The organism is Paraburkholderia sp. BR10882 (assembly GCF_040948855.1).
GTDB classification, from domain to species: Bacteria; Pseudomonadota; Gammaproteobacteria; order Burkholderiales; family Burkholderiaceae; genus Paraburkholderia; species Paraburkholderia nodosa_A.
The window spans coordinates 56,146-170,509 of sequence record NZ_JBFPKP010000014.1 but is presented as its reverse complement, the minus strand read 5'-3'; the positions used below and the strand labels follow the sequence as shown (position 1 = coordinate 170,509).

At 63.3% G+C, this 114,364-nt stretch carries 105 protein-coding genes and 2 pseudogenes (2 of these 107 running past the window's edge); 55 read left to right on the top strand and 52 right to left on the bottom strand.

Annotated features, from left to right (window positions below; translation table 11 throughout):
• Positions 1-670: the 5' portion of a medium chain dehydrogenase/reductase family protein gene (locus AB3X99_RS29360; protein WP_368618903.1), read on the bottom strand. It extends 410 nt beyond the left edge of the window; only the first 670 of its 1,080 coding nucleotides appear in the window; it begins with the start codon at positions 668-670; the stop codon falls past the left edge of the window.
• 112 nt (positions 671-782) lie between these two features.
• On the opposite strand from AB3X99_RS29360, the gene AB3X99_RS29355 reads away from it, so the two are divergent.
• A complete protein-coding gene (locus tag AB3X99_RS29355; RefSeq protein WP_368618902.1) occupies positions 783-1,571 on the top strand; it encodes a helix-turn-helix transcriptional regulator in 789 nt (262 codons plus the stop codon).
• Here the strand turns inward: AB3X99_RS29355 and AB3X99_RS29350 are convergent.
• The 5 genes from AB3X99_RS29350 to AB3X99_RS29330 all read right to left on the bottom strand — a co-directional run bounded on the left by AB3X99_RS29350 (position 1,568) and on the right by AB3X99_RS29330 (position 10,018).
• Entirely contained in the window at positions 1,568-2,557 is a 990-nt protein-coding gene (locus tag AB3X99_RS29350) for a D-alanyl-D-alanine carboxypeptidase family protein (RefSeq protein ID WP_368618901.1), read from the bottom strand. The two genes, AB3X99_RS29355 and AB3X99_RS29350, sit on opposite strands and share 4 nt — an antisense overlap.
• 192 nt (positions 2,558-2,749) lie before the next feature.
• Positions 2,750-4,072 (bottom strand): leucine-rich repeat-containing protein kinase family protein, encoded by a 1,323-nt coding sequence (locus AB3X99_RS29345; protein WP_368618900.1) that lies wholly within the window; start codon positions 4,070-4,072, stop codon positions 2,750-2,752.
• 127 nt (positions 4,073-4,199) lie between these two features.
• Positions 4,200-5,654: an efflux transporter outer membrane subunit gene (locus tag AB3X99_RS29340; RefSeq protein WP_368618899.1), complete on the bottom strand. Its 1,455-nt coding sequence runs from the start codon at positions 5,652-5,654 to the stop codon at positions 4,200-4,202.
• A complete protein-coding gene (locus AB3X99_RS29335; RefSeq protein ID WP_368618898.1) occupies positions 5,651-8,881 on the bottom strand; it encodes an efflux RND transporter permease subunit in 3,231 nt (1,076 codons plus the stop codon). The genes AB3X99_RS29340 and AB3X99_RS29335 overlap by 4 nt, the downstream gene beginning before the upstream one ends.
• A 9-nt stretch (positions 8,882-8,890) precedes the next feature.
• Positions 8,891-10,018 (bottom strand): efflux RND transporter periplasmic adaptor subunit, encoded by a 1,128-nt coding sequence (locus AB3X99_RS29330; protein ID WP_368618924.1) that lies wholly within the window; start codon positions 10,016-10,018, stop codon positions 8,891-8,893.
• A 389-nt stretch (positions 10,019-10,407) separates the two neighbouring features.
• Here AB3X99_RS29330 and AB3X99_RS29325 point away from each other — a divergent pair, with 389 nt between their 5' ends.
• The gene (locus AB3X99_RS29325; RefSeq protein ID WP_069266582.1) at positions 10,408-11,049 is read left to right on the top strand and encodes a TetR/AcrR family transcriptional regulator; all 642 of its coding nucleotides are present in this window, start codon (positions 10,408-10,410) and stop codon (positions 11,047-11,049) included.
• Positions 11,050-11,077: 28 nt separating this feature from the next.
• On the opposite strand, the gene AB3X99_RS29320 is transcribed toward AB3X99_RS29325, so the two are convergent.
• Positions 11,078-11,533 carry an MEKHLA domain-containing protein gene (locus AB3X99_RS29320; RefSeq protein WP_069266583.1) on the bottom strand — a complete coding sequence of 152 codons (456 nt, stop codon included), beginning with the start codon at positions 11,531-11,533 and terminating at the stop codon, positions 11,078-11,080.
• 521 nt (positions 11,534-12,054) lie between these two features.
• Here AB3X99_RS29320 and AB3X99_RS29315 point away from each other — a divergent pair.
• The 3 genes from AB3X99_RS29315 (at position 12,055) to AB3X99_RS29305 (ending at position 14,562) form a co-directional block, all read left to right on the top strand.
• Positions 12,055-13,596 carry a methyl-accepting chemotaxis protein gene (locus tag AB3X99_RS29315; RefSeq protein WP_368618897.1) on the top strand — a complete coding sequence of 514 codons (1,542 nt, stop codon included), beginning with the start codon at positions 12,055-12,057 and terminating at the stop codon, positions 13,594-13,596.
• A 352-nt stretch (positions 13,597-13,948) separates the two neighbouring features.
• The gene (locus AB3X99_RS29310; RefSeq protein ID WP_069266585.1) at positions 13,949-14,155 is read left to right on the top strand and encodes a hypothetical protein; all 207 of its coding nucleotides are present in this window, start codon (positions 13,949-13,951) and stop codon (positions 14,153-14,155) included.
• 65 nt (positions 14,156-14,220) lie between these two features.
• Positions 14,221-14,562 carry an RcnB family protein gene (locus AB3X99_RS29305; RefSeq protein ID WP_069266586.1) on the top strand — a complete coding sequence of 114 codons (342 nt, stop codon included), beginning with the start codon at positions 14,221-14,223 and terminating at the stop codon, positions 14,560-14,562.
• 104 nt (positions 14,563-14,666) lie between these two features.
• Here AB3X99_RS29305 and AB3X99_RS29300 read toward each other — a convergent pair whose 3' ends face one another.
• Entirely contained in the window at positions 14,667-15,035 is a 369-nt protein-coding gene (locus AB3X99_RS29300; RefSeq protein WP_368604395.1) for an antibiotic biosynthesis monooxygenase, read from the bottom strand.
• Between the two features lie 95 nt (positions 15,036-15,130).
• Here AB3X99_RS29300 and AB3X99_RS29295 point away from each other — a divergent pair, with 95 nt between their 5' ends.
• The 4 genes from AB3X99_RS29295 to AB3X99_RS29280 all read left to right on the top strand — a co-directional run bounded on the left by AB3X99_RS29295 (position 15,131) and on the right by AB3X99_RS29280 (position 19,387).
• A complete protein-coding gene (locus AB3X99_RS29295; RefSeq protein ID WP_368618896.1) occupies positions 15,131-15,607 on the top strand; it encodes a MarR family winged helix-turn-helix transcriptional regulator in 477 nt (158 codons plus the stop codon).
• A 72-nt stretch (positions 15,608-15,679) separates the two neighbouring features.
• Complete coding sequence (gene cls, locus AB3X99_RS29290) at positions 15,680-16,951, top strand: cardiolipin synthase (protein WP_368618895.1); 1,272 nt, start codon at positions 15,680-15,682, stop codon at positions 16,949-16,951.
• 111 nt (positions 16,952-17,062) lie between these two features.
• The gene (locus AB3X99_RS29285; protein ID WP_069266589.1) at positions 17,063-18,049 is read left to right on the top strand and encodes a GNAT family N-acetyltransferase; all 987 of its coding nucleotides are present in this window, start codon (positions 17,063-17,065) and stop codon (positions 18,047-18,049) included.
• 96 nt (positions 18,050-18,145) lie between these two features.
• Positions 18,146-19,387 (top strand): cystathionine gamma-synthase family protein, encoded by a 1,242-nt coding sequence (locus AB3X99_RS29280; RefSeq protein ID WP_368618894.1) that lies wholly within the window; start codon positions 18,146-18,148, stop codon positions 19,385-19,387.
• Positions 19,388-19,458: 71 nt separating this feature from the next.
• Here AB3X99_RS29280 and AB3X99_RS29275 read toward each other — a convergent pair whose 3' ends face one another.
• Complete coding sequence (locus AB3X99_RS29275; RefSeq protein WP_028207963.1) at positions 19,459-20,361, bottom strand: NAD(P)-dependent oxidoreductase; 903 nt, start codon at positions 20,359-20,361, stop codon at positions 19,459-19,461.
• A gap of 134 nt (positions 20,362-20,495) precedes the next feature.
• The gene (locus AB3X99_RS29270; protein WP_069266591.1) at positions 20,496-21,425 is read right to left on the bottom strand and encodes a LysR substrate-binding domain-containing protein; all 930 of its coding nucleotides are present in this window, start codon (positions 21,423-21,425) and stop codon (positions 20,496-20,498) included.
• Between the two features lie 138 nt (positions 21,426-21,563).
• Between AB3X99_RS29270 and AB3X99_RS29265 the strand changes: the two genes are divergently transcribed.
• The 14 genes from AB3X99_RS29265 (at position 21,564) to AB3X99_RS29200 (ending at position 36,297) form a co-directional block, all read left to right on the top strand.
• Positions 21,564-22,730 (top strand): mandelate racemase/muconate lactonizing enzyme family protein, encoded by a 1,167-nt coding sequence (locus tag AB3X99_RS29265; RefSeq protein WP_368618893.1) that lies wholly within the window; start codon positions 21,564-21,566, stop codon positions 22,728-22,730.
• A 105-nt stretch (positions 22,731-22,835) separates the two neighbouring features.
• Positions 22,836-24,194: a C4-dicarboxylate transporter DctA gene (gene dctA, locus AB3X99_RS29260; RefSeq protein ID WP_368618892.1), complete on the top strand. Its 1,359-nt coding sequence runs from the start codon at positions 22,836-22,838 to the stop codon at positions 24,192-24,194.
• 246 nt (positions 24,195-24,440) lie between these two features.
• A complete protein-coding gene (locus AB3X99_RS29255) occupies positions 24,441-25,211 on the top strand; it encodes a GntR family transcriptional regulator (protein ID WP_368618891.1) in 771 nt (256 codons plus the stop codon).
• Complete coding sequence (locus AB3X99_RS29250) at positions 25,208-26,947, top strand: fumarate reductase/succinate dehydrogenase flavoprotein subunit (RefSeq protein WP_342948828.1); 1,740 nt, start codon at positions 25,208-25,210, stop codon at positions 26,945-26,947. The genes AB3X99_RS29255 and AB3X99_RS29250 overlap by 4 nt, the downstream gene beginning before the upstream one ends.
• Before the next feature lie 11 nt (positions 26,948-26,958).
• Positions 26,959-27,204: a ferredoxin family protein gene (locus tag AB3X99_RS29245; protein WP_069266595.1), complete on the top strand. Its 246-nt coding sequence runs from the start codon at positions 26,959-26,961 to the stop codon at positions 27,202-27,204.
• Positions 27,205-27,250: 46 nt separating this feature from the next.
• Positions 27,251-28,678, top strand: a complete 1,428-nt coding sequence (locus AB3X99_RS29240) for an ABC transporter substrate-binding protein (RefSeq protein WP_368618890.1) — start codon at positions 27,251-27,253, stop codon at positions 28,676-28,678.
• 49 nt (positions 28,679-28,727) lie between these two features.
• The gene (locus AB3X99_RS29235) at positions 28,728-29,588 is read left to right on the top strand and encodes an ABC transporter permease (protein WP_368618889.1); all 861 of its coding nucleotides are present in this window, start codon (positions 28,728-28,730) and stop codon (positions 29,586-29,588) included.
• A 44-nt stretch (positions 29,589-29,632) separates the two neighbouring features.
• Positions 29,633-30,403: an ABC transporter ATP-binding protein gene (locus AB3X99_RS29230; protein WP_368618923.1), complete on the top strand. Its 771-nt coding sequence runs from the start codon at positions 29,633-29,635 to the stop codon at positions 30,401-30,403.
• 34 nt (positions 30,404-30,437) lie between these two features.
• Positions 30,438-31,433 carry a HEAT repeat domain-containing protein gene (locus AB3X99_RS29225; RefSeq protein WP_368618888.1) on the top strand — a complete coding sequence of 332 codons (996 nt, stop codon included), beginning with the start codon at positions 30,438-30,440 and terminating at the stop codon, positions 31,431-31,433.
• Positions 31,430-31,723 carry a gamma-butyrobetaine hydroxylase-like domain-containing protein gene (locus AB3X99_RS29220; protein WP_368618887.1) on the top strand — a complete coding sequence of 98 codons (294 nt, stop codon included), beginning with the start codon at positions 31,430-31,432 and terminating at the stop codon, positions 31,721-31,723. Before AB3X99_RS29225 ends, AB3X99_RS29220 begins: the two co-directional genes overlap by 4 nt.
• Before the next feature lie 136 nt (positions 31,724-31,859).
• The gene (locus AB3X99_RS29215) at positions 31,860-32,684 is read left to right on the top strand and encodes a hypothetical protein (RefSeq protein WP_368604402.1); all 825 of its coding nucleotides are present in this window, start codon (positions 31,860-31,862) and stop codon (positions 32,682-32,684) included.
• Between the two features lie 218 nt (positions 32,685-32,902).
• A complete protein-coding gene (locus AB3X99_RS29210; RefSeq protein WP_368618886.1) occupies positions 32,903-33,898 on the top strand; it encodes an aldo/keto reductase in 996 nt (331 codons plus the stop codon).
• A gap of 216 nt (positions 33,899-34,114) precedes the next feature.
• A complete protein-coding gene (locus AB3X99_RS29205; RefSeq protein WP_069266601.1) occupies positions 34,115-34,861 on the top strand; it encodes a glucose 1-dehydrogenase in 747 nt (248 codons plus the stop codon).
• Between the two features lie 128 nt (positions 34,862-34,989).
• Positions 34,990-36,297 carry a chloride channel protein gene (locus AB3X99_RS29200; RefSeq protein WP_368618885.1) on the top strand — a complete coding sequence of 436 codons (1,308 nt, stop codon included), beginning with the start codon at positions 34,990-34,992 and terminating at the stop codon, positions 36,295-36,297.
• A gap of 33 nt (positions 36,298-36,330) precedes the next feature.
• Here the strand turns inward: AB3X99_RS29200 and AB3X99_RS29195 are convergent, their stop codons facing one another.
• Entirely contained in the window at positions 36,331-36,972 is a 642-nt protein-coding gene (locus AB3X99_RS29195) for a DUF1109 domain-containing protein (RefSeq protein ID WP_368618884.1), read from the bottom strand.
• Entirely contained in the window at positions 36,969-37,514 is a 546-nt protein-coding gene (locus AB3X99_RS29190; RefSeq protein ID WP_069266604.1) for a sigma-70 family RNA polymerase sigma factor, read from the bottom strand. The genes AB3X99_RS29195 and AB3X99_RS29190 overlap by 4 nt, the downstream gene beginning before the upstream one ends.
• A gap of 420 nt (positions 37,515-37,934) precedes the next feature.
• On the opposite strand from AB3X99_RS29190, the gene AB3X99_RS29185 reads away from it, so the two are divergent.
• The 6 genes from AB3X99_RS29185 to AB3X99_RS29160 all read left to right on the top strand — a co-directional run bounded on the left by AB3X99_RS29185 (position 37,935) and on the right by AB3X99_RS29160 (position 42,426).
• On the top strand, positions 37,935-38,573 hold the full coding sequence (locus AB3X99_RS29185; RefSeq protein ID WP_368618883.1) for a cytochrome b/b6 domain-containing protein: 639 nt from the start codon (positions 37,935-37,937) through the stop codon (positions 38,571-38,573).
• A gap of 56 nt (positions 38,574-38,629) precedes the next feature.
• Entirely contained in the window at positions 38,630-39,406 is a 777-nt protein-coding gene (locus AB3X99_RS29180) for a molybdopterin-dependent oxidoreductase (RefSeq protein WP_069266606.1), read from the top strand.
• Positions 39,407-39,511: 105 nt separating this feature from the next.
• A complete protein-coding gene (locus AB3X99_RS29175; RefSeq protein ID WP_069266607.1) occupies positions 39,512-39,775 on the top strand; it encodes a pentapeptide MXKDX repeat protein in 264 nt (87 codons plus the stop codon).
• Positions 39,776-39,892: 117 nt separating this feature from the next.
• Entirely contained in the window at positions 39,893-40,294 is a 402-nt protein-coding gene (locus tag AB3X99_RS29170; RefSeq protein WP_069266716.1) for a hypothetical protein, read from the top strand.
• 109 nt (positions 40,295-40,403) lie between these two features.
• Positions 40,404-40,784 carry a hypothetical protein gene (locus AB3X99_RS29165; protein WP_069266608.1) on the top strand — a complete coding sequence of 127 codons (381 nt, stop codon included), beginning with the start codon at positions 40,404-40,406 and terminating at the stop codon, positions 40,782-40,784.
• A gap of 94 nt (positions 40,785-40,878) precedes the next feature.
• A complete protein-coding gene (locus AB3X99_RS29160; RefSeq protein WP_368618882.1) occupies positions 40,879-42,426 on the top strand; it encodes a transporter substrate-binding domain-containing protein in 1,548 nt (515 codons plus the stop codon).
• A 7-nt stretch (positions 42,427-42,433) separates the two neighbouring features.
• Here AB3X99_RS29160 and AB3X99_RS29155 read toward each other — a convergent pair whose 3' ends face one another.
• Positions 42,434-43,369: an alpha/beta hydrolase gene (locus AB3X99_RS29155; RefSeq protein WP_368618881.1), complete on the bottom strand. Its 936-nt coding sequence runs from the start codon at positions 43,367-43,369 to the stop codon at positions 42,434-42,436.
• Positions 43,370-43,493: 124 nt separating this feature from the next.
• Here AB3X99_RS29155 and AB3X99_RS29150 point away from each other — a divergent pair, with 124 nt between their 5' ends.
• From AB3X99_RS29150 to AB3X99_RS29140, 3 genes are all read left to right on the top strand, one after another.
• Complete coding sequence (locus AB3X99_RS29150) at positions 43,494-44,405, top strand: LysR substrate-binding domain-containing protein (protein WP_368618880.1); 912 nt, start codon at positions 43,494-43,496, stop codon at positions 44,403-44,405.
• A 66-nt stretch (positions 44,406-44,471) separates the two neighbouring features.
• Positions 44,472-44,999 carry a DUF6496 domain-containing protein gene (locus AB3X99_RS29145; protein WP_368618879.1) on the top strand — a complete coding sequence of 176 codons (528 nt, stop codon included), beginning with the start codon at positions 44,472-44,474 and terminating at the stop codon, positions 44,997-44,999.
• 65 nt (positions 45,000-45,064) lie between these two features.
• Positions 45,065-46,513, top strand: a complete 1,449-nt coding sequence (locus AB3X99_RS29140; protein ID WP_368618878.1) for a 3-deoxy-D-arabino-heptulosonate 7-phosphate synthase — start codon at positions 45,065-45,067, stop codon at positions 46,511-46,513.
• Positions 46,514-46,552: 39 nt separating this feature from the next.
• Here the strand turns inward: AB3X99_RS29140 and AB3X99_RS29135 are convergent, their stop codons facing one another.
• Positions 46,553-47,470 (bottom strand): hypothetical protein, encoded by a 918-nt coding sequence (locus tag AB3X99_RS29135; RefSeq protein WP_368618877.1) that lies wholly within the window; start codon positions 47,468-47,470, stop codon positions 46,553-46,555.
• 144 nt (positions 47,471-47,614) lie between these two features.
• On the opposite strand from AB3X99_RS29135, the gene AB3X99_RS29130 reads away from it, so the two are divergent.
• The 4 genes from AB3X99_RS29130 (at position 47,615) to AB3X99_RS29115 (ending at position 54,400) form a co-directional block, all read left to right on the top strand.
• On the top strand, positions 47,615-48,472 hold the full coding sequence (locus AB3X99_RS29130; RefSeq protein ID WP_069266615.1) for a M15 family metallopeptidase: 858 nt from the start codon (positions 47,615-47,617) through the stop codon (positions 48,470-48,472).
• A gap of 132 nt (positions 48,473-48,604) precedes the next feature.
• Positions 48,605-52,462, top strand: a complete 3,858-nt coding sequence (tssM, locus tag AB3X99_RS29125) for a type VI secretion system membrane subunit TssM (RefSeq protein WP_368618876.1) — start codon at positions 48,605-48,607, stop codon at positions 52,460-52,462.
• Positions 52,459-53,469, top strand: a complete 1,011-nt coding sequence (gene tagF, locus AB3X99_RS29120; protein ID WP_342948813.1) for a type VI secretion system-associated protein TagF — start codon at positions 52,459-52,461, stop codon at positions 53,467-53,469. The genes tssM and tagF overlap by 4 nt, the downstream gene beginning before the upstream one ends.
• Entirely contained in the window at positions 53,453-54,400 is a 948-nt protein-coding gene (locus AB3X99_RS29115) for an OmpA family protein (protein ID WP_368618875.1), read from the top strand. The genes tagF and AB3X99_RS29115 overlap by 17 nt, the downstream gene beginning before the upstream one ends.
• A 42-nt stretch (positions 54,401-54,442) precedes the next feature.
• On the opposite strand, the gene AB3X99_RS29110 is transcribed toward AB3X99_RS29115, so the two are convergent.
• The 22 genes from AB3X99_RS29110 to AB3X99_RS29005 all read right to left on the bottom strand — a co-directional run bounded on the left by AB3X99_RS29110 (position 54,443) and on the right by AB3X99_RS29005 (position 79,004).
• Positions 54,443-54,727 (bottom strand): PAAR domain-containing protein, encoded by a 285-nt coding sequence (locus tag AB3X99_RS29110; RefSeq protein WP_368618874.1) that lies wholly within the window; start codon positions 54,725-54,727, stop codon positions 54,443-54,445.
• Between the two features lie 318 nt (positions 54,728-55,045).
• The gene (locus tag AB3X99_RS29105; RefSeq protein WP_368618873.1) at positions 55,046-55,912 is read right to left on the bottom strand and encodes a DUF6708 domain-containing protein; all 867 of its coding nucleotides are present in this window, start codon (positions 55,910-55,912) and stop codon (positions 55,046-55,048) included.
• A 182-nt stretch (positions 55,913-56,094) separates the two neighbouring features.
• Positions 56,095-57,150 (bottom strand): hypothetical protein, encoded by a 1,056-nt coding sequence (locus AB3X99_RS29100; RefSeq protein WP_368618872.1) that lies wholly within the window; start codon positions 57,148-57,150, stop codon positions 56,095-56,097.
• A gap of 196 nt (positions 57,151-57,346) precedes the next feature.
• Positions 57,347-58,171, bottom strand: coding sequence for a hypothetical protein (locus AB3X99_RS29095; RefSeq protein WP_368618871.1), 825 nt, complete (start codon positions 58,169-58,171; stop codon positions 57,347-57,349).
• Between the two features lie 89 nt (positions 58,172-58,260).
• Positions 58,261-58,548 (bottom strand): PAAR domain-containing protein, encoded by a 288-nt coding sequence (locus AB3X99_RS29090; protein ID WP_368618870.1) that lies wholly within the window; start codon positions 58,546-58,548, stop codon positions 58,261-58,263.
• 236 nt (positions 58,549-58,784) lie between these two features.
• Positions 58,785-59,369: a hypothetical protein gene (locus AB3X99_RS29085; protein ID WP_368618869.1), complete on the bottom strand. Its 585-nt coding sequence runs from the start codon at positions 59,367-59,369 to the stop codon at positions 58,785-58,787.
• Positions 59,370-59,684: 315 nt separating this feature from the next.
• The gene (locus AB3X99_RS29080) at positions 59,685-60,221 is read right to left on the bottom strand and encodes a hypothetical protein (protein WP_342948808.1); all 537 of its coding nucleotides are present in this window, start codon (positions 60,219-60,221) and stop codon (positions 59,685-59,687) included.
• A gap of 231 nt (positions 60,222-60,452) precedes the next feature.
• Entirely contained in the window at positions 60,453-61,088 is a 636-nt protein-coding gene (locus AB3X99_RS29075) for a hypothetical protein (protein ID WP_368618868.1), read from the bottom strand.
• 20 nt (positions 61,089-61,108) lie between these two features.
• Positions 61,109-61,585 carry a hypothetical protein gene (locus AB3X99_RS29070; protein WP_368618867.1) on the bottom strand — a complete coding sequence of 159 codons (477 nt, stop codon included), beginning with the start codon at positions 61,583-61,585 and terminating at the stop codon, positions 61,109-61,111.
• Positions 61,586-61,607: 22 nt separating this feature from the next.
• Complete coding sequence (locus tag AB3X99_RS29065; RefSeq protein WP_368618866.1) at positions 61,608-62,894, bottom strand: hypothetical protein; 1,287 nt, start codon at positions 62,892-62,894, stop codon at positions 61,608-61,610.
• A 418-nt stretch (positions 62,895-63,312) separates the two neighbouring features.
• Positions 63,313-63,975 carry a hypothetical protein gene (locus AB3X99_RS29060; protein ID WP_069266622.1) on the bottom strand — a complete coding sequence of 221 codons (663 nt, stop codon included), beginning with the start codon at positions 63,973-63,975 and terminating at the stop codon, positions 63,313-63,315.
• Positions 63,972-65,378 carry an N-acetylmuramidase domain-containing protein gene (locus tag AB3X99_RS29055; RefSeq protein ID WP_368618865.1) on the bottom strand — a complete coding sequence of 469 codons (1,407 nt, stop codon included), beginning with the start codon at positions 65,376-65,378 and terminating at the stop codon, positions 63,972-63,974. The genes AB3X99_RS29060 and AB3X99_RS29055 overlap by 4 nt, the downstream gene beginning before the upstream one ends.
• Entirely contained in the window at positions 65,375-68,137 is a 2,763-nt protein-coding gene (locus tag AB3X99_RS29050; RefSeq protein WP_368618864.1) for a type VI secretion system Vgr family protein, read from the bottom strand. The genes AB3X99_RS29055 and AB3X99_RS29050 overlap by 4 nt, the downstream gene beginning before the upstream one ends.
• 2 nt (positions 68,138-68,139) lie before the next feature.
• Complete coding sequence (gene tssA / locus AB3X99_RS29045; protein ID WP_368618863.1) at positions 68,140-69,261, bottom strand: type VI secretion system protein TssA; 1,122 nt, start codon at positions 69,259-69,261, stop codon at positions 68,140-68,142.
• Between the two features lie 69 nt (positions 69,262-69,330).
• Positions 69,331-71,991 (bottom strand): type VI secretion system ATPase TssH, encoded by a 2,661-nt coding sequence (tssH, locus tag AB3X99_RS29040; RefSeq protein ID WP_368618862.1) that lies wholly within the window; start codon positions 71,989-71,991, stop codon positions 69,331-69,333.
• 31 nt (positions 71,992-72,022) lie between these two features.
• Positions 72,023-73,108, bottom strand: coding sequence for a type VI secretion system baseplate subunit TssG (gene tssG, locus AB3X99_RS29035; protein ID WP_342948799.1), 1,086 nt, complete (start codon positions 73,106-73,108; stop codon positions 72,023-72,025).
• Positions 73,072-74,910, bottom strand: coding sequence for a type VI secretion system baseplate subunit TssF (gene tssF, locus AB3X99_RS29030; protein WP_368604420.1), 1,839 nt, complete (start codon positions 74,908-74,910; stop codon positions 73,072-73,074). Before tssF ends, tssG begins: the two co-directional genes overlap by 37 nt.
• 69 nt (positions 74,911-74,979) lie before the next feature.
• Positions 74,980-75,459, bottom strand: coding sequence for a type VI secretion system baseplate subunit TssE (gene tssE, locus AB3X99_RS29025; RefSeq protein ID WP_069266628.1), 480 nt, complete (start codon positions 75,457-75,459; stop codon positions 74,980-74,982).
• Between the two features lie 81 nt (positions 75,460-75,540).
• Complete coding sequence (locus AB3X99_RS29020; RefSeq protein ID WP_028206760.1) at positions 75,541-76,044, bottom strand: type VI secretion system tube protein Hcp; 504 nt, start codon at positions 76,042-76,044, stop codon at positions 75,541-75,543.
• A 140-nt stretch (positions 76,045-76,184) separates the two neighbouring features.
• A complete protein-coding gene (tssC, locus tag AB3X99_RS29015; protein WP_069266629.1) occupies positions 76,185-77,678 on the bottom strand; it encodes a type VI secretion system contractile sheath large subunit in 1,494 nt (497 codons plus the stop codon).
• A gap of 18 nt (positions 77,679-77,696) precedes the next feature.
• Positions 77,697-78,251, bottom strand: coding sequence for a type VI secretion system contractile sheath small subunit (gene tssB / locus AB3X99_RS29010; protein ID WP_342948797.1), 555 nt, complete (start codon positions 78,249-78,251; stop codon positions 77,697-77,699).
• A 60-nt stretch (positions 78,252-78,311) separates the two neighbouring features.
• On the bottom strand, positions 78,312-79,004 hold the full coding sequence (locus tag AB3X99_RS29005) for a tetratricopeptide repeat protein (RefSeq protein WP_368618861.1): 693 nt from the start codon (positions 79,002-79,004) through the stop codon (positions 78,312-78,314).
• 354 nt (positions 79,005-79,358) lie between these two features.
• On the opposite strand from AB3X99_RS29005, the gene tssJ reads away from it, so the two are divergent.
• From tssJ to AB3X99_RS28970, 7 genes are all read left to right on the top strand, one after another.
• Positions 79,359-79,973 carry a type VI secretion system lipoprotein TssJ gene (tssJ, locus tag AB3X99_RS29000; protein WP_342948796.1) on the top strand — a complete coding sequence of 205 codons (615 nt, stop codon included), beginning with the start codon at positions 79,359-79,361 and terminating at the stop codon, positions 79,971-79,973.
• Positions 79,974-80,087: 114 nt separating this feature from the next.
• Positions 80,088-81,434, top strand: a complete 1,347-nt coding sequence (gene tssK / locus AB3X99_RS28995; RefSeq protein ID WP_069266632.1) for a type VI secretion system baseplate subunit TssK — start codon at positions 80,088-80,090, stop codon at positions 81,432-81,434.
• A complete protein-coding gene (gene icmH / locus AB3X99_RS28990; protein WP_069266633.1) occupies positions 81,431-82,213 on the top strand; it encodes a type IVB secretion system protein IcmH/DotU in 783 nt (260 codons plus the stop codon). Before tssK ends, icmH begins: the two co-directional genes overlap by 4 nt.
• A 234-nt stretch (positions 82,214-82,447) precedes the next feature.
• Positions 82,448-83,533: an ABC transporter substrate-binding protein gene (locus AB3X99_RS28985; RefSeq protein WP_368618860.1), complete on the top strand. Its 1,086-nt coding sequence runs from the start codon at positions 82,448-82,450 to the stop codon at positions 83,531-83,533.
• 2 nt (positions 83,534-83,535) lie between these two features.
• Positions 83,536-84,384 (top strand): ABC transporter ATP-binding protein, encoded by an 849-nt coding sequence (locus tag AB3X99_RS28980; protein WP_368618922.1) that lies wholly within the window; start codon positions 83,536-83,538, stop codon positions 84,382-84,384.
• The gene (locus AB3X99_RS28975; protein WP_368618859.1) at positions 84,365-85,225 is read left to right on the top strand and encodes an ABC transporter permease; all 861 of its coding nucleotides are present in this window, start codon (positions 84,365-84,367) and stop codon (positions 85,223-85,225) included. Before AB3X99_RS28980 ends, AB3X99_RS28975 begins: the two co-directional genes overlap by 20 nt.
• Positions 85,218-86,117, top strand: a complete 900-nt coding sequence (locus tag AB3X99_RS28970; protein ID WP_069266634.1) for a transporter substrate-binding domain-containing protein — start codon at positions 85,218-85,220, stop codon at positions 86,115-86,117. The genes AB3X99_RS28975 and AB3X99_RS28970 overlap by 8 nt, the downstream gene beginning before the upstream one ends.
• Before the next feature lie 278 nt (positions 86,118-86,395).
• Here the strand turns inward: AB3X99_RS28970 and AB3X99_RS28965 are convergent, their stop codons facing one another.
• From AB3X99_RS28965 to AB3X99_RS28955, 3 genes are all read right to left on the bottom strand, one after another.
• A complete protein-coding gene (locus AB3X99_RS28965; protein WP_368618858.1) occupies positions 86,396-86,908 on the bottom strand; it encodes a hypothetical protein in 513 nt (170 codons plus the stop codon).
• A gap of 300 nt (positions 86,909-87,208) precedes the next feature.
• The gene (locus tag AB3X99_RS28960; RefSeq protein WP_368618857.1) at positions 87,209-87,769 is read right to left on the bottom strand and encodes a hypothetical protein; all 561 of its coding nucleotides are present in this window, start codon (positions 87,767-87,769) and stop codon (positions 87,209-87,211) included.
• 265 nt (positions 87,770-88,034) lie between these two features.
• A complete protein-coding gene (locus AB3X99_RS28955; protein WP_368618856.1) occupies positions 88,035-90,557 on the bottom strand; it encodes a penicillin acylase family protein in 2,523 nt (840 codons plus the stop codon).
• A gap of 232 nt (positions 90,558-90,789) precedes the next feature.
• Here AB3X99_RS28955 and AB3X99_RS28950 point away from each other — a divergent pair, with 232 nt between their 5' ends.
• The gene (locus tag AB3X99_RS28950; protein WP_342948789.1) at positions 90,790-90,993 is read left to right on the top strand and encodes a DUF3079 domain-containing protein; all 204 of its coding nucleotides are present in this window, start codon (positions 90,790-90,792) and stop codon (positions 90,991-90,993) included.
• A gap of 21 nt (positions 90,994-91,014) precedes the next feature.
• On the opposite strand, the gene AB3X99_RS28945 is transcribed toward AB3X99_RS28950, so the two are convergent.
• Positions 91,015-91,794 carry an SDR family NAD(P)-dependent oxidoreductase gene (locus AB3X99_RS28945; protein WP_368618855.1) on the bottom strand — a complete coding sequence of 260 codons (780 nt, stop codon included), beginning with the start codon at positions 91,792-91,794 and terminating at the stop codon, positions 91,015-91,017.
• 154 nt (positions 91,795-91,948) lie between these two features.
• On the opposite strand from AB3X99_RS28945, the gene AB3X99_RS28940 reads away from it, so the two are divergent.
• On the top strand, positions 91,949-92,845 hold the full coding sequence (locus AB3X99_RS28940) for an AraC family transcriptional regulator (protein ID WP_368618854.1): 897 nt from the start codon (positions 91,949-91,951) through the stop codon (positions 92,843-92,845).
• A gap of 77 nt (positions 92,846-92,922) precedes the next feature.
• Here AB3X99_RS28940 and AB3X99_RS28935 read toward each other — a convergent pair whose 3' ends face one another.
• Both AB3X99_RS28935 and AB3X99_RS28930 read right to left on the bottom strand, forming a co-directional pair.
• Positions 92,923-93,702, bottom strand: a complete 780-nt coding sequence (locus AB3X99_RS28935; protein ID WP_069266641.1) for an ABC transporter substrate-binding protein — start codon at positions 93,700-93,702, stop codon at positions 92,923-92,925.
• Positions 93,703-94,294: 592 nt separating this feature from the next.
• Positions 94,295-94,438 (bottom strand): annotated as a pseudogene (locus AB3X99_RS28930) (GGDEF domain-containing protein); the annotation flags it as partial.
• A gap of 331 nt (positions 94,439-94,769) precedes the next feature.
• On the opposite strand from AB3X99_RS28930, the gene AB3X99_RS28925 reads away from it, so the two are divergent.
• Positions 94,770-95,234: an LEA type 2 family protein gene (locus AB3X99_RS28925; RefSeq protein WP_069266643.1), complete on the top strand. Its 465-nt coding sequence runs from the start codon at positions 94,770-94,772 to the stop codon at positions 95,232-95,234.
• 46 nt (positions 95,235-95,280) lie between these two features.
• On the opposite strand, the gene AB3X99_RS28920 is transcribed toward AB3X99_RS28925, so the two are convergent.
• Positions 95,281-95,529 (bottom strand): hypothetical protein, encoded by a 249-nt coding sequence (locus AB3X99_RS28920; RefSeq protein WP_069266644.1) that lies wholly within the window; start codon positions 95,527-95,529, stop codon positions 95,281-95,283.
• A 464-nt stretch (positions 95,530-95,993) separates the two neighbouring features.
• Between AB3X99_RS28920 and AB3X99_RS28915 the strand changes: the two genes are divergently transcribed.
• From AB3X99_RS28915 to AB3X99_RS28900, 4 genes are all read left to right on the top strand, one after another.
• On the top strand, positions 95,994-96,263 hold the full coding sequence (locus AB3X99_RS28915) for a CsbD family protein (RefSeq protein ID WP_069266645.1): 270 nt from the start codon (positions 95,994-95,996) through the stop codon (positions 96,261-96,263).
• A 101-nt stretch (positions 96,264-96,364) separates the two neighbouring features.
• Positions 96,365-97,570, top strand: coding sequence for a paraquat-inducible protein A (locus tag AB3X99_RS28910; protein WP_368618853.1), 1,206 nt, complete (start codon positions 96,365-96,367; stop codon positions 97,568-97,570).
• Complete coding sequence (locus AB3X99_RS28905) at positions 97,567-98,865, top strand: MlaD family protein (RefSeq protein ID WP_069266647.1); 1,299 nt, start codon at positions 97,567-97,569, stop codon at positions 98,863-98,865. The genes AB3X99_RS28910 and AB3X99_RS28905 overlap by 4 nt, the downstream gene beginning before the upstream one ends.
• Positions 98,865-99,473 carry a membrane integrity-associated transporter subunit PqiC gene (locus AB3X99_RS28900; protein ID WP_083245426.1) on the top strand — a complete coding sequence of 203 codons (609 nt, stop codon included), beginning with the start codon at positions 98,865-98,867 and terminating at the stop codon, positions 99,471-99,473. Before AB3X99_RS28905 ends, AB3X99_RS28900 begins: the two co-directional genes overlap by 1 nt.
• A gap of 38 nt (positions 99,474-99,511) precedes the next feature.
• Here AB3X99_RS28900 and AB3X99_RS28895 read toward each other — a convergent pair whose 3' ends face one another.
• Positions 99,512-100,993: an alkaline phosphatase family protein gene (locus tag AB3X99_RS28895; protein WP_069266649.1), complete on the bottom strand. Its 1,482-nt coding sequence runs from the start codon at positions 100,991-100,993 to the stop codon at positions 99,512-99,514.
• Between the two features lie 195 nt (positions 100,994-101,188).
• A pseudogene (locus AB3X99_RS28890) lies at positions 101,189-101,434 on the bottom strand (transcriptional regulator); the annotation flags it as partial.
• Positions 101,435-101,546: 112 nt separating this feature from the next.
• Between AB3X99_RS28890 and AB3X99_RS28885 the strand changes: the two are divergent.
• Positions 101,547-102,452: an SDR family oxidoreductase gene (locus AB3X99_RS28885; protein ID WP_069266720.1), complete on the top strand. Its 906-nt coding sequence runs from the start codon at positions 101,547-101,549 to the stop codon at positions 102,450-102,452.
• 63 nt (positions 102,453-102,515) lie between these two features.
• Here the strand turns inward: AB3X99_RS28885 and AB3X99_RS28880 are convergent, their stop codons facing one another.
• On the bottom strand, positions 102,516-103,712 hold the full coding sequence (locus tag AB3X99_RS28880; RefSeq protein ID WP_368618852.1) for a phytanoyl-CoA dioxygenase family protein: 1,197 nt from the start codon (positions 103,710-103,712) through the stop codon (positions 102,516-102,518).
• A gap of 110 nt (positions 103,713-103,822) precedes the next feature.
• Positions 103,823-104,764, bottom strand: coding sequence for a LysR family transcriptional regulator (locus tag AB3X99_RS28875; protein WP_342948781.1), 942 nt, complete (start codon positions 104,762-104,764; stop codon positions 103,823-103,825).
• A 185-nt stretch (positions 104,765-104,949) separates the two neighbouring features.
• Here AB3X99_RS28875 and AB3X99_RS28870 point away from each other — a divergent pair, with 185 nt between their 5' ends.
• A complete protein-coding gene (locus tag AB3X99_RS28870) occupies positions 104,950-106,461 on the top strand; it encodes a CoA-acylating methylmalonate-semialdehyde dehydrogenase (protein WP_368618851.1) in 1,512 nt (503 codons plus the stop codon).
• 142 nt (positions 106,462-106,603) lie between these two features.
• On the opposite strand, the gene AB3X99_RS28865 is transcribed toward AB3X99_RS28870, so the two are convergent.
• Positions 106,604-107,518 carry a LysR family transcriptional regulator gene (locus tag AB3X99_RS28865; protein ID WP_069266654.1) on the bottom strand — a complete coding sequence of 305 codons (915 nt, stop codon included), beginning with the start codon at positions 107,516-107,518 and terminating at the stop codon, positions 106,604-106,606.
• A gap of 108 nt (positions 107,519-107,626) precedes the next feature.
• On the opposite strand from AB3X99_RS28865, the gene AB3X99_RS28860 reads away from it, so the two are divergent.
• On the top strand, positions 107,627-108,643 hold the full coding sequence (locus AB3X99_RS28860) for an NAD(P)-dependent alcohol dehydrogenase (RefSeq protein ID WP_368618850.1): 1,017 nt from the start codon (positions 107,627-107,629) through the stop codon (positions 108,641-108,643).
• Between the two features lie 68 nt (positions 108,644-108,711).
• Here AB3X99_RS28860 and AB3X99_RS28855 read toward each other — a convergent pair whose 3' ends face one another.
• The 4 genes from AB3X99_RS28855 to AB3X99_RS28840 all read right to left on the bottom strand — a co-directional run bounded on the left by AB3X99_RS28855 (position 108,712) and on the right by AB3X99_RS28840 (position 113,022).
• The gene (locus tag AB3X99_RS28855) at positions 108,712-110,064 is read right to left on the bottom strand and encodes a TRAP transporter large permease (RefSeq protein ID WP_069266656.1); all 1,353 of its coding nucleotides are present in this window, start codon (positions 110,062-110,064) and stop codon (positions 108,712-108,714) included.
• 7 nt (positions 110,065-110,071) lie between these two features.
• Complete coding sequence (locus tag AB3X99_RS28850) at positions 110,072-110,551, bottom strand: TRAP transporter small permease (RefSeq protein ID WP_368604437.1); 480 nt, start codon at positions 110,549-110,551, stop codon at positions 110,072-110,074.
• A gap of 78 nt (positions 110,552-110,629) precedes the next feature.
• Entirely contained in the window at positions 110,630-111,589 is a 960-nt protein-coding gene (locus tag AB3X99_RS28845; RefSeq protein ID WP_368618921.1) for a TRAP transporter substrate-binding protein, read from the bottom strand.
• Between the two features lie 440 nt (positions 111,590-112,029).
• Entirely contained in the window at positions 112,030-113,022 is a 993-nt protein-coding gene (locus AB3X99_RS28840; protein WP_069266659.1) for a LacI family DNA-binding transcriptional regulator, read from the bottom strand.
• A gap of 174 nt (positions 113,023-113,196) precedes the next feature.
• On the opposite strand from AB3X99_RS28840, the gene AB3X99_RS28835 reads away from it, so the two are divergent.
• Together AB3X99_RS28835 and AB3X99_RS28830 are read left to right on the top strand one after the other, a co-directional pair.
• Positions 113,197-114,030 (top strand): NAD(P)-dependent oxidoreductase, encoded by an 834-nt coding sequence (locus AB3X99_RS28835; RefSeq protein WP_069266660.1) that lies wholly within the window; start codon positions 113,197-113,199, stop codon positions 114,028-114,030.
• Positions 114,031-114,325: 295 nt separating this feature from the next.
• Positions 114,326-114,364, top strand: the beginning of a protein-coding gene (locus AB3X99_RS28830; protein WP_368618849.1) for a helix-turn-helix transcriptional regulator. 360 nt of this gene lie beyond the right edge of the window; the window shows 39 of its 399 coding nt (coding positions 1-39); its start codon is at positions 114,326-114,328; its stop codon lies off the right edge, out of view.

Below are 114,364 nucleotides of genomic sequence, written 5' to 3'. Positions count from 1 at the left end.
GCGCCACGGTCCGCACGCGCTCGCCGAAGTGGCGCGCCAGTTTGTCGAGCGCCTGTACATTGCGCCCGGGGGCTACGACGCACCGCGCACCCATGGCGAGCGCGACCGCGACGCACGCGCTGCCGAAGTTGCCGGTCGCGCCGCTCACGAGCAGGATCTCGCCCGCCCGCAGATCGGACGCGAGCAGCCCGCCATAAGGCACGAGCAGCGTATTGAGCGCACACCATCGCGCAGCGTCGGCCGGATCGATGTCGCCGATACGCACCGCGTTTTCGGTCGGCACCCTAAGCTGTTCCGCGAACGGGCCGTCATGAAAATAGCGCTGCAATTTCTGGCCGCCCTCGCCCCGCGCGCTCCAGCCCTGCAGCACGATGTCGGGCATGAGCGCGTCGTCGCGCGCGCGCACCGTCGGATCGCAGAACACCCAGTCGCCCGGTTGCAGTTTCGTCGCATCCGGGCCGACGGTCCGGACCCGGCCGATCGCGCCGCAACCAGGCACGATCGGCAGGTCGATGGGATAGCGGCGTTCTCCACTAAACACTTCCTGCGCATAGGACAACACCGGCGCCGCAACGACGTCCACGACGACCTCGCCAGTGCCGGCGGTGGGGTCCGGTATCTGTTCGATCGTGAGCGGCGCGTTGAGGGTTTTCAGAATGGCAGCTTTCATGGCGCTTCCAGAAGGGGGACCGAGCCGATTCTGGCAGGCTTAGAATGGGCAACAAGGCCCGCTGCGATCCCAGGATTGCGCAGTCCCACCCACCCTGCACGAAGCGAACGCGATGACCGCCACGACACAAACCCAATTCGGCGATTTTCTGCGCTCCCGGCGCAAGAAGCTGAGCCCCGACGACGTCGGCCTCGGTGGCGGCCGGCGCCGCCGTACGCCCGGCCTGCGGCGTGAAGAGGTCGCGGAACTCGCGGGCATCGGCGTCGACTGGTATGTCCGGCTCGAGCAGGGGCGCGCGGTCAGCCCTTCGGCTTCGACGCTCGATGCACTTGCCCAGGCACTGCGGCTCGACAAGGCCGAAGCCGCCCATTTGCGCGCGCTCGCGCGGCGCGGCGAGGCGCGCGTCTTCGCCCGCGAGAGCGTGCCGCCGACCCTTGCGCGGATCGTCGCCAGTCTCGGTCTGCCCGCTTACGTCACGGGCCGGCGCTGGGACATCCTCGTGTGCAACGAGGCCGCCTCCGATCTGCTTGGCTTCGATCGCCTCGCTGCGGAAGATCGCAACATCATGATCTACATGTTCATCGAACCGGAGGCACGGCGGCTCTTTGGCGCGGGCTGGCCCGATGAAGCGCGCCGCATGATCGCGCTGTTTCGCACGAGCCACGACCTCTATGCAGGCGACCCGGCGTTCGTCGAACTGGTCGAGCGCCTGCGTTCAGGCAGCGAGGAATTCGTGAGGTGGTGGAGTGCACACGACGTGCGCAGCGGCGCGTCGGGCCAGAAGGTCCTGGCGCACGGGAAGCACGGTACGCAGCGCTACGAGTACGCAACGTTTCAGGCGAACGACGATCCGGCGCTGAAACTCGCGATCTATACGCCGGTCGACACGGATGCCGTCTAGCCTAGCGCGGCAACCAGCGTATGGTGCGCCCGCTTGCCGGCGTGGGGTTTGACGCTCTGCCGGTGCGCACCGGACGTCGGGGCGCTCCGGTACGATGCGAGCCGCACCCTGACGCCGTGCGAGCGCGCGAGCATCGAATAGTGATGATGCGCACGGGCGCTTGCGTAATAGCGCGGTTCCACGACCGGCGTGTCGTCGCCGTTCAGCCATCGTCGTATCGTGACGAGATCGGCAGAGCGTCCCCACGAGGTTCGCGAGCCGAGCAGCGCAATCATCACCTGCCCGTTCGGCATGTTCGCATCGACCACGATGCAGCGCCCCGCCTCGCGGATATAGCCTGTCTTTGCGACCAGCACGTCCCAGTCGGCTGAGCTCACTATCGGGTCGGTGTTGTGATAGAACCGCGTCCTCGTGCCGATCGCCTCTTCGTAACGGGGAAGCGTCGTGTATTCGCTGATCAACGGGTAGCGCGCCGCGGCGTCCGCCATCTTCACGACATCGCGCGCCGTCGAGAGATTCTCGGGCGAGAGCCCGGTTGGATCGTCGAAGTGCGTACTGGCCATATTCAGCGCGCGCGCCTTTTCATTCATCTGCCGGATGAACGCCGCCTGGCCGCCCGGGAACGCATGCGAAAGCGCGGATGCAGCGCGGTTCTCCGACGCCATGAGCGCAAGACGCAGCATCTCTCCTCGCTCGAGCGACGCACCGATAGGGATGCGGGACCCCGTATGCTTGAGCCGATCGATGTCGTCGTTGCCGACCGTCACCGTGTCTCCCAACGGCTGGGCGCTGTCCAGCACGACCATCGCCGTCATCAGCTTGGTGAGCGACGCGATCGGCTGGGCCTCGTCGGCGTTCTTTTCGAGCAGGACTTCGTGGCGCGCGACGTCATACACGATCGCGCTGTGTGAATGGAGGAATGGCGTCTCGCTCCACGCGACGAACGGCGCCGAAGCGAGCAATAGCGCGCTGAGGAATTTTTTCATGGCGTTCACACCCTGGGACGGCAATCAGGCGATGGCGGGTCCAACGTGCAACTGATCCCCAACGATTCAACTGTAGTTGCTCGTTGCACGAATGAGTGTGGGAAAGAGGACAGAATTCTTGTCCTTCACGCCGAGTATTTAGCGGCTTGCGAAAATTCCTCGGGCGGCAGCGAAACCGCCCGTTTCATGGCGTCAGGCAGACAGCCGTTCGACGATCTCATCGAACGAAGGCCGCCTGTCGACCTGCTCGGCGAAACAGTCTGCAATCAGCGCATCGAAGCCGGCGTCGCGTTCATTAGCCTCTGCGGCCAGACGTTGCGCGAGTTCTTCCAGCAGACAGCCGAACGCACGCACCTCGATGCGCTCGAGCGCCTGGGACTGTGCGCGATCGTCGATATCGTGAAAGGACGCCGCGCCGAAGTCGCCGAGCAATACGTGCCCCGAGCCGTCGTGCAGGATGTTGTGCGCATAGAGATCGCCGTGCATGATCCCGCGCCCATGCAGATGCCGCGCCGCCGATGCGATCCCGCGCGCGATCTGCAGTGCGACTGGCCTGTCGAACAGAACATCGGCTGCATAGACGTCCCGCGTACACGAATCGAGGCTCGGCGGCCCGGCGAGATTGGCGAACGACGGAGGGATCAGTTCCATCACGAGGCCGTGCTCGCCCAGCGGATGACCCGTGATCTTGCCGAGCACCGGGATGAGGTTCGCGTGCGGCCCGGCTTGCAGGCACGCCGCCATTTCCAGTTCCGGCAAACCGTCGCTCGTGACCGCGCCCTTGAACAGCTTGACGGCCACCGCCTCCACCGGATGCCCGTCGCGCAGGAGACGCGTCGCGCGATGCGTCACGCCCGATGCGCCCTCGCCGAGCGTTTGTCCGAGTGCGAGCGTGTGCCAGTCGATATCGGGCACCGGCGAATCGGCCAGCGCCACCTGCTCGCGCACCACGTTCAGCGGATTGCCGGCGTAGGCGAGCCACGCCAGGCGCGGCAGGCGCAACAGCCAGTCGGGCAAGGCGTCGAGCCGGTTCGCCGAAATCCGCAGCAGCTCGAGCCGGCTGCACGCGGCCATCGTCTCGGGCAACGAGCGCAGCCGGTTGCCGGCAAGCATCAGCTTCTGCAGATTCGGACGTTCGCCGATTTCAGGCGGCAGCGCGTCGATGTCGTTATCGGTCAGGATCAGCCAGCGCAATTGCGGCGGCAGCGCGCGCCCCGTAACGCGGCGGATGCGGTTCGCCTTGAAGCCGATCATGCTCAGCGATTCGCAGTCGCCGAGTACAGGCGGCAACTCGGTGAACGGGTTGTTCGAAGCGAACAGTATGCGCAGACGGCGCAGCCTCGGCAGGTCGTCCGGCAGCGACGTGAGCGCATTGCCCGAGAGGTCGAGCACCTCGAGGGTGTCGGCGAGATCGAAGATTTCGCGCGGAAATTCGGTCAACCCGCAAGCGAGCTTGAGCTGTCGTGCGCCGGCGAGTTGCCCGTCACGCAGTTGTTCGAGAGTAGCGGTCTTCACGCGTGAATTGAATCGAGTAATGGCAAGGAAGTCGCAAGCGCCGCTGCACAACGCAGCGCCGACCATCGCAATTCTAGCGGGTGACTCGCCTGGACTGCATCCTGGGCCGCATTTCCGACTACATGCTTCAGGAATGCGCCGGTTCGCTTGCGGCAGCCTGCTCAGGCACGCTCGACGCGGACCAGCCGCCGCCCAGCACCTTGTACAGCGTGACCTGATTCGAGAGCTTCGCCAGCTCGTCGCTGACGAGTTGCTCCTGTGCCGTATAGAGCGTGCGCTGCGCGGTGAGCACGGTCAGGAAGCTGTCGGTGCCGGTCTTGTAGCGCGCCTGCGCGAGGTCGTAGTAATCCTGCGCCGACTTCACGTAGTCGCGGTCCGCCGCGACCTGATCGACATAAGTCGCGCGCCCCGCCAGTGCGTTCGACACTTCCTTGAATGCCGTCTGGATCGCCTTTTCGTAGTCGGCCACGTCGATATCCTTCTCGATCTTCGCAACGTCGAGCGACGCCTTGTTGCTGCCGTAATCGAAGATCGGCATCGTGACCGTCGGTGCGAACGTCCACGCGCCCGTGCTCGCCTTGAAGAGTTGCGAGAGGCTCGTGCTGGCCGTGCCGGCGCTCGCCGTCAGCTCGATCTTGGGAAAGAACGCGGCGCGTGCGGCGCCGATATTTGCGTTCGCCGCCTTGAGCGTATGCTCGGCCTCGATGATATCGGGCCGCCGCGCGAGCAGATCGGACGGGATGCCCGCATCGACGTCGGCGAACATGGCGTCGCTCTCGAACAACGTGGACCCGGTGGCAAAGTCATCGGGCAACGGGCAGCCAATTTCGGCGATCAGATTGTTACGGTCCTGCGCGACCGCGCGCGTGTATGACGCCACGCTCGCGCGTGCGCTCGCCAGCGAGGTCTGCGCCTCGCGCACGTCCTGAAGCGACGCGCTGCCGATCTTCATCATGCTCACCGTGAGGTCATACGTGCTCTGGTCGGCCGCGGCGGTGTCGGTCGAGACCTTCAGCAAAGTCTCGTCCGAGAGCAATTGCAGATAGTCGGTCGCCACGTCGGCCACGAGCGAAAGCTGCGTGCTGGTGCGCGAGGCCTGCGTCGACAGATAGTTTTCGAGCGCCTGGCGCTTCAGGCTCCGGATGCGCCCAAAGAAGTCGATTTCCCACGACGTCGTGCCGACCGAAACGGTGTTCGAGTGGCTGACCGCGCCATCGGTGCGCGTGTTCGTGAGCGAGCCGCCGGCGTCGATCGTCGGCGCCAGCTCCGCGCGCGTGATGCGGTACTGCGCCTCGTACTCGGCCACCTGCAGCGCCGCAACACGCAGGTCGCGGTTGTGGTCGAGTGCGAGCGCGATCAGCTCCTGCAGTCGCGGGTCCTTGAAGTAATCGCGCCAGCCGATGTCGGCCGCGTTCGGTGCTGCAGGTGACACCGGGGGCGTCGCCGCCGATGCACCGGCGTCGTACGCGGCGCCCGTTGGCCACGCGGTGGCGACCGGCGCCGCGGGCCGCTGATAAACCGGGTCGAGAGAACACGCACTCAATGCTGCCGCACAGAGCACGGATAGAAGCTTCAATTTCATTCCTGGTCCTTTGCGGGCTGCGCGGCTTCGCCGTCGCCGTGCTCCTTGAACAGCCGGCGCACGACGATGAAGAACACGGGCACGAAGAAGATGGCGAGCGCCGTCGCCGCGATCATCCCGCCGGCAACGCCGGTTCCGATCGCATGGCGCGCGGCCGAGCCCGCGCCGGTGCTGATCACGAGCGGCAGCACGCCGAACACGAACGCCAGCGATGTCATCAGGATCGGCCGCAAGCGCTGGTGCGCCGCCTCGAGCGTGGCCTCGACGAGCCCACGGCCCTGCTCCTGGAGGTCCTTCGCGAATTCGACGATCAGAATCGCGTTCTTCGTTGCGAGGCCGATTGTCGTCAGCAGGCCGACCTTGAAATAGACGTCGTTCGACAGCCCGCGCAAATGCGCGCCCAACAACGCGCCAAGCACGCCGATCGGCACCACGAGAATGACCGCGAGCGGCACCGACCAGCTCTCGTACAGCCCCGCGAGGCACAGGAACACCACGATCAGCGAAATCGCATACAGATACGTGGCCTGCGAACCGGCAAGCACTTCCTGATACGACTGCCCCGTCCACTCGATGCCGAATCCGGTGGGCAACTGCCTCGCGAGATTTTCGACGGCGGCCATTGCCTGGCCGGTGCTCACACCGGGCGCGGGCTGTGCGCTCATCTGCATCGCCAGTTCGCGGTTGTAGCGCTCGATCTGCGGCGGCCCGAACGTCCAGCGCGTGGTGGCGAATGCGGAGAACGGCACCATCTGGCCGTCGTAGCCCGACGTCGTCGTGGACGTCGTGGACGTTGTAGACGTTGAAGCCGAAGTCGAACTCGACGACGAACTCGAGGATGACGAAGTACTCGACGACGACGAATCCGCGCGCACATACCATTGCCCGATGTCGTCCGGCATCATCCGGTACGGTGCGTCCGCCTGCACGTAGACCTTCTGGATCCGCCCGGTATCGATGTAGTTGTTCACGTACGCGGAGCCGAACGCGGTGGAAATCGTCGTGTCGACATCGGCGATCGACAGCCCGAACGCACTCGCCTTCTCGCGGTCGATATCGACGTAGAGCTGCGGCGTATCTTCGAGGCCGGCCGAGCGCGTCATGGCGAGCGACGGTTCCTTCGCGGCCAGCGCAAGAAACTGGTTGCGCGCCTTCAGCAGCTTGTCATGCCCCTGGCCCGCGCGCTCCTCGATCTCGAAGTCGAGGCCGCTTTGCGTGCCGAGACCATGAATCGCGGGCTCGTTCATCACGAAGATCTGCGCATCGCGATTGCCCGCGAAGACCGCGTTCGCGCGATTGATCACCGCCTGCGCGCTATCGTTCGACCCGCGCTGGCTCCAGTCCTTCAACTGCACGAACGCCAGCGCATTGTTCTGCCCTTGCCCGTTGAAGCTGAAACCGTTCACGGCCATCACGTGCGTTACCGCGGGCTGCTTCAGAAAGTATTGCTCGACGGCTGCCACGGTCTGAAGCGTCTTCGAAGAAGGCGTGCCGACCGGCGCCGAAATCGATACCATGATCGAGCCCTGATCTTCCTCCGGCAGATACGACGAAGGCAGCGTCACGTACAGAATGCCGACCACGCCCGCAATGAGTGCATAGCCGAGCATCCAGCGCGCGGGCCTGGCCACCACGCGCGCAAGCGTGGTGCTGTAGCGCGCGTTGCTCTTCGTGAAGAAGCGATTGAACGCGCCGAGCAAGCCGCGGCTCTGCGCATGTTCGACGGCCGACGGGTTCAGCAGGCTCGCGCAGAGTGCGGGCGTGAGCGTCATGGCGAGCAGCACCGAGAGCACCATCGCCGAAACGATAGTGACAGAGAACTGGCGATAGATCGCGCCGGTCGAGCCGGAAAAGAAGGCCATCGGGATGAAAACGGCGGTCAGCACCGTCGTCACGCCTACGAGCGCGCCGGTGATCTGGCTCATCGCTTTCTTCGTGGCCGCCTTCGCGTCGAGCTTTTCCTCGGCCATGATGCGCTCGACATTCTCGACGACGACGATCGCGTCGTCCACGAGCAGGCCGATCGCGAGCACCATCGCGAACATCGAGAGCACGTTGATCGAGAAGCCTATCGCCGACATCACGCCCAGCGTGCCGAGCAGCGCAACCGGCACGACGATCGTCGGAATCAGCGTCGCACGCAGGTTCTGCAGGAACAGATACATCACGAGGAACACGAGGATCACCGCTTCGAAGAGCGTCTTCATGACCTCCTCGATCGAGATCTTCACGAACGGCGTGGAGTCGTACGGATACGCAATCGCCACGTCTTTGGGCAATTGCGGCTGCAGCTCTACGAGCTTCGCGCGCACGGCCTTCGCGACCGCCATGGCGTTCGCACCCGTCGAGAGCTTGACGGCCAGCGCGGCCGCCGGCTTGCCGTCGAGCCGCGAGGACGTATCGTATGAATCGCCGCCCACCTCGACGCGCGCGACGTCCTTGAGCCGAACCTTCGAGCCGTCGCTGTTCACGCGCAGCAGAATGTCGCCGAACTGGTCGGCAGTCGTCATCAGGCTCGACGCCGAGATCGTCGCATTGATCGCCTGGGAGTCCGTAGCAGGCGCGCCGCCGAGTTCGCCGACGGAAAGCTGCACGTTCTGATTGGTGACCGCTGTCGTCACGTCGGACGCAGTGACGCCGAAGCTGCGCAGCTTCACGGAATCGAGCCAGATCCGCATGGCGTGCTGCGCGCCAAAGAGCGTGACGTCGCCCACACCGTTGATCTGGGTAAGCGGGTCCTCGATCTGCGTGGCGATGACATTGCCGAGGTCGATCGAATCGAGCGTGCCGCCCGGCGACGACAGCGCGACGATCATCAGAAAGTCGCTCGACGCCTTCGCCACCTGCACGCCCTGCTCCTGCACCGTCTCCGGCAGCGAGGCGGTGGCCTGGGTCACCTTGTTCTGGACCTGCACCTGCGCGATGTCCGGATTGGTGCCGGGCCTGAACGTCAGGTTGATGGTCGCCTGCCCCGCGCCGCTGCTCGTCGACGACATGTACAGCAGGTTATCGATGCCGGAAAGCTTCTGCTCGATCACCTGCGTGACGGTCTTCGCGACCGTGTCGGCGGAAGCGCCCGGATAGGTTGCCGTGACCTGCACCGAAGGCGGCGCGATGGTCGGATATTGCTCGATCGGCAGCGTGGTGGTCGCCGCGCCGCCGATCAACATGATGACGATCGCAACGACCCACGCGAGGATCGGGCGCTGGATGAAGAAACCTGCCATGCGCCCTCCTTACGACTTCGCAGCAGACGCAGCCGCGGCTGCGGTGGCCGAATCCGCGGCCACGTGAACCGCCACGCCGGCCTGCACCTTTTGCAGCCCGCTCACGATCACGCGATCGCCGGCTTGCAATCCGCTCGTGACGATCCACTGGTCTGCATAGGCACTGTCCGCGTGTACCGCAACCTGCTTCGCGTGTCCGGTCGCATCGACGACCCATACGCTCGCGTTGCCGTCCGAAGCGCGCGTGACCGCGAGTTGCGGAACGAGCAGCGCGTTCGTGCTCTCGCCCTCGTCGAGCTGCGCGCGCACGAACATGCCGGGCAGCAGTTCGCCGTCCGGGTTCGGGAAGACCATGCGCACCGTCACCGAGCCCGTTGTCGCGTCAACGGTGATGCCCGAAAACTGCAGCACGCCAGCGTGTGCGTACTGCGTGCCGTCCTCCATCACGAGCTGCACCGCCGCGCCCGTGCCCGAACGCTTGAGCCGCCCCGAGGCAAACGCCTTGCGCAAGCGCAGCCAGTCGGCGCTCGAACGCGTGACGTCGAGGTACATCTCGTCGTATGCCTGAATGGTGGCGAGCGCCGTGGTCTGCTCTGAAGTCACGAGCGCGCCTTCGGTCACCGACGAAGCGCCGATGCGGCCCGAAATGGGCGCCGTGATCCGCGTGTAGCCGAGATTGATACGCGCCGACTCGAGCGATGCGCGATCCGCGATCACGTCAGCCTCGTCCTCGCGAACGGCCGCGATCGCATCGTCGTTGTCCTGTGCGCTGACCGCGTTGATCTTCACGAGCTGGGCGTAGCGATCGGCTTTCGTCTTCGCGGAAGCGAGCGTTGCCTCGGCCTTCGCGAGCGTGCCGCGCGCCTGATCGTACGTCGCCTGGTAGGTGGCCGGATCGATCTGGTAGAGCACCTGCCCCGCCTTCACGTCCGAACCCTCGACGAAGAACCGCTTCTGCACGATGCCGCCGATTTGCGGCCGCACATCCGAGACCTTGAGAGACGAAAGGCGGCCCGAAAGCTCGGCCGTCATCACGATGCGCTGCGGCGCGAGCGTCTTGACGCCGACTTCGACGCTCTGGCTGGCGGGGTTAGCGGGCATCCCGGCGTCGTGACGTTGACAGCCGGCGATCAATATGGCGGTCGAGCAGAAAAGCGCCGCGCCGAGGCGTTGGCCCTTCCTGTTCCATCCCTCTCTTGCATGAATCTGTTGTGGCATATATTCCATCGAATCGTGCGTTGACGCGCCCTGCCAGAACAAGGCAAGGCGCAAAGCCATTGACTCGTAGTACTAAGCGGTTGAAGTCTTGCAGCCCGGTAAGGCTGATGCCTCGTTGCGCATCAACTTCGAACCCTGAATTAATGTCCCGGTCACATAACTAAACTGAACGGTATGGTTTATAATGGAACGATCGATGACTGTCAATCGCCTTGCCCGGCAACGAATGTTTCATTCCATGACGGACGAGGGTATTGGCGTGGACGCTCGCGTCCCAGGCCCGAGAACAAGTGAGGAAGGGAGACCCGATGAGAAAGAAGACCGAAGAAAAGCGTCAATCCATCATCGAAGCCGCGCTGGCAGTGTTCCGGGACGTCGGCTTCGAGCAGGCGTCGATGACGCAAATCGCGGCTCGCTCGGGCGCGTCGAAGGCGACGCTGTATAGCTATTTCGAGTCGAAAGAGGCGTTATTTGCTGAAACAATGACGAGCCGCGCCGGAAGGGAAATCCGGCATGCGTTCAGTCAACTGACGCTCGAAATGCCGCTGGGCGAGTCGCTCGTCGCGTTTGGGGTCCACTTCCTGACGGCCGTGCTGCAGCCCTCTTTTCTCGCAACGCGCCGCCTGTGCTACCAGGAGGTCGACCGGTCGAACGTGGGCCGAGCCTTGTATGAATCGGGTCCAAAACGGGGCTTGATGCACGTGCGCGACTTTCTGGCGAGCGCGATCGAGGCGGGCACAATCCGGCCGTGCGATCCAGGCGTCGCGGCGCGACATCTACTGGCGCTTCTCGAAGCCGAGTTGGTCGAAATCGCGACGCTAGGCTATGAGGTCAAGGCCTCGCGCGCGAAATTGCTGGAGGTCGTGAACCGGGCAATCGATGTATTTCTCGCGGGCTATGCCGTGACAGCGCCGCAAGCGAACCGCAAGGGTCCGCAGAACGCAAAATGATGGCGGGATTCGCGAGCGCAAGCCCGCATCAGCAAGGCGCAACATGCGGAATCATCGCAGCCTGCCCGTGCAGCACACCCGTTTCGTCGATCAGTTGCCATACGGTCGCGCGCTCGATCCAGAAGCGCTGCCCCGACCTCGTGATGCGGATGCCGCGATAGTCTTTCACGAAGCCTTCGCGCGTCACCGAATCGAGAAATGCCTGCCGCTCGCTACGCTCGGGCGCCTGCGCGGAAAGACGCGAAGGCAGCGCCGTGATTTCGTCCCAGTCGTAGCCGAAGATCGCTTGCGCGCGACGATTGCCATACATGAATACGGGGTCCGCCTGCGTGCCGTGCGCAAGCAAGCCGAACGGCGCGCGTTCGTAGAGCCAGGCCGCGCCCTCTGTGTCGCCCATGCCTTCGGGAACGAGCGCGACGCCCAACAGGCGGCGATAGCTGTTCGCGAGAAGGCGAAATAATTCGGTATCCGTGTTCGGCGACATTCAGACTGGCTCCTTCGAGTCGAGGGGTTGCTTGCGCGTTGCGCAATTCTATCAACCGCTTGTAAAAACCCGCGCCCTGCCTCACGATCCGCCGTCTCGATGCGCCAACTACGGACATCCACGATGTCTATCTGCACTTGCACCCGAATCCGGCTTGCTTCGGGTGAAGTGGTAAAGGCCATCGACATCAGTGGCCGAAGCGGCCTCGTGTATCGGCGCAATTCGCAGACCGGTCAGATCGAAGCGCTGGAAAGTGCGAGAAGCTGGGTGTCGCTGCATCCGTCGCTTCACCGTCCCTCGCCTCAACGGTATCTCGTCACGCCAGACAGCCGAGGCTCGATTCGAAGCGTTTGAAGGAGAGGCCGATCTCTAATTCGCCGCGCCGCACGCGCATGGTGTTCGCAACGGCTTACGTATGACGAAAGACGGCGTAATCCGCAAAAACTCAAGAACAGCAGACTTGAGCCGTAATAGGGAAGTCGGCGCGTCATGCGCCTTGCATTTTTAGCCATTCGAACCCCATGAAACTCAGCCGCAAGATTCCCCTCGCCTTCGCCGCGTCGCTCACCCTCATGTCGGCGGGTGCGTTCTACGGCATCCACACGCTCAACCAGGCGATCGATACCTACCGCACCACCGTGCAGGACGCCGCCGCGAACGAGCGCATGGTGTCGGCCACGCTCGTCGAGTTCAAGCTGCAGGTGCAGGAGTGGAAAGACACACTCCTGCGTGGCAAGGACCCGCAAAAACTCGATCGTTACTGGAGCGCGTTTCAGAAGCGCGAGCGCACCGTGAACGATCTCGCCGCCGGGCTCGAAACGAAGCTGCCCGAAGGCGAAGCGCACACGCTCGTCGCGCAGTTCGCCGAGGCGCATGAGGCGATGGGCCAGGGGTACCGCAAGGGCTTCGAGGCGTTCAAGGCGGCCGGCGCCGATCCTGTTTCGGGCGATACCGTGGTCGCCGGCGTCGATCGCGCGCCCGCCCAACTGCTCGACCGCGCCGCACAGATCATTGCCGCCACCAACGCGCAAGTGGCCGCCCAGGCGGCGGTGCAGGCCGCGCACGCCACCATCGTGAGCGCCGTGCTGATGGTGGCCGCGTTCCTGCTCGCGCTGGCGGGCGGCGTGCTGTTCAGCCGTACTGTCACGAGCCCGCTGGGCCGTGCCGTGGACTTTGCGCGCGAGGTCGCCGACGGCGACCTGTCGACCGATCTGCATGCACATGGCGACGACGAGACCGCGGAACTGCTCACGGCGCTTTCGAAAATGCAGACGAGCCTCGCACGCGTGGTGAGCGAAGTTCGCGCCAACGCCGAGGGCGTGGCAACGGCGAGCGCGCAGATTGCCTCGGGTAACCAGAATCTTTCCTCGCGCACCGAAGAGCAGGCTGCATCGCTTGAAGAAACGGCCGCGAGCATGGAGGAGCTGACGTCGATCGTACGCATGAACGCGCAGAACGCGGAGCACGTCAGTTCGCTCGCGGGAACGGCGGCGCAGACCGCGGCGCGCGGCGGCACGGTGATGCGAGGCGTGGTCGGCACGATGCAATCTATCGCGGACAGTTCGAGCAAGGTCGGCGAGATCATCGGCTTGATCGACGGCATCGCGTTCCAGACCAACATCCTTGCGCTCAACGCCGCCGTCGAAGCGGCGCGTGCGGGCGAGCAAGGCCGCGGTTTCGCCGTTGTCGCGGGCGAGGTTCGCACGCTCGCGCAGCGCAGCGCGAGCGCGGCGCGCGAGATCAAGGCGCTCATCGAGCAGTCGAAAGTACACGTCGAAAGCGGATCGTTCCAGGTGGCCGACGCCGGCCACATCATCGACGAGATCGTCGAAGCCGTGCAGCGGGTTTCCGGCACCGTGCAGGAGATTTCGACGGCGTCGCGCGAACAGTCGACGGGCATCGAGCAGGTGAACATCGCCGTCACGCAAATGGACGAGGTCACGCAGCAGAACGCGGCGCTCGTGGAGGAGGCTTCGGCCGCGACGTATGCGCTGGCTGAGCAGGCACACGCGCTTCGCGAGACCGTGTCCGCGTTCAGGCTCAGGGAAGGCGCCATTGCCTGACTTCGAGCGATTGCCGCGCGCGCCCTGGGGGACATAAGCGCCGCGTCCTCCCGCTCTGAGCCTGCAACCCCGGCTGGTCTGTGCAACGCAGACTGGCCGTAATTGACTGGCACGCCCGGCCGCGGCGCGCCTTGCGGCTCGGGCAACCACCGCCGCCGGGTTCGCGCTCCGATTTTGTGAGGCGATACGCCGCACTGAAACTTCGCTCCCATTGCTTGAAAGCAAATCTTACGAAATGTAAACTTGGTGCAAGCTTTGGATTCGGACGCAGTCTTCCCGAGGCTTCCCTCGAAACTCGAGTCAATCCATCGATAACTTAGTCATCCTTTACTTCATTGCCCTGGAGAAAACCATGAACTCGTACATCAACCGACTCAACGCCACGTTCGCGATCGCCGGCCTCCTCATGATGGCGCCGTTCATGGCCATGGCCCGCTTGCCAGCGCCGAGCGCTGTCCCGCATGGCGAATCTCTCGTCAAGAAGCGCACGTCGAACCGCTTCGCCGATGAGGAGCGTCGCGCCAGCGAATCCGGTGGAAGTGAATCCGTTAGTGAGTGATCAACATTCCTAAGTAAATTCCATCTCACTTCCTCTTTTCTTGAACGCTATTTGGAGCATTCACCATGAAAGCGAAAGTCACGACACTCTTCATTATTGCCGCCCTGCTCGCCACGACAGGCACCGCGTTCGCATCGCAGCCCGAACACCGGCCTGGCAACCCGCCGCCTACGTCGATCGAACGAGCCAACCGTCCGGTCGGTGCGATTCCGCATCGCGACTGGCATCGTGGCGACCGCCTGCCGCCTGAATACCGTGATCGGATTTTCGTGGTCGAAAACTGGAATCAGCATGGCCTGAAAGCGCCCCCGCGTGGCTACCACTGGGTCGGCGTAGCCGGCGACTACGTGCTCGTTGCCAGCGCGACCGGCGTGATCTCGACGGTTCTGACCGCCGGCAGCCATTGATCATGCCGTTGTCTTTCCACGATATGCCCGCTCTTCGCCGCAACGCGGCCAAGGGCCGGCAACCAGCAGCGACCTGAAATCGAGCCGCAACGACGGCAAAACAACTAACTCTCGCAAATCCCCGGCACGGCAACTTTCTGGAAGATATGCGGCGACGCGATCACCGAGGAAGGATAAGCGGCCAGACTCGACCGGAACGCCGGCGCAGAGAATGCCGCCCGAAAATGCGCCGTGGATTCCCACACTGCGTAATTCATATAAGCCGGTTGCTCTCCGATCGCCCGATGGAGCTGCGTTGAAATAAAGCCGGCTTGCTGCTTCATGAGCGCAGCGTCTTCCTGCCAGGCCTCCAGAAACTTCGCCTCATCGGCCAGATCCAGTGTGAAAACGTTCACGAGCACAACGGGCTCGGCGTCAACGGCAAGTTGACGTTCGATCGGGAAAGAAGGATCAAGCGGTCGCAATTGCAGCATGGTGCACTCCAGAGTCTAAAAGCATGATGTCAACCGGTCATCGCAAATATATAGTAAATTGACATGATGATGTCAACTTAGAAATATGGTGCCATATGCGCGAACTCGCGAGAACACCGGTCGGCGAACTCCTGTCGGGCATCATGCTCGATCTCTTCCGGCTCAATAGCGGACTGCTCACTTCGGGCGACCGCCTGGTCGAGGGCCTCGGCCTCACGAGCGCACGCTGGCAAATGCTCGGCGCCATCAGGGCCGCGCAACGGCCGCAGCCGGTGGCCTGGATTGCCCGCGATCTGGGGGCCAATCGGCAAAACGTGCAACGAATCGTGAATGACCTGGCCAACGACGGTCTGCTCCGCTTCGAGGCCAACCCTCACCACCGCCGCGCGCAGCTTGTCGTTTTGACCGACGAGGGACGGCAAGCTTTCGAAGCGGCCATGCGTCTTCAGGCCCCCTGGATCAACCAGCTCTCCGCTGGCGTGACCGCCAGCGAAATCAAGACCTTGCACCGCGTCATCACGAAATTGCAGGCGAATCTGGACCAAATGGCCGGAGCCGACGAGCCGGATTGATCGACAGCGCTGCTTGCGCATGCAATGTGCTACAGCAGGGCATCGTTACCATCCGCGAGGCGAGGCCCACGCATGTCGACCATTGCCCTCATTGTCGTGACGGTCGCGGTGACGCTCGTCGTCATCCTGGTGATCGCGAACCTCACGAGCGGCGAAAAGAAGATCGAGCACAAGATCGACCGGCTTTACGCGAGCGACAGTCCGCAGTTCATCCGCTCGATGGGGCTGCTGCTCGGGCCGCCCGTCGTGGGAGGCAATCGCTTCAAGGTGCTCGTGAACGGCGACGAGATCTTTCCGTCGATGCTGGCCGGCATCCGCGCGGCGCAGCACACCATTACCTTCGAGACCTTCATTTACTGGTCCGGCGCGATTGGCGAAGAAGTCGCCCGGGCGCTGTCCGACAAGGCGCGCGCGGGCATCGCCGTGCACGTGCTGCTCGACTGGGTCGGCTCGTCCAAAATGGACAAGCGTTATCAACGCATGCTGCGCGAGGCGGGCGTCCAGCTCGTCCTGTATCACAAGCCGCACTGGACGGGCCTCGGCCGCATGAACGACCGCACGCACCGCAAGTTGCTGGTGATCGACGGACGCATCGGTTTTACGGGCGGCGTAGGCATCGCCGACGAATGGACCGGCCATGCGCAGGACGAAAAGCACTGGCGCGATACGCACTTTCGCATTGAAGGCCCGGCGGTCGGACAGATGCAGGCGGTCTTCATGGACAACTGGGTCAAGTCGACGGGCAATGTGCTGCACGGCCCGCAGTACTTTCCCGCGATCGACGCCGCGGGCAACGGCCTCGCGCACGTGTTCAGCAGTTCGCCCTCGGGCGGCAGCGACGACATGGAGTTGATGTACCTCATGGCGATCACCGCCGCGGCGCGCTCCATCCATTTGTCGACGGCGTACTTCGTGCCGGACAAGCTGACGATCAACGCGATCGTCGAGGCGGCGAAGCGCGGCGTGAAGGTGCGCATCATCACGCCGGGCAAGCGCATCGATACTCACACGGTGCGCGAGGCCTCGCGTGCGTGCTGGGGCGACCTGCTCGCGGCCGGCGTGGAGATGTACGAGTATCAGCCGACGATGTTCCACTGCAAGCTGATCGTCGTCGACGAATATCTGGTGTCGGTCGGCTCGACCAACTTCGACAGCCGCTCGTTCAAGCTCAACGACGAGGCCAATCTCAACATCTACGACCGCGATTTCGCGCGCCAGCAGACGGCCATTTTCGATGCCGACGCTGCCCTCGCCAAACGCATCACGCTCGAAGACTGGCGCCGCCGGTCGTTACGGGAAAAGCTGCTCGAACACGCAGCCGCCCTCCTCGATTCGCAGTTGTGACGCCTGCCGCGAGCGCCGCGCCGCCAATCGACAAGAAAGCGAAGATCGCCGACAATCGGTGCCCGACATTGGGCTGTCGACAAAGCAAACAGAAAAAAGGGACCGCAATCCATGCTGCACATCGAGGATCTGGCCAATCCGCCCGAGGGGTTTCTGCGCGACGAGCCGGAGGGAGCGGAGTTTTACCAGGCCTTTCAGACGGCCCGGCTGGATGATTTCAGCTTCGGTTATTTCGCCGTGTACCGGGACAGCGCGCTCGTTACCGTGGCGCCCTACTTCGTGATGGATTTCCGGCTCAACACCCTCCTTCCCAGCGGCTGGCTGAAGCAAAGCCTGAGCTGGATCCGCTTCAAGCTGGCCTGCATCGGGCATCCGACCGTCGATGCCGGCCGCATCCAGGGCGAAGTCTCGCAGGAGACGCTCGCGGCCATCAGCACGGCGCTTGCGAAGAAAGGGAGCCTGCTCGCGTACAAGGGTTTCACCGAGGACTTGCCGCTGCGCGGCTTCGTGGCGGCAAAAGGCCTGCCCGTGCCGGTGCTGTCGATCGGCCCGGACTACTACCAGGCCATGAAGAGCGACCGCAGGAACCTGCTCAAGCGTAAGCTGAAAAAGGCCGCTGCACTGCGCTATGAAGAATGCGCGGGTCTGCCCGATCACCTCGTCGCCAGAGTGTATGAGTTGTATCTGAACACCTGGCAGAAAGCCGAGTTGAAGTTCGAGAAGCTCACGCCGGAGTACTTCGCCAATACCCGCAGCCTTAGCCATTATCTGCTGTACTTTCTGGACGACGAGTTGATTGGCTTCACCCAGTTGATCGGCAAGGGAAGGCACCTCGTCAACCGCTATATCGGGCTCGACTACGCCAGGAGCCAGGAGTACGGCTTGTACTTCGCCATGTTCATTCGCACGGTCGAATTCGGCATTCGCGAAGGTTTCGAGGAAATCGAGCTGGGCGCGACGTCCTATGAGTTCAAACGCATCCTCGGCGCCCGCCAGATTCCCACCTGGAATCACTACCGGCACAACAACGCGTTGGTCAACTGGCTGCTCGGCAAGCTGCGCAGCGTGCTGGAACCGTCGGAGTCCGAACTGCGTTAGCGCCCGACCGATTGGTTCGGTGCGTCCCACCTGCCGGCAACACGCGTTACAGGCGATAATGTGCCAAACGCAATCGACTTGAGAAACGGAGTGAGAATGAGCAAGCAAGGCTTCACCACTGGCATCGTTCACGGCGACAGGATCGCGGGCACCGAGCACGGCGGCGTGCGCCAGCCGATTCATACGTCCGTGCAATATGGTTTCGAGCGCGTCGAGGACCTGATCGGCGTATTTCAGGGCACGAAGAAAGGGGGTTTCAACTACGCGCGGCAAGGCACTCCCACGACGGCGGCTCTCGAGCGCAAGATCACGAGCCTGGAAGGCGGCACCGGCACAGTCTGTTTCAGCACCGGCATGGCCGCGATCACGGCGACCTTCCTCACGCTGCTGCGTGCGGGCGATCATCTCGTGTCGAGCCGCTATGTGTTCGGCAACACCAACAGCCTGTTCGGCACGTTGCGCACGCTCGGCGTGGAAGTCACGACCGTCGACGCCAGCGACGCCGAAAACGTGCAGAACGCCATCCAGCCGAATACGCGCATGGTGTTCGTCGAAACCATCGCGAATCCGGGCACGCAGATCCCCGACCTGCAAGGCATCGGCGAGCTGTGCCGCGAGCGCGGCATTGTCTACGTCGTCGACAACACGATTACCTCGCCCGCCTTGTTCCAGCCGAAGGCGGTCGGCGCGAGCCTCGTCATCAACTCGTTGACGAAGACCATCGCGGGCCATGGCGCCGCGCTCGGCGGCGCGGTGACCGATACGGGCCTGTTCGACTGGAGCGCGTATCCGAACATCGCCGACGACTATCGGCGTTCGGCACCGAAAGATCAGGGGCTCCTGCAGATCCGCAAGAAGGGCCTGCGGGACATGGGCGCGTCATTGTCGTCCGAGCAGGCGCACGCCATCGCCATGGGCGCGGAAACGCTCGCCCTGCGCGTGAAGCAAAGCAGCGACAATGCGCTCGCGCTCGCACAGTTTCTCGAAGGCCACGAAGCCATCGGCAAGGTGTTCTATCCGGGCTTGAAGAGCCATCCGCAATACGAGGTTGCCCATGCGCTCTTCAAGGGCGCGTCGTGGCTGCTCTCATTTGAACTGCTCAACGCGGAGCGCATGATCGACGTCGTCAACGCGCTCGAACTGCCGATCAAGGCGACCGGCCTCGGCGACACGCGCACGCTCATCATCCCCGTCGCGCCGACGATCTTTTTCGAAGCCGGCGCAGAAACGCGCAAGGCGATGGGCATCTCCGACGGCATGCTGCGGCTTTCGGCGGGCATCGAAGATATCGACGACCTGATTGCAGACTTCTCGCAAGCGCTCAAGCTGGCAGCATAACGCCGGGAGCGTCGATGTCGTGAACAGGGCCAGCACTCGCTGGCCCTGCGCGTTTTCGACGCTGATGCCGCTTACGGATTGAAGCGTTTTGCCTCGTCGCGCCAGTAGTGCTGCTGCTGCCAGCCAAGCAAGCGTTTGAGCTTCTCGTTGCTGAGCAGCGTCTCGAACTCGCCGAGGGCCTTCTTGACCGGCACGCCCGGATAGTAGCGATCCAGCAACGTCTGGGTCGGCAAGTCGGACGACACGTCGTCCGCCGCGACGTTCATGATCTCGAAGCCGAGGCCGTCCGTTTCGATGGCGAGCCGGCACGCGTTGGCGAGATCTCGCCCGTCGATGTAGCTCCACGCAATACGCTTGCGCAGCGCGGGATCCTTGAGCCACGTGGAGAACTTCGCGTAATCCTCGGGATCGAGCACGTTGCCGATGCGAAAACAGTAGATGTCCGACCCGGTGCGCGCCTGGAATGCCTTCGCGGTCACTTCGTTGACCACTTTCGAGGTGGCGTAGCTGTCCATCGGGTCCACCGGATAGTTCTCGTCCAGCGGAAAGTACGCGGGATCGCGATGCCGGTGGGCGAACACCACACCGTAAGTCGTCTCGCTCGAGGCGAGGATCACCTTGCGGACCCCTAGTTTCGCAGCGGCGTCGAGAATGTTGTAAGTCCCCATCACATTGATGCGGTAGACCTCGTTATCGGTCGTCAACATGATGCGAGGAATCGCCGCGAAGTGAACGATCGCGTCGATGGGTTTCGGCTCCAGGTCGTCGGCGAATTCCACTGGCGCCGTGGTCGAGGCGATCGCGTTGAAAACCTGGCCCGCGTCGGTGATGTCCGTGATCAGCGTGCGCGCCGTGCGCTTCGGCATGGGCACACGGTCCAGATTCAACACTTCGTAGCCGTGCGCGACCAGGTTCTCGACCACCCATTTGCCGGCAAGGCCGCTACCGCCGGTCACTATCACTCGCTTTGTCATCTGTCTCTCTCCTTTTCGTGGCGTCGTTCCCGCCTCTGCAAACGCGCACGTTACCGCAAACATCGGCCGGCTGTAATGACCACCGCTACCTTTCCAGCCGGATGGATTGTCTGCGGGGGACGCAGACAAAATCGTTATGCGCCCGATTGCGCGGGCGCGGCCACCGCAGGCTGCCGGTTGAACCGCTCCGCCAGAAAATCGATGAACGCACGCGCACGCGCCGATTGATTGCGCTTGTTCGGGTAGTACACGAACAAATCGGCAAGCGGCTGCACGAACTCGGGCAGCACGACGCGCAGCCGGCCGCTTTCCAGATACTTCGCCAGGTCCCACTCCGAGCGCAGCAGAATGCCGTGCCCGTCGAGCGCCCAGCCGAGCACGATATCGCCGTCGTTGCTCGACAGCATGCCGTGCACCTTCACCGCATGCGCCTCGCCATCGCGCTCGAGCCGCCATATGCCGTAGGCGTTGTCGTTCTGTCGATGCACGATGCATTGATGGTTGGCGAGATCGCCCAGCGTTGCGGGCGTGCCCTGCGTCTCCAGATAGCGCGGCGAGGCGCACAGCAAGCGGCGGTTCGTCATGATGCGCCGCGCAATGAGCCGCTTGTCGGGCAGCTCGCCAAAACGGATCGCCAGATCCACGCCGCTTTCGACGAGATCGATAGGCCGGTCGGTGACATCGAGCTGCACTTCGACATGCGGATGCCGCCGCGCGAACTCCGAAACGAGCGGTGCGATCGTCGTGCGCCCGAAGCCGAGCGTCGCGTTCACACGCAGCAAGCCGCGCGTGACGGAGCGGCTCGACGACACGACATCTTCCATTTCCTGCACTTCGGCAAGAATGCGCGTCGCGTAGTGCAGAAAGGTCTCGCCTTCGGCGGTCAGGCTCACGCTGCGGGTGGTCCGGTTGACCAGGCGCACGCCCAGGCGCGCCTCGAGCTGCGCGAGCCGTTTGGTCGCCGCCGGCGGCGTGATGTCCATGTCGCGCGCAACGCTTGAAAGGTTTCCGTAACGCCCGAGCAGAACGAAAAACGCCAGGTAGGAGGTCAGGTCATTCTTCACCGTGAGTTAATAAAGATGTGAAAACAAGTGAATCATAGAGCCGATCCGGGCGCATAACCTAGCGTCTCCCACAGCCAGCGAATCGCGAACGACCGCGAGAACGACCGCGCATGCTGGCCGTGCCACCAGGAGACACCCGTGAGAATCGTTGAAATCCGCGAAAAAACCGTGCCGATCAGTTCCTCGATCCGCAACGCCTATATCGACTTCAGCAAGATGACGCTCAGCCTCGTCGCCGTGGTCACCGACGTGATCCGCGACGGCAAGCCCGTCATCGGCTATGGCTTCAACTCGAACGGCCGCTATGGCCAAGGCACGCTGATGCGCGAGCGCTTCATCCCGCGCATTCTCGAAGCCGATCCCGCCTCGCTCGTGAACGAGGCGGGCGACAACCTCGACCCGCACAAGATCTGGGCGACGATGTTCACCAACGAAAAGCCGGGCGGCCATGGCGAGCGCTCGGTGGCGATCGGCACGATCGACATGGCGGTATGGGACGCCGTGGCGAAGATCGAAGGCAAGCCGCTCTTCCAGCTGCTCGCCGAGCGCTACGGCAATGGCCAACCCGACCGCAAGATCTTCGTCTATGCGGCGGGCGGCTACTACTACCCAGGCCAGGACCACAACAAGCTCAAAGACGAAATGCGCAGCTATATCGACCGCGGCTACACGGTCGTGAAGAAAAAGATTGGCGGCGCGTCGCTCGACGAGGACCTGCGCCGCATCGATTCGATCCTGAGCGTGCTGGGCGACGGTCAGAAACTGGCCGTCGACGCCAACGGCCGTTTCGATCTGGACACCGCGATCCAGTACGCGAAAGCGCTCTCGCAATACGATCTGTTCTGGTACGAGGAGCCGGGCGATCCGCTCGACTTCGAATTGCAGGCCACGCTGCGCAACTACTACGACAAACCGATGGCGACCGGCGAGGATCTGTTCTCGATGCAGGACGCGCGCAACCTCATCCGCTACGGCGGCATGCGTCCCGACCGCGACTGGCTGCAGTTCGACTGCGCGTTGAGCTACGGCCTCGTCGAATATCTGCGCACGCTGGAGATGCTGCATCAGCACGGCTGGTCCGCGAGCCGCTGCATTCCGCACGGCGGCCATCAGATGTCGCTCAACATCGCGGCGGGCCTCGGGCTTGGCGGCAACGAGTCGTATCCCGATCTGTTCCAGCCTTATGGCGGCTTCCCCGATGGCGTGAAGGTCGACAACGGCTATATCACGATGCCCGACCTGCCCGGCATCGGCTTCGAGGGCAAGGCCGATCTGTTTGCGGAAATGAAGAAGATCGCGGCCTGACGCCGAAGCGAAGAAAAGAGCGCGACCGGAAACACAACCGCTGCACGCATGGCGGTTGGCGGTCGCCCGAAATTACCTGCATGGCGCCATGCTCAGGAGACAGACATGCGGCCCTCGAAACTCAAAAAGTATCTTTCGAAGCTCTACATACAGGTCTTGATCGGTATCCTGGCGGGCATTCTCGTCGGCCACTTCTATCCGGATATCGGAGCCGATCTCAAACCGCTTGGCGACCTCTTCATCAAGCTGATCCGCATGGCGCTCGCGCCGATCATCTTCGCTTCGGTCGTCGTGGGCATTGCCCGGATGAACGACCTGCACGAAGCCGGCCGCGTAGGCGTGAAGGCGCTGCTCTACTTCGAGGTGGCGTCGACCATTGCGCTTCTCGTAGGCCTCGTCGTCGTGAACGTGATCAAGCCGGGCAGCGGCATGAACATCGATCCGGCGCAGCTCGACAGCTCGGCGATCGCCAGCTACGCGCACGCGGCCCACGACCATACGGCGCTCGGGTTCCTCATGAGCATCGTGCCGAACAGCATCGTCGGCGCGTTTGCGAACGGCGAAATTTTGCCGATCATCTTTTTTTCGGTGCTGTTCGCCATTGCGCTGGCGAAGCTCGGCCCGCGTACCGCACCGCTCGTCGATATGCTCGACATGTTCTTGCAGGGCATGTTCGGCGTCGTGCGGATCGTCATGTATGTCGCGCCCGTGGGCGCGTTTGGCGGCATGGCGTTCACCATCGCGAAGTACGGGCTCGGCACGCTGGCGTCGTTTGGCGAGCTGATGCTTTGCCTGTACGTGACTTCGATTGTCTTCGTCGTGGTGGTGCTCGGGCTCGTCATGCGCGTTTGCGGTTTTTCGCTGTGGAAGTATCTCCGCTATATCCGCGACGAAATCCTGATCACGTTCGGCACGGCGTCGACCGAGGCCGTGCTGCCGCAGATGCTCGTCAAGATGGAGAACCTCGGCTGTTCGCGGCCTGTTGTCGGCATGGTGTTGCCGACCGGCTATACGTTCAACGCGGACGGCACGGCGATCTATCTCACGATGGCGGCCCTCTTCGTGGCGCAGGCGATGAACATTCATCTCACGCTGTTCGATCAACTTGTCGTGCTGAGCGTTTTGCTGCTGACTTCGAAGGGTTCTGCTGGTGTGGCCGGAGCGGGGTTTGTTGCGCTCGCTGCTACGCTTGCTTCGATGCATAAGATTCCGGTTTCCGGGCTGGTGCTGCTGTTGGGGGTGGATCGGTTTCTCAATGAAGCTCGGGCGGTGACCAATTTGATTGGGAATGGCGTGGCCACGATCGTGGTCGCCAGGTGGGAAGGGGCGATGGATGTTGCGCGGGCTCGGGCGGTTTTGAATGGGGAGATTGAGGGTGGGGACGCGTCGGGCGCTGGCGATTTGTCTTTGCCCAGCGGCGAGCCGGTTTCTGGCTCGAGGGGGCTGGTAGAAAACCATCTGTGAAATGAGTACTTTGCGGTGCCTTGTTTTCGCGTCGGTATGCCTGGGTTGCCCCTGTAAGGTTCACCGACGCGAACACAAGAAAAAGCCAAAGCGCCAAAAACCACAACCCTTCCGCGATAGCACCAAAAAACCACAACAAAGCAAACCCAAACCAGACACCAAAGAAATACATATCAGAATTCGTTAGTTTGTCGCGGATGGAACCCTGACTAGACTGCAGATCCATCTTGTTATGACAAGCGAACCATGCCCCGAACGAATCTGGTGGCGCTATCCCCCCAGCCGCTCTACGTCCAGATCAAGGACACGCTCCGAGAGCGCATCCTGAACGGCACCTATGCGCCGCACAGCCAGATGCCCTCCGAACACGAGCTATGCGCCCTGTTCGGCGTCAGCCGCATCACCGTGCGCCAGGCACTAGGCGATCTGCAAAAGGAAGGCCTGGTCTTCAGGCTGCACGGCAAGGGCACGTTCGTCTCCAGGCCCAAGGCATTCCAGAACGTAACCTCGCTGCAAGGCTTCGCGGAAGCGATGTCGTCGATGGGCTACGAAATTGTCAACCAGTTGCGCAGCTTCAGGATCATCAAGGCCGATCGCCACGTCGCGCAACGGCTCAATCTTCTGGAAGGCGCGCCGGTCGCGGAAATCCATCGCGTGCGCATGCTCAACCGCGAACCAGTTTCGCTAGAACTCACGTGGGTGCCGGAAGCGCTCGGCAAGCGGCTCGCCAACGCCGACCTCGCCACGCGCGACATTTTCCTGATTCTCGAGAACGACTGCGGCGTGCTGCTCGGTCATGCCGATGTGTCGATCGACGCGATTCTCGCCGATGACGACATCGCCCGCGCCCTGCGCGTGGAAGACGGCAGCCCCGTTCTGCGGATCGAACGCCTGACGCACGACGCATCCGGCAATCCCATCGACTACGAATACCTGTATTTCCGCGGCGACGCCTTCCAGTACCGGCTGCGCGTCGACCGCCAAAAAACCCGTGCAAGGGGAAGGAAAGCGCTATGAATACCGAAGTGCTCGAATACGACATCGTGGTCGTCGGCGGCGGCACGGCCGGCCCAATGGCTGCAATCAAGGCCAAGGAACGCAACCCGGCACTCAAGGTGCTGCTGCTTGAAAAAGCCAATGTCAAGCGCAGCGGCGCAATCTCGATGGGCATGGACGGCTTGAACAACGCCATCATTCCCGGCCACGCCACACCCGAGCAGTACACGCGCGAAATCACCGTCGCCAACGATGGCATTATCGACCAGGAGGCCGTCTATGCGTATGCGCGACACAGCTTCACGACCATCGAGCAGCTCGACCGCTGGGGCGTGAAGTTCGAAAAAGACGGCAACGGCGACTATGCCGTGAAGAAGGTCCATCACATGGGCGCTTACGTATTGCCCATGCCCGAAGGACACGACGTGAAAAAGATCCTCTACCGGCAGCTCAAACGGGCGCGCATCGAGATCACGAACCGCATCGTCGCCACGCGGCTCATGACCGATTCGCAGGGCCGCGTAAGCGGCGTGCTCGGCTTCGACTGCCGCACGGCGCAGTTCCACGTAGTGCGCGCGAAAGCCGTGATCCTGTGCTGCGGCGCGGCGGGGCGCCTCGGTCTGCCCTCCTCCGGCTACCTGATGGGCACTTACGAGAATCCGACCAACGCGGGCGACGGCTACGCCATGGCGTACCACGCGGGCGCTGCCCTCGCGAATCTGGAATGCTTTCAAATCAATCCGCTTATTAAGGACTACAACGGACCGGCTTGTGCCTATGTCACCGGGCCGCTCGGCGGCTTCACCGCGAACGGCAAGGGCGAGCGCTTCATCGAATGCGACTACTGGAGCGGCCAGATGATGTGGGAGTTCTACCAGGAGCTGCAGAGCGGAAACGGCCCCGTGTTCCTGAAGCTCGATCATCTTGCCGAGGAAACGATCCAGACCATCGAGCAGATCCTGCACACCAACGAGCGCCCGAGCCGCGGCCGGTTCCACGCCGGCCGCGGCACGGACTACCGTCAGCAGATGGTCGAGATGCATATTTCCGAGATCGGCTTTTGCAGCGGGCATAGCGCGTCGGGTGTCTATGTGAATGCGCGCGCGGAGACGACCGTACCCGGACTCTATGCAGCAGGCGACATGGCGGCCGTGCCCCACAACTACATGCTAGGCGCGTTCACCTACGGCTGGTTCGCGGGCGCCAACGCGGCCGAATACGTGGAGGGCCGCGAGCATGCGAGCCTCGACGAAGCCCAGATCGCCGCTGAACGCGCACGGATCTACGCGCCGCTCGAACGCGAAAACGGACTCGCACCGGCCCAGGTCGAATACAAGCTGCGCCGCATGGTGAACGACTATCTTCAGCCGCCCAAGGTCACGCGCAAGATGGAGATCGGCCTGCAGCGCTTCGACGAGATCGCCGAAGACATCGAAGCGATCAAGGCCAACAATGCGCACGAATTGATGCGCGCCGCCGAGGTGCGCGCCATTCGCGACTGCGCGGAAATGGCGGCGCGCGCCTCACTGTTCCGCACCGAAAGCCGCTGGGGACTGTATCACCACCGGGTCGATTACCCGCAGCGCAACGACGCCGATTGGTTCTGCCATACGCACCTGCGCAAGGACGCTTCCGGCAGCATGACGAGCGAAAAGCGCGCGGTCGAGCCGTACATCATCCCGCTCGCGCAAGCGGATCGAGGCGCTTACGATCAGCTACGCATTCGCGAATCCGCGGAACTCGTCGCCGAACACTAAGGAATCCGAATATGTCCTATACGCCGCACGAAATCTTCCAGCGCAGCAGTGCGCCCGTCACGATCGACGAAGACCGCTGCATCGCCGACAAAGGCTGCACGGTTTGCGTGGATGTGTGCCCGCTCGACCTGCTCGCAATCGATGTGAGCAAGGGTAAGGCCTATATGCAATTCGACGAATGCTGGTATTGCATGCCCTGCGAACGCGACTGCCCGACCGGCGCAGTCAAGGTCGACATTCCGTACCTGTTGCGCTAACCGCTGTCACCCCACGACGGTACCCGTATTGCTCGCCAAACAGATCATGAAAACACGCCAACGGATTCTTCGCCTTTTCGCCGCCCCGCTACTGTTGAGCGCCGCGATCACCGTACACGCCGAGACGATTCGCGTCGCGATCGGCACCCAGGACACCACTATCAACTGCGCGACGGGTGGCCTCCTGATCCGCGAATTGCACTTGCTCGACAAGTATCTGCCCCACACCGGCAAATACGCGAACGTCACCTACGACGTGCAGTGGAAGGACTTCACTTCCGGCGCGCCGCTCACGAACGAAATGGTGGCCGGCAAGCTCGACTTCGGCGCCATGGCGGATTTCCCGGGCTCGCTCAATGGCGCGGCGTTCCAGAAAGCGGGCCGAAAGAGCCTCTTCATCACCGTGCTCGAAGGCAGCACCGATGGCAGCGGCAACGGCATCGTCGTGCCCGTCAACTCGCCGCTGCATTCGATTGCCGACCTCAAGGGCAAGACGATCTCGGTGCCGTTCGCCTCGACGTCGCACGGCATGCTGCTGCGCGCAATCAAAGCGCAAGGCTGGAACCCGGATACCGACGTGAACATCATCACGCAAGCGCCGGAAGTGGCAGGGAGCGCCCTCAAGGCGGCCAAGATCGACGCCCACGCCGACTTCGTGCCGTTCGCCGACCTGTTCCCGTACCGCGGCATCGCTCGCAAGATATACGACGGCGCCCAAAGCCGTGCGCCCACCTTTCACGGCGCGCTCGTCGATGCCGCTTATGCGCAGAAGTACCCGGAAGTGGTGGTCGCCTATCTGCGCGCGGCAATCGAAGCGAACCGCCTGATTGCGGAAGATCCCGAAAAATATAGTTTGCTGATCGAGAAGGTGACGGGCATCGAGGCGCCCGTCGACTATCTCTATCATGGACCGCTCGGCCTGCAAACGCGCGATCTCACCTGGAAGCCGGAGTACCGCCAGGCCGTGGCGACTGCCATCGACACGCTGAAGCTGCTCAAGAAAACGGATGTCAATCTCGATGCGAACACCTTCATCGACGACCGCTACATCCGCGAGGCGTTCAAGGAGTCGGGACTCGACTATGACGCCGCGCTGAAAAACTACGCTCGGCAGCCGCTCGCCGCGAACGACGCGCTGACCGGCAAGCCCATTCGTGATTTCCTCGCGGTCACACAGGTGTGGGTCGCCAACGAGGCACACGTGCGCAACTATGCGAACGCGGCGGAAGGGTTCGCAGCGCTCGCGAAACTCGAACAGTCCGGCAGCAAGGTGCGCGCGGTTTACGTGCAGGACCACGACAGCGGACAGAAGCTCTTCGCTTCCGACGCCTGGTACGTACGCGACGCGCATGGCGACGTCACCGCGTTCCTGCAGAAGACAGGCGCGGATGCCTACGCACAGCACACGTCGGGCGCGGTCGTCGACTATGCCGCTGCAAAAACGGGCGCCCAGCAGGCCCTCGCTTCGAGCTAACGCGTCGCGCTCTGTCCGCCCGCTCACTTGCCATTTATGAGGAGTCCGCATGTCTGCCACGCTTGACCTCGCAGCCCGGCAACGCCAGGCCGTCCGGGAACCGGCACTGACTGCAGCCGCAGCGCGCAGCGCACCGATACGCCGCCGCGCATGGCGCGCCGGCTCGATCGTGCTGTTCGTGGCTGCCTGGCAGTTGGCCGTTCATTTCCGGCTCTCGCTTGGCATCGTCACGTTCGCGAATGTCCCTTCGCCCGCCGACGCCATTCCCGCGCTATGGGCGCTGCTCCATTCGCCGAAGCTGCCGATGCGTCTCGCCGCGAGTCTGACGCGCGTGCTGGCCGGCTTCTGCGCGGCGGCCCTGGTCGGCGTCGGGCTCGGACTCGCGATCGGCCGCTATCGCGCACTCGAAGATGTGCTCCTGCCGCCGCTCGAAGTGCTGCGGCCAATCCCGGCGGTCGCGTGGATTCCGCTCGCGATCCTGATGTTTCCCTCTTCGGAACTGAGCATGATGTTCATCACGTTCATCGGTGCGCTGTTCCCGATCCTGCTGAACACGATCCACGGCGTGGAGGCCGTCGACCCCCGCCTCGTCGCCACCGCGCGGGGTCTCGGCACCGGCTCGCTGTCGCTCTATACAGAAGTGGTATTGCCGGGTGCCGCGCCTGCGATCTTCACGGGTCTTTCCATCGGCATGGGCACCGCGTGGTTCTGCCTCGTAACCGCGGAAATGATCGCCGGGCAGTACGGCATAGGCTATTTCACCTGGGAATCCTATACGCTCCAGAACTACGCGGATATCGTGGTCGGCATGGCCCTGATCGGCGTGCTCGGCATGGGCAGCAGCCTCCTCGTCAAACGCATCGGCACCGCACTGACGCCGTGGTACCGCCTGCGGGGAGCGCGCCAGTGAACACGCCTGCCGCCGTCCATCCTGAAGCCCGCGCCAGGGCGCCGGTGTCCCACGCGGCGGGGCACATCAACGTGCGTTCGCTGACCGTGGAGGTCGGGCCGCCGCACGCGCGCTTCGCCGCGCTCGACTCACTGAACGTCGAGATCGCGCCCGCCGAGTTCGTGTGCGTGCTTGGGCCGTCCGGCTGCGGAAAGTCCACGCTGCTCGGCGCCATCGCGGGGCACGTCCCGTCCACGCAGGGCGAAATCGCCGTCGACGGTCTCGCGGTCGAGCGCCCGCATCCGGAGCGCGGCCTCGTATTCCAGCAGCACACGCTGTTTCCCTGGAAGCGTGTGATCGACAACGTGGCCTTCGGCCTGAAGATGAAGGGCGTTGGCGCCAGTGAGCGTCGGCGCGAAGCGGCCGAACTGCTCGCGCTGGTGGGGCTCGCGGGATTCGAGTCGCACTATCCCGCGCAGCTGTCGGGCGGCATGCAGCAGCGTGTGGAAATCGCGCGCGTGCTGATCAACCGTCCGCGCATTTTGTTGATGGACGAGCCCTTCGGCGCACTCGACGCCCAAACGCGCCGCATGATGCAAACGCTTTTGCTCGACATCTGGACGCAGGTACGCACGACCGTCGTGTTCGTCACGCACGACATCGACGAAGCGCTGTTTCTCGGCGACCGCATCCTGATGCTCTCGCAACGACCCGCGCGCCTCGTCGCCGATATCACAGTGCCGCTCGCGCGGCCACGCAGCGACGAGAGCACGACCGAAGCCGGCTTCATCGACATCAAGCGCCGCTGCCTCGCGTTTCTGCGCGAAGCGGCGTAGTCCCTCAAGCGCCCACCAGATCACTGCCCTTCCCATGACCGTTTCCGCTCCCACCTTGCCGAACCCGCAGCACCCGAGCGCCGAAGCGAGCGCCCTGCTCGCGCGCCTCGCCGACGCCGATCCCGCCGTGCGCCGCATCGCGCTCTTCGAACTCGCCGATCTCGAAGATGAAGCGCTGCTGCCCGCGTTCGTGGCCACGCTGCGCGACGATCCCGCTCCAGACGTGCGCCGCGAAGCCGCCGCCGTGCTGGCCGCGTGGGAAGACGACGACGTCGTCGAAGCGCTCTGCGCAGCATTGCTCGACACCGACGACGACGTGCGCGAAGCCGCGGCGCAAAGTCTTTCGGAATTGAAGGCGCAGTCGTCGGGCCACGTGCTGCGCCGGTGGGCCGCGCGGCCCGAACCGTTCGTGCGCCGCGCGGCGCTGCGCGGCCTGCGCGAACTCCGCTTTGCGGATGCCTTCGAGCCCGCGCTGCATGCGCTTGCGGACACTGAGGCCGACGTGCGGCTCGAGGCCGTCGCCGTGCTCGGCTGGCTGAAGGAGGAACGCGCGCTGAAGGCGCTCGCCGCGCTCGGCGCCGGCGACGCGCACCCCGACGTCCGCCGCGCCGCCGTTGGCGCGCTCGGCTTCGCATCGCCGGACGATCAGGCCACGCTCGACGCGCTGCTCACGGCGTTGCGCGACGACGCCTGGCAAGTGCGCGAAGAAGCCGCGACGACGCTCGGCAAGCTGCGTGCCGCAACGGCACTCGCACCGCTTGTCGAAGCGCTCGGTGACGCCTACTGGCAGGTCCGGCTGCGCGCGGCCCGCGCACTCGGACAGCTACGCGATGCGCAAGCGGCCACCGCCGTCGCCACGCTGCTCACGCATTCGATCAGCAACTTGCGCAAGGAAGCGGCGCTCACGCTCGGCGAACTGGGCACGCGCGAGTCTTTGCCCGCGCTGCAAAACGCGCTGCAGGACCGCGATCCCGAGGTGCGCAAGGCCGTGCGCATCGCTATCGGCCAGATCGCGGGCGCAGCGCCATGAAAACGCCGCTCGAGGTTCGCAACGACGCCGTCGCGCGAGCGCTCACGCTCCGCTGGCCGGCAGGCGAGACACAACTTTTGAAGCACGCCCGGCTGCGCGCGGCGTGCCCGTGCGCAGCCTGCCGGCGCGTGCGGCTCGACGGCGCCGCGCCCGCGGCCGCTGCGGATGTGATGCTGATCGGCATCGAGCCGATGGGCTACGGCGTGCAACTCGCGTTCAGCGACGGCCATGCACGCGGCATCTATCCATGGACCTACCTCGAGCAGCTTGGGCGCGGCGAAGACCGCTAGCTTGCGCCCTGAAGCTGGCAGCCACCCGCCTCGCTTCGATCTCCGATTAAAGAACGCTCGCATCGCGCCGATAAGCATGCCATGCCGTGCTCGTTTGACGGGCGCCCGATCCGTTGACAAAGAATCGAAGAAAAAGATGCGAAACAGAATGACCCGCCTGCTCGTCGGCACTTCCTTCACATCCGCTGCGCTATTGTCAGGTTGTGTTCAGTTCGTGCCGGTCAAGGATATGGCCAACGACAAGCCCGGCTATCTCGCGGCGCACTTTGCCGTGGATTCCTTGCCCACGAGCGTTCGCGAGAAAATGCCGGCACCGGGCACGCACGTGCTGCCCTTCAAGGTCTTGACGGTGCTCGGCAAGGTAACGGGCCATGTTGGCACGGTGGGGATCGAGCGCGACTTCAAGACTGTGCTGATCAACGCACAAGATACGGGCATGGTCCAGCAGGTGTATGAAAGCTCGGCGAATGGTGTGCCCGCCGCCGCAACGTTCAGCCTCTCTTACCTCAACATTTACAGCCTGAAAGAGGAAACGGCGAACTACGCGCAGACGGCGGCGTTCATCCCCTTCGTCGCGCACGACGCCGACAACAATCAGTTCGCGTTCAACGCGCCGCAGGAAGACGAAACCTATACCACGACGTTCAAGTTCGGCACGACGGTTCAGATCGTCAACTTCCGGGCGCTCACGTGGACCTGTCACACGAGCCGCTACTATCCGGCTTCCCAGTTCAATGCAGCGTTCACCGGCAAAGCGATCGACCTGGACTGCGAACAGACGAAGGACGGTATCGTCCAGAACAAGACGCGTCGAACGTATCTGACTCAGTACGGCATCGGCCTGACCCGCTCGGTCGCCACCACTTCCGGCAAACTGGACTGGACCTATAGCGGCTTCGACAAGGACGGGCAACAAACGCTGACGCCGCACGGCCAGGCAGCGATCGAAAAACCGATTTGAAGTCGAGGCAGTGACGGCGCGCGCGATCGTCGGCCCCGCCCCTCGATTATTCGGACCGTTGAGAATCGATCGATGCGGTGAACACGCGGTTTCCCACGATTGTGGCCCTGAGTTCCAGCGCCTTGGATACCTGCTCCTGACAGCCAGCTACACTACGGGCGCAGAGGCGATTGCAACGCCTGCCAGACAACTGCGCAAACCACAGGAGGAGCACGCAAATGACGCTTTCGAAGAGAAAATTTGGGCGGACCGGCTGGAACGTGTCCGAGATCGGCTTTGGTGCATGGGCAATCGGCGGCTCGTGGGGAAGCGTCGGCGAAGACGACGCCAGAGCCGCGCTGAACGCCGCGCTCGATAACGGCGTCACGTTCATCGACACCGCCGACGTCTACGGCGACGGCCGCTCGGAGCGCATTATCCGGGACGTGCTGCGCGAACGCGGCGGCAAGCGCCCGATCGTGGCGACGAAACTCGGACGCCGGCTCGATCCGCATGTGACCAGCGGCTATCTGAACAAGCGCGAACTCGAAGGCTTCATCGACCGGAGTCTTTCGAACCTGGGTGTCGACACGCTCGACCTCGTGCAATTGCACTGCCCGCCGACGGAGGTCTACTACCGCCCCGAGGTATTCGACGCGATGGACAGCTTCGTCGCCGCCGGCAAAATCCGCTTTTACGGCGTTTCGGTCGAAAAGGTGGAGGAAGCGCTGAAGGCGATCGAATATCCCAATGTGGTCTCGGTGCAGATCATCTACAACATGTTCCGCCAACGGCCTGCCGCCCTGTTTTTCCGCGAGGCGCTAAAGAAGAATGTTGCGGTCATCGCGCGAGTGCCGCTCGCGAGCGGCATGCTCACCGGCAAATTGTCCGCGGATTCCGTTTTTGCGGCGGACGACCACCGTGCGTTCAATCGTCATGGCGAGGCATTCGACGTAGGCGAAACGTTCTCGGGCGTGCCGTACGACGTCGCCTTGAAGGCGGTCGATGAACTGCGCGGCCTGGTACCCGTGGACGCCTCGATGGCACAGCTCGCCCTGCGCTGGATACTCATGGAAGACGCTGTCTCCGTCATCATTCCGGGCAGCAAGAACGCGGCCCAGGCGGCGTCGAACGTCTCGGCGGCAAACCTCGCGCCGCTCTCCGACGCGGCGATGCAACGCGTGCGGGACGTTTACGAACAATATATAGCGCCGCACGTCCACCAGCGCTGGTAAAAGCCCTTGCGGTCGAGGCCGCAGGAATTTCTGCGCCCGCTTACCCGATTTTGCTCCGCCCCGATTGTTCGGCTGATCCTGCCAGTCAATTCGCGCCAGGCCGCTTTATCGCGGCGGCGCGGACCTTTAGATTCGCAATAGTCGCCGGCCGATGGCTTCATTCAAGCCAGGACGCCGGTTCCATTCGATGCTGCGACATACGGTAAGGAGAACATGATGGGCAAACTTGCAGGCAAGGTGGCAGTCGTCACGGGCGCGTCGAAAGGCATTGGCGCTGCGATCGCCAAGGCCCTCGCGGCCGAAGGCGCTTCGGTGGTCGTGAACTACGCGAGCAGCAAGGCGGGCGCCGATGCGGTCGTGAGCGCGATTACGGCCGCGGGCGGCAAGGCGGTTTCCGTCGGCGGCGACGTGTCGAAGGCGTCCGACGCACAAGGCATCATCAGCACGGCCGTCGAAACTTACGGTCGCCTCGACATCCTTGTCAACAACTCGGGCGTCTACGAGTTCGCGCCAATCGAAGAGTTCACGGAGGCGCAATACCGCAAGCAGTTCGACATCAACGTGCTCGGCGTGCTGCTCACCACGCAGGCGGCCGTGAAGCATCTTGGCGAGGGTGCGAGCATCGTCAACGTGAGTTCGGTCGTGACGACGGTCACGCCACCGGGAACGGCTGTCTATAGCGGCACGAAGGGCGCGGTGGATGCGATCACGGGCGTGCTGGCACGCGAACTGGGACCGCGCAAGATCCGCGTGAATGCGATCAATCCCGGCATCATCGAGACAGAAGGCGCACACGCGATCGGCGTCATCGGATCGGATTTCGAAAGCCAGACGGTCAGCCAGACGCCGCTCGGACGCATCGGTCAGCCGGACGATATCGCCTCGGCCGTCGTGTTCCTCGCATCGGACGACGCCAAATGGTTGACGGGCGAGCATATCGTCGCCAGCGGGGGCCTGCGCTAAGGCAGGTGGGTGAAACTGGCTGGCGCGAAAAAACGCGTGCGTGCTAATCTCCTGAAGATCGGTCGTGCCGCCCGGGTGGCGGCACGACCGGCAACGCTTCGGAAAGAGGAGTTTGGCCAAGCCGCCTCATGCGAGTTTCCGACCTTGTAGACAGCCGCACGATTCTGCGCAGCCGGCGGCGTTGGCTGTATTTCGGCGTGTTCTGGCTCGGCGCCATCGCGACGGGACTGGTCGCGGTCATGTACGCGCGGCTCGTCGACTTCGGTTACTCGCTCTTTGTGCAGATGACAGGCCACAACCGGTGGCTGCCACTCGTCATCACGCCGGCCATCGGTGCGTTCTGCGTATGGGCCACGCGCCGCTGGTTTCCGGGTTCGGAGGGCAGCGGCATCCCGCAAGTCATCGCAACGCTGCACGACGTGCGCAAATTCGGCCCGCGCCTGCTCACGGTGCGCATCCTGATCGGCAAGATCGCCCTGTCGTTTCTCGCCATTGTCGGCGGATTCACGATTGGCCGCGAAGGGCCGACTATCCACGTGGGCGCGGCGCTCATGTACAGCCTCCGGCGTTTCTATCCGGCGCGACTGCGCAGCATGTACGGCGTCGGCCTCGAATACAAGCTCGCGCTCGCCGGGTCCGCCGCGGGCCTTTCTGCCGCATTTAATGCACCGCTCGCGGGCGTGGTCTTCGCCATCGAGGAACTCACGCGCAGCTTCGAAGCACGAACGAGCGGCGTGATCATCACGGCGATCATCTTCTCGGGCATCGTCTCACTCGCGCTGCAAGGCAACTATGTCTATTTCGGCACGATCGCCATCGGCAGTCATATGCCCGATCTGCTCGCCGTCGCCGTCATCCTCGTCGGCGTGATCACGGGCCTCGCAGGCGGCGTGTTTTGCTGGCTGCTGCTCAACACCGAACGATGGATGCCGGCCCGTTTGTTCGCTCTCCGAAAGGAACGGCCCGTGACGTTCGGCGCCGTGTGCGGTTTATTCATCGCCGTGATTGGCGTGGCGAGCGGCGGCAATCTGTTCGGCAGCGGCTATGCGCAAGCGCGCGGCATGCTCGAGGGTCATTCACAGCTCGGCGTCGCCTATCCCGTGCTGAAAATGGCCTCGATGGTGGGCTCGTACCTGCCGGGCACGCCGGGCGGCCTCTTTGCGCCGTCGCTGGCGATCGGCGCAGGCATCGGCAACGTGCTGCACATGGTGTTCGGGCAGATGCAGTTGCCGATGCTGATCGCGCTCGGCATGGTCGGCTATCTGGCCGCCGTCACGCAGAGCCCGATCACGGCGTTTGTCATCGTCATCGAAATGATCGACGGGCACGCGCTCGTGATCTCGTTGATGGCAACGGCGCTCGTGTCGAGCCAGGTCTCGAAGCTGTTCGCGCCGCCGCTGTACGAAGCCCTGGCGCAACGCTTCCTGAAGCAGTGACGCGCGCTCACGCGCGTCGATCCTCACGCGCCGTTACCAGCGCAGCAACCGCGGCCCCAGCCACGCGCCAATGCCGGCGGGCAGCAACATGCCGATCACGTACCAGACGCTCCAGAACGCCGGGCTCATTTCCGGGCAATGGAGGCAATACGCAATGGTCGCGAGCGCGCTCGCAAAAAGCCCGGCTGCCGCGCCCGCTGCGCGCAGGCGGGTGGGCGCGAGACCGCGCACGGCCCAGAAGACGGCCACAAACGTGGGCACCGAAAGCAGCACGATATTGAACGGGCACGTGCGCCATGTGAGGCCCATCACGAGCGGTATGCGTTGCGCGGGCGCCGCGTCGCCCAGTGCGAGCCACGCGCCCGCCAGCACGGCGACGAACGGCAGCGCGACCAGCGCCCACGCATAGCCGCCGCGCCGGCCCGGCCGCCCGAGGCGGCTGACCGCGAGCGCGGCAGCGGCCGCGACACACAACGGGAACGCGAGCTTCCCCCAGAAGATCGGCGTGTGCATGACACTCATGAGATCGTGCCGCACGCCGAACACCACGCTCATCAGCACGACCGAGCCCGCAAAACCGAGCGCCAGCGCCCGCGCGAAGCGGCGCAGCACAGCTTTGCGGTCCACGCGCGCATCGCCGGCGGCGAGCAGGTTGATCAGATCGTCGGTTTTCATCGCGCTCCCCTGATGCGCGTGGCAAGCGCCTTCAAACCGCGATGAATGCCCACCTTGACCGCCGATTCGGAGAGCCCCGTAAGCTTCGCCGTCTCCACGACCGAAAGCCCTTCGAGCTTCACGTGGACGATAGGCAGGCGCTGCTTGTCGGGCAATTGCTCGAGCAGCTTGCCGATATCTCGGCGCGCCTGCGCGGGTTCGTCGTCGGGCGCGGCGAAGAGATCGGTGTGATCTTCGAGCGGATCGTTGAGCACGTCGCGGCGTGCGCGCGAGCGGAAAAAGTCCATCAGCTTGTAGCGGGCGATCGCGTGCACCCAGGCCGTGAGCGGTTCGTCGGGGCGCCATGTGTGACGCGCGTTGTGGACCGCCAGCAGGATCTCCTGTACGAGGTCCTCGACGTCGTCGCGCAACTGCGGGATGCGCCGGCGCAGGTAGCCGCGCAAATGGCGCGTGAGTTCCTCGAGGAAGTCGCGATACGCTTGCGCGTCGCCTTCCAGGCCGCTGACGAAAAGCGCTTTGAGACGGGTTTCCGCGGTGTGCAAAGGTCGTCCTGGATGATCGCGACGGTAGGTTAGCGGGCTTGCGGGCATGGCGCTCGCCTGGTCTTGCGAAGGAGAGCTTTCAAAATTATTACGAGCACCGCCATATTCGCGCCCGTTCGCGTGAGCGTAGCCGAACGCTTCGCGCCCCGCAACGGCATGCGCTGCCCCGGCGCGCGCGCCGGGCGTCGCCCCTTCCGTCATCGTCGCCCATGTGCTAGTCAAACCCACCTTGTGCCTCTTTCGCTTGGCGCGAGCGCGTGCGCCCGTTGCGGGTAGTTCGTTCGCCGCGCCAGTTGGGTTACAGCCTCGGCGACTTATTTTTAGCCGCCCCCCGGTCTCGCGATTTTTTCCCGACGCGCTGTAACCGGCGCGCGCGCCACAGCGAATTCACTGTCAACTCTGCGCTAACGAGGAATCGCCATGCACACGTCGATCGGTGAACCGCCCGCACTCGAAGCCAGCGTGCGCCGCCCACGCGCCATCCAGCCGCTCTGGCTGCGCGTCACGCATTGGCTCAACGCGCTTGCGGCGCTCGTCATGATGTTCTCCGGCTGGCGCATTTACGATGCGTCTCCCGTGTTCGCGGGCTTCGTCATTCCCACCTCGATCACGCTCGGCGGCTGGCTCGGCGGCGCACTGCAATGGCATTTCGCGGCAATGTGGCTGCTGTTTTTCAACGGCCTCGTCTATCTCGCCATGAATCTCGCCACCGGCCGCTGGCGCACGAAGTTCTTCCCGCTGAGCCCGCGCGCCGTGCTGCACGATCTGCGCGCCGCGCTCATGGGCCGGCTTTCTCACGCTGACCTAAGCCAGTACAACGCCGTGCAGAAGCTCGCCTACCTGATTGCGATCGCCGATCTCGTCGTCCTCGTGCTGTCGGGCCTTGCGATCTGGAAGTCGGTGCAGTTTCCGCTGCTGCGCGAGTCGATGGGCGGATACGACCGCGCGCGCGTCGTGCACTTTTGCGCGATGTCCGTGCTTGCGGCGTTCGTGCTCGTTCACGTGACGATGGTCGCGCTCGTGCCGCGCTCGCTGCTCACCATGCTGCGCGGACGCTGAACGCGCCGCCCAATCCTGTTTGAATCACCGTCCTTCGATATCGATAAGGATTCCAGATGAACACGACCGACCGCAAGATCATCGCAATCGACCGCGCAGCGATTCTTGCCGATGCACGGCGCGAACTCGACATGCCGTCACGGCGCCTGTTCGGCAAGCGCATGCTCACGCTCGGCGGCCTCTCGCTGCTGACAGGCTGCACGATTACCGACGACGCCTCGGTCAACACGTTCCTCACCGCCGTTTCCCGGCTCAACGATCGCGTGCAGGCATGGCTGTTCGACCCGACCGGGCTCGCACCCACGTACAGCGAAGCCCAGATCACGCGCCCCTTCCCCTTCAACGCGTTCTATAGCGAAAGCGAAGCGCCCGTGGTCGATGGCGACGACTATCGGCTCAGGCTCAGCGGGCTCGTCAAGGGCCAGCGCGTCTGGACGCTGCCCGAGTTGTACGCGCTGCCGCACGCCGAGCAGATCACACGGCACATCTGTGTCGAAGGCTGGAGCGCGATAGGCCGCTGGGGCGGCACGCCATTCGCGCATTTCCTGCGCCGGGTCGATGCGGATCTCACCGCGCAATACGTGGGCTTTCGCTGCGCCGACAACTACTACGAAAGCATCGACATGGCCACGGCGCTGCATCCGCAAACCTTGCTCGCTTTCGACTACGACGGCGAGCGCCTGCCGGCGAAATATGGCTATCCGATGAAGCTGCGCATGCCGACGAAGCTCGGCTACAAGAACCCCAAGCACATCGTCGAGATTTTCGTCACGAATACGTATCCAGGCGGCTACTGGGTCGACCAGGGCTACAACTGGTTCGGCGGTTCGTGACGTCTTCCGGCCGCCGCCTGATACGCCACTTCATGCGACGGTTCTGTTTCACTTCCGCCCGCAAAAGGGGCAACGTTTTTTTCCACCCAGCAAGGAGCAATGCAAATGAACACGATCCGATTCGCAGCCATCGCCATCTCGGCCGCCCTGTTGAGCATGAGCGCGGGAGCATTCGCGCAGGCAAGCGGCGCGATGTCGAACGACGCCATGTCGAAGGACTCGATGCAGAAGGACGCCATGGGCAAAGGCGCCATGGCGCACGATACAATGAGCAAAGGCGGCGCGATGAGCCATGATCAGATGAAAAAGCCGATGAAGCCCGACGCCATGGGCATGGATCATCCGGCATCGGGCGCCATGGCGCACTGAACCGTCGTAACGCGCTCCCGGCATCGCTTGCCAGGAGCGCATCGCGTGCGCCCCAGCACAATGCGCAAGCGATGCACGATTTCCGCGGGGCCGCACACCCTGCACTGGGAGTACGTGATGGGAAGCGAATGGCAACGCCGCCTGAAATTGTTCATTCAGCGCTTCTGGCAGCCAACCAGCGCATGCATGACCTGCATGCCGGGGAGCTGGGGCAACATCATGAGCCTGCCCCATTGGACCATTGCATTCAAAACAGGACTGTTCACCGGCGCGCTGGCGGTGCTTCTCACCTTCACGCCAGCAACGAAGTGGTACGCGAATCGCTATGGCAACGCGCTGCTGGTGGGCTGCCTGACCATCATCGGCGATGCCTACGCACACACGAGTCACTATCGCATTCATGTTCTCGAACACATTGCGACGGGGGTCGTCGCTGGCCTGATCGCGCTCGCAGCGTCGTATCTGTTTGACGAGCGCGCGCGCCGCATACGAACGCTATGGACGCGCCTGACCGGGTGATTCACGAGGCGAAGCGGGCTTCCGCATAGGCCATAGGTCCGATTGACTGCGCATCCACGCATGGCACCCTTCGACAAAGCCGTCCTTTGGCTCATCGAAGGGGAACCCAATGCGCGCCTGCCGATACGTGGTCCTTTGCGCTTTGCCATTCACGATCGTCGGCTGCAACACGCCGCCCATCCCACCGGGCAAGCCGGTCGATATTCCGACCGCCCTCGAGCAGGTCCTCACGGGCCTGTGCAATTTCAGGAAGGAACAGGCCGAGCGCAAGCAGGATATGGGCGTCGCAATCGACACGGTCACCGTGGAACTCGACTTGACCGTCGACGGCGCAAGGAATCCCCCTGTAGCGGTCGCGCCGGATATCCAGTTCATTCCCACGGTGAGCTATGGGCAGATCATCACGGCGAACCGGGGCAGCCGGCTTACGCTCACCCTGAAAGGCGCTGGCACGCACGGCGGCTGTGACGTCATGACATCGCCAAAGTAGCGGCTGTTCGTTTTCGCTATAGGACCATGGGCCCATAGCCAGATCGTGCGGTTGTGACATGATGGGAGGGCGCGTCACACTCGGCCCTGGCACCATGCGCATTGTTCATACGTTGCTGATCATCCTGGCTTTCGGGACGAGTATTGCCAGCCGGCCGACAGGCTGCCTCGCTGCCCAGGGAACGCCTGCGCAAGCCGCGGCGTCACAGGCCGCGACGGCTGCACCAGCCAGTGCGCCATCGCCCCCTGCGGCCCCCACCTCCACCACGACGCGCCGGCTCAACCTCGCCATCCAGCCGAAGTTCGGCGATTTCGATGCCATGCTCGACCGCAGGCTGATCCGCGTGCTGGTGCCATACAGCAGGACGCTCTATTTCAACGAGCTCGGTCATGAGCGCGGGCTGACCGCCGGGCTCATGCGCGACTTCGAGCGCTACCTGAACAAGACGTACCAGAGCAGCCTCGGCAAGCGTCCCTTGACGCTCGTGATCATCCCGACGACGCGCGACCAGCTCCTTCCCGCTCTGCTGGCCGGGAAAGGAGACATTGCCGCCGGCAATCTGACCGTCACCGAAACGCGGCTCAAGCAGGTCGACTTCGTCGCGCCGCGCGACCGCAAGCCGGTTCGCGAGCTGGTCGTCACCGGTCCGAAATCGCCCGCGCTCACCAAACTCGACGACCTGAGCGGCAAGACCGTGCACGTGCGTGCGAGCAGCAGCTACTTCGAGAGTCTGACCGCCCTGAACGCGCGCTTCAAAAAAGAAGGCAAACCGCCGATAAAGCTGGTATTGCTGCCCGATGCGCTCGAGGACGAGGACGCCATGGAGATGCTCAATGTCGGGCTGGTCCAGATTCTCGTCGTCGACGACTGGAAGGCGAAATTCTGGGCGCAGGTGCTGCCGGGCATCGTGGTGCATGACGACATGGCCGTGCGTGACGCCGGCTATATCGGCTGGGCGATCCGCAAGCAGAGTCCGAAACTCCAGCAGGCCATCACCGACTTCTACGTTGGCTACGTGAAAAAGCAGAGCGTGGCGGAAGTGCGTCTGCAGCAGGAACTGCAGCGCGTCAAGCAGATCACCAGCAATACGGAGGACGCCGAACTGAAGCGCTTCACGCAAACGGTCGGTCTCTTCGAGAAGTACGGCGCGCAATATCGCTTCGATCCATTGATGCTTGCCGCGCAAGGGTTCCAGGAATCGCAGCTCGACCAGAGCGCCCGCAGCCACGTTGGCGCGATCGGCATCATGCAGCTCATGCCGGCGACCGGCAAGGAGCTGGCCGTCGGTGACATCCGCGTGACAGAATCGAACATCCACGCCGGCGCGAAATACCTGGACCTCCTGATGTCCCGCTACTTCCCGGATGCGCACTTTTCCGACTCGGACCGCGCCCTGTTCGCGTTTGCGAGCTACAACGCGGGTCCGGCCAGGATCGCGAAGATGCGCAAGGAGGCGGCCGCCCGAGGGCTCTCGCCCGACAAGTGGTTCAACAACGTCGAGATCGTGGTCGGCGAGAAGATCGGGATCGAGACGACCACTTACGTGCGCAATATCTACAAGTACTACGCCGCCTACCGGCTCGTACAACAAGCGCAGGCGGCACGCGAACGCGTCATCGGGCAGGCGCGCAAGCAGGGCTGAGGCAGACTTACGCGTCAGGCGTCCAGCACCGCGAGATGAATCTCGCGACTTCATCCAGCGCATACCGCGCACTCGACAGCTCGTGCGTGGATCGCTGGAACACGTGGTGCAGTCCTTCGTAGATTTCCAGTTGCACCGTTGCGCCCTGCTCCGCTGCAGCCGCCGCGTAACGTCGCGCGTCGTCGAATAGCAACTCGTCCGTGCCCACCTGGAGCGCGATGGGCGGCAGGCGCCCGGGAATGGCATGCAGCGGCGACGCGCGTCCATCCGTGGGATCGCCAGCCCCAAGATACGCTGCGGCGGCATTGGCGAGCACCGGCCGCGTCAGAACGGCATCCCGGGTCGCATCGCTCTTGAACGACGGCCCTGTCAACGCCAGATCGACCCACGGCGAGAAAGCGGCCACGCTCGCAATGTTCAACGTGCGCGGTTCCTCCACACCCAGAGCCGCCAGTGCAAGGGCGCCGCCCGCGGAGTCGCCGACCAGCGAGACTTCGCGTATGCCGCCGTTCGCCAGCCATCGCAGCGCGGCGAGCACGGCATCGTGCGCCGCGGGAAACGGATGCTCGGGCGCAAGCGGATAGTCGAGCACGAAGGTATCGACACCGGCGCGCACCGCGATCTGGCTTGCGAAACCGCGATAGCCCGATGCAGAGCCGAGCACAAAGGCCCCGCCGTGCAGGAACAGGATCGCGCGATGGGCAGGCGCGGCGCGCGGCCGAATCCACCACCCTGTTGCGTCCGCGTTCGCGATGCTCTCCATGCCGACGCCGTCCGCGACCGGCGTCTGCGCGGTCATGGCGTCGTACGCCTCGCGCATCGTTCCTTCGAATTCGTCGAAAAGCCGCTGCGTGCGCTCGATCGAGGCCCTCGCCGCCTCGCGGTCGTCTTCGCTCAGGCTGTGCCGCACTTCGGTCAGGTTTGTGCGTTGTCCGATGCTCATCATGGCTCCTTCGTTGCGTGAATGCGTTGTCGATGGGCATGACGATATCGATTCCACTCAGGGCATGGAAGACGGTCAGATGGAATAGAATCCATTCCAGTCAGGAAGTTTTGGGGAAGGGAAAATGGACCGGCTCGACGCGCTCAAACTTTTCATTCGCATCGTCGAAAGCGGGAGTTTCGCCGCGGCGGCCCGCGACATCGGCGTGGGTCAACCTGCGGTCAGCAAGCAGATCGCGTCGCTCGAGCGTCACCTCGGCGCTCAACTGGTGCGGCGCACGTCGCGCAGCATGACGCTCACCGAGACCGGTCAAACGGTCTATGAAGCGGGCTTGCGCATCATTGGCGACTTCGCCGATCTCGAGTCCTCCGTCGGGCACGGCCAGCTCTCTCCGAGCGGGCTGATCCGCGTCACCGTGCCACCGGTCTTTGGCCGGCTGTATGTCGTGCCGCACCTGCCGGTGTTTTTCTCCCGCTATCCGCAGGTGTACGTGGACCTTTCCGCAACGGAGCGAGTCGTCAATCTCGTCGAGGAAGGTTTCGATCTTTCGGTCAAAAGCGGACCGCTTGCCGATTCCTCAATGATTTCGAGGCATCTGGCCTCGAGTCCGGTCGTTGTCGTCGCGACACCGCAATACCTCGAAAAGCATGGGCGCCCCGAACGGCCGCAAGAGATCGAACGGCATGCCTGTGTGGTTTTCGCGCCCCTGCACGAGCCGCGGGCATGGCGTTTCGGCAACGTCGAAGGGCCGGGCCTGCAGGTTCCGTCCGGCAATTTCCGCACCGGCGACGCGGAGCAGATTCGCGCTGCCGTTCTGGCCCATATGGGCCTGGTTCAGGCGCCGGCCTGGCTCTTCGCAGCGGAGATGGCGAGCGGCGAGGTCGTCAGCGTGCTGGAGGATTTCGCGCCGCCGCCGTTGCCCGTCCACGGCGTGCATCCATCGGGCAGGCGGCTGCCGAACAAGACTCGCGTGTTTCTCGACTTCGTTGCCGAAATCCTCGCGGCTGCTCCGCGGCCGGCTTTCGTTGCGGTCTGATGGCTTTGCGCCTGTGCGGAACGGTGCTTGCTGCGATAAGTGGGTCACTCATCCAGGAGAGCCAAAATGCCCGAGAAGAAAACGATCGAGCGCGCGCGCGCAGACAAGCGCGCAGGCAAATCTGCCAGTACCCAGGCCGGCGAGTTCGTGAAGGAGGAGTTCGATCGCGTGCGCGAAGGCAAGCATGGCGTGCGTTCCGCGAAGCAGGCTGTCGCGATCGGCCTCTCGAAGGCGCGACGCGCCGGTGTGGACCTGAAACCGCCGGCGCCAGGCAAAACCAGCGAAGCGACGCGCAAGAAGGCCGCAAAGGATAGCGCGGCGGGCCGCGGCGAGAAAACGGGCCGCGCGAGCACGGAATCGAAGGCCAAACGCTCGCGTACGACGACGCAAGTGCTCAAGGGCGAGAGCCGGGCGGGCGCATCGCCACGAGCCGCGTCGAAACAGGCGAAGACCGCGGCGGCGCGCCGCCCCGCGGCAAGCCGGTCGGCGGCCGCGAAAAAGGCTGCGCAGACGAAGGGCGCAGCGGGCCGTTCCGCCGCGGCAAAAAAGGCGGCGAAGACACGCGCCGCGCGGGCGCAGCACACCCGCCACTAGCGGTAGCGCGGGGTTATGAGACTATCTTCCTCATCGCCCCGCACGCGCGTGCTGCACAATCGCCGATGTCCTCACCCGCTCTGCTGCTCGAACAGATCCTTCGCGACGTCCCACGCCGCTATCGCTTGCCGCAAGAGCCCGCGGCTTCGGCGCTGCCGCTTCGACACGCCAATCCGGCGACGGCTCTCGCACGCGTCATCGAACAGGCGCGTGAAGCCATCGCACATGGCAGAGCACCCGACGCGACGCTGAAGCCGCGTTTCATCGACGCGCTCGCGGCCATGATCACGGAGGCGATGCACGCCGATTCCGGAGACCGGGCATTTCAGGCGATGGTGCTGCGGCACCGCGCGCCCCACGTACGCGAATTTGCCTCGCTTTCGGCCCAGGCCGATCAGGACCGCCGGCAGATCCATGCTGCGGTCAATGCGATCGCGCATCCAGCCAAACAGCAGCGCGCCCTCGAGGCCTGGCAGCGCGAAGCGCTTGCGCGGCTGCATGCGTCCGCGGCATTGGCGCACCACGAGGCCCATTACGCGGGACTCCATGAAACCGCGCGAGACCTTCTCGCTTCGCCGGAGCTTGCGAAGGGCTCGGCTTTCGAACCCGCGCTGGCCGATCTGCAGAACAGTCTGGCACTGGCGCGCTTGTGCCGGCTCGAAGCCCTGGCGCCCGACCCACTCGTGCAGCAATACGTATCATTGCTGGATGCGTATGGTCCGCGGCCGGGTACGCCGGCGGCCGTGGCGCAAGGCCGGGCGTCGCAGCGACGCGGCGCGGCTGTCGAAGCGCTGGCCATCCAAGCCCTCGAATCTCTGGCTCAAAGGCTCAACGCGGCGCAGGAGAACCCGCACGCGTACCGTGTCGTGAGTTCGATGCGCGTCCCGGCCTCGATACCGGGTTCGCACGAGCGCGCCAAAACGGAATGGGACGTGGTCCTGCTCGAGCGGCTGCATGCGAAGACCTTCGATATCGTGCCCGTCTGGAACGTGCGCCTGCTCGTCGAAGCGAAGGCATCCGTCGAATCCGCAACGACCGACCTGCCGCGGCTCATGCGCGGTTTGCGCCTGCTCACGCACGCTGAAGAAAACGTCGTGTATACGTTCGAGACCCAGCAGGGGCCAGTGCGACTGCACGGCGCCTCGCTACGCGCGCAAGGCTTCGACGAGTGCGGCTTGCTGAGCGCCGTGCTCTATTGCTGCGACGCGCCCGCCAACGGCGTTTCGCGAATGCTCAACGCCGCGAGCCGTATGCAGCTTTTGTCCGCACCGGCGAGCCTCGAATACGCCAGCGCCCAGTGGGACGGGCGCCATGCGGATCCGGAAATACTGGCTGCTGTCTGGCAGCACCTCACGCAATCGTCGCGCTGGCATGCCGTGCTCGACCAGTATTCGATGCTGCGTCTCGTGCGCGAATTGATGGTGCACCCCGATGACCTGATGGCCACGATTCGCGATGCAACGGGGTGCTCGCCGGGGTGTTCACAGTACACAGCGAACGAACGGCCTTGTTGACGTGCGCGTGCGTGCGTTCGAGAGAGGCGCGCTGACGCCTCAATGCTCCGTGCTTGCGCGCGCCGCCGCGGGGCACGCCGGATCCTTGCCCCAATGCCCGTCGCACACGCGCCAACGGCAAAGCTGATCTTCGAAGAAGCCCTGTTCTCCGCACGCCTTGACTTGCTGCGCGAGCGTGAGCTTGCCAGCCGCCGGCTTCGACCCGTGCGCGGACGCGTCCTTGCCATCGCCCGGCTTGGTGCGGGCAACGAGCACGGCGAGCAGATCGACATCGGAATCGTCCTTCTGGCCGCCCGGACGCGCATCGTGTCGCTTCTTCGCCAGCGTTTCAGCCTTGGTGCTTCCTGCATGCGCGGCGCTTTTCGCTTCGTGGCGGGCTTCGGCGCCCTTGGCCGGATGCTTGTGATTCGCGTCTACGGACGCGCTCGCCTGCGGCGCCGCACCGCCCGCCGGTGCGCTCGCTCCGGCATCGCGCGCGCCATTGGCCAACGCACGCGAAAGCCGGCCATCGTCGGGTACCGTTGCGGACGCAACGGCGTCAGGTGCGGGCTTCGCGTTGTCGGCAGTTTCGTCGTCGCTCACGATCGTGGCGGCGTGCGAAGCCGACGCCGTATCATGCGCGCTCGCCGCGTTCGCGACGGTTGGCGCTGCCCCTGTAGGGGCAGCTATCGGTGCAACGGCGGTGGCAGCCGCCTGCGTCCCGGCGTTCGCTGGCGCGCTGCGCTCGGCCACGTGCCAGGCGCCGAAACCGGCGGCGCCGATCAGAACCAGCGCCCCGACCAGCATCGGCGTGCGCGAACGCCGACTTGTACCAGGCGGCGCGGCCGGCGGCACGACGCGGCCCTCGAGATTCGCGAGGATGCGCGAGCCGCCCGGTTGCGCGCCCGGGACGCTGGCTGGCGTGTCGGCGAGGAGGCTGGGGGCAGCCTTGGGGGTAGAGTTGTCCGGCGCACTCATTCACTGTCTCGTTGGAATCGTGCTCATTGTGCTCATTGAATTGAGCCTGTTTCACCGCAATAATACGAGGCGGCCCAACTTCGGGCAGCGCTGATTCTAAAATCAAGCATTACAAAAAACAATTGCCACTCCGCAGGTTCGCTTTTGGTCGCCATTGCTCTCGTCGCCTATTTTGCCATTGCCGTACCATTGGCCGCACTCTTGCTGCTGCCCGCCGTACGTGCATCGCTTTTCAGCACGTTATTCGAATTGCATAATTTAATTATGCGTCGCGCTTCAGCAAGCGCCACTCACGCCCGGAGTCAGTTCTTTAAGTCGGCAAAAATTTCTCATTCGAGAATGGCCGATATGAAAAATATACTCATCAGGCGGCGCTTGCTGATTTTCATTACCGCAGGTATTCTTGCGACGCCGCCGCTCATTGCCATTACATTGCGCGGTCATCAGTTATTTCAATACGATGACACGCCCCGGGTGCCGGACGAAAAAATCGCTGCCTTGCTGAACGGCGAGCAGCTGGTTCCACCGCCGCCGCTGCCTCCCGAGGTATTCGCCACGAAGGAGGTCGAGCAGGTGCGGCCCGCGCTGCACGACGCAAGCCGCGACTGGAATCTGCTGGATGCGGATTTCCGCACGCGGCTATTGCTCGTCTACAAGATCATGCGCGAGCAATACGGTTATGAAATGGCACTACTGGAAGGTTACCGCAGCCCCGAGCGACAAAACAGGCTTGCGCAAATGGGCGGTAATGTGACAAACGCGGCAGCTTTCCAAAGCTATCACCAATATGGACTCGCGGCCGATAACGCATTTCTGCGTGACGGCAAGCTCGTCATTTCAGAAAAAGATCCCTGGGCGATGCGGGGTTATCAGTTATACGGCCAGGTGGCCGAGCAGGTTGGCCTGACCTGGGGCGGACGCTGGAAATTGATGGACCTGGGCCACGTCGAATATCACAAACCCGGCTTCGTTCTGGGTCGCGCGCCGGCAATTGTTAAATGAGGCGCAGCGGGAAATAAATGGGGAGTTTTATGGGGCGTTCTTTCATTCTGCCGGGCGGCAAAACCTCTTGCTGCGTGACGACACCGCACACCACGACAAACAGCACCCAAGGCACCAGGACCTGAACGGCTTATGCAACGCTTCTTCAACGTGTTGACAAACACGCGCACGCTCTCTGTCGTCGGCGTGATCGCGCTCGCGGCCGCATTGTTCATCGCGGCCGATGCACTGCAAATCAGCCCGGTCTGGCCCGCTGCCGTGCTCGGCGCGCTGTTCGCGATCTGGCTCGTGTTCTGGCTCTGGCGCCGCGCGCGCGTGCGGCGCGCGAACCGCAAGCTCGGCGACATGCTGGAGCAGCAGGCGCAGACCGATAACGGAGAGCCCGCACCCGCCCCTGCCAGGCAGGCGGAGCTGGATGTGCTGCGCACGCGGCTCGTCGACGCCGTAAAAACCATCAAGTCCTCGAAGATCGGCCAGCTTTCGGGCGGCTCGGCGCTGTATGAGTTGCCGTGGTACATCGTCATCGGCAATCCTGCAGCCGGCAAGAGCAGCGCCGTGCTGAATTCGGGCTTGCAATTCCCCTTCGCCGACAAGCACGACGCCGTGGTGCACGGCATTGGCGGCACGCGCAACTGCGACTGGTTCTTCACGACCGAAGGCATCCTGCTCGACACAGCGGGCCGCTATTCGGTCCACGAGGAAGACCGCAGCGAATGGCTCGGCTTTCTCGGCCTCCTCAAGCGCCATCGTCCGAAGGCGCCGATCAACGGCATCATCGTCACCGCGAGCATCGCGGAACTCACGGGCAACCGCCCCGAGTTCGCCATCAACCTCGCGAAGAATCTGCGCCAGCGCGTGCAGGAACTGACCGAAAAGCTCGAAGTGTTTGCGCCCGTGTACGTGATGTTCACGAAGGCCGACCTGATTACCGGCTTCACCGAATTCTTCAGCAGCAACGACCGCCAGGAGTACGACCGCGTGTGGGGCGCTACCCTGCCCTACGAGCCGGATGAGAAGCGCGATATCGTCGCGCTGTTCGACGAGCGCTTCGAAGAGCTTTACGAAGGCCTCAAGGAAATCAGCATCGCGCAGATGTCGCTCAGCCGCGGCAAGCAGCTCTCGCCTGGGCAACTGAGCTTCCCGCTCGAATTCTCGGCGATCAAGCCGGCGTTGCGCGCGTTCCTCGCTACGCTGTTCGAGAACAACCCTTTCCAGTACAAGCCGATCTTCCGCGGCTTCTATTTCACGAGCGCGCTGCAGGAAGGCGAAACCAGCAGCGCCGCCGCGCAGCGCATTGCCAACCGCTTCGTGCTCTCCGCCGAGGGGCTGCCCAAGCCGCATAGCGCGTTTTCCAAAAACGGCTTCTTCCTGCGCGATCTGTTCTCGAAAGTGATCTTCGCGGACCGGCAAACCGTGAAGCAGTTCGCGAGCCCTGCCAAGACGCGCATGCGCTACGCCACGTTCTTCGGCTTCGTCGCGGTGCTCGCGCTCGCGCTGGGCGGCTGGACGTGGTCGACCATCGGCAACCAGCAGCTCGTGGCGAACGTGCAGGCCGATCTCGACAACGTCGAGCGCATGCAGCAGAACCGCAACGACCTGCAGTCGCGCCTGCAGGCCATGGACATTCTCGAAGACCGCATCGAGCAACTCGAGCAGTTCCGTCGCGACCGCCCGCTCGCCGTTTCGCTCGGACTCTACCAGGGCGACCGGCTCGAACAGCATCTGCTCGAAGAGTATTACAGCGGCGTACGGCAGATCATGCTGACGCCCGTCTCGCAGAATCTCGCCTCGTTTCTCAAGGACGTGGACGCGCATCCCGAACTGCTCGCGCCGATGTCGCATACGCCCGATTCGGGTGCGATTCCCGTCTCGGCGCACACGGCAATGGCGGCCGGCAGCCAGGGCGGCCTCTATAGCGCCGCCTCGCCCACGAGCGTTGAAGACGCGTACAACGCGCTCAAGACCTACCTGATGCTCTCCGACAAGCGTCACGTCGAGGCCGCGCACCTGACCGACCAGATCGCGCGCTTCTGGCGTGGCTGGCTCGAAACGAATCGCGGCAACATGCCTCGCGACGAGATGATCAAGAGTGCCGAGCGCATGATCACGTTCTACCTCGCGCGCGTCTCCGACGACGACTGGCCGATGATCGACGCGAACCTGGCGCTCGTCGACCAGACGCGAGAAAACCTGCGCCACGTGGTGCGCGGCATGCCGGCGCGTCAGCGCGTGTACGAGGAGATCAAGGCGCGCGCCTCCACGCGTTTCGCGCCCATGACGGTGGCGCGCATCGTCGGCGACACGAATACCTCGCTGATTGCGGGCAGTTACGCGATTTCCGGCACCTTCACGCGCGAGGCGTGGTTCCAGTACGTGCAGCCTGCGATCCGCGACGCCGCAACGAAGGAACTGCAAGCGAAGGACTGGGTGCTCAACACCTCGGCGCAAGACGATCTCACGCTCGAAGGCAGCCCCGAGCAGATCCAGAAGGCGCTGGTGTCGATGTACAAGACCGAGTATGCGCAGAACTGGCAGAAGTTCATGCAGGGCATTGCCGTGCAGGACTTCGGCACGTTCGGCCAGGCCGTCGATGCGATGAATCGCCTGGGCGACCCGCAGGATTCGCCGATCCGCAAGATCCTCGAAACCGCGTACGACCAGACCTCGTGGGATAACCCATCGCTCGCGAGCGTGAGCATCAAGCGCGCGGAAAGCGGCGTGACGGGATGGGTCAGGCAATGGTTCTCGCGCATGTCGGGCAACACTGCCACGGCCAATCTCGACCTCAACGGCAATCCGGTCGAGCCTTCGATGGGTCCGATCGGCCAGGCATTCGCGGGGCTGGGCCGCATGGTCGTGACGCACGACAACGCGTCGCTCCTCGGCGGCTACATGGACTCGCTCTCGAAGGTGCGCACGCGTCTTAACGTCATCAAGAATCAGGGCGACCCGGGACCGGGCGCGCGCCAGCTCATGCAGCAAACGCTGGACGGCAACGGCTCCGAACTTTCCGATTCGCTCAAGTTCGTCGACGAGCAGATGCTCACGGGCTTGACCGACGCGCAGAAGAAGGCGCTGCGCCCGCTGCTCGTGCGCCCGCTCATGCAGGCCTACGCCGTGGTGATCCAGCCTGCGACCGTGGAAGTGAACAAGGTTTGGAATGCGCAGGTGTACCAACCGTTCCAGGCCTCGCTCGCGAACAAGTACCCGTTTGCGGGCAGCGCGAAGATCGAGGCAGGCGCGAGCGAAATCGCCCAGATGTTCGGGCCGGACGGTGCGATTTCGAAGTTCGTCGGCACCACGCTCGGGCCACTCGCCGTGCGCCGCGGCGACACGCTCTCCGCACGCACCTGGGGCGACATGGGCCTCACGCTCACGCCCGACTTCACGACCGGCTTCGCGCGCTGGGTGGCGCCGCTTGCGGGCGGCGCGGCGGGCGCGGGACAAGGCTCGTCCGAGCCGCAGACCGTGTTCCAGATTCTGCCGCAGCCGTCGAGCGGCACGACCGAGTACACGATCGCGATCGACGGCCAGCAACTGCGCTACCGCAACACGCCGCCGCAGTGGACGAACTTCGTCTGGCCCAATCCTCAGGGCGCGCCGGGCGCGACGCTCTCGGCCACCACGTTCGACGGTCGCACGATTCAGTTCGTCAACGAGCCGGGACGTTACGGCCTGGAGAAGCTCATCAACTCGGCACAGCGCACGCGCCATCCGGACGGCACGTTCGACCTGACGTGGACGCAAGGCAGCGTGACCGTATCGGTGAGCATGCGCATCGTCAGCACCTCGCAGCCCACGGCTGCGAGCAGTAACGCGCCGCAGCAGCAAGGTTTGAGCGGCGTGCAACTGCCCTCTTCGATCGCAAGCGTCGGGACAGTGAACAGTGCGGCTGCCAACCCTGCGGCCGGCGCGAGCGCGTCGCCCGCCGCCGTGGCCGCCGTGACAACATCGGCGGCCCCCACCCAGACAGGAGGAACCGCGCAATGACGCAGTCCGTTCAGGCGCAGATCGCGTACTTCGGCAAGATTCCGTCGCGCGGCGACTTCGTCAAGAGTGCGCACAATCCGCAGTTGCTGCAGACACTGGACCGCTGGATCGCACAGGCGATGGAACTGCTCGCCGACGATCCGCGGTGGAAGATCGTCTATGCCGAAGCGCAGCCCATGCACTTCGCGTTTCTCGGCTCGCAAAGCAAACTCGCGATCGCCGGGCACATGGTGGCGAGCCAGGACCAGTCGTCGCGGCGCTTTCCGTTTCTCGCGGCCACCGCGCTCGAAGTCGAGCAGCCGCTCGCCTTTCTCGCGCGCAGCCCGCTCGCCTTCGCGCGGCTGTGGTCGCGTGCCGCGCAGCAGATGCAGCCGCTCCTTGGCACGAGCGAACCGGCGGGCGCGCTGCATGCGCTCGGCGAAACCCAGGTTCCCGTAGATGTGGGCGGCGTGGGCAACCCGCACGACGGCACCTTCAACGACTTCGTCGAACACCAGACGCTCGAAGGCCTCGAGCGGATGCTGCTCGCGAGCGGCCACCCCGTGCGCCTGCGCGGCGCGATGCTCGCGCTCGGCTCGCTGCTGCGACCAGTGATGACGAGCGGCTCCTCGCATCTGGAGCGCGGCCTCACGCTGCCGCTGCCGGTCGACCCGTTCTACCGCAGCCTCGTGGCCGCATTCTGGCTGGAGCTGATCGCGCCGTTCGTTTCGAAGGCGGACTTCGAACTCGCTATCTTCATCGGCACCATCGCGCAGCGCGAGCGGCTCATCGTCGGCTTCAACGGCGCATCGGCCCGGACCCTGCACAGCGTGGTCGATCCGCAAACCTACGCCGCCCACAACATCGATATCGACGATCCCGAATGGATCGACGGTCACGCACAAAGCGACCATGGCATCAGCAAACTCGTCAGCTACCTCGATCAGCCGCAACTGTCGCTGCGTCTTGCGATCGACACGTTCCAGGAAGCGTTCGTTGGGGAGGCTGGGCATGCTCGGCGCGGATAAACAGGCGCGCGTTCCTGTGCGTACGGCGATGGCTGCGGCGCTCGCGGCTGCCGTGTTGGGATTCGCTGGCTCGAACGCGTGGGCCGACGATGCGAGCCCTGCTCGCGTCACGCCCGTGAACAACAGCGGCGCGCAGGTCAGCACGACTGAGCTTCCTGCGGCGAACCCGGCCGCCTCTACGGCTGATACTGTTCCCCGCTCGACCGCCACGTCCACGCCCGCGCCTGTCGATACGGCGCCCGGCCAGGTCGTGGCAGGCGGCAAGGTGCCCGACGAAGCCACGCACGCGGCTGTGCTCGCTCGTCTGCGCGAGACCTATGGCGCGGCGAACGTCGTGGATCAGATTGAAGTGGGCGACGTAGCGACGCCGCCCAACTGGTCGGATAACGTGCAGAAGCTGCTCAACGCGCAGCTCAAGCAGATCCATAAAGGACAACTGAAGATCGACGGCACGCAGATCGACGTGCGCGGCGAGGTGGGCAACGAGGCCACGCGCCAGCAGATCGCGAGCGACATGGCCACCGCGCTCAATCCGACCTATACGATCCGCAATGGGTTGCGCGTGAGCGCGTCCGAACAGGGGCTGCTCGACCAGACGCTCGCGAATCGCACGATCGAGTTCGAAACGGGCAGCGCGACGCTCACGCCGCAAGGCCGGGCGATTCTTGATCAGATGGCGGCCGTGCTTGCGAAGATGAATACGCGTACTGTGGCGATCATCGGGCATACGGACAACTCGGGTAATCGCACTTCAAACATTGCGCTGAGCCAGGCGCGTGCCGATGCTGTTAAAGGGTATCTCGTCGGCAAGGGGATCTCGCCGCAACAGATGACGGCGACTGGTGTGGGTCCTGACCAGCCGATTGCTTCGAACGATACGAGTGATGGGCGGGCAAGGAATCGGCGGATTGAGTTTCGGGCGGGGTTGTAGGGGGAATGGCCCTCGGGCCTATCATCACAACCACAGATCACTTCAGGCGGAAAGCGTTCCCGTGGTTTGCGATGCCACAAGCTTCGGCTGGGGTTGACAGTGGCACTGACACAGGTCGCCTTCAAGAGCGACCTGTTTTCCCATTACCGTCAGCCTGTGCGGAGTTCCATCCGACACGATGACACCTTGGGTATTGCAGGTGTGGCACATGACCGGTGCTCCGATATAGGCCATCGGTCTCCCGGAAAACGAGGACCCCTCGATGCCATCCATAACGACGCCGTTGTGATCGGTCTTGTCGTCTTTCAGTATGAATTTGCGAGTCATATCTGCTCCCTGAGATTCTTCTCTGATGCGACTTTGGTGGTGCTCGCCACGAATGCGTCGGGCTTCAATGACTGCTGGATGGCTTCAGGCCAAACCGGCTCACGGGACGGTTTCCAGCTAAGCCAGGCGAACACGGACTGGAGGTTGCCCACGAACTTTGCCTTCCTGACGATCTCCCTTGTCAGTCAAAGGCCGCTGCGTCTTAACCCGGATGTTTCCGTCGAATGCCATCGCGCCAGAGTCTTAGCGTCCCGCCACTTAGGCCGTCACCGTCGAAGACGGTTCACCGGGGAGCGAAGCTCGTTGTACGTCCTCGGGTCACACCGGCTCACGACTAGTCAGTTGCGCAATGTAATGCAATAACACCATCAGGCACATTGGAACCGCGATCACGGTCGTCAGCAGCCAAAGGGCGGCGTTTGCCCTGCGAACGGCCTTGAAATTGGAGAACAACACACTCGCCGATGCCCTCAAGGACGGTCCTTCGGGCAAGTACTCCTTGATAGGTGGAAGCGATTCCGGGCCGTCTTCCATAAACTTTCGAACGAATTCGAAGTTCGCCAGAAGTTGCTCAAGAACGTTCGCCCCCCACGCTGACGTCTCCGATCCCCCGTTGACCGTACGTTTGCCAAAACTGAAGGTATTGACGATGGTTTTATCGTCCTCGGCGAGCACGAAACATCTCAGGACGGTTGGCGCACCGCCGAAGAGCGGCGAAGACGTCTGCCGGTCAGTGAAGAAGAAAGCTTTGTCCCAAGGCACGGCAACGACCCCGTTCTTGCCGTTATGGCGGAAGGCATAGACCATCCGGTTTTTCCTGTTAAACCGAATTGTCTTGTGCCGGTAGTTGAAGCAGTCCTTCAGCAAAATGCCGGCACAAAACGCGCATCCTATGGCACACGGCACAACCAGTGTCCAGAAAATCGCGCTGCTATGAGTGAACAACACGAACTGCCAGCCAAAATAGGCAAATCCGGGAAATCCGACGAGAAAAGCCAGGGTTGCCCAACCCACCTGCTGGTATGAGGTATCGCAAATGCCCAAATAGATGTTGTTCATTCGAAAGACCATGTGCTTGTCTTTCGCATCGCTTGCCGCCGGCTTGCGGATATCGAGGCGACGCGCGCACTCCTCCGCCGTCACGGGGCGATTTATGGATACCTTCGTCAGATAGTCGTAAGTCATATAGCCTTCAAGTCGCTGCGAACCCCATCGCCGCCGCTGCGGAAGCTCCAATGCCAACTTGAGGCCAGAATCCAAGAAACGGCAACACTTCCAGGCGACAGAGTCGTCTTTCCGATAAATCGCTTACGCACGATACGTCCGAAAAAGTGGTCACGGCATTTCAATTCAGTTATTCGATCACATCAGGGCTCGATCGACAGTTGGTCGGCTTTGACCCATCGAACCAGATGCTTGCCGGAAGCTGTGACGTAGTCGACATAGGCCCACCCGGCAGGCGACTGCTTCAATACCGTCACCGTATCGTTCTGGACTAGATAGGCGCGGCTCGCGTGGCTATCATCGGGTGCCGTATAGAGCGTTGCATTATGTGCCGACACAGTCGCCGCACGGTGCCGGTCATCCGCGACTGCAGACTCTAACGTATGTGCCGCGCCGTCGTTGGCATTCGACAGTGCGGCGTCTATCAATCGCGCATCGTTGCTCGCGCCTGCGGCATGCAAAGCAGTTGCAATCTTTTGATAGGCCTCGCGATTAATGGACGACAGCGGATCGCACCGCAAGAGATTGTCCGCACCGGAATCGTCGTCGATTGCTAATCGTACCGGCTGACCGGCGCTGATGAAGCGCAGCAGCCTGCTCGCCGACGGACGATCGCGCTTCAGCATCACGTTCGTTTGATCCTCCGTTCCCCACTGTGCGGGCTGGCCAGCCTGCCAGCCCGCTCCGCATATCGCACCAGTTTGATCGGCGGTAATACACCCCGTGCGTATCTCAATGACAGGACAGTACTCCCGGCTCAGGACGGACTCCGCTTGCCCCGGCCCAGACGATACCGTCCCCGATTCGACTCGCCCTATAACAACAAATTGGCCGGACGGCGAAATATCGCTCTCGCTCGGCGGTTCAATTGCAGCCCCGCCAGCGTTCGTTTTGCCAGTTCTTGGCAGCAGGCTGAACGTCGCTCCGTTCGGGAAATAAAATACTGCCTGTTGCCAGGACCGCTCGGCCAATGGTGCTTGAGGGTTCGATGCGTTGCCGTAAAGAATGGCTGCCCCACCCGGTAGAGCGAAGCGGAATGTGGACGATGTTTCGGAGGCAAGTGATGGCGTAGCAGCGCCGTTGGTCAGGAGAAAAGCGGTGGCAATTCCCGTGCCGATACGGACAGCATCCAAGCAAACTAAGCTGATTCGAAACTGCAGGCTACTTGTCTTCATAGATTTTGAAGTCTTCTTTCTCAAGATGGCATTCCCAAGGCTTGGACCAGATGCTGATATCTTCCCGGCGCGACCGACTCGCCGTTGACTTGCGCCATAGAGCGCGATGGCCCGTAATCTTGCAGGATACTTGTTTCGTATGCAGACCTGTTCGCCCCCCATTCTGCCGGATTGTGCGACGCCTGCGGATTGTGTTGAAAAAAGCGATCCAACGAAGTTTTCATACTGACTGGTGTTGCACGGGGCCAGTTGACGTCCTGATCCAGCACGGTCGCACGGCCGAGCGCTGACTGAAGATAATCCTTGATCGGATAAGCGTAGCCGCTAGGTGTCTTGTTGATAGCCTGATTAAGCCGATCGACGAAGTCCTTGATTTGCAGCTCTTGGTATAGCGGTGACGACACAGCGTGCGCCATCGACGCGACAGGCGGGCAGTTGACCGGCTTGCCAAAGTGGAGATGGAACAATCGCGCCGTAACGCAGTGTAAAGCTCGTCACCAATGATCCGGGCGCCACTCGTAAATGTCGAATGCGCGTACCCCAGCGAAGCATCGCTGCCCGAACCGGTAACGGTCCAGCCGCAATTAGCAAAATACCGTTGGTACTCAGCAGGATGCGCGTCTCGAAACGCAGCGATCTGGGTGGCCAGTTCGCCTTGGCTTGCCGAACCACGGATCGTCTTCTGCATTGCCCCAGCGCTGATGATTGCTACATCGATCGCTTGAACCGTATCCACCTTGCCTTCATTCTGCGACATGGCGCGCAGAATCCTTTCCTCGGTCTCGCTTAGGGTCCCGTTGGTCCGCATCGTCGCCAACGCCGGACAGTTGCCCAGCGAGATCGAACCCGAATGCTGCGGGCCATACCAATACGTATTCGCATCCTTCTTGAAGCGCGTTCCGGTCACCGTTACGCAGCAGACGGTCGAGCCACCCGCACCGCCTGGGTGATAGGCCATATAAGCACCACCTGCGTATTGACCGTTGACCGCGACATCGTAGATCGCGCGGGGCCAGTAGTTGTAGATTGAGACGTCGATGTTCATCGGCCGCTCCGAGCAAGCGGCGAGCGGCAATACGGACAGCAAACCGACGAGCAAGCGGCGGGTTAATGTGTTGAACGCAGCGTCATACATCATGCATCGACGGACATGGACTGCTGCGATGCCACAAGCTTCGGCGGCGGATCGCATTTGCAAATACAGAGGTCATCGCTCAATGCCGCATGTCGTCCATCGGGCGCGGTCATCACCTGACGCGGTCCATCGCATTTGATTTTGCCCGTGGTGTTGCATGCGGGGCATTGCACATCATCGCCTTCGTGAGCGACATCACGGCTTTCGAACTGGATCGAGGTTGGCGTGGCGACCACAGTACCGTTTGCCGTGGTCTTGTCGCCTTGAAGTATCAAGTAACGTGGCATGGTTCACTCTAGTTTGACGACAAATGGGGTCAGCTGACAATCACGCGTCGATCAATATGACCTCCTGCGACGCGACGATTTCGGCGTCTGTGCGCATTAGCGAACGTCATCACTAACAACGATCACTGATTTGCCTTGCATTCGCTCCAGCATTTTGGGCAAACGTATCATCACGATATACTGCCTGACGCCGAGTCCGGCGATCCATTGCGATACGGGAAAGAGAATCAGGGCGACTAGCAGGATCGGGCCGTGCGAACCCAAAACAGGCGCCAGAATTCGCGGATCACCAGCGAGAGAGGCGCGATCAGCAGCACCAGATACATGTGAAACTTTCCAGAGGGGCTGCGTGAACTCAGCACTACCTCCAACTTGGCGATACTTTGCAGCCGATACTGCAAGACACTTCCTTTATCCTCAAATGCCTCCTGAACGAAGCGCGAGGTCGCTAGTGCCCTGTCGACATCTCGCGCTGTAAATGCCATCCAGTAGCCGGTCAGAGTGATACCGATCGCGAGACCACCAGCCTGTACGTACAGAGGCATCGGCGCGAACAGAAAGTAGAAAAAAAAGCAAACGATGCCAAAAAAGAAGTAAAACGCCGTCACCATGATCGTATTCGCGAGTCCCAGAGAAACGAGCCTGGATTGACCTCTGTCGATCAAAACAATGGCGCATGGTCCCACAACGGTAACTATCAACATCGCCGTAGCCAGCCAGAAAGGCGCTAGGGACACACGAAAAGCCAGCGCGTAAAAACCAAAGGCGATGGTGATCGAAACGACATTGACGAACAGCGTTAGCGGAATCGTCTTCTTCACTACGTTCCAAAGCGCGGTCTTTGCGTGAATCACGGTCGTCTCGGCGGCGAATTACATTTGCAGATACTGAGCTACTCAGCCACCAGTACGGGCTTTCGGCGATCCTTCGCGAGTTGTCTCGGCAAAATGACCATCACGACAACGATGCGAACCAGCAGCCCCCCTAACCACAGCGACACCGGCATGCCCAACACCGCCAGAAAAAAAAGAACACCGTTCGTTCCAGAACTGGAACTCAGGAGCCGGCTCAGAATAAGGCAAAACGGCGCAACACCGCAGACGATCCAGTAATAAATCTTCGGGAACGGCAAACGTTCATTGTGGAGTTGGATCGAACAGCATCATTCCTGGCTGGATCCGGAAGCCGAGGTCGGATCCCTGATCGATAAAAGCGCGCTCGACAAAAGAAGTTGTCGTGATTGTATGAAGGACGCTTCGTTTGATGATGATCAGCCAGTACAACGTGAATGCGATGCCACCCAGAAGCCCTGGCCATTTAACCACCGGATGCAGTGGCGCAAAGATGAAATAGTAAAAGTACGCAAAAATGCCGAAAAAGAAATAGACCGCGAATATGCCGATCGACTGGACCAGCCCACACACCCACAGCAAGTTCGTGCGGCGGTACATCATGTAGATCATGAAGGGCGAGAAAGAGCACGTCAAAGTGACGAGCATCGCGAATTTCCACGGCCACCCAGAGACCGCAAGATCGTCGGCATAGGCGGCATATGAAACGCCGGTACCAAGCAACGGCAAGAGCAGGCTCATCGGTGCGACTGTTCTCACCATGTCCCGCAGCGAATCCTTGGGTGCCGTCTGCAGCGTTGCTATCGACTGTCTTCGTGGCATGTCTTTGCTTTCTTCCAGTGGATACCCGTCATGATCGAATGCACGCCAAAACCGTGAAGGACTACCTCTTCTACGAGGGAGGATTGCCGCGGCTGATGACGGCGACGGGCGCTGAGCGCTATGCGTCGACTGACATCGACTGCTGCGAAGCCACAAGCTTCGGCGGCGGATTACATTAACAGACGCAGAGATCGTCGCTCAACGCCGCATGCCGGCCGTCTGACGCCGTCATCACCAGGACGCGTCCTGTCGAAGGTGAACGATCCCGGGCAACCCGTTGAAGTCATCGATCGACATGTCGAATTGCTTCGGCGATCCGCTCGGCGCACCGAAAGCATACGCGTCATCGATCCTCCACGAACCTGTTTCCTTTACGAGAATCAGATCCGTCCGGCCGATTCCGTAGTAGCTCGCGCCACCTTTAACGATCTCTGCCCAATCGATCCGCACGCGCACGCGCGACGGGTTTACCTGAAGAATTCGGACCGGCTGTGTAATCTCTAGTCGAGCCTCATTGCCATAGTTCGATGGATCGGAATCTATTTCGGAGCCCCACAATCTGGCATCGAGCATGCCTGTTGCCTTGACATCCCCAACGCACGATTTGCGCATTTTGTCAAACAAGGAGCGGGAAAATAGCGGCTTAAAAATTCGCGTATAGGCCTCAAGGCGGAACTCACGATTGCGTACTCTGGGATCGACCGGTTGTCCATTGTGATCGATCTTACTGAAGACGCATGAAGCGTCCGGATGCGACAACGAATAGTATTGTTTGACCGTTGCGTTTATCTGTGCACCATCGGCCGCTGAAATTGCGACCTGCTGTGCATGAGCCATACCCCAACAGGCCGACAGCACAATTGCCACGAATAAGGCAGCTCGCTTTCTCAATTGTTGAACTCCTTCACGTACTTATCGAAATCTGATTTTAGCTGCGCCATTGTATAGCCTTGGTCCTGGCTAGTGCCAGGCATACTGGCCCATTCGCTTCGAAGCAACGCAACTGCCTTTTCGATTTCGCCGGTTCTCACGTAACCCAGCGCTGTCGGTTGTGGCTCTCTGGTGGTCGGGTCAAGACGTCCAGGATGCCCCTCCATGAGAAAGACTGCGTACCTGTCCTGCGTAGCGGGTTGAAAGTCGGCCGGCAAAGCGCCCATGTCGGGCCTTTGGCCGGCCATCCAAACCGCTCGGGTCATCTGATACGCTCCCTGGTGGTGTGCGCCGGGTGGATAGGTCGATAAATCCCTGATTCCGCCGGAAAGCGAGTAAACACCTTGCGACGCGTAATAGGTTTTCGAATCGCCTCCCAACTGAAAAAATGTCTTTGCTTCACGACTGCGAATAATCTTCAGGAACGCCTTCATGCGCGCGAGCGGCAATGGATCGCTAAAGCCCGCCTTGCGATATATGCCAACTGGTTCGTAATAGTGTCGCGTACCGTTTGGGTTCCTGCCGCCCACGCACAGGCGACTCTAGAAAGGCTCCAGCAACTTTTGCGTAGCTGCCACCTGCGCCTTCGAACTTGCCGTTCTTTTCACGAATGAAGCGAATCGCATCCATCTTCCACAGTGCGATCTTCACAAACATATAGCACTGTCCCTTCGATTCTTTCGAGGCTTTCGTACCATATTTGATCGTGCCGTCAGCAATTTGCTTGAGATTCACGACGGTCGATGGGGACGGCATAGTATGTGTCGTCTGCTCCTCCACCAGCCCACTGTTCTTTCTCGCGATGGCCGCGGTATCCAGGACGCTAGCGGATTGCCCCTGATCGGCGCCCCGCGGTGCCCGTTTCGCGGGGGCGATGGCGCCCTTACCGGCGACAGGATTCGACTCGACGCCCATACAGTCCTCGATGAAATGCCACGCCGCGTTGATTTTGTGCCCAGCCCAATCGGCCCATGTCTCTAGAGGCTGCGCCTGCGGGTGACCTACAGCATCGCGCTTCGTCGCAACGTTGGGCGTAACCGGCGGTTTGCCCGATCCGCCCTTTGGCGACGCTGGCTTTGATTCCGGTTTGGATGCGCTGGTCGTTTTGCTAACTGCGGCCTTGCTTGAAGTCGCAACGGCATTCGGCTTTGGATTTGTCGCCGTATTTCCGACGCCGGTGGTCAATGTCGTTGTACCCAGCGAACTCACCGACGGTGCAGGAGCTACTGAGCCCAGTGGCGGCGCAGTTGTGTTGGTCGGATCGACTGTACTGCCCGCGCTATTGGCAGCCGGCGAAGCACTGGTGTCCGCGGTCGGCCTATCGCTTTCGGCAGGGGTACTGCTTGCGTCGTCAGCATACGCAGGATGCGTTGCTAAATTACCTGTTTCTGCCGGTGCTTCGGGAGGTGGCTCCTTGTATACGTCGGCATCCCCGCCTCCATGGAGTTCGGTGGATGTTTTCAGGAGCATGCTCGGGCTCATCAGCGTGACTGTGGTGTCGGCGCTGGGAATGGTAAAGCACGCGACCTGCTTATACTCGCCGGTATCCGTCTTCACGGATACAGAACATTCGGCGCCGGTGTTAAATGTCGTCGGAGCTGACGAGCTGCCGTCCTCGCCGGTGGAACAATCAACTGTCGCACTATCGGACTGCACGCGGTAAGTCAGGCCACTAATCGGGCTACCGTCCAAACCGACAAACCTGTATTGCATTTTCGGTGGAGAATCGGAGTCCGTTGACATCTGAGTGTCGGTAGATGAATCCTCCGCAGGCGTTTGCGATGTTGAGGCAGCAGTCCCATCGGCGCCGACGGGTTGTGGCGTCGCGACTCCCGTTCCGTTCGCGGCGGCCTTGTCGTGATGAAGCATCCGGTAACGTGGCACGGTTCATCCCGGCTTGACGCCAAATAGCACGATAAACTGGACATCACGGATCTGATCGAGCGATCGATTTCACGTTTGACCCGGTGGCCCGGCATCCAGAGGCGAATGCTGCGAGCATCGTGGCCGCTAAAAAAGCAATCAAATAGCGTCGCATGTGTTAGCGCGTTCTGTAGTTGGCAACGACGGATAGAGACGATTCCTGACGCACTAGCACTGGATACTCGTGCAACATCGGCAGAATGTCTCACGGGTCAATTGGATTCCTTGCGAGGCAGCCCTACTGTCCTAATCGTACGGAGAGGTCGGAAGATTTCACCCATCGCACGAGGCCCCCTCCCTTACCGAGGTAGTCGATTCTGGACCAGCTGGAACGCGTTTCAAGCACGGCCACAGGATCTAGTCGAACGAGATAGGCCTTTGTCCTGCTACTGTCTGCCGGCGCGGAATAAAGAATTGATTTCGGAACTGCAACGTAGTTGATGACGCGCCACGGTTGTGGCGTATCCAGTTTCAGAAAATCGCCCGTCGCAATAGTCGGCACGTCGCAATTGGGTAACGCGCCGGACAAGGTGGCAATCCAGGTACCGTCAGACCGTTTCTTCAGGGCAACAGACGCGCCCGTCTCATCGGCCTTGCCGCGTTCCGTGGGATACCAGGTATCGAGTTTCACCTCGCCGGCAGACGACAGCTTGCCTGTGAGAAAAAAGCGACAAGTTGGATTTGCGTCGGGATCGTTTGATGCGGGCTGAGTGAACGGATTATCAAAAAATCCAGAGACCCGATCGCCGTCGAAAGACAAGAACAACTTCCTGTAGTCAAGCTGCGTTCCAGCCACTGTCCGAAGCGTGTACGCACCTGATTGTTCTTCACTGCGGGCAACGTTGAATGCAGACAGCATGATCAAAGCCATGCCGATCGTCTTTACCCTGGTTACTTTCACTTGCCCTCCTGCGCATTGCGCTTTGCGTCCGCCTTCTGCAGTGCGTCAAAATTTCTCTTCATCTTTCCATCATAGTCGTTCTCGGCATACGATGGTCCGTTGTAACGGGATGCAAATTTGGTAAACTCTTCCTTCTGGATGGCCTTCAATAGTACCGGATCGGCCTTGACAAAATTCACAAATCCGTCAAGATGCGCTTTTTCAGATCGGGAAAGGGCTCTCACCATGGCTTGTACTGAGTCATACCCTAGCGTTTTGTAGTTGGAGCCCATAATCTGGAACGCTCCCCAGGAACATGACTCCAGTGCCGCTGTGTCATCGAGTCGAAACGCCTTTCTCAGTCGGCGATAGCTATCCTTATAAAAATCCCGATCGTCAAGGAGCACTCCTTCACGCAGCAATTGTTTGCCCGTTTCTGCTCCCGCAGCGTGAGATTTATCCTTGTCGTCATATCGCACCCAAACATCGACGGCAGCGGCCGTCCCGTCTGTTTTGGTCAGCGTCTCGGATTTCTTGTAGTACTTCTTTTTCAGGCGATAGTAGCCCACGGGATAAGAAAGATCGGGATTTGTGTCCCAATACTTCTTTCCAGATAGCCGATAAAAATAATGCCGCTCGTAAAGAATCTTGGGGACGGTGCGCCCATCCACAATAGTAAAGCTCCCCGAACCGACCTCCGTCTCATGGACTGCTTTTACGGCGTTGACGTTGCAGCTCAGCGATTTAGCAGCCGCCTTATAGTCATCTTCGCAAATCGGATCGCCGGTATACTTGTCAAGAAATTCATCAAGAGACGCATCATCGCTGGTCGCCTTCAAGACTGAAGCGCCGTTCTTGTCCTCTTCCAGTTTGGTCTTGACACCTTTATCGGGTGCAAACCTCGATGAGGTCTGGCTTCCTAATGGTGCCGCCTTAGGACCTGATTTCGCGCCATATTCAGACACAGCTGCATTTTTTGGATGGAGGACTGTCTGTGCGGTTAACTTGAGCCGAGGACTCACAAGCGTAATAAGCTTGTCGTTCATCGACGACATTGTTACATGGACAATCTTCCACTCACCGTTCAGCTTTTGAATGAGGAACTCAATCGTTTCGTCTTGGGTCGACGGCCAAAAGTCCTCTGTTTGCCCACCGGCTCCCGTCTTGCCAGACACTTCGCGGTCGGCGCCCTTGATACGATAAGAGACGTTCCCGAGCGGATTATGATCGGCATCCAGTACATGCGCACGCACCTTCCCAGATTTTCGCTTCGGAATCTTGAGCGTCTGTCCCGCACGCAACTCACGAGGGTCGCCTATACAGTTCGCTTGTGCGATGGCCTGCCAGGTTACACCTTTTTGCTGAGCGATCCCACTCAACGTGTCGCCGGGTTGAACGACGTAGTTGCCATCCTCATTGGTCATGCTTGACCTCGCAATGCCTGATCATCAGATAGGTGCTCCTCCTCGGAGACACGCCATTTCTCACTTTCTACCCACACGTCTACCTGCTGAGACTCTCTGGTAAAAAAGCGGCTTCCCACCCCGAATTGGTCGGTTACACCGCTTGCTATAACTGTTCCTTGTTGATCCGCAACGTAATAAGGCGCGTTCGCCCACAAATGCGCGTAATCTTCGGAAACAACGTCAAGTCCAGAAAGGTCGAGGAGGTTGCTATACCGTTGTACGTCAACAGGTATCGGCAACGCTGGGATCGGATAATTCGCTTGCGCAGGCCCCGCGAACGAATGCTGCGCACCCTTGATATCGATCTTCCCAGGAGCATGAATTTCTATGTTGCCATCCTTGATGCGGATATAGGCCCCGCCTGACGTCAGCAGGATTTCCTGTTTCGCGGCGGCTTCGATATTCTCTGTCGCGGAAAGCACCTTGACCGTCTTCTGTGCAGTCAACTCGATGTTGTCCGAGTGCGCCTGAACTTCGACCTTGCCCTTAGCCGCAAACAGTTTCATCCCCGCGTTCTGCACGAACAGACTGATCTTCTCGGCAGCGCTGGCTACAAGCGATTTCCCGCTGGCGATGAACGTGCTCTGTCCACTAACCAGGTTAGTCTGCTGATCACTCGCCAAGTGCACTGACTTTTGCGTCGACAGCGCAATACCGGACGGACTCGCAACCAGCATCACAGGCGACTTGAACGCGTTCGCATTGCCGGTGCCACCTCCAGCCGTTCTACCACCAGACGATGCCCCACCCTGCGCACTGCTCTGTGTCGCATCGGTAAAGGACTTGAGCGCATCGTGCCCGTCACTGAGACTCTCCGCCTGATGCGCCTCGCTAGCCTGCGACATCGACTCAACCACGCTCTTGGCGCCCATGAGTTGCTGTCTGGCCTCGCTCACGTCCAGTTGCTGGCTGCCAGCCTGTTTAGGATGCGTCGTGACGTACAGCCCCTGCGAAGCACGCACCGCACCGTACGAATCCGTCTTCAGATCGAATCCTGATCCAAGGTATGAACCGCGCGTATTTCCGCTCTGGTCGATCAGATACCCCAGATGAAGCACACTGTTCCCCGTACTGCTGTACAACCTCGCCCGATTCTGCCCCGTCGCATCGTCGAGCACCATTTCATTAAAGCCGGAACCCGAATACTCCTTCGACCGGTAGCCCGAGAGAATACCGTTGCTGTGCCACTGCGGCTGGACACTCCCGTTGTAGACGCGATGCAGGACGATGGGCCGATCGCAATCTCCGCCCACATACCCGATCAGCACTTCCTCGCCAACTCGAGGAACGTGAACGCTACCGTAACCGCCCCCCGTATCCGACTGCGCAACCCGCACCCAGCACGAAGCGCCCGCATCGCCTGGATTCTGCCGGTCCCAGATAAACATCACCTTCACGCGATTCAGTTCGTCTGTGTAGACCTCTTCGCCCTGTGGTCCGACGACGATGGCGGTCTCCAGGTGCATCTCCGGCTTCTTGTGCTCGAACGGGCTGCGATAAGGAACCGTCACGCGCTGCGCTTCGACTTCGACCAGATAAAAACCTGCGGAACCGTCTTCCTGGGTAACAGTTTCTCCGGTGTGCCCGGATTTGGCCCTCGCCAGTTCGTTCTGCAAGCTGTGCGGAAAGCTCGCTTCGTGGTCCGAAAGCGGCAGGTTGTTCTCGATGTACCGGCGCACCTTGATTGCCGCGAATTCCCGCTGGCCCGCCGGATCGTGATCGTGCTCCGGGTGACCGGTCAGTTCGAAGCGCAGTCCCGCATCCATACCGCGAACGCCACCCGCCGCATAGAACCGTTTGGCACGCGACTCCCATTCTTCCAGATGAACTCTTGAAAGGTGTTCGCCACGAGTCTGGTCCGAGTATGTATATGCACCGGTATATTCGTAGACCTCAGCTTGCTCTGGCAAATCCCCCTGGTTCGCCATCGTCGGCAGCGTTGTCCCTTTAGGATTGACCGCCGATGAAGGTGCCTTGTAGTCGAACGTGCGCGTCGTATGCGCCGTGCTCTGCAACGTCCGCGAGCCCGACCACTGCGTGAAGGCGTCCGTTTCGCTGCCAGTTCCCGACCGGTAGAACGTAACCGGATTAGGCGACACCTCATCGAGTGTGTGGATGTCGTCGGTCACCACCAAGGTATGCGACTTGCCGTCCTTGGCCTGCCGCCAGAAGCCGAACAGACCTTCTTCTTCCATCAACCGGTGAACAAAGTTCCAGTCGGTTTCGCTCTGGCGACAATACGAGCGTTGCGGCAGCGGCTTGCTCAAGGCGAACTGGAACTGGCCGCGCGCCTGCGGATGCTCGTTGAATACGTCCGTGATGATGGCGTCGGCGCTCTTGTCCTGCCAGTACCGCATGTCGCTGCGGAACCGCAGAAAGTGCATCCATGAGGCGTAGGTCAGCTGGTAACTCGTGAAGCTGCCGTCCGCGCCGAGCCTTCGGGCCGTATGAATATAGCCGTTGACCGGGAGATAGGACTTGTCCGCTTGCTGAATCCACAGCGTCATTGGCTGCGCGATGAGTTTCTTGAGCTCGATGTCACCCGCCGTGGACACGAGGTCGAGCGTACCGCTGAAATCGCGCCCCAGCTCCGAACAAAGAACTGCCCTGCGCGGCACGAGCGCACTATCCGGCAAGACCGGAATATCGGCCTTGATCAGGCGGTCCTGCTGGATCAGACCGCCCTGAATGACCTGCACAAGTTCAGTGAGATTCATGCTCAACCCGCATCATCGGTCTTCACACCCAGCATCTCGCGAATCTGCGCGAGCGTGCCATCGTCTTTCACCACGGTCGAAAGCCACTTGTGCAGCGGCATCTCCGCCCATTCCGCCGCCTTGTCTGCGAGATAGGCAGCAGGACTATGCGGCTCGGTCTCGCGAAAGAAGACAGCAACCGCGCGCAGTTGCGCAACGGCTTCGGCACGGCTCTGTATGCCCGCGTACGCGCGTACCGGCATTCGAATCGGATTCGCCATGGTGTCCTCAACGGGCAAAGGTGTCTTGAAGCTCGGTTCCGCGCGTTCGACCGCCACGGGCGAAGCGGCAGGCTGCACGGCGTGCTCCAAAGCCTCCGCATTCAGGTTCACGCCCACGTCACGCGCGAACCGCTCTGCAAGTCCATACACGCTCTCGCAGGCTTCCCGCGCTTGCCGGAAGCTAGGCGCGGCATCACCTGCGCGAGCCTCGAGCACCGTGTCGAGCGCTGCGAGAGCGGCTTCGAAGGTCTTCAACTGCGCGAGCAGCGTTCTATAGAAAGCTGCCGGCGTGGCGCGCTTCGAGGCGTCGATCTGCTCCACCGAAGGCTTGCCGCGCGCGATATCGTCTGCGTGATCCGGATCGCGCTTGACGGCCTGCGCGACGTGCATCGCGACATCCCAGTCGATCGCGCTGAAAGCCACACCCGACTGCGTGAGCGGCACCGAACGCAGCAATTCCGCCGTGCGGCCCGCAAGCCACGCGACATTGCCGAGGCGGTACTCGGTATCGTCGCCTTCGGGTAGCGGATGCACTTGCTCCCAAAACTGCTCGACCAGTCCACTCAGGAGCGCATAGCCCTGCGTGAGGCCCGGCACGCCCTCCTGAATCGCGAGCGCCTCGGTGAGCCACACGGCGAGCCGCAAGTCCTTCGTCTGCGTGCGCAGCAACGCCGTGCAGCGTTCGACGACGAAAGGCCAGTCGGCTTCCTTGATCTCGGTGATCCACTCGCCCTGGTCGAGCGACGGGTCGTCGAAGCGTCGTGCATGCTGGATCGCGTCGAAATCCGCCGAAAACAGCAGGTCGGCGCCGCACGGCGACGCTTCATTAATGGGCGCTAGCAGCGCGGTCGTGTCAGTCGACATGGCGTTCTACAGAAGGGCTAAGGCGTCGGGCTTCGAGCGAAGCATGGGGGTCGCGTATCAACGTCATGGTCATTGCACCGCGTACTCGAACTCACCCGCATCATCGGCGCGCACGCTCACGCGCGCGAGCGACGTGCCCTGCGCGATGCGCTCCAGAATCTGCTGTGCGAGTTCCGGCAAGAGCGTGCCGTTCAGAATGTGATCGACATTGCGCGCGCCCGAATCGACTTCGGTGCATCGCGCAAGCACCGCATCGACGAGCGACTCGTCCCATTCGAATTTGGCACCGTGGTTCGCCTCGACGCGGCGGCGGATGCGTTCCAGCTTCAGCTCGATGATCTCCGCGAGCACGTCATCGGAAATCGGGTAATACGGCACGACTTTCATGCGGCCGAGGAAAGCAGGTTTGAACGACTTGTACAGTTGCGGGCGCAGCAGCTCTGCCAGCGCCTGTGCGTCGGGCAGTTCTTCATTGGGCTTGTTCAGGCAGGCCTGCATGACAGCAGTCGATCCCACATTCGACGTAAGGATAATAAGCGTATTGCGAAAGTCGATCGCACGCCCCTCGGCGTCGTCCATCGTGCCTTTGTCGAAAACCTGGAAGAACATTTCCAGCACGTCCGGATGGGCCTTTTCCACTTCATCGAGCAGCACGACCGAATATGGATTGCGGCGCACGGCCTCGGTCAGCACGCCGCCCTCGCCATAGCCCACATAGCCGGGCGGCGAGCCCTTCAGGCCCGATACGCTGTGCGCCTCCTGATACTCGCTCATGTTGATGGTGATGAGCTTGCGCTCGCCGCCGTAGAGAATGTCCGCCAATGCGAGCGCCGTCTCCGTCTTGCCCACGCCGGACGGTCCCACGAACATGAAGACGCCGCGCGGCTTGTTGGGATCCTCGAGATTCGCGCCCGCCGTCCGCACGCGCTGCGCAATGGCTTCGAGCGCGTGATCCTGGCCGATCACGCGCTCGGCCAGCAGCGGATGAAGATTCAGCATGGTCTGGATTTCATCCTTCACCATGCGGCCAAGCGGAATCCCGGTCCATGACGCGACGATTTCCGCCACCACGTGTGCGTCGACCTGCAGCGGCACCATCGGCGCGTTCTCCTGCAGCGCGTGCATGCGCGCGATGAGCGGAGGCAACGATTCGCGCGCGGCATCGGCTTCGCGCATTCGTTCGGATGACGTACTGTCTTCGCGCGCCGCGTCGATCTGGCCGCGCAGTTTCGTGATCTGCGCCACGAGTTCGCGCTCCTCGGCGTGGCGCGCCTCGCTTTCTGCCAGTTCGCGAGCGGCAGTGTCCCGCGCCTCGCGCAGCGCCACGAGGCGCCCCTCATGCTCGGCGCCATGCACGGTTTCCCGCTCGAGCGAGGCGATCTCCGCTTCGATACGTTCGATGCGCTTCTTGCCGTCATCGATCGCACCAGGCGTCGCGCCCTGCGCGAGCGCCACTCTGGCGCACGCGGTATCGAGCACGCTCACGGCCTTATCGGGCAGTTGCCGCGCGCTGATATACCGGTGGGAAAGCCGCACGGCCTCGGTAATCGCCTCGTCGAGAATGCGCACGTCGAAGTGGCGCTCCATGAGCCCCACCATGCCGCGCAGCATGGCCGCCGCGAGCGTTTCGTCGGGCTCCTCGATCTTGACCACCTGAAAACGCCGCGCCAGTGCCGCATCTTTCTCGAAGTAACGCTTGTACTCGCTCCACGTCGTCGCGGCGATCGTGCGCAGCTCGCCACGCGCGAGCGCGGGCTTGAGCAGGTTCGCCGCATCGTTCTGGCCGGCCTGACCGCCTGCGCCGATGATCGTATGCGCCTCGTCGATGAAGAGCACAATGGGCTGCGCACTCTTCTTGACCTCGTCGATCACGCTTTTCAGACGGTTCTCGAACTCGCCCTTCACGCTCGCGCCGGCCTGCAGCAACCCCATGTCCAGCACGCGCAGCGCAACGCCGCTCAGCGCCTCTGGCACATCGCCCGCGGCGATGCGCAGTGCGAGCCCTTCCACCACGGCCGTCTTGCCCACGCCCGGCTCGCCGGTGAGGATCGGGTTGTTCTGGCGGCGGCGCATCAAGATATCGATCGTCTGGCGGATCTCCGCTTCGCGCCCAATCACCGGGTCGACAAACCCTTCGCGCGCACGCTGGGTCAGGTCAGTCGTGTAGGTGTCGAGAGCGGGCGTTTTCGACGCAGCGACACTTGTTGCGCTTCCGACCTCGCCACCAGCTTCTGCCGCGCCTTCGACAGGCTCGACCTCGACCGAACCGAGCGTCACTTCATCAAAACGATGCTTGAGTTCGCCGACAGGAATCTCAGCGAAACGCGTCGATATGCGCTGCGCGAACTGCGCAAGATCGGGCGCGCTCAAGAGCGCGAGCAGCAGATGACCGGAACGGATGCGCCCGATCTGCGAGTCGAGCGACGCGATCAGCCAGGCCTGCTCGAACAGCGCGATCAGATGCGGGGAGAACACCGGTGTGCGCGTGTTGCCCGTCTTGAGGCGTTGCAGTTCGCGTTCCAGATCCGCACGCAGCGCATGCGCATCGACGCGCGACGCACGCAGCACGCATACGAGGTCGCTGGCCGGTTCCTCGAGCAGCGCGAGGAGCACATGTTCGAGGTCCACTTCGTAGTGCCCGCGCGACAGGCACGCACTGGCCGCACGCTCGGTAGCCAGCCGGCAAGTCGTGTTCAGCTTCGCGATCAGGGTTTTCAGGGGCGTGCTCATGTCGTCCGGTCCGGCCTCGGGTCTCGTGTGTTCAATGAATGACGTGCAGTTCGTAGCGTGCGTCGCGGCGCTCGCGGTCGGCTTCGTGCGTGCAAAGGAAAGCATCCCAGCCCAGACGCGCGCCGGCGCCCAGGCGGCTCGGCCCGACTTCCTCGCGGCGCAGCACCAGCAGCACCTCGTATTCGAGCGTCACGCGCGCGAGCAGCGTGAGCATGCGTTCGAGCGCGAGCGCGTGTTCCGCGCCCGGCAGGAAGGCCTCATAGTCCGCCTTCGAAAGCGGCCCGATCACCAGGCGCGCACGCATGTCGCGCTGCCAGACGCGCTCGCCCGCAAGCGCCGTTGCACCGAGCATCACGTTGCGCTGGCCGAGCATGGAAAGCTGGTCGGGCGGCACGTCGTACCACTTGCCCACGAACTGCTCGACCTGCACGGGCACGCCGAAATAGTCGGAGAGCGTCTGGCGCAGATACGCGGCGGAAACCGGCTGATGACGCGCGGCCACCGCATGCCCCGCGATCGCCTCGTCGAAGAGCGCGCCGCCGCCGTCCTGCAGGCTCTCGCGCGACGCGTCGTTGGCCACGCCCGCAAGCGCGAGCAGCAGTGGCAGATAGCGTTCGTCGCGATCGAGTTCGTAGTGCAACGGCAGCCGGTACTTTTTCCACGCCGAATAGAACAGCGCCGTGGCGCGGTTCGAGAACACGTCGAAAAACTCGCGTGCCGCGCGGTCGCGCCGCAATTGCTCGCGCGCGACGATCTGCTCGGTGTAGTTCAGCGGCAGCGCGCCTTGCGCGCCCAGCAGCCCGAAGAACGCGGGCGTGAGATCCACGCGTTCGAGTTCGCCTGCATCGAGCGCCGCCGTGCGCTGGCCGGCATCGGCCAGCGGCGCGCCAGCCGCGTCATAAGACACGGCACCCGCGATCTCGCTGGCAGGAAACGCGAGCGACAGCGTGTTGCGAAAGCCGATACGCTGTGGGAGCACGTCACGCTGCCGCGCGCCGGCCTTGTCGACGAACCAGCGTTCGAGCAGGCGCACCGCCTGGAAAAAACCAAAGCGGTGCGGCTCATCGAGCAGCCGCTCGATTACGCCAGAATCGATTCGCCGCTGCGGGGGCTGCATCGCATGATCTCCTCGCCGGTGCGCCGCGAAACGACGACCAGTTGCACGAAGCTGTTGATGTGCACGTAAAGCCCGAAAAACACGTCGATGACGCGTACGAACGTTCCGAGGCTCGTGCCGACGAAGTGATCCTCATCGACGGTCAGGCGGATTTCGATGCCGCGCACGAAGGTCGCGAACGGCTTGCCGGGCAGCCATTGCACGGCGGCGCGCTGCTCGACGTCGACGATGCCGTCCACGTGCCGCGCCGAAACCGCCGTGCGCCGCAGGTCATAGAGCGCGAGCATTTCCTTGAGCGTCGTGGCGCCGTGGTTCACGAGCGAGACGTGATTGAGCGCGAGATGCGAAATGAGCCGCCAGTGCGCGGCCTGGCGGCGCTCGAAGCGCACGCAGGGCGTCGGCCGCATCAGGAGCGCGATGCTGCTCGCCATCGCGCCGCCCTCCAGAAACAGATCGCCGCCTTCGAGCCCGGTCGCGAGCGCAGTGGGCAAATCGCGGTTGGTACAGGTCAGATCGAGGCTCAATGTTTCGTTTTGCTCGGTATCGACTTCGAAGTCGATATCGACGATCGAGATTTCGGTTTCGTAGCCCGGACTCTTTTGCGCGACGGCTTCGTCGCGCCGGGCGAACCAGTAGTGGCCGGCCCGCATCGATTCGCCATGCCGCAGCGAATAAAAAGGCCGGAACTCGACGACCGTTTCTTCGTGTGCGCGTTGCCGCACCAGTTGCACGGAGTCGATCGAATAAACTTCATAGGCGAACGCTCGCCGGCCCTCCGCCACCACCGGATACGAGACCGCCTGATGATCGAGGCGAATCGGCTCGCCGTGCTGCTTGAAGAGGTTCACCACGGGCGTGCAGAAAAGCCGCAGATGATGCGCCGCGAGTGCGTCGAGCAACCGTGCCACGTGCGAGTCGCCGCGCACGTCCTTGAGCACGATATGAAGCGTGAGTCGCTGGCAGCGGCCCGCCGCGGCGGTCATTGCCGCGAGGTCGAAGTCGACGAAATCGAACTTGTCCGGAAACGCAAAATACTCCGTGAGCAAGCGGTACGCAGGGTGCGATTTCGCGGGATAGTCGATCAGCGCGTCAGCCGCGTCGAAGCCGGCTTGCGCGAACGGCAGCGCGGAGAGCGCGCGCCAGCGGCCATTGCGTTCGGGCTCGGCGTAGGCGGCGATCGCGTGCACGAAGAGGCAATCGCCGAGCGCCGCGATGAACGACTGCTCGCCGTGCAGGTAAGTGCGCAGCCCGCCGCTTCTCCACGCAGAGAGGTCGAACTGCGGCGACGTCGACTCGAACGTGATCGACAGGACGCCGGTTGCATTCGGCGGGAGCACGGTCGCGCTCGGTGCGATCGCCGTCGGCACGTAGCGCGCCTCCGAAATGCGGATCGGCGCGAGCGTCACGTCATAGGCGGTGCGAAAGCGGCATTGCACGCCGCGGATCGGCCGGGACTTCAGTTCCGTGCCGCGCTCGATCACGGCCGGCTCGGTGAGATTGCCGAGCGCGCCCGCGGCGCCGAACTGGGCGATCGAGCACGAGGGGAATGGGCGCAAATAATGCGGGTAGAGCACCTCGAGCAGCGCCTCGGTGAACTCCGGGTAGTCGTCGTCGAGTCGCTTGTTGATGCGCGCACCGAGCAACGCGAACGACTCGATCATCCGCTCGACGTGCGGGTCTTCGCAGTGCTCCCCCGTCATCGCGAGGCGGGCCGCGATCTTCGGGTAGCGCTGGGCGAATTCGCGCGAATAACGCCGCAGGAACGACAATTCGCGCTCGTAATACGGCAACAGCTCTTCCATCGGTACGCTCCCGCCCCCCAAAACTACCTTTGTGTCATGCCATGTCGCGCGCCGCCGGTCGCGGCCGCGTCATGCTTTTGCGCGTGCGCGCGTGACCGAATACTGCAGCGTCGATGGCTGCAGCATCGCGTCGAAACTCACCGGCTCTTGCGCCGGATGCACCACTAACAACGCCTGAATCGCGAAGTACAGTGCGTTGGTCGAGCGCTCGTTCAGTTCGAGCGTCACCGTTACGCGCTGCAAACGCGGCTCGTGCCGCTCGATCGCCTGCTGGATCGACTTGCAGATGAACGCGCGGTCGTAATGACTCGCGAGGCTCAAGCCAGCGAAATCGTTCAGCCCGTAGGTCAGGATCGAACGGCGGCACTCGGGCAACATCGCGAGTTCGTGCTCGGTGAACGCGATGCGCGAATTCAGGATCGACTCCAGATCGCGCGCAACGGTCGCCTTGAGCTCTTCGATCGAGAACTGCCGCAATGCCGCCGGTGCCGGCGAATGCGGATCGTCGTCGAAGAGCTTGTCAAGCAGTCCTGGCTCGAAACGCTTCATCGGTTCAAATAGAGTCGGTCAGCCAGATGAAACCGGCGCAGGCATTGCACGCGATCGCGCGCGCCGCCTGCGCACGCCGCGTCAGACCGCGTAGGTCTTGTCGTTCTTCGTGAGGCTCCATGCGCCTTGCGCATTGCCGCCCTGGTTGCCGCCGATCTTCTGCTGCGTGTACTTCCACTGCACGGCCGCATACTTCAGCGAAAACTGCTCCGTGGGCAGCCCTTCGCCGACCACTTCCGGCGTGATGCTGGAAATGATCACGTATTTGAGCTTGATTTCGAGGTACTTGATGCGGTTGCCCTCGCCGTCCGAGCGCATGAAGTCGATCGTGACTTCGTCGAAGGTCGTGCCGCCCGAAGCGTGCTGATAGAGCAGCGGGCTCACCACGTCGATGTCCTTCAGGAAGCGCATGTCGGCATGCTCGCAGCGCTCGACCGTGTGACCGCCCGCCGTCGAGGCCGTTGCCGAACGCGGCTGCAGAATCGAGTGATTCCACGAATCGATTTCGATCCAGCCAGCATGGTCCTTGTCCTGCGACTCGCCCTTGATGGCCGGATTGCCGAATTTTAGATAGATGTCCTTCATAACGCCTCGACTCCCCAGAGTGGTGGTTTACGGTAGTTTGCTAACGCGGGCCCGAGGGCGATGCCCCCGGGTTGCTTCCCGGTGCGATCCGCTGGATAGCGGACCGCTCCTGCTCAACTCAGTTGCGCGCTCGCGCGGTTTTATGCATTCGCCGGCTTCGGCAGATCCGCCACGAGCCGCAGCGAAATCGACAGTTCGTCGAGCTGGAAGTGCGGCCGCAGGAACGCGACCGACCGGTACGAACCCGGCTTGCCCGGAATCTCGCTGACCTGGATCGATGCCTCGCGCAACGGAAACTGCGCCTTTTGTTCCTGCGAGGCGTTGTCGTCGAGCAGCACGTACTGCGAAATCCAGCGGTTCAGGAACACTTCGACGTTCTGCGCGGACGCGAAGCTGCCGATCTTGTCGCGCATCATCGCCTTCAGATAGTGCGCCACGCGCGACACCGAGAAGATGTATTGCAGCTGCGCCGAAAGCACGGCATTCGCGTTCGCGTTGTCGGTACTATATTTTTTGGGTTTCTGCACTGACTGTGCGGCAAAGAACGCGGCGTAGTCCGAGTTCTTGCAATGGACGAGCGGAATGAAGCCGAGGTCGCTCAGTTCCTTTTCGCGCCGGTCGGTGATGGCGATTTCGGTCGGGCATTTCAGCGCGATCTCGCCGTCGTCGGTCTTGAACGTATGCGTGGGCAGGTCTTCCACGAGGCCGCCGCCCTCCACGCCGCGAATCGCCGCGCACCAGCCGAAGTCGTCGAACGCCGCGGTCAAACGCGCCGCAAAGGCCCATGCCGCGTTACACCACAGGTATTTTGCGTGATCCGTGCCGTCCACGTCTTCGACGAAATTGAAGCCTTCCGCCGTCGCGCCGTCCTTCGGATTGAACGGCAGGCGGCCGAGAAAGCGCGGCAGCGTGAGACCCACATAGCGCGAATCTTCTGCGTCGCGGAACGACTTCCACTTCGTGTATTCGACAGTGTCGAACACCTTGCCGAGATCACGCGGCTTGCCAAGGTCGGCGAACGACTCGAGGCCGAGCAGTTCCGGCGAGGCCGATGCGACGAACGGCGCATGCGCCGCCGCCGCGACATGCGACATCTGCTCGATGAAATACATGTCTTCGGGCTGGCGCGTCACTTCGTAGTCGCCGATCAGCGCACCGAAGGGCGCGCCGCCGAACGTGCCGAACTCTTCTTCGTAGATCTTCTTGAAGAGCGCGCTCTGGTCGAATTCGACGGCGGTCTTGAAGTCGCGCACGATGTCGCGCTTGGGCGCGTGCAGCGCCTTGATCTTGATGGTCGAGCCGGTATTGCTTTCCTTGCACAGATACTCGAGGCCGCGCCAGGTGCTTTCGAGCCCCTGGAATTCCGGCGCGTGCATCACGGCACTCAGCTGCGCCGAGATCAGGCGGTCGAGTTCGGCCACGCGGGCATCGATCGTCGCGGAAAGATTGCTCGAGACGATCACGGTGCCTTCCAGCACCTGATGCACGAGCTCGCCAATGAGGTCTTTCGCGCGAGCGTGCTCGGATTCGGATTTGGCCACCTTGCTCTTTTCGACGATCTCGTCGAGCAACGAGGGCGCGGCCTTGGCTTCTTCCAGGGCCGGTGCGCGAACTGCGCCAGTCTGCTGATTCATGTCGATTTCCCCTCGCGCTTATTGCTCGTTGCCGTCGCCGGATTCGTTGCGCTCGCCACGATCCGCTTCGCCAGCGCCGCCCGTGTTGCCCGCGAGCGCCTGCAATTGCTGCGTATTGGCCAGCACCTCGCTCAGCAGGTCTTCGAGCTTGTCGTTGCCGGCGAGCTTGTTGCGCAGGTCCGCGAGCTTCGAGCGTGCCTCGAGCAGACGACGCAGCGGCTCGACCTGCGCGACGACTTCGTCGGGATTGAAGTCGGCCATCGAACGGAAGCGCAAGTCCACGGCGAACTTGCCGCCCGCCTCGCTCAAGCGGTTTTCGACCTGGAACGCCGCGCGCGGTTCGATGCCCTTCATGACGTCGTCGAAATTGTCACGGTCGATATTGACGAACTTGCGGTCGCGCAGCCGCGGCTGTTCGACTTCCGACTGACCCGCGAGATCGCCCATCACGCCGACTACGAACGGCAGTTCCTTCACCTCAATCGCGTCGCCGAGTTCGACTTCGTACGTCAACTGGACGCGCGGCGGCCGCACTTTCTGCAAGCGCTTCTGAATACTTTCTTTCTTGGCCATCGAGGGCTCCCCTGTTCGAGTCGTTCAAGACCTGTTGTCGGCAATTCACCGCCGTGCGGTTCAGCGCAGTGCGCTGAACGGATCGGACGCACCACCGCTTGCCGCCGCTTTGGCCGGCGCCGCTTTGGCGGGCGCGGGCGCAGGAGCCGCAGCCGCGGGGGCTGCGGGCGCGGACGGTGCAGCCGGCGCAGCCTCGGCTGTTTCAACGGGCTTCGCCGCCGGCTTCTGCACATGGCGAACGATGCGGCGCTTCTTCGGCGCGGGCTTATCCGCCTGCTCGGGCGGGAACAGCGAATCCTCGCCGAGCGTGTCGCGCAACTGCTTCGCGAGCGCCTGCGCATCGGACTTCGCATCACCCTGTAGCGAGGCATCCTGGCGCAGTTCGCCAAGCGACTGCGTCGCGACGCGCAAACCGGCCACGGCCAGCACGCTCTTCGCGGCGCGGTCGGTCTGATCGCGCTGCAGCGCTTCCTGCGCCGCCACGATGGCTTGTCCATAGTGTTGCTGCTGGAACTGGATCTGCGCGATGCGCGACCACGGTTCTTCGCGCGTGGGATCCGCAGCGGCGAGTTTCTGGTAAAGCGCGATCGCGCGATCCTGATCGCCGCCCTTCGCCGCGGTATCGGCGTCGGCTAGCGCCTTGTTGAATGCGTCTGGCGATGCCGCGAGATTATGGTCCTGCGTAGCGCAGCCCGCGATTACCCCGCATGCCAGCACCACCCCGGAGAGCCTTGAAATGACCCGGTTTATCATTCTTTCACCAGCGTGTAATTATTAATTCGATGGGAGGGAACTAGAGTTTTGCTTTAGCTCTAGCGCGCGGGTATAGTACAGCCCAAATTTTGATAATTCAACTTCTTAATGTAATGCGCCGACACTAAATAGCTTCTTTGACACGGGGTTTACTGCCACAAGAAATTCATACAGGAAAGAATTTCTCACTCGTGCAATTGAAAACACGAGCGAGCCGGAAAAGTTTGCCGCATCACTTAATCAACCGCTTATCGGCGCCACGCGGGGTTAAACGCGTCTTTATGCGGATAGCATTATCCGGATCGCATATCACCACTTAACGGACCCCGGGCATTCACGCCTGGCCAACAAATAATGAATGCGCGTGTTATTCGTTTCGCATCGATCCTCATCGTCGCGGCGCAACTCGCCGGCTGCGCGGCGGCCGTACCGGCGCTCGGCAGTGCGGCGTCGGCCGCTTTGCAACTCGCGGGCATCGGCAAGCCCGACGTGCCGGACAGCCAGAAACCCCCGCGCGACCTCGGTATCACGCTGCTTGCCGCGCAAAACCTCAACGCGGCGACCGACCGCAAGCCGCTTGCGCTCGTCGTGCGGCTATACGTGCTGAAGGACCCTACGTCATTCCAGCAGGCGCCGTTCGATACGTTCACCGACCCCGCAAAAGAAAAGAGCGCGCTGGGCAGCGACTTGCTCGGCGTGCGCGAAGTGACGCTCATTCCGGGCCAGAGATATAACGCCACAGAAAAGGTTTCACGCGAGGCGCAAGCCTTCGGCATCGTCGCGCTATTCCGCGATCCGGCCATGCAGCGCTGGAAGTTCGCCTTCGATCCTGCGAAATCCGAGAAATCCGGCATAATGGTCGGCCTGCATAACTGCGCAATGACCGTCACGAGCGGCACGGTGATCTCGCCGGACCAGGGATTACCGCCGCAGCAGCTGAATCTGCTTTCGTCGGTGACTTGCGGGTGAATAAAGGGCAAAGCACCAGGCAGAGTAACGAGCAAGCGGGATATTTAACAATTTCAGTCCGCCGATCGCCGGCGCGAGCGGCACGGGCCGAATCACGCATATAGCCGATTTAACATGAGTTATTCCTCGAAAGTGCTTTGGGGAGAAGGCCTGTTCCTCAGGCCTCAGCACTTCCAGCGGCAGGACGCCTATCACGAAGCGCGCCTCTTCGAATCGATCCAGGCCATTGCGCCGTACAACTGGGGCGTGCGCACCGCGCGGCTCGACCACGACGCACTGGGCAGCAACATGCTGCGCATGAGCGAACTCGCGCTCGTGTTTCCGGACGGCACGCTCTACAGCGCGCCGCAGGCCGACGACCTGCCGCCGCCCGTGGCGCTCGACACGCTGCCCGAGGGCATCAACGAATTCACGTTCTACCTGGCGCTGCACCAGATGCGCGAAACCGGCACGAACTACGCGCCGGATCGCAACGACGGCTTCGTCACGCGTTACGTGAGCGAGCAGGCGAGCGTAGCCGATCACTACACGGACGCCGCGCAGGCCGACGTGACGTTCCTGAAAACGAACGTCAAGCTGATCGCGCACAGCGAGCCGCGCGATCAGTTGCTCTCGGTGCCCGTCGCACGCGTGCGGCGCACTGCGACTTCGGGATTCGAGGTCGACGAAAGCTTCGTGCCGCCGAGTCTCGCCATCGAAGCGTCGCCGCTCCTGCACCAGCGTCTGCGCCGCCTCATCGACGCGCTGCAGGCCAAGGTCAATGCGCTCTACGGCTTTCATCGCGAGCCGACCAAGAACATCATCGAGTTCCGTTCGGGCGACATCGCCTCGTTCTGGCTGCTGCATACGGCGAGCGGCGCGTTCGCCACGCTCGCACATCTCTATCAGCATGCGGCGCTTCACCCCGAGCGGCTCTTTCACGAGCTGCTGCGCCTCGCGGGCCAGCTCATGACGTTCTCCAAGGGCTACGCGCTGGCCGACCTGCCGGCGTACCGTCACGACGATCCCGGCCCCGGCTTTGCGCGCCTCGATACGATACTGCGCGACCTGCTCGAAACGGTGATCTCCACGCAATACTTCGCCATTGCGCTCGAAGAAGTGCGTCCGTCGTTCCATATCGGCCGGCTCGATTCGGGCAAGATCGACGACAAGACCACGTTCTATCTCGCGGTTTCGGCAGACATGCCCGCCGTCGACCTCGTCGAGGCCGTGCCGGCTCGCTTCAAGGTCGGCGCGCCCGACGACGTCGACAAGCTCGTGCTCTCGGCCATGCCGGGCGTGCGGCTCGTCTACACGCCCCAGGTGCCGCCCGCCATTCCCGTGCGGCCCGGCGCATGCTATTTCGCGTTCGAGGCGCGTAGCGCGCTTTATGAGCGCATGGTGCAGGCGCAGTCGGCCATGGTCTATGCGCCCTCGGGCATCAACGATCTCAAACTCGAACTGATCGCGGTGACGTCATGAGCAACGCCCCTTCCCTTTTCGGCGACGCGGCGCCGCCCGTGAATCACCCCGCGCCTGCCGCGGAGCCCGCTTACCAGGTGCGCTCGCTGCTCGATTTGCTCTACGACGGCTTCTTCATGCTGTTCCTGTTGAAGAACGGCCGCGAGCCCGGCGACGCCAGCGAATTCGGCGCGCGCGTGCAGCAGTTTCTGGGCGATTTCGAGCGCGGCGCGAAAAAACTGAACGTCGCGGCCGAAGACGTGTACGCGGCCAAGTTCGCGTTCTGCGCCGCACTCGACGAATCGGTGCTGGCGTCGTCGTTCCGTATTCGCGCCGAGTGGGAACGCCGCCCCTTGCAGCTCGCGCTCTTTGGCGAGCAACTCGCGGGCGAGAAGTTCTTCCAGTATCTCGAGGAATGTCGCGCACAAGGCGCGCCGCGGCTGCAGTCGCTCGAGGTCTTCCATATGTGCCTGCTGCTCGGATTCCAGGGCAAGTACATTCTCGAAGGGCCGGAAAAGCTCGCCTATCTCACGGCGCGCCTGGGCGACGAGATCGCGCATATCAAGGGCAAGCGCGCGGCCTTCGCGCCGCATTGGCCGCTGCCCGATCAGGTTGCGCACCGCCTCAAACGCGAGGTGCCGCTGTGGTCCATCGGCGCGGTGTTCGCGCTGGTGGGTCTGCTCGCCTGGCTCGGCCTCAGCACCTGGCTGCGCGACAACACGGTGCACATGCTCGCCCCGTATACGCAACTCATCAAGCTCGGGCCGCAATCGGCAAATTTGACGATCTCGCTGCCTTGAGCGTTCGAAAGGGGCGTGGCGTGCGGCCCGCCCCTTTCGCACCCAATCAACGCAAAAAGCAAAACCACCGCCGCAGCGGATATTTCGAAGCAACTGCAGAGTAGCCGGATTGACGCATTGTCGATACGAACAACTAAGCAAATCATAATTCGTTGGTTTGCCTGGAATCGTTGCAGATCGACAATCATCGAGCATCGTCAATCCACTACCCTGCTCGTTGCCGAGTCTCCGCTCATGAAGGCGTTCTCCCCGAAAATCCGTCGGCGCTCCGCCGGAACCGTTCTGCTTGCCGCGTGCGCCGCTGCGGTCCTGGTACTTCAGGGCGGTTGCAAGCCGCATGGGGAGCAGGCGCAAGACGCGTCTGTCACGACCCGACAAGCGCCGGCGCAGCAGCAAATCACCTACTTCAAGTACCCCGACAATCCCGCGTTCGACCTGGTCTATCTCGCCGACAAGCTCGGCTACTTCGACAACACGAGCACGCGGCCCAAATATGTCGGCAAGATTTCCGCGCCGCAGATCATTCCGCTCGTGGGCACCGGCGATATCGATTTCGGCACGCGCATGGTGCCGCTCGTCATCTCCGCGATTGCCAGCGGCGCCGATATCAAGGTCATTTCCGCAGGCGGCGAAACACTGCCCGACGCGCCGCACATGAAGTATTTCGTGCGCAAGGATTCGGGCATTCTCGGTCCGAAGGACTTCGAAGGCAAAACGGTAGCGTTCAATAGCTTCGGCGCGTGCGCGGAGTTCGTGACCAAAAAGTATCTGGCGCAACACGGTGTGAATGTATCGAAGGTGAACTGGCTCGTCGTGCCCGACAATCAGTCCGAGCAGGCGCTCGTCACGAAGAACGTGGATGTCGCGATCATTCATCCGCCCTTTTCCGGCTCGGCGGAGGCCGATCCGCAACTGCGCAAGCTGTGGAGCGACTGGGACGAGGACCACGGCCTTGGCGGCATGGCGCCCTATAGCGTGAACGGCGCGTTTGCTCGTGCCCACCCGCAGGCGGTGCGCGACTTCGTCACGGCCATCGCGAAGGCGGGCAACTGGGTCAATGCGCATCCCGACGAAGCGCGCAAGCTGACGGCCGAGCGGCTCGGCATCGACGTTCGGCTCGTGGAGCGCTATGCCTACGTGAAGGATCTCGTGGTCACGGAGCCGCCCATCCAGTACTACATCGATATCCTCGAAACGGCAGGCAGGATTCCGAAGGGCAAGGTCAACGTCAAGGATGTCTACACGAACGACTTCAATCCGTTCGCGAAGCACGAGGCCCAGGCCAGCGCGACGATTTTGCCGAACGGAACACGCTCGTGAGCATGGCAACTGCGCTACGCGAGAAGATCGTCGCGCGCGATCTCTCCCTCACCTATAGCAACGCGCAAACGGACACGCACCATACGGTCCTCAAACGCTTCGATCTCGCCGTACGCGAAGGCGAATTCATGGCGCTTTTGGGGCCGAGCGGTTGCGGCAAGTCGACCTTCCTCAACGTGCTCGCCGGCCTCACGCTGCCAACCTCGGGCGATATTCGCGTGGACGGCGACCCCGTGAGCGCCGTGCGGCAAAAGCTCGGCTTCGTGTTTCAGGGCTACGCGCTCTTTCCGTGGCGCACCGTGCGCAAGAACGTGGAGGCGGGACTCGAAATTCGCGGCATGAAACGCGTCGAGCGGCGCAGCGAGGCCGAACGCTTCTTGCGCCTCGTGGGCCTGCTGGAATTCGCGAATCACTATCCGCATCAGCTTTCCGGCGGCATGCGCCAGCGCGTGGCCATCGCGCGTGCGCTCGCTTATGGCCCCGAGATCCTGCTGATGGACGAGCCGTTCGGCGCGCTCGACGCACAGACGCGCGAATTGCTTCAGCAGGAACTGCTCGCGATCTGGGAGCAAAGCGCCACGACCGTCGTGTTCGTCACGCACAGCATCGACGAGGCGATCTTTCTCTCCGATCGCATCGCCATTCTTGGGCGCGGCCCCGGACGCGTGAAAGAGATCATCGACGTCGACCTGCCGCGCCCGCGCGACGCCGCGCTGCGTCACTCGGCGGCGTTCGTCGCGCTGCGTCAGCGCGCATGGGCGAGCCTCAGCACGGAACTCGACACGCGACTCGACGCACAGCCGCAAACCCATGCATTGACGGGAGCCGATCATGTCCGATTCGATGTCTGACTCGATGTCCAACCCGGGCGCGGTCCGCGAATCCTCGCACAGCGTTCAGCGCGCGCACACAGCTTCATCTTTCGCGCGCCTTTACGTAGGCGTGGAGCGCTCCCTCGCGCTCGCCGCCTTCCTCCTGTTGTGGGAGTTGCTGCCCCGGCTCGGCGTGGTCAACGCGGCTTACCTGAGCCCGCCTTCACAAGTCGCCCTCGCCATCGCGCGGCTCTTCGAAAACGGCGACGCGTGGACCCATATCGGTGCGAGCGCCGTGCGCTCCATCAGCGGTTTGCTGCTTGCCGTGGCCGGTGGCATTGCATGCGGCTTCCTGCTGGGATGGTTCAAGCGCGTCGAACGCGTCGTCGATCCTGTCTTTCAACTGCTGCGGCAGGTGTCGGCGTTTGCGCTCTTTCCCGTTTTCATGTTGTTTCTCGGCATCGGCGAGTCGTCGAAGATCGCCATTGTCGTGTGGGCCGCGTTCTGGCCGGTGCTGCTCAACACCATTGCGGGCGTGAAACAGGTCGAGCGCGTGCTGATCGACTGCGCGCGCTCGATGGGCGCCTCGCAGCGCTTTATCGCGACGAAGGTCGTGCTGCCGGCTGCGTTGCCGCAGATCCTCACAGGCGTGCGTCTGGCGGGCGCCTACAGCATTACGGCGCTGGTGGCGGCGGAAATGATCGGGGCACGTTCGGGGCTCGGCTTCTATACGCTCAATTCGCAGGAGACGTTTCAGATTCCCGATATGTACGCAGGCATCGTGCTGCTCGCCATATTTGGACTGCTGATCAATCAGGGCCTGTCGATACTCGAACGGCAACTGCTGCGCTGGCGCGTCGGACTCGCGCAGAATGGCTAGGAACGCTGAGCTCGACGCTTCGGCAATTCCGCGGCGCCTGCGCTGGCCCGCCACCGCGCTAACGGCCACGTTCGCAGCGCTCGCATTACTCGCGCTGCTCGCGTGGGCGCTGAACCGCGAGTTGCCACGCGCCCTTGCCGAAAGCGACCTGCCTTTCGCAGCCGCGGCAGCACGCGGCGTGCTGATCGTGGCGGTGCCCCCGCGCCCCGCGCCTGCGCTTTATGTCGGCAAGGTCGACCGCGCGCTGCGCTCGCCCGACCCGTTCGCGGCGGCGCTCGCTTCGGACCTCGCTCGCCGCGCAGGGCTGCCTGTGCAGTTCCTGCTGGCCCAACCGGCCGCCGCGCGTGCCGCGCTGCAGGCGGGCAAAGCCGATGCCGCCATTGCCGGCCTGGACTTCTCGCCCGACGCGCGGGTCGCGTTCGCACCGGCTTCGTATTCGAGCGGCCGTGGCATGGCGCTCGTGCTGGATCATGGCAACGTGCGGACATGGCGAGACCTGAGCGGCCGCGCGATTTGCGCATCGCAAGGCAACCCTTATGCACGGCGCGCAGCGCGCGAGTACCACGCGAACCTGCGCGGATTCGACCGGTCGCTCGATGCGCTGCTGGCGTTCCAGGCGGGCGATTGCGCCGCCCTTGTCGACGACGAATTCGTGATCGAGGCGCTGCTCAAGCAGGCGGACTGGTCCTACTATCGCCCGCTACCCGGAACCATCGCTGCGCAGGCGGCGTTCATCGCCACGCGCGCGGGCGACGCGGCAAGCGCGGTCTTTGTCGGCAATACGGTGGCGCAGTGGCAACGCAGCCGCTGGCTGGCGACCGTGCGCAAAGATCAGGCAATCAGCCTCGCGTTCGACATGTTCAACGCGGAAAACGACCTGTATTGCCACTAGCTGCGCCGCCTGAGTTCTGCCACGCGCAGCTGGCAGCTTTTCAACAGGCACGCCTTGTGGCCGCACGCATTGCGCGAGTTTCGAATCCATGCCCTTGCTCTGCCCTTAGCCGGTAACGAAAGCGGCGCTCGCGCAAAGCTTCAGTAGATATTGAACTCCATGGCGCGCAAGACGCCAGGCAGCACGAGTAGCGCAGCCGATAGCCACGCACGCGCGAGGCGGTGCAGAGTCGTCGAATCCTGGGCGTTACGCACACACGCCTCTAAACGGAACCCGGTCTAGAACCCGCGCCTCAGGTACCGGTCGCGCATTGGGTCGGGCGTCTTCTGCGTGAGCCGCAAGATGCCCTGATCGTCGAAGTAGAAGTGAAACATCATGTAGTCGATGTTGTTCGCGATGTAGCGGTAGGACCAGACTTCCCGCTGCATGCGCGAAAAGTAGGCCGTCTCCGCGGGCCGGCCGAAATTGATCAGGACATCGTTGCGTGTCCACTCGTTGACTTTCGCCCGATAGAACTCGCTCTCCTGCATGACCTGACGCACACTCACGACCTTGCCGCTCGCGTCGATGTCGGCGACGGTGTTCGTCGACCCCATCGGCTGGGTCGGCCACATGAGACGTTTGCCGCCGTCCGGCAGGTTATAGGTTTCGCGCGGCGGCCCGAGACGCGCGATCAACGCAGACTGGTCGCTGCCCGGTTCGATGCTTTGCCACGGCTGGGCGCAACCGGCCGCGAGCAGCACCGCGGCGGCGAGCCACGCGCGCTTCACGAAATTGGACAGAGACCCCATTCACGCACCCCTGAGTAGCGAATCTGGCGAGCAACACACGCAGATCATGGCGGCCGTGGCGGATGCGGACAATCAGACCTTGGTCCTACCGGCAAAAGCCGGCGCTCCGCGGAGGCCGGCCACGGCGTGTGCAATACTGGTGCAGCATGGTTGCACGCCCCGAACGGGTTGCCAGCGGCGTTTACACGCGACCTCTGCTTTCGGGGCGATCGCGTGGAAGCGATCTGGCCAGTCGACGCACGCGGTCTTTCCCGATGACGCTCCGATGCCGCAACGATCGCTGCGGCATCCGCTTTTACGTCAAGCGCCCACAAATCTGAAAACCGACACCGCCTGCTGCAACTGCGCCGCCTGATCGGCCATCGAGCTTGCCGCGGCAGCCGCCTGCTCGACCAAGGCCGCGTTTTGCTGCGTGACCTGGTCCATTTGCGCGACCGCGCGAATGTCGGCGACGATGCCGGTTAGCTGCGCACGCATCTCGCCGAGCGCGTACAGCAAGCTGCTCGTATCGCCAGCATGCGTTGCTATGGATACCGAAAGATCGTCAGCCGCGATACGGCCCGCGATTTCCATGGCGTGAGCCGGCTCGCAGCCCAGCTGGCGCGAAAGCCGCTGCGAAATCAACCACGCCAGCAATGCGCCTGTCGCGACCGCACCGAGCAGCATCGCCACGATGAGGGTGCGCAAATGCTGGAATTGCACCGTGGCTTCGGTCTGCGCACTCTTGGCCTCGCGTTGCAGCGAATCGATCAGCGCGGCGACGCTGTCTCCCAACGCGACACTCGGCGCAATGGCGCGGCGTACGAGCTCGGCGTTGTCCACACCTGCCGGCACGGGTGCGAAACCGATCTGCTGATGCATGCTGTCAGCAGCTTTTTGAACACCGTCATGCGATCGAGCCATCTCATGGCTGTCCCCTTATTCGATTCCGCTTTATGTGTATCACGGCGAGCGAAAGCCTCGACGCAAGCGCGCCAAGCTTGATGCAATCCCCCCACCACGGGCAGGAGGGCAACGGATATAGGGAGAATCAGCCAGCGCTTCTAGCGGTGTCAGCGGAGTTCTGCTAACCCGCTGCGCGCGCCGCATTTCGAGGGGGACGTGACATCCATGACGCTGAGAGCCCTCAGTTTCCAGCCTGCTGCGCGCTGCCCGGTACGAGCTTCAGCGTATGCACCACTGCGCCCGGCAAGAACGGCGCCGCGTCGCCATGCACCCACGTTTCATGCCCCGCGAGGAAATACGGCGACATGGGATTGCCCGATTGCCCGCCCGGCATCTCGAAGATGCCGTCCTGTTCGCGCCCCGGCGACACCGCGAAACGCTCGGACGCGCCGAATGCCCGGGCCTGCACGCGCGGCATGTTGATGTCGCCCGGGAGCGGGTCGTGCGGCGCGCTGAGCCAGCCGCGAACCCACGGCAGCCATGCCGGCACCATGCGCGCGAACGGATGCGCAATGGTCGAGCGGTTGCGCTCGCCCCAGCGCGCCTCTTCGAGCGTGGTGCCCTTGGGCAACCGGGCGATCGTGTGATCGATGCGGTCCAGCATGAACGCGCGCCAGTCCGCGAAGCCTCCCGGTATCCACGCGCGATGGTCGGCCAGCGTCTCCATCGTCGCTTCGTAACGCGAGTTCGCCGCGCGATAGCTGAGGTCCGGCGCAATCGCGGCCATCTGTTTGTCAAGTACCCCGAACCATGCTTCGTAGAGCGAGTCGTAGAACGCGCGCACCAGCCGGTAGCCGACAGCATTCACATCGGCGCGGCCATCCCACGCCTGAACGAGGCGCTGGAATTCGGCGCGTTGAGGATGGCCGTCGAGCGCGCGTGCATCGAGCGCGTCGAGCGCAACGCGTCGCCAGTACTCGATCCAGAACGCGCGATCGTCGGTCTGCACCGCGAGCATGTCGCGCTCGCTCGCGTGCGGCAGCGCGAGCAGGTCGTTGCGAATCTGCGTGGCGCGCGCGCCGAGATCGGTGCCGGCATCGCCGATTCGCGCCACTTCCTCCAGCGGCAGGGTACGGTTATTCGCGGTCCAGATGCGGCCGGCCGGCGGATCGACGCGCACCGGATACGCATCGGGCGTCCGATATCCTTGCCAGCCGGCGTACGTCCCTGAGAGGTACGGCATGCTCGCGAGCGCGGCCGCCTGACCGCTCACTTCAGCGTCCGCATTAGCATCCGCGAAGCGCGGCAGCGGCCCGGCGAGCGTCCAGCCGATATGGCCTTGCGCGTCGGCCACCATGAAGTTCTGCGTCGGCATGCCGAAGGTCTGCGCGGCATGCAACGCGTCGGCGACGTTCGTGATGCCTTCGAGCCGCATGAAGTTCATGTTGGTCGCCTGCGGGTCCTGCGCGACCCAATGCAATGCATACGCGCGCTCGCCGGCCACAATCTGTGGCCCCCAGCGCGTTTGTACGACCGGCAGATCGACGCTCGCGCCGCCGTTCACGTCGAGCCGCTCGTGGATCACCTGCGCGCGCTCCCATCCGCCGCTCGGGACGCGGTAGCGCAGTGGATCGGCCGGATCGCGTTGAAGTTCGACCAGATCGACGAAGCGCCCATAGCTGTTCGTGAAGCCCCAGGCGATATGGCCGTTGCTGCCGGCCACGACGAACGGTGTACCCGGCAAGCTGACGCCCGTGATGCGCCGCTCGCCGCCTTCGGGCGCAGGATAGACGAGCGAGATCCGGTACCAGATGTTCGGCAACGACAGGCCGAGGTGCATGTCGCTCGCGAGCAGCGCGCCGCCGTGTGCGCTGTGCGCGCCGTCGACCGCGAAACCGTTGCTGCCGACCATCGAATCGACCGCGCTCCCGCCGCCCGCGAAGCCGCTCACGAAACCAGGCAGGCCGGCGACAAGTACGTTGGCCTCCGGTTCGGCATCGACGGCGGACCGCGTTGACGGGAGCCATGACGGCGGCGCGGCGGGCAGCGCCGCCGGCGGCTGCGCCAATGGGCGCTGCCCGTCGAGCGGGGCGTCCCAGTGGCTCGTCTCAGGCAGCAGGAACGCAAGCAGATCGGCCGGCACGCGCTCGCGCAACGCCGCGCGAGAGAGTACGCGCCTCACCTGGTCATACTGAAGATCGAAGTACATCGCGTACACCGCGAGCACTGTGTCTTCGGGACGCCACGGCGCCGGTTGCGCGCGCAACAGCCAGTATTCGAACGGCCGCGCGCGAAGCGAACGCAGGCCGTCGTTGACACCCGCCGTGTAGCGCTCGATCAGCTCCCGCTGGTCGGCGGAGAGCGCGGCGAGCGCCGCCTGCGCGTGCTCGCGAAAGCGCAAGGGCCGGTCGCGTCGGTCCAGCGGCAGCGCCGCCGGGCCGATGAGTGCCGCCATTTCGCCAGCGGCGACCCGGCGCAGCAAATCCATCTGGAAGAAGCGGTCCTGCGCGTGAAGGAAACCGCTCGCATACGCAACGTCGCCACGCGTGTCGCCCTGCACCGTCGGCACGCCGAGCGCATCGCGCCCGATCGTTACCGGTGCGGAGAGCGGCACGGCACGCGTGCCGTCCAGCTGCGGCAAGCTGCCGCGCAATGCCAGCCAGCCCGCCAGCACCATGGCAGCCAGGACGATGCTGACGGCACACAGCAAAATCAGCGGCCACGCACGGCGCCGCTTTGGCGGGAAAGGACTCGAACGGGTCATGGAGGAGCACGCAGGTCGTTGTGTTCAGCGCTTCCAGGCGCGGCGACCGGATCGGCCGGACGCCGTACGACCATAGCATGACCCTGTGGCAACAACACGCAGGGAGAGCGACGCGGCCTTCTACCTCTTCACCGCCCTTCCTGGGCGCGACAGTCTGCCATCTGCCACCGTGCCGCGGAAAGAACACAATCTCGATATTGCGTTCCGTCCGAGATCGCGCGGGGGCGACATCATGGCAAAGAAGTTTCCGATTCACCCGCTGCGCCCCGAGCGCCTGTGCTGGGGCTGCGACCACTACTGCCCGGCCAACGACATGCGATGCGGCAACGGCCAGAGCCGCACGCAGCATCCGGCCGAACTGCTCGGCGACGACTGGCTCGAACAGGGCGACTGGGGTATCGAAGTCGACGCGTCCGGCAAAAGCGTCACGCCTTGACGCGCGAAATCAACCGCGCAATCAGATATGAATGCCGCCAGCCACCTCGATGCGTTGCGCGTTCACCCAGCCAAAGTCATCCGATAGTAGACCGGCAATCACCGGCCCCACGTCCGTCGGTAATCCCACGCGGCCCAGCGCGGTATGTTCCGCCACTGCCTTGTTGACCTCAGGATTGTCCCGCACGATACCGCCGCTGAAGTCGGTGGCAATGGCGCCCGGCGCCACGACGTTGACCGCGATCCTGCGCGGCGCGAGTTCGAGCGCCATATAGCGCGTGAGCGCTTCGACAGCCGCCTTCATCGGGCCATAAATCGAGCGGCCCGGGTACGCGAAGCGCGCAAGGCCCGAGGAGATGTTCACAATCCGGCCGCCGTCATGAATGAGCGGCAGCAGCTTTTGCGTCAGCAGGAACGGCCCCTTGAAATGCACCGCGAACTGCGCGTCGAGCTCCGATTCGGTGCCCGCTGCGAGCGTGGCCGTCGATGAGATACCGGCGTTGTTCACCAGATAATCGAAGCCCGTTGCATTGAGCGTCCCAAGCGCCTCTCGCAGGCGCGCGACGAAGTCGTCGAACGCGCCCGAATTCGCGATATTCAACTGCAGGGCAATCGCCCGGCCGCCCGCTTGCGCGATCTCGGCAGAGACCTTCTCCGCCTCGTCTCGATTGGTGTTGTAGGTGAAAACCGTATGGACGCCGCGGCTTGCCAGCCGCAGCACCGTGTCGCGACCGATCCCTCGGCTGCCTCCGGTGACGACCGCGATTTTCGGGCCCGACTGACTGCCGTTGTTCGTTGCCATTTGGCACCTCTCGCTGAGTTGGATAGCGTCGATTCTGCGCCTGACGTCACCAGCGAGTGAATACCCGAATCTCCCCGATTCTTGCCTAATCCTGCTTCGCTGACTAAGATGGACCGTCGCGCACTTTCCGTCGCGCGTTTCTTATCCAGCCCCCATGACAAACGATCTGGCCGCCGCCCTGCTGCGCTACACGCAAACACAGCCGGGCACGAGCCCATACAGCACCGCTGTCGACGGACTGCTCATCCTGCGCTCCGACCATCCCGCGCCGCCCACGTTTCGCTCGGCGCGGCCGGCTTTGTGCATCGTCGCCCAGGGCGCCAAATGGGCCAGTTTTGGCGGGGAACAACTGGAGTATCGCGCCGGTCAAGGGCTCGTGGTCGGCGTGGAAACGCCGTCGCGGGGCCGCGTGTTCGAGGCGAGCCCGGACAAGCCTTGCCTGGTTCTGATTCTCGAGCTGGACCTGGCCATGTTGCGCGCCGTGGCAAAGGAGATGTCGCCTGCGCCCGTGCCGGCGGCGGACGCAAGCCGCGGCGTGTTCGTCGCGAACTTCGACGGCCCCCTCGCCGATTGCGCGCTGCGCGCCGTGCGCCTGCTGGACACGCCGGACGCCATCGGCATGCTGTATCCCATGCTGATGCGCGAGATCTGCTACTGGTTGCTAAGCGGTCCGAACGGTTCGGAAATCGCGAGGCTGGCGTCGACGGAAAGCCCTTCTCACAGCCTGCTGCGCGCGGTGGAAAACTTGCGTGTGCGGTTTGCCGAACCCGTGCGGGTGGAAGACCTGGCGGCAGTCGCCCAGCTCAGCGCTTCGGCGTTCCACCGGCAGTTCAAGGCGCTGACCGGGCTGCCGCCCCTTCAGTACCAGAAGCAGTTGCGGCTGCTGGAAGCGCGCAGACTGCTGCTTTCGCTGTCGATGAGCGTACAGGCCGCCGCCTTCGAAGTGGGATACGAGAGCGCCTCGCAGTTCAGCCGCGAATACACGCGAATGTTCGGAGCGCCACCGAAAAAAGACTCGACTCAAGCGAAGACACTGCGCGAGGCCGCGTAGCACGCTCCGCTGACACGCGGCGCGAGAGCGGTGCATCCGCTCTCGCGCCGTGCACACGTCACGCAGGACGCGTCACATCACTTGCCATACACGTCGAAGTCGAAGTACTTCTTCTCGATCTTCTTGTACGTACCGTCCTTGATGATGCTGGCGATCGCGCCGTCGATCTTCGTCTTGAGCGCGGCGTCTTCCTTGCGCAGGCCGATGCCGGCGCCGTTGCCGAGCGTTGCCGGATCGTCGAGGTCGCCGCCCGCGAAGCTGTAGCCCTTGCCGCGCGGCGTCTTCAGGAAGCCCACGTCGGCCTGCACGGCGTCTTGCAGCGCGGCGTCCACGCGGCCGGCCAGCAGGTCCTGATAAACCTGGTCCTGGTTCTGGTAAGGCACGACCTCAACGCCTGCCGTTGCCCAATGCGCCTTTGCGTAGGCCTCCTGAATCGTGCCCTGCTCCACGCCCACGCGCTTACCCTTGAGCGATTCGGCGGTCGGCATGATGCCCGAACCCGTCTTGGCGACGAGACGCGTCGGCGTGTTGAACAGCTTGTCCGAGAACGCGATCTGCTCTTTGCGCGCCGGGGTCATGGACATCGACGAAAGCACGCCGTCGAACTTGCGCGCCTTCAGCGCCGGGATCATGCCGTCGAAGTCGTTCTCGATCCAGACACATTTGGCATTCAGACGGTGGCAGATCTCGTTGCCGAGATCGATGTCGAAGCCGACCAGTTTGCCGTCCGGCGCTTTCGATTCGAACGGCGGATAGCTTGCATCGACACCGAAGCGAATGGTGTCCGCCGCAAAGGCGCCGACGCTGGCCGTGGAGGCGATCAAGGCAATAGATACGGCTGCAAACAACTTTTTCATGGGATCCCCTCGGTTCTGGATATCAAGGTGGTCAAGAACATAAACACCGCCCGCATGGTTGCGGCGCGGACATTCCCTCGCGGCGCACGCCGCAAACGTGATCGACGCTGCGGGTGCACCTGCGCCCGGCAAGGTAGCAGTCCAGAATACGCGCGTCGAGTCGTCAAAAACAGGCGGAAACACCTATGGCAGGGAAGACCCTAAAGGGGTTGAAAGCGGCAGTCGAAGACTTACCCGAATGTCCAGTTGCTCTTGCCGGCGCGAGCCGCGCGCCGGTTGGGCAGTTCCGTCATGTCGTCGATCAGGGCGCGTTGTGCTAGATGTTCCGGCTGATGGCGCATAGCGTACCGATCACGGCGCCGCCTTGCGCGCAGACCGGTGCGCTCGCATAGGTGCAAATCCCGAGTTCGGAGGCCGCCCGCGAATCGCCCCGGATATCCTTGACGTTGCTGACCACGCGCCGCCCGCTTTCCAGACTGCGCTTGCAGAGGGTGTCGAACCACTGAACCTGCGGGCCCTCCATGATCTGCACGTCGCCGTCGTTGCGCGAATAGAGGACGGTCTGCACCTCGCGGCTGAAGTCGACCGAGGCGCCCGTCAGTTCGTCGATCGTCGCGAGTTTTTCCATGCGCCCAGGTATCCGGTCGTGAGCGAGCATCACCATGCCGATAGACATGCAAGGCAACGTGACGATCGCAAGGCCGAGCAGCACCACGTTCCAGGGCGACGGCTGCACCGCCACACGGCACGCATGCCAAAAAACTGGCGCGTGCCCTGCAGGAGCAGCACGACGACCAGCGAAAGCAGATTGAAAGAATCCAGGCCGCGTGTGGCGCATATCGCTTAAGCGTCGGGGACGCATCGTATCCCAGGTTTGGCCCGAATCCATGCAATCCGGATCGATCCGGTCGACTTCGCCCGCTCGAACCCGCGAATCGAAACTCGAGGGCCGGCAACAGTCGGGCGCATAGCGCGAAATCCGCGAAGGATCGACGCTACACTAAGCGGCACCCGCGGACTCTCCAGACGAGGTACTCGCCATGCCAGCACCTGACGTCAGGCGCTCAATGCGACTTGTTTGCGCCTTGCTTTGTGTGCTGTTCTGGCTTGGCGGCTGCGCGGGGTTGACGGGAGACCCGCTGCGGGTCAACGTGGCGGGGCTGGAGCCACTCCAGGGCGAGGGGATGGAAATGCGCTTCAACGTGAAGTTGCGCATCCAGAATCCCAACGACACGCCGGTCGAATTTAGCGGCGTGTCACTGCAACTGGACCTGAACGGTCAATCGTTCGCGAGCGGCGTAAGCGATCAAAGCGGCGTCGTGCCGCGCTTCGGCGAAGCGGTGATCATCGTGCCGCTGACCGTGCCGGCACTCTCCGCCGTCCGGCAGGCTTTCGCCTTTGCGGGCAGCGCACAGGCCGGCAACATTCCCTACGAAATACGCGGGCGCCTGGCGGGCGGCATCGGCGGCGGCACACGCTTCGTCGATCACGGCAACCTGTCGCTGCCAACGCAGGGCCTGTTCGGCCCGTGAACGGCGCCAGCGCGCCGGCCGGGCGTGTCGCAGCTTGCTTCGGCGCTCAAACGTCACGGCCCTCGACGCCGAGCGCCGGACGCGCTTCGTCCGGCGGAAAGATGTACCAGCTGCCGTCGTCGTGACGAAAGAAGAACATGCCCGATTCGCCGACGGCGCCGACCGCGCTGACATAGACGCACGACCGATGCTTCCTCGCACCCTGCGCAACACGCGTCACATGCACTTGCGTGTCCGGCCGCAAGAAGAGCCATTTATCGGCCATCGCTCGCAATGAGCGTGATTTCCTGCGCATCGTCGTTTCCCTCCCAACTCGCTCCGATGTTCCAACCCGCGGCATCCCCATTGATACGGTGCATCGGGCATGCCGGCATGATCAGCCAATCGGACTTCGGATACCTTTAACTTCGCATCGCATGTTCCTGCGCCCCGCGCTTTTCAGGCATCGAAATAAGTCAGGCCCGACGTGCCTTTCACCTCGGAAAGCGTCGCCCCGGCGTGCAGCGCAACGCGCAGGCCGGCTTCGATCGGCATCTCGCCAGGCCTACCGGCCTTGATCTCGCCAGGCCTACCGGCCTTGATCTCGCCAGGCCTACCGGCCTTGATTAGCTCACCGCCGCGCTGATGCTTGCGCGCGAGCGCTGATTCGCCCGTGTTTCATCGATCGCTGCACTGCGGGCATTCGCGTTGCTCCGCCGTCATTGCGCAAGTGGAGCGCGCAAACTCAATGACCCACCCTGAGCACACAGGAGCACGATCATGGACACGAGACACGCACACGCCATCGCGAACGAGGTCGCGGGAGAAGCGCAGCACCTGGCCGGCCGCATGCTGCGCGACCCCGCCATGGGCCTGGCCGGCAAGGCAAAGGTGCTGTACGGCAAATCCCAACAGGCCTTGAACGATGCGGCCGACGCAACACGCGACAACGTCGCCGACAAGCCCATGACCGCGCTCGGGCTCGCCGCCGCTGTCGGCTTCGCGCTCGGCGCGGCATGGGTCTTGAACCGCAATAAATCCGAAGGCTGAAAGCCAACCCCGGCTCGGGAACGCTTTATGCGCGTGGTCGTGAAATCGCCTCACTGATGCGAATCGTGTGTCATCGCGAGGCGTAGTCAGGAGCTCCGCCCATGACGATCGGCTGTCCCGAATGCGGCGCCCTCGAGGACATCCCTCCGCTCGGCCCGCGCATGCTCGCGCGCTGCAGGATCTGCCACTACCCGCTCGAGCGGCGCAGCGGGCGCAGCATCACCGCTTCGCTCGCCTGCGCCATCACGACCTTCGTCCTGCTGTTCCCCGCCAACCTCGCGCCGCTGATGACGGTGCACATGCTCGGCGCCGATCGTTCATCCGTTCTCGCGTCGGGCATCGTGTCGATCTGGCGCGACGGCTGGCTCGCGCTCGCGCTGTTGCTCGGCGCATTCGGCATCGTGCTGCCGTTCGTACGCTTCGGCCTGCTCATGATCGTGCTGGGACTGCTCGGCTTCGGTGTGCGATTCAGGCATATCGGCACGCTCTTTCGCTGGTCCATCGCGCTCGACATCTGGGCCATGCCCGACGTCTACCTCGCCGGTTGCCTCGTCGGCTATGCGCGCGTCACGCAGAACCTCACGGGAACGATCGGGGCGGGCGGCTACTGTTTCATCCTAGCCGCGCTCATGTCGATGCTCACGCGCGCCTCGCTCGATCGCCGCACCGTCTGGCGCGCCATCGTCCCCGACCAACAGGCGCCGCACGGGCATGGCGCGCTGTCCTGCCCCGTGTGCGACCTCGTCGTGCCCATTTCGCATGAAGGCCGGCCATGCCCGCGCTGCGGCCTGAAACTGCGCGCGCGCAAGCCGGACGCCGTGGTGCGCGCGGCCGCGCTCACGCTCGCGGCGCTCGTGCTCACCGTGCCCGCCAACTTCTATCCGATGACCATGTCGCGGCAACTCGGGCATTACGACTCGCACCGCATCATCGACGGCGTCTATCAGCTCTTTCACGTCGGACTATGGCCGTTCGGCATCCTGATCATTGGCACGAGCATCGTCATTCCCCTTGCGAAGCTCGGCGGCATGGCGTGGTTCATCACCTCGGTCTTGCGCCATTCGCGCCGGCACCTGCGCGCCAAGGCCCATCTTTATCGCTGGATCGACGAACTGGGCCGCTGGTCGAACGTCGACGTCTTCACGATCGCGGCATTCGTGCCGCTGATCCACTTCGATGGCGTGGCGGTGGCGAGACCCGACACCGGCGCGACGGCGTTCGCACTCGTCGTCTTCTTCACGATGCTGGCCTCGCGCAGCTTCGACCCGCGCATGATGTGGGACGTGCATAGGCGGAGAAAGCCATGAGCGGCCCGCATCGCCATCGCACGCAAGCCGAAGTGCGGCGCAGCGCCTGGCCCGGCTGGATCTGGGCCGTGCCGATTGCCGCCATCGGCGCGACGGGATGGCTCGGCCTGCGCGCGCTCGTCCATGACGGCGAGACGGTTGTCGTGACGTTCGACAATGCCTACGGCATGAAGCCCGACGACACGATCGTCACGCTGCACGGCGTGAAAGTGGGCGCCGTCTCGGACGTGTCGCTCGCGCCAGATGGTCAGCATGTCGAAGCAAAGCTCCGGATCGACCGGGCGGAGAATCCGTATTTGCTCTCGGGCACGCGGTTTTACCTGCGCGGCGCGAAGGTGGATTTGAGCGACCCTGCCTCGCTGAAGGCCATGCTTTCGGGACCCGAAATCGTCATGGAGCCCGGTCCCGGCAAACATGCCGACCACTTCGACGGCAGCGATCGCCGGCCCCCGCTTGCGCCCGAACACGGTCCGATGGTGCGCTATGCGGTGCGCTTCGACGGCGCGGTCGGCAACCTGGAGACCGGCTCGGAAGTGGACCTGCGCGGCTTTCCCGTGGGGACCGTCACGAGCGTGCGCCTGAGCTACGACGTGCGCACTGGCGCGCTGAGCACCCCGGTTCAACTCGCGCTGGACCCGTCGCAGCTTGGCATCGTCGGCGCACCGCCGCCCGCGGACGGCAACTGGCGGCCGCTCGTCGACGGCATGCTCGATCACCTCGTCGCCGACGGGCTGCGCGCGCGCCTTTCGCAGGACCCGCCGCTCCTCGGGCCGCGCAAGGTCAATCTCGACTTCGTTGCGGGCGCAGCGGGCGCGACGCTCACCGCCGACAGCGGGCTCCCTGTGATCCCGAGCGTCGCCCCCGCCGATTTCGATACCATGACCTCGCGCGCCGGCGAGGTGATCCGGAAGATCGACGACCTGCCGATCAAGCAAACGGGCGACGAAGTGCGCAGCATTGCCGCGCACGTGAACGCCATCAGCGCCTCGCCGCAGATCCGCGACAGCCTCATGCATATCGACCGCTCGGTTGCGCAAATCGATCAGACGCTCGCGCAGGTGTCGCCCAAGATCGGCCCGCTCGTCGCGCAGCTGCGCGAGACGGCGAACGAAGCCGATCGCACCGTCGCGGCGGCCAATCGCACGCTGGGCGCCGACGCCTCGAGCCAGAACGACCTGCCCGCCGCGCTGCGCGAGCTGACGGATACCGCGCGCTCGGTTCGCGCGCTAGCCGACTATCTCGACCGGCATCCCGAAGCGCTGCTGCGCGGCAAGGCGCAGGAGGAGAGCCAATGATGCGCCGCCAAGCGAGCCGGGCTTCGATCGCGCGACTGCTAGATGCGGCCGTGCTCGCGGGCATCGGCGTCGGGATCACCGCATGTGGCCACAGCGCACCCACGCGTTACGTCACGCTCAACGCGACGCCTGCGCAAGCGCCGCTTGCCACCGCCGCCATGGCGCCGGTGCAGCTGGGCGCCGTGCATATTCCCGCCGTGCTCGACCGGCCCGAAGTGGTGACGCATGTCGCCCCCAACCGGCTCGCCGTCGACGACAACGACCGCTGGGGGGCGCCGCTCGGGCAGATGATGCGCAGCACGCTCGCGCAGGACCTGCTGCCGCGCCTGCCGCCCGGCGCATTCGTTTTTCCGGACGCGCCCGCGCCCGCCGGCACGCGCACGCTCGTCGTCACGGTGCTCGACTGCAACGCGAGCGCGGGCGGCACGCTCACGCTGCAAGTGGCGTGGACGCTGCTCGCGGGTCAGCCCGCACGAACCACAATGAGCCAGGAGGCGGCGCTAAGCGCACAGGTCGAAGGTCACGATGCGGCCGCGCAAGCCGCTGCGCTCAGTCGCGTGCTCGGCGAACTCGCCGACCGGATCGCCGCATCGATCGCCGTGCGCTGACACGGCGATCGCTGACACAGGCGGCCCTCCCCGCAGCGCTAACCTCCCGTCTGGAATCCTAACGACGCCGCCTTGGCGCGCAGGTCCGCGAAGCGGTCCACGTTCGGGTTGGTCGCGAGCTGCGACTGATCGATCGACGACACCGGATTCGACGGCGACACCCCGGGGATCCCCGAGCACTCCCCGCCGAATGTGCCTTGGGCAATCGTGAACGCAGGCGCGTCTGTGCGCGGCGCATCGGTGAAATCGAGCGCATAGGCGAGATTGAAGGTCGCCGAATCGCTGCTGCGCACGCCGAGCGGCGGCAAGCCGAAGCGCCATTGCAGCAGCGCGTGAATCGAACTCGGGTCGAACGGATAGCGCGTGACCGTGCCCGCGCGAACGCGCGGCCCCAGCAGCGCGAGCGGCACGCGAAAACCCAGCTTGCCGTCGTTGCCGAGCGCGAGCTCGTTCTTGCTGATCGGCCTCGTGGGCGGCACCACGTGCTCGAGAAAGCCGCCCCACTCGTCATACACGACGATCATCAGCGTGCGGTTCCAGGTCGGACTCGTGCGCAGCGCTTCGTACACCTGCCCGAGAAACGCCTCGCCGTTGCGGATGTCCGCGTGCGGATGATCGTCCGCGGAAGTGCCTTGCGGCTCGCCCGCGAATGCCGGATCGACCATGCAGAACGGCGGCAGCGTACCCGTCCCGGCATGCGCGACAAAATCCGCAAACGGACGCGAAATGCCGACATGGCGCCTGCCGTAAAGCGCCGTGAACGGCACGTCGTGATAGTAGTAGTTGCAGCCGATATTCGCGGCGCTGAGCCTGTCCCAGATCGTGGGGAGAGTCGAATTGTCGATACTGTCGTCGAGGCGATCCGTGGCGCCGCTGTGCAGATAAAGGCGATTGGGAAACGTGCTGGTGAGGATGCCGGTGAAGTAGAAGTCGCCGATCGTGTAACTGCTCGCGACCGCGTCGAAGAACTGCACATCGGCCGAAGTGTAGTAACCGATGGGCAGCAAGTCGCCCTGATGCAGGCTCGTGCCGGGTGTGAGGAGAAAGCCGTTCATCGCGCCCGAAGCGAGTTGCGTACGCGCGCCGTCGTAGCTGTGATTGGGGTCCTGGTACGCGCACGCCTGGTAGCCATAGGCGGAATTCGCTGCGAGCGAAAACGGCGTTTGCGTCGCGCCGAACGCGTCCTTGAACTGCCGGTTCGCGGGCATGCCTTCGGCGCCCGGCACCCAGCCGAGGAAGTGGTCGAAGGAACGATTTTCCATCGTGACGAGCACGATGAAGTCGATGCCCGAACTCGCGGGATTCGGCAACGCCGGACGCGGCAAGCTATAACGGTCAGCGCCGTCCGGCGAGGGAACGTCGCCGACCGAGGGCGCGGGCGCGTCGCCGTTCTGGCCGGCCGGGTCGTCACCGCCTCCGCCACCGCAGCCCGATAATGCAACGCTGCCGGCAACCGCCGCTACGCCGGCAAGAAAGCGGCGCCGGTCGTATCCGTGATGCGGGCTATTGTCGTCTCCCATGACACGTCTCCTGGTTGGATGCGGCGCTGGCAATCCGCCCGTGCCTCGCTGCCGCGAAGCGAAACGCGCTCGCGACGGCGAGCAGCGGACGGCCTTTGCCCGCAAGCCTCGCGCCCGCTGTGGTGCAGCCAGGACACGCTCGGAGTGTGGCGATGAGAGAGGAGGACGAGGGAGGTCAGGATGCGTGCGGCAGGGTCACGACACTTCGATGAGCGCCTTGATGCGCTCGGCCTGCCCGGCATCGACCGGGTTGTAGGCGATCATGTGCAGGTCGGGCCGGCCATCGACGGAAAACGCCGATTGCTCCAGCGCGATCAGACCCAGCGTGGGATGGTGCAAGCGCTTCACGTGGTCGGCTTCTGCATGTGCCGGCACTTCGTTCTCGCGCCACAGTGCGTCGAACTCGGGGCTCATGCTGCACAACTCGTCGACGAGCCCGCCGAATGAATCGGAATGGAAAGCCTGTTAGTCATCTTACTATGATGAACTCACTACTTTAACGGTATAGAGAATTTGGAGAAAGTACGCCAGTCATGACCCAGGAGAGATGACCATGCGTATTTTTCTAACTGGCGCGACCGGCTTCATCGGCTCGGCGCTCGTGCCGGAACTCATCGAAGCCGGTCACGAAGTGATCGGCATGACCCGTTCCGAAGCCGGCGCACAGGCGCTCGCCAGGGCGGGTGCACGCGTGCATCGCGGCACGCTGGAGGAACCGGCAAGCCTGCGCAGCGGCGCGGAGCAAGCGGACGCCGTGATCCACACGGCCTTCGACCACGACTTTTCGCGCTTCGTCGAAAACTGCGAAAAGGACAAGCGCGCCATTGCGGCGCTCGGCACCGCCCTCGCCGGCTCGGATCGTCCGCTACTGATCACGTCCGGCACGGGCATCGGCAACGCCCAGCCAGGCGAACTGGCCAGCGAGGACGTCTTCAATCCGGGCCATCCCAACCCGCGTATTGCGTCCGAGCTGGCTGGGCAGGTACTGTTGGAACAAGGGCTCAATGTAGGCGCGGTGCGGCTGCCCCAGGTCCACAACCCGTTCCGGCAGGGGCTCATTACGCCGCTCGTCGCGATCGCCCGCGAGAAAGGCGTTTGCGCCTACGTGGGCGACGGCCAGAACCGCTGGCCGGCGGGCCACCTCTCCGACGTCGTGCGCCTTTATCGGCTCGCCGTTGAAAAAGGTCAACCGGGCGCGCGCTACAACGCGGTTGGCGAAGAAGGCGTGACGAGCCGCGCAATCGCCGAGGCGCTAGGCCGCGGGCTCGGCCTGCCGGTCGTTTCGATCGCGCCGGAGGAGGCAGCCGCGCATTTCGGCTGGATGGGGATGTTCGTCGGCCTCGACATGCCCGCTTCGAGCGCGCTCACCCAGGCGCGGCTAGGCTGGCGCCCGACCGGTCCCTCGCTGATTGCCGATCTGAACGAAGCGCGCTTCGCCGAGGTGGGAGCGTCGACTTGATCCGGCAGCAATCCTGAATATCCTCACCTCACCGTCTCGTGGTCGACGACGCCATCGCCGCGCTTACGCGGGGTCGCGTCGCGCGTCATGCGCGCGCAACGCCACGGCGAATCTGCCTGGCTCCCAGTCCTCATGCAGCGCGCGCTGCATGAGTGCCTGCTGGCTTTCTGGCGCGAGGCCCCCCAGAGGCGGGTCCCGGTCGAGATTCGTGGGAAACGGATAGCCTTCGGCGCACGAAGCGATGACCGCCATTGTCGCGAGTTCGTCTGCAACGCCCAGGCCCTTCCTGCGCCACTCGCGCAGCACGGGATAAATCGCCTCGCACATGCTCGCACGGTCGAGCGCTTCCATTGCGCGCCCCATTGCCGACGAAACCTGCAGCAGATTCGCCATGCGCTGCACGTCGGCGGTGCGGTTCGCGCCCGCCGCATGAAATAGCGCGGGATTGAAGAACAGGGCGTCGCCCCTGGTAAGCGGCAACTGTACGCAATGCGTTTCGAAGTACGCGCGGAAATCGGCTCGCCGCCATGCAAGATAGCCCTCGGCATAGCGTTGCGAGTACGGCAGGAGTTTCGTCGGCCCGCTCTCGACCGGCATGTCGCTGTGCGCCACCGCCCCCTGGAGCGTGAGGAAAGCGGATACATGATGCACGTGCGCCGGATAACGCTGCGCCTGCTCGATCGTCTGGAATCCCAGGTGATAGTCGCGGTGCGCTTCCTGTGCCGCGCCGCCCGGCCGCACCACGTTGACCTGCGAAGTCATCTGATAGCACGGTCCGAGCCACGCCTCGCACACGGCCATGAGCGGCAGATTTGCGAAGTAGTCGACGAACACGGCAGGCGCTTCGAGACAGAGCTTCTGTTGCGCATTCCAGATGCGGTCGTTTGCGCCCGCCTTCGCGAAATGGTCCGCGCCGCTCGTGCCCTGCTCCCGCTCGGCCCGGATGATGGCTTCGAACACGGCGGTGGCATCGTCCACGGGCTGCGTATTCGCGTAGGCGCGCTCGAGCACCAGCACGCCGGCGCCGTCGCGCAGCACATGCGCCCATTCCGCCTGCAACTGCGCGCGCCGCGCCGCGTCGTGCAGCGCGCCTTCGAGCGCCACGCAGTCGTAGACGGGAATGCGCTGCCTCACATCGCAGGCGTAACGCAACGGGCTGCCGTCGTCGCTCAGTCGGTTCACGAAGGCGTCCAGCGAGCATTCGCGTTCGACGTACCATTGCCGCCCCAAATCCGCCACCGGTATTTCGTGCTGGTCCATGCGTCTGCCTCCGTGTTGGATCAAGCATAACGTCGGCACCCGGCGCCGTGGATACCAAAAATCTATCAAAACCGCATCAGGAAGGCGGCGGCAGGGCTGCGTGCGCCACCTCACTCCAGCGGAAAGCCATCCTTGAACGTCTGCCGCAGAAACTCCGTAAAGTGCTTGACCGCTCGCGGCACTTGCGCCCCATACGGCCGCACGACGTGCAATTGCGAAGCGAACGCGCCCACGGGGCGCCAGTTGGGCAGCAGCACGACGAGCTTGCCGGCCTGCAGCGCGGCCTGCGCGCTGAAATCGGGCAACAGCGCGATGCCGAGATGTTCCAGCGCCGCGTCGCGCAACGCCTCGCTGTTGTTCGCCGAGAACGGGCCGTTCACCGTCACTGTCTCGCGCGCGCCTTCTGCGCGGCGGCCGGCTTTCTCGAACGACCACACGCCCGCGCCCAGCGGGCGCGGATAGAACAGACAGTCGTGCTGCGCCAGATCGGCGGGCGTTTGCGGCGTGCCTCGCTGCCTGAGGTAAGGCCGCGTGGCGACGATGACCGAGCGCGTGTCGCAGAGCTTCCAGGCCACGTGGGTTTCCGGCACCTGCGCGCTATGGCGAATCGCGAGATCGAACCCTTCGGTCGCAATCGAGCTGAGCCGGTCGGAAAGCTCCAGTTGCACGCGCACTTCGGGATGCGTGCGCGAAAAGTGCGCGAGACGCGGCACCAGTTGCTGGCGCGCGAAGGCGACCGGCGCAGTGACGCGCACCGTGCCGCGGGCGACGTCGGCCATCTCGCGCACGCTCGCGAAGCTCGCGGCGATGCTGTCGAACTGCGCGCGCGTGTCCTCCACGAGCCGCAGCCCCGCCTCCGTGAAGCGCACGCTGCGCGTGGTGCGCTGCACAAGCGGCACGCCCGCCACGCGCTCCAGTTCCGCGATGCGCTGGCTCACGGCCGCCTTGCTCACGCCCAGGCGCGTCGCCGCCGCGGTATAGCTGCCCTGGGTGGCCAGCACATTGAGCCAGTGTAAATGCGTCCAGAGTGCTTCGACTCGCTGTGTATCCATCGATAAAAAGTCCGCGTCAAAACTCGTGAATCCCGCGTCGATACTAGCATGCCGTTCGCGCACTTTTCACAGACTACGCCAGTGATTGTTCACAGCTGAAAACAATCAATTCAGCGCCAGCGTCTTTCCTCGCCCCCGCACCCTCCGTAGACTGGCGGCACGCACTCACCTAACGAGGAGATGACATGCAGGCCTATACCGATTCCGCAGACGTAGTCCACTTCATCGGCGGCAAGACCGAGCGCGGCACGGGCGACCGCACGCAAGCGATCTTCAACCCCGCGACCGGCGCCGCCGCGCGCCGCCTCGTGCTGGGCGAAGTCGCCGACGTGGACGCCGCCGTGGCGAGCGCGAAAGCTGCGTTCCCGAAGTGGCGCGACACGCCGCCCATTCGCCGCGCGCGCGTCATGCTGCGGTTCCTCGAGCTGATGAACCGTCACGCGGACGAACTCGCGGCGATCATCACGGCCGAGCACGGCAAGGTCTTCTCCGACGCGCAGGGCGAAGTGGCGCGCGGTATCGACGTGATCGAATTCGCCTGCGGCATTCCGCAACTGCTCAAGGGCGACTACACCGAACAGGTTTCCACGGGCATGGACAACTGGACCGTGCGCCAGCCGCTGGGCGTGGTGGCGGGCATCACGCCGTTCAACTTCCCTTGCATGGTGCCGTGCTGGATGTTCCCGGTGGCGCTCGCAACCGGCTGCACGTTCATCCTCAAGCCTAGCGAGCGCGACCCTTCCGCTTCGCTTTTCATGGCGCGTCTGCTCACGGAAGCCGGCCTGCCCGACGGCGTGTTCAACGTCGTGCAAGGCGACAAGGCCGTGGTCGACGCCCTGCTCGCGCACCGCGACGTGAAGGCCGTGAGCTTCGTGGGCTCCACGCCGATCGCGAACTACATCTACGAGACCGGTGCGAAGCACGGCAAGCGCGTGCAGGCGCTCGGCGGCGCGAAGAACCACATGGTCGTGATGCCCGACGCGGACCTCGACAAGACCGTGGACGCGCTGATCGGCGCGGGCTACGGGTCGGCCGGCGAGCGCTGCATGGCGATCTCGGTGGCCGTGCTGGTGGGCGATGTGGCCGACAAGATCGTGCCGCGCCTCGCCGAGCGCGCACGCAGCCTCATCGTGAAGAACGGCATGGAAGCCGACGCGGAAATGGGCCCGATCGTCACGAAGCAGGCGCTCGAGCGCATCGAAGGCTATATCGCGAGCGGTGTGGAAGAAGGCGCGAAGCTCGTGGTGGACGGACGCGGCCTCGAGGTGCCGGGCCACGAAGCAGGCTTCTTCACCGGCGGTACGCTGTTCGACAACGTCACGCCCGAGATGCGCATCTACAAGGAAGAAATTTTCGGACCGGTGCTCGCCTGCGTGCGCGTGAAGGATTTCGCCGAGGCCGTGGAATTGATCAACGATCACGAGTTCGGTAACGGCGTCGCCTGCTTCACGAGCGACGGCCACGTGGCGCGCGAGTTCGGCCGCCAGATCGAAGTGGGCATGGTGGGCATCAACGTGCCGATTCCGGTGCCGATGGCATGGCACGGCTTTGGCGGCTGGAAGCGCAGCCTCTTTGGCGACATGCACGCGTATGGCGAAGAAGGCGTGCGCTTCTATACGAAGCAGAAGTCGATCATGCAGCGCTGGCCGGAAAGCACCGAAAAGGGTGCGGAATTTTCGATGCCGGTGGCGAAGTAACAGTTGTCGGGCCTGCGTGAGTTTGCGTGGCGTGGACACTGGCCTCGCGGTCGCATCAAAGGACGCCATTCATGCTTTGATGAAGTGTCACTGATCGTCACGACGCATGACACGTCGGCAGTGCGAGACGCGCTGCGCACGGTCAGTCCGGTTGCGCGCCGAGCATGCGCGAAATATCCGCGACGAGCGCATCCACCGCCACGCGCACCTTCGACGGCATGTGACGCGCCTTCTGCCGCACGACGTGCACTTCGTCGCCCATCACGCTCTTGCTGTCCATGACGAGTTCGAGTCGACCGTCGCTCAAATACGGGCTCATGAGCCAGCACGGCAGCCACGCGAGACCGGCGCCGGCGGCGGCGGCATCGGCGATCGCCAGCAGGTCGTCGAAGCACAGCCGCGACGCGAGCCGGCATTCCTCGATCTCGCCGCCGGGCCCGCGCACGCGCCACGCCGGGCTCTGTCCCGCTCGGCCATAGGCGATGCCTGTGTGAGTGGCGAGGGCTGCGACGTCCGCGGGCTTGCCGTGTTGCGCGAGATACGCAGACGACGCGCAGATACCCATGCGCTGCACGCCAAGCCGGCGCGCGACGAGCGTGCCGTGGTCGGGCAGCGTGCCGATGCGTACGGCCAGATCGAAGCCGTCCTCGACGAGATCGGCCACCCGGTCGCTAAACGAGAGTTCGACATTCAGACGCGGATGCTCCTCCACGAGCCGCCGCACCACGGGCGCCACGCACTGGCGTCCGAACAGCACCGGCGCGCTGATCCGCAAGCGCCCCGCAGGCTCGCGCCGTCCGTGATCGAAGGCGGCTTCCACGGCGCTCAGTTCCCCCAGCACGCGGCGGCACTGCTCGTAGTACGCGTGGCCTTCGTCGGTGAGGCTCAAGCTGCGCGTGGTCCGCTGCAGCAGGCGCACGCCCAGGCGCTGTTCGAGCCGCGCGACGATCTTCGCGACCGCCGAGCGCGTCACGCCAAGGCGCTCGCCCGCGGCGGAGAAGCTGCCCGCGTCCACCACGTCTACGAATTCGGCCACGCCGTTCAGGCGATCGTTCATATCCCCTCCTTTTGTATCCACCGCGGCGACAACCAAGCTCCGGAATCTCACCAATGTCGCCTCGCAAGCAACACTATCATAGGTGCTCCCACTCGTACTGGAGCAGTCATGAACGCATGGAAACTGAAGGCCGGCAGCGGCCATGGCGCACTCGCGCGCACCGACTTCACGCCGCGCGCGCCCGGTCCGCATGACGTGGTCGTGAAGATTCACGCAGCCTCGCTCAACTATCGCGACCTGATGTTCGCGCGCGGCGATTACCTCGGCCTTGGCGACACGCCGCTCGTGCCCGTCGCCGACGGCGCGGGCGAAGTGGTCGAAGTCGGTGCGGCCGTCACGCGCTTCAAGCCCGGCGACCGCGTGATCAACACCTACTTCCCGCGTTGGGTGGATGGCCCACCCACACCGTGGAAAGTGCGCGAGTCGCCCGGTGCGCAATTCGACGGGGTGCTCGCCGAACGCTTCGTCGCTGAGGAAACCTCGCTCGTCTCGATTCCCGCGCACCTGAGCTACGAGGAGGCCGCAACGATCTCGTGCGCCGGCATCACCGCCTGGAACGCGATCTTCGCCGATGGCGGCGCACGGCCCGGTGCGACCGTGGTGCTGCTCGGCACCGGTGGCGTGTCGATCTGGGGGCTGCAACTCGCCCACGCGGCGGGCTTGCGGACCATCATCACCTCTTCGAGCGACGAGAAGCTCGAACGCGCCCGCACCCTCGGCGCGAGCGAGACCATCAACTATCGTTCGCATCCCGAATGGCAGGACGAAGTGCTGCGGCTCACGGGCGGCGAAGGCGCGGATATCGTCGTGGAAGTGGGCGGACGCGATACGCTGCCGCGCTCGGTAGCGGCCGCGAAGATGGGCGGGCTCGTTTCGATCATCGGCGGCGTGACGAGTTTCGCGGGCCCCGAATTGGGGTTGCTATCGGTGATCGGCGGTATCAAGCGTCTGCACGGCATCATGGTCGGCAGCCGCACGATGCTCGACGACCTGACGCGTTTCGTCGCCGCGCAGCAGATTCGCCCCGTGGTGGATCGCGTGTTCGCTTTCGAGGAAGCGCCCGAAGCTTACGCGTGGCTGGAAGCCGGCAAGCATTTCGGCAAGGTCGTGATACGCGTGGCCTGAGAGCACGTGCGCAGAAAAGCGAAGCGGGCACGCATAGTGCCCGCTCCGTTCTTCTTGTGCCGGTCGTTCTAGAAAACCGGATGCCCGTTGATCACGCTGGGCAGCCACGTCGAGAAGAACGGAAAGTAGGTGACCAGATTGATCGCGCTAAAAATCGCGAGATAGTATGGCCACGCGACCTTGGTCGTCTCCCCGATCGACACATCGCCGATGGCGCAGCCGATGAACTGCACCGAGCCGATTGGCGGATGCACGAGGCCCAGCGCGCAGTTCAGCAGGATCATGATGCCGAACTGCACCGGGCCCACGCCGCTATGCATGGCGAGCGGCAGGAAGAGCGGCGTCGTGATGAGGATGTGCGCCGCCATGTCGATGAACGTGCCCAGAAACACCTGGATGATGTTGATGTAGAGAAGCATCAGCCAGGGAAGGGTCGTGGCATGTTCGAGCACGCGCTCGATGGCCTCCGGAATCTCCAGATAAGCCATCTGATAGCGCAGCATGTTCGACACCGCGATCAGCAGCAGCACCACGCCCGTGGTCTTGGCCGCACGCGAGAGGGCGAAGAACAGCTTCTCCTTCGTCATCGAGCGATACACGACCACGGTGAGCGCGAGCGAATACACCACGGCAATCGCGGCCGCTTCGGTGGCGGTCGCAATGCCCCGCGCCACGCAGAAGAGAATGATCGCGATCACGAACAGGCCAGGCAGCGCGCCGAGGAACGCCCGCACCACGGCGAGCCAGCCGGGAAACACCTGCAGCCTGGTCGAGCCGTCCGCGCTGCGCGGATAGCCGAAGCGGCGCGCCTGCCAGTAAGCCGCAATCAGCACGAAGCCCATGACCCACAACACCGGCAGCAGGCCCGAGAAAAGCAGGTCGCCAATCGACACGCCGCTCATCTGCTGGCCGTTCAGCGTGCCCGTAATGCCTTGCGCCGCGAACGCATAGATGATCATGTTGGTCGAGGTGGGCATCAACGCGCCCGCCAGCGACGAGTGCGTCGTCACGTTGACGGCATAGGCCGCGCTATAGCCTTCGCGCTTCATGAGCGGAATGACCACGCCACCCATCGCCGACGTATCGGCGGAAGGCGAACCGGAAACGCCGCCGAACAGCGTGCACGCGACGACATTGGCCATGCCGAGTCCGCCACGGAAATGTCCCACTGCAGCCTGGGCGAAGCGCAGGATGCGGTCGGCAATGCCGCCGTGCAGCATCAGCTCGCCGGAGAAAATGAAGAAAGGTACCGCGAGAAACGAAAACGCGTTCATGCCCGAGATCATCGACTGCATGGCAGTCGCGGCCGGCAGTCCTTCGTAAAGGTACGTGCTGACGCAGGCGAGACCGAGGGAGAAAGAAACCGGCACCCCAACGGCGAGGAGCACCAAAAAACTGAGCGAAAGAATTGCGAGTTCCATGTTTGCCCTACTTTGCCTTGCGTACGAACAGCGCCAGAAGATGCTCGAGCGAGAACAGCACGATGCAGGTACCGGCCACGACCGGTATGACATAGCGCACCGCTTCCGGTATGCCGAGAATCGCGATGTGGTCATCCATGGTCGTGTCCGCCATTTGCAGGCAGCCGAAGAAAATCGCCACGCCAAGCGCGATCAGGCAGAGGTGCTGGAACGCCTCGGCGATCAGTTGCCCACGCGGGGAAAGCTTCTTGACGAGCGAATCGAGACCGATATGCCCGCGCTCGCGAACCTTGAGCGCGGCGCCGAACATGGCGATCGTGACTACCAGCAGCAACGCGACCGGCTCGACGAAATCGGGTGCGCTCTCGAACACGTAGCGCATGATCACGCCGTAGAAGACGAGAACCGTCAGCGCGGCGAGCGCAACCGAGGCAACGATCGTCAGCAGGCGAAACAGCAAATCGTTGGGGAGTTTCAGGAAAGTCATGATCCATCCTTGCACGGCACACACTGCACAACGGCGTTCTTCCGGCTCCGCGCCGCTTGTGACGCGGAGCCCCGGGCTTTAGTGAATCGCCTGGATTTCGTCCACAATCTTCTTCATGTCGGCCGTCTTTTCATACTTCGTCCAGACCGGCTGCATGGCCTTCACGAAGGCCGCGCGATCGACCTGCGCGGCCGGAATGATGGTCGCGCCGCCCTTTTCCACCGTCTTGCCCGCCGTGTCTTCGCGCGCGGTCCAGAGCTTCACGTAGTACGGCACCGAGTCGGCTGCGGCCTTCTTGATGATCTCCTGCTCCTGCGGCGTGAGCGTGTCCCATACCTTCTTCGAGAACACCAGCACCTCCGGGGTCATGGCATGGTCCGTCTCGGAATACACCTGCGCCACTTCGTAGTGCCTGGTTTCCTCGTACGACGGCAGGTTGTTTTCCGCTGCATCCACGAGGCCCGTCTTCAGGCCCGTATAGACTTCGGCGAACGGCATCGGCGTGGGCGAGCCGCCCATCGCCTTGATTTCGTCGACCATGAGGTCAGACGGCTGCACGCGCACCTTCAGGCCCTTCATGTCGGCCGGCGACTTGATCGGACGCTTCGCGTAGATCGAGCGCGCGCCGCTCTCGTAGAAGGTCAGCGCAATCATGCCCTTGGCCTTGAACGCGTCGAGAATCTTCTGGCCTTCGGGGCCGTACATCACCTTGCGGAAATGGTCGATGTCGCGAAAGAGGAACGGCAGCGAGGGAATCATCGATTCCGGCACGATCTCGTTGAACGCGGCGCCATTGGCGCGCACCATGTCGAGCGCGCCGATACGCACCTGATCGATCGTATCGTTCTCCGAACCGAGTGCGCTGTTGCCGAACACCTTGATGGAATCCTTGCCGCCCGTGGCCTGCGAAATTTCCTCGCCCATGTGCTTGAGCGCCATATTGGTCGGGAAGGTGTCGCTGTGCACGTCGGCGACGCGGAACACGCGCGCGTGCGCAGCGCCTGCGGTGAGCGCCAGCGCCGCCGCCAGAACGGTCATTGCGGTCTTCGCGGTGCGTGCACCCTGTGAGTTGCGAAAGGTCTTTTTCATTGCTTGCCCCAAGAATGGAAGAGTTGTTTTCGAGCCGTGTTTGGGCTGATTCGCTGGCCAACCGGGTGTCTCAGAACCGGTGGTGGGTGATACCTGCGTGAAGGACGACGCAAAGGTGGGGTCGGGCGCCGGCAATCGCCACCCCGACCACAGCGCACTTCGACCGGCGCGTGTTCTCCGCCATTTTCCGATCTCCTTTTGTTCTTCCCGTGCCATTTCTGGAAAACGTTTTCTCGAAATTTAATGCGTTCCCTTCAAAATGGCTAGTAGGTAGTTACGCGGAGCGAAGCACGGTTGGCGCGGCCCAGTTGGCGTATCGGAAACAGGCGTGGCAAGGCCGCCGGCCGTTGTTTGGCGGCCAGCGCGGGGGATCTACAGCGATCAGGGAATCAGCGACAGGCGACGGTCGAGTCGCGCACGACGAGGCGGGGTTCGAGCACGACCTGCTCGACATCGGCGCGGCCGGCCAGGACGTCGATGAGCTTTTGCATGGCCAGTTCGCCCATGCGCTCGCTCTGCCCGTCGATCGTGGTCAGGCGCGGCTCGACGTATTCGCCATAGGGCACGTTGTCGATGCCGGCAACCGAGACGTCCTGCGGCACGCGAAAGCCGAGCGACCTGGCCTCCTTCATGAAGCCGAGCGCAATGAGGTCGTTGTAGCAGATCACCGCCTGCGGGCGTTTCGGGCCGAGCATCACCCGCGAGCAGGCGTGCTCGCCCGCCTGGGCGGTCGGCGCGTGCGTTTCGTAGACATCGAGCGTGAGGCCGGCCTCGGCCAGCGCCTCGGTGGCGCCGGCAATACGCTCGTCGTTGATGGTCGCCGCGGCGAAGCCCAGATAGGCGATATGCCGGTGCCCGAGATTGAGCAGATGACGCACCAGCATAGACGTCGCGAGCCGGTTGTCGAAACCGACGGTGGGCATGTCGAGCCCGCGCACGGTCCTGAGCATGACGACCGGCTTGCCCAGATTCATCGTCCACCGGGCGATTTCCTCGGAAGCCCGCGAGCTGACGATGAGCCCGTCCACGCGCGGCGCGAGCGCTTCGATGAGCGAGCGTTCGCGGGCCAGATTCTCTTCGGCGTCCACGAGAAGCAGCGTGTAGTCGTGCTGGAGCGCCACGCGGTTCGCGCCCTTGACCACGTTCGTGAAGTGCGGGTTCGCGATGTCCAGAATGGCGATGCCGATGGTGCGCGTGCGCCCCGTGATCATCGAGCGCGCCAGCGGATTGGAGCGGTAGCCGAGCAGCGCGATGGCGTCCTTGACCTTCGCTTCCACCGCCGGCGAAAAGCGCTGGGTGCCGTTCACGTACTTCGATACCGTCGCGACCGAAACGCCGGCCATGGCGGCGACATCGCGAATCGTCGGGGAACCACTTTTCATAGATCGGCAACGCCAGGGAGGATCGACGGCGAGCATTGTCGCAGAAACGGACCTGGGGTGAACCCCGGTATTCGCCGCAGGTATTCCTCCATTGACGCTGCGACTGCCGATGGCTATATTTGGAAAACGTTTTCCTCGCGTTTTCAATACCAAAATAATCTCCAGGGAGCCCTGATGTCGCAACACCCACTTGCAGCCAAACCGTTCGGCCGCCTTCTTCTTACCGGCGCGGGCGGCAATCTGGGCCGTCAGTTGCGCGGCGCGCTCGCGAACTGGGCCGAGATCGTTCGCGTCAGCGACATCACGGAGCCGGGCGAGGCGGCGGCACACGAGGAAACGCGCCGCGTCGACCTCTCGGATCGCGCGGCGGTCATGCAACTCGTGGAGGGCGTGGATGCGATCGTGCACCTGGGCGGCATCTCCATCGACGCGCCATTCGACGATCTACTCGAAGCCAACATTCGCGGCACGTACAACCTCTATGAAGCCGCGCGCAAGCACGGCGTCAAGCGCATCGTCTACGCCAGCTCCAATCACGTCACGGGCTTCCATCCCGTCACGAGCGTGCTCGATACCGATGCCGCGCACCGGCCGGACAGCCTGTACGGCGTGACGAAATGCTTCGGCGAATCGCTGTCGCGCTATTACTTCGATCGCTTCGGCATGGAGACGGTCTGCCTGCGCATCGGTTCGTCGTTCGAAGAACCGAAGAACGCACGCATGCTCGTGACGTTCCTGAGCTATCGCGACTTCATCGAACTCGTGCGCTGCTCGCTGTTCACCAACCGCGTGGGTCATGCGATCGTCTATGGCGTGTCGGACAATCCGGCGAGCTGGTGGGACAACGGCAAGGCGGGATTCCTCGGCTACCGCCCGCGCGACAGCTCGGCGCCGTACGCCGAGCGCTTCCCGGCGACCGCGCCGAACGCCGAGCTCGGCGACGCTGCGCAGCAGTATCAGGGCGGACCGTTCGTGCTCGGCGAGCCGATGCATGGCGCCGAACGCTGATCGGAGTCCTGATAAAAGGGAAGACGGGCCCGGACGCCTGCAAGCAGACTGCCCTGGCCGCGAAGCGGCTAGGGCGGGGTTGCGCGGCGATTGACAGTTAGTTGCACATTTACTGGCGTGTCATGCACCTACCGCCGCCCTCGCCCGGCAGCGAATACAATCTGTAGACTGTATTTTTAAATTACAGCCTGTGATTTGTATTTTTACTTTACATGGTATAGACTGTATCCGACTGGGCCGCGCGTTTCCGTTTGCCTCGGCCGCCTGCATCGGCATTTCGCCGCCCGGAGTTGCCGTGGACTACCCTCTCAAGACCCTGAGCCAGCTGCGCCCG

Bases quoted from the DNA above. Each gene is read 5' to 3' on its own strand.
- tssJ (WP_342948796.1), top strand. From the start codon at position 79,359: ATGAATGCGCGTGTTATTCGTTTCGCATCGATCCTCATCGTCGCGGCG.
- AB3X99_RS29240 (WP_368618890.1), top strand. From the start codon at position 27,251: ATGAAAACACGCCAACGGATTCTTCGCCTTTTCGCCGCCCCGCTACTG.
- AB3X99_RS28985 (WP_368618860.1), top strand. From the start codon at position 82,448: ATGAAGGCGTTCTCCCCGAAAATCCGTCGGCGCTCCGCCGGAACCGTT.
- AB3X99_RS28910 (WP_368618853.1), top strand. From the start codon at position 96,365: ATGACGATCGGCTGTCCCGAATGCGGCGCCCTCGAGGACATCCCTCCG.
- AB3X99_RS28950 (WP_342948789.1), top strand. From the start codon at position 90,790: ATGGCAAAGAAGTTTCCGATTCACCCGCTGCGCCCCGAGCGCCTGTGC.
- AB3X99_RS28860 (WP_368618850.1), top strand. From the start codon at position 107,627: ATGAACGCATGGAAACTGAAGGCCGGCAGCGGCCATGGCGCACTCGCG.
- AB3X99_RS29335 (WP_368618898.1), bottom strand. From the start codon at position 8,881: ATGGCAGGTTTCTTCATCCAGCGCCCGATCCTCGCGTGGGTCGTTGCG.
- tssM (WP_368618876.1), top strand. From the start codon at position 48,605: ATGCAACGCTTCTTCAACGTGTTGACAAACACGCGCACGCTCTCTGTC.
- AB3X99_RS29095 (WP_368618871.1), bottom strand. From the start codon at position 58,171: ATGAACATCGACGTCTCAATCTACAACTACTGGCCCCGCGCGATCTAC.
- AB3X99_RS28850 (WP_368604437.1), bottom strand. From the start codon at position 110,551: ATGACTTTCCTGAAACTCCCCAACGATTTGCTGTTTCGCCTGCTGACG.
- AB3X99_RS28895 (WP_069266649.1), bottom strand. From the start codon at position 100,993: ATGGGAGACGACAATAGCCCGCATCACGGATACGACCGGCGCCGCTTT.
- tssC (WP_069266629.1), bottom strand. From the start codon at position 77,678: ATGAATCAGCAGACTGGCGCAGTTCGCGCACCGGCCCTGGAAGAAGCC.
- AB3X99_RS29250 (WP_342948828.1), top strand. From the start codon at position 25,208: ATGAATACCGAAGTGCTCGAATACGACATCGTGGTCGTCGGCGGCGGC.
- AB3X99_RS29215 (WP_368604402.1), top strand. From the start codon at position 31,860: ATGCGAAACAGAATGACCCGCCTGCTCGTCGGCACTTCCTTCACATCC.
- AB3X99_RS29325 (WP_069266582.1), top strand. From the start codon at position 10,408: ATGAGAAAGAAGACCGAAGAAAAGCGTCAATCCATCATCGAAGCCGCG.
- tssB (WP_342948797.1), bottom strand. From the start codon at position 78,251: ATGGCCAAGAAAGAAAGTATTCAGAAGCGCTTGCAGAAAGTGCGGCCG.
- AB3X99_RS28835 (WP_069266660.1), top strand. From the start codon at position 113,197: ATGTCGCAACACCCACTTGCAGCCAAACCGTTCGGCCGCCTTCTTCTT.
- AB3X99_RS29305 (WP_069266586.1), top strand. From the start codon at position 14,221: ATGAAAGCGAAAGTCACGACACTCTTCATTATTGCCGCCCTGCTCGCC.
- AB3X99_RS29140 (WP_368618878.1), top strand. From the start codon at position 45,065: ATGTCCTCACCCGCTCTGCTGCTCGAACAGATCCTTCGCGACGTCCCA.
- AB3X99_RS28880 (WP_368618852.1), bottom strand. From the start codon at position 103,712: ATGGACCAGCACGAAATACCGGTGGCGGATTTGGGGCGGCAATGGTAC.
- dctA (WP_368618892.1), top strand. From the start codon at position 22,836: ATGCGGCCCTCGAAACTCAAAAAGTATCTTTCGAAGCTCTACATACAG.
- AB3X99_RS28940 (WP_368618854.1), top strand. From the start codon at position 91,949: ATGACAAACGATCTGGCCGCCGCCCTGCTGCGCTACACGCAAACACAG.
- AB3X99_RS28935 (WP_069266641.1), bottom strand. From the start codon at position 93,702: ATGAAAAAGTTGTTTGCAGCCGTATCTATTGCCTTGATCGCCTCCACG.
- AB3X99_RS29145 (WP_368618879.1), top strand. From the start codon at position 44,472: ATGCCCGAGAAGAAAACGATCGAGCGCGCGCGCGCAGACAAGCGCGCA.
- AB3X99_RS28925 (WP_069266643.1), top strand. From the start codon at position 94,770: ATGCGACTTGTTTGCGCCTTGCTTTGTGTGCTGTTCTGGCTTGGCGGC.
- AB3X99_RS29165 (WP_069266608.1), top strand. From the start codon at position 40,404: ATGCGCGCCTGCCGATACGTGGTCCTTTGCGCTTTGCCATTCACGATC.
- AB3X99_RS28840 (WP_069266659.1), bottom strand. From the start codon at position 113,022: ATGAAAAGTGGTTCCCCGACGATTCGCGATGTCGCCGCCATGGCCGGC.
- AB3X99_RS28905 (WP_069266647.1), top strand. From the start codon at position 97,567: ATGAGCGGCCCGCATCGCCATCGCACGCAAGCCGAAGTGCGGCGCAGC.
- AB3X99_RS29195 (WP_368618884.1), bottom strand. From the start codon at position 36,972: ATGAAAACCGACGATCTGATCAACCTGCTCGCCGCCGGCGATGCGCGC.
- AB3X99_RS28845 (WP_368618921.1), bottom strand. From the start codon at position 111,589: ATGACCGTTCTGGCGGCGGCGCTGGCGCTCACCGCAGGCGCTGCGCAC.
- AB3X99_RS29225 (WP_368618888.1), top strand. From the start codon at position 30,438: ATGACCGTTTCCGCTCCCACCTTGCCGAACCCGCAGCACCCGAGCGCC.
- AB3X99_RS29065 (WP_368618866.1), bottom strand. From the start codon at position 62,894: ATGTCAACGGACTCCGATTCTCCACCGAAAATGCAATACAGGTTTGTC.
- AB3X99_RS29245 (WP_069266595.1), top strand. From the start codon at position 26,959: ATGTCCTATACGCCGCACGAAATCTTCCAGCGCAGCAGTGCGCCCGTC.
- AB3X99_RS29280 (WP_368618894.1), top strand. From the start codon at position 18,146: ATGAGCAAGCAAGGCTTCACCACTGGCATCGTTCACGGCGACAGGATC.
- AB3X99_RS29115 (WP_368618875.1), top strand. From the start codon at position 53,453: ATGCTCGGCGCGGATAAACAGGCGCGCGTTCCTGTGCGTACGGCGATG.
- AB3X99_RS28865 (WP_069266654.1), bottom strand. From the start codon at position 107,518: ATGAACGATCGCCTGAACGGCGTGGCCGAATTCGTAGACGTGGTGGAC.
- AB3X99_RS29295 (WP_368618896.1), top strand. From the start codon at position 15,131: ATGCGCGAACTCGCGAGAACACCGGTCGGCGAACTCCTGTCGGGCATC.
- tssE (WP_069266628.1), bottom strand. From the start codon at position 75,459: ATGAAGCGTTTCGAGCCAGGACTGCTTGACAAGCTCTTCGACGACGAT.
- AB3X99_RS29110 (WP_368618874.1), bottom strand. From the start codon at position 54,727: ATGACTCGCAAATTCATACTGAAAGACGACAAGACCGATCACAACGGC.
- AB3X99_RS29210 (WP_368618886.1), top strand. From the start codon at position 32,903: ATGACGCTTTCGAAGAGAAAATTTGGGCGGACCGGCTGGAACGTGTCC.
- AB3X99_RS29080 (WP_342948808.1), bottom strand. From the start codon at position 60,221: ATGCCACGAAGACAGTCGATAGCAACGCTGCAGACGGCACCCAAGGAT.
- AB3X99_RS29285 (WP_069266589.1), top strand. From the start codon at position 17,063: ATGCTGCACATCGAGGATCTGGCCAATCCGCCCGAGGGGTTTCTGCGC.
- AB3X99_RS29175 (WP_069266607.1), top strand. From the start codon at position 39,512: ATGAACACGATCCGATTCGCAGCCATCGCCATCTCGGCCGCCCTGTTG.
- AB3X99_RS29155 (WP_368618881.1), bottom strand. From the start codon at position 43,369: ATGAGCATCGGACAACGCACAAACCTGACCGAAGTGCGGCACAGCCTG.
- AB3X99_RS29005 (WP_368618861.1), bottom strand. From the start codon at position 79,004: ATGATAAACCGGGTCATTTCAAGGCTCTCCGGGGTGGTGCTGGCATGC.
- AB3X99_RS28875 (WP_342948781.1), bottom strand. From the start codon at position 104,764: ATGGATACACAGCGAGTCGAAGCACTCTGGACGCATTTACACTGGCTC.
- AB3X99_RS29185 (WP_368618883.1), top strand. From the start codon at position 37,935: ATGCACACGTCGATCGGTGAACCGCCCGCACTCGAAGCCAGCGTGCGC.
- tssA (WP_368618863.1), bottom strand. From the start codon at position 69,261: ATGTCGACTGACACGACCGCGCTGCTAGCGCCCATTAATGAAGCGTCG.
- AB3X99_RS29300 (WP_368604395.1), bottom strand. From the start codon at position 15,035: ATGCTGCAATTGCGACCGCTTGATCCTTCTTTCCCGATCGAACGTCAA.
- AB3X99_RS29200 (WP_368618885.1), top strand. From the start codon at position 34,990: ATGCGAGTTTCCGACCTTGTAGACAGCCGCACGATTCTGCGCAGCCGG.
- AB3X99_RS29340 (WP_368618899.1), bottom strand. From the start codon at position 5,654: ATGAAATTGAAGCTTCTATCCGTGCTCTGTGCGGCAGCATTGAGTGCG.
- cls (WP_368618895.1), top strand. From the start codon at position 15,680: ATGTCGACCATTGCCCTCATTGTCGTGACGGTCGCGGTGACGCTCGTC.
- AB3X99_RS28980 (WP_368618922.1), top strand. From the start codon at position 83,536: ATGGCAACTGCGCTACGCGAGAAGATCGTCGCGCGCGATCTCTCCCTC.
- AB3X99_RS28920 (WP_069266644.1), bottom strand. From the start codon at position 95,529: ATGCGCAGGAAATCACGCTCATTGCGAGCGATGGCCGATAAATGGCTC.
- AB3X99_RS29020 (WP_028206760.1), bottom strand. From the start codon at position 76,044: ATGAAGGACATCTATCTAAAATTCGGCAATCCGGCCATCAAGGGCGAG.
- tssF (WP_368604420.1), bottom strand. From the start codon at position 74,910: ATGGAAGAGCTGTTGCCGTATTACGAGCGCGAATTGTCGTTCCTGCGG.
- AB3X99_RS28975 (WP_368618859.1), top strand. From the start codon at position 84,365: ATGTCCGATTCGATGTCTGACTCGATGTCCAACCCGGGCGCGGTCCGC.
- AB3X99_RS28915 (WP_069266645.1), top strand. From the start codon at position 95,994: ATGGACACGAGACACGCACACGCCATCGCGAACGAGGTCGCGGGAGAA.
- AB3X99_RS29320 (WP_069266583.1), bottom strand. From the start codon at position 11,533: ATGTCGCCGAACACGGATACCGAATTATTTCGCCTTCTCGCGAACAGC.
- AB3X99_RS29315 (WP_368618897.1), top strand. From the start codon at position 12,055: ATGAAACTCAGCCGCAAGATTCCCCTCGCCTTCGCCGCGTCGCTCACC.
- AB3X99_RS29205 (WP_069266601.1), top strand. From the start codon at position 34,115: ATGGGCAAACTTGCAGGCAAGGTGGCAGTCGTCACGGGCGCGTCGAAA.
- AB3X99_RS28900 (WP_083245426.1), top strand. From the start codon at position 98,865: ATGCGCCGCCAAGCGAGCCGGGCTTCGATCGCGCGACTGCTAGATGCG.
- AB3X99_RS29105 (WP_368618873.1), bottom strand. From the start codon at position 55,912: ATGACTTACGACTATCTGACGAAGGTATCCATAAATCGCCCCGTGACG.
- AB3X99_RS29090 (WP_368618870.1), bottom strand. From the start codon at position 58,548: ATGCCACGTTACTTGATACTTCAAGGCGACAAGACCACGGCAAACGGT.
- AB3X99_RS28970 (WP_069266634.1), top strand. From the start codon at position 85,218: ATGGCTAGGAACGCTGAGCTCGACGCTTCGGCAATTCCGCGGCGCCTG.
- AB3X99_RS29050 (WP_368618864.1), bottom strand. From the start codon at position 68,137: ATGAATCTCACTGAACTTGTGCAGGTCATTCAGGGCGGTCTGATCCAG.
- AB3X99_RS29350 (WP_368618901.1), bottom strand. From the start codon at position 2,557: ATGAAAAAATTCCTCAGCGCGCTATTGCTCGCTTCGGCGCCGTTCGTC.
- tagF (WP_342948813.1), top strand. From the start codon at position 52,459: ATGACGCAGTCCGTTCAGGCGCAGATCGCGTACTTCGGCAAGATTCCG.
- AB3X99_RS28965 (WP_368618858.1), bottom strand. From the start codon at position 86,908: ATGGGGTCTCTGTCCAATTTCGTGAAGCGCGCGTGGCTCGCCGCCGCG.
- tssH (WP_368618862.1), bottom strand. From the start codon at position 71,991: ATGAGCACGCCCCTGAAAACCCTGATCGCGAAGCTGAACACGACTTGC.
- AB3X99_RS28945 (WP_368618855.1), bottom strand. From the start codon at position 91,794: ATGGCAACGAACAACGGCAGTCAGTCGGGCCCGAAAATCGCGGTCGTC.
- AB3X99_RS29150 (WP_368618880.1), top strand. From the start codon at position 43,494: ATGGACCGGCTCGACGCGCTCAAACTTTTCATTCGCATCGTCGAAAGC.
- AB3X99_RS28870 (WP_368618851.1), top strand. From the start codon at position 104,950: ATGCAGGCCTATACCGATTCCGCAGACGTAGTCCACTTCATCGGCGGC.
- AB3X99_RS29275 (WP_028207963.1), bottom strand. From the start codon at position 20,361: ATGACAAAGCGAGTGATAGTGACCGGCGGTAGCGGCCTTGCCGGCAAA.
- tssK (WP_069266632.1), top strand. From the start codon at position 80,088: ATGAGTTATTCCTCGAAAGTGCTTTGGGGAGAAGGCCTGTTCCTCAGG.
- AB3X99_RS29135 (WP_368618877.1), bottom strand. From the start codon at position 47,470: ATGAGTGCGCCGGACAACTCTACCCCCAAGGCTGCCCCCAGCCTCCTC.
- AB3X99_RS29220 (WP_368618887.1), top strand. From the start codon at position 31,430: ATGAAAACGCCGCTCGAGGTTCGCAACGACGCCGTCGCGCGAGCGCTC.
- AB3X99_RS29055 (WP_368618865.1), bottom strand. From the start codon at position 65,378: ATGACCAATGAGGATGGCAACTACGTCGTTCAACCCGGCGACACGTTG.
- icmH (WP_069266633.1), top strand. From the start codon at position 81,431: ATGAGCAACGCCCCTTCCCTTTTCGGCGACGCGGCGCCGCCCGTGAAT.
- AB3X99_RS29160 (WP_368618882.1), top strand. From the start codon at position 40,879: ATGCGCATTGTTCATACGTTGCTGATCATCCTGGCTTTCGGGACGAGT.
- AB3X99_RS29310 (WP_069266585.1), top strand. From the start codon at position 13,949: ATGAACTCGTACATCAACCGACTCAACGCCACGTTCGCGATCGCCGGC.
- AB3X99_RS28960 (WP_368618857.1), bottom strand. From the start codon at position 87,769: ATGCATCAGCAGATCGGTTTCGCACCCGTGCCGGCAGGTGTGGACAAC.
- AB3X99_RS29170 (WP_069266716.1), top strand. From the start codon at position 39,893: ATGGGAAGCGAATGGCAACGCCGCCTGAAATTGTTCATTCAGCGCTTC.
- tssG (WP_342948799.1), bottom strand. From the start codon at position 73,108: ATGCAGCCCCCGCAGCGGCGAATCGATTCTGGCGTAATCGAGCGGCTG.
- AB3X99_RS29255 (WP_368618891.1), top strand. From the start codon at position 24,441: ATGCCCCGAACGAATCTGGTGGCGCTATCCCCCCAGCCGCTCTACGTC.
- AB3X99_RS28885 (WP_069266720.1), top strand. From the start codon at position 101,547: ATGCGTATTTTTCTAACTGGCGCGACCGGCTTCATCGGCTCGGCGCTC.
- AB3X99_RS29070 (WP_368618867.1), bottom strand. From the start codon at position 61,585: ATGAAGGCGTTCCTGAAGATTATTCGCAGTCGTGAAGCAAAGACATTT.
- AB3X99_RS29235 (WP_368618889.1), top strand. From the start codon at position 28,728: ATGTCTGCCACGCTTGACCTCGCAGCCCGGCAACGCCAGGCCGTCCGG.
- AB3X99_RS29355 (WP_368618902.1), top strand. From the start codon at position 783: ATGACCGCCACGACACAAACCCAATTCGGCGATTTTCTGCGCTCCCGG.
- AB3X99_RS28855 (WP_069266656.1), bottom strand. From the start codon at position 110,064: ATGGAACTCGCAATTCTTTCGCTCAGTTTTTTGGTGCTCCTCGCCGTT.
- AB3X99_RS28955 (WP_368618856.1), bottom strand. From the start codon at position 90,557: ATGACCCGTTCGAGTCCTTTCCCGCCAAAGCGGCGCCGTGCGTGGCCG.
- AB3X99_RS29180 (WP_069266606.1), top strand. From the start codon at position 38,630: ATGAACACGACCGACCGCAAGATCATCGCAATCGACCGCGCAGCGATT.